The 111,755-nt window shown below is 62.4% G+C and carries 105 protein-coding genes, 1 tRNA gene and 4 pseudogenes (1 of these 110 running past the window's edge); 51 read left to right on the forward strand and 59 right to left on the reverse strand.

Annotation, left to right across the window (positions count from 1 at the left end; genetic code table 11):
- From PSEST_RS13120 to PSEST_RS13180, 13 genes are all read right to left on the reverse strand, one after another.
- A protein-coding gene (locus tag PSEST_RS13120) for an OprD family porin (RefSeq protein WP_015277454.1) crosses the window boundary here: on the reverse strand, positions 1-121 show its 5' end (the start). The gene continues 1,139 nt to the left of window position 1, outside the view; the window shows 121 of its 1,260 coding nt (coding positions 1-121); the start codon lies at positions 119-121; its stop codon lies off the left edge, out of view.
- Positions 122-229: 108 nt separating this feature from the next.
- Positions 230-1,435, reverse strand: a complete 1,206-nt coding sequence (locus PSEST_RS13125) for a benzoate/H(+) symporter BenE family transporter (protein ID WP_015277455.1) — start codon at positions 1,433-1,435, stop codon at positions 230-232.
- Positions 1,436-1,632: 197 nt separating this feature from the next.
- Positions 1,633-2,574 carry a catechol 1,2-dioxygenase gene (gene catA, locus PSEST_RS13130; RefSeq protein ID WP_015277456.1) on the reverse strand — a complete coding sequence of 314 codons (942 nt, stop codon included), beginning with the start codon at positions 2,572-2,574 and terminating at the stop codon, positions 1,633-1,635.
- Positions 2,575-2,645: 71 nt separating this feature from the next.
- Positions 2,646-2,936 (reverse strand): muconolactone Delta-isomerase, encoded by a 291-nt coding sequence (gene catC, locus PSEST_RS13135; RefSeq protein WP_015277457.1) that lies wholly within the window; start codon positions 2,934-2,936, stop codon positions 2,646-2,648.
- 15 nt (positions 2,937-2,951) lie between these two features.
- Positions 2,952-4,073, reverse strand: coding sequence for a muconate cycloisomerase family protein (locus PSEST_RS13140; protein ID WP_015277458.1), 1,122 nt, complete (start codon positions 4,071-4,073; stop codon positions 2,952-2,954).
- Between the two features lie 35 nt (positions 4,074-4,108).
- On the reverse strand, positions 4,109-5,452 hold the full coding sequence (locus PSEST_RS13145; protein ID WP_015277459.1) for an MFS transporter: 1,344 nt from the start codon (positions 5,450-5,452) through the stop codon (positions 4,109-4,111).
- A gap of 109 nt (positions 5,453-5,561) precedes the next feature.
- Positions 5,562-6,341, reverse strand: a complete 780-nt coding sequence (locus PSEST_RS13150; protein WP_015277460.1) for a 1,6-dihydroxycyclohexa-2,4-diene-1-carboxylate dehydrogenase — start codon at positions 6,339-6,341, stop codon at positions 5,562-5,564.
- Between the two features lie 71 nt (positions 6,342-6,412).
- Positions 6,413-7,423: a benzoate 1,2-dioxygenase electron transfer component BenC gene (benC, locus tag PSEST_RS13155; protein WP_015277461.1), complete on the reverse strand. Its 1,011-nt coding sequence runs from the start codon at positions 7,421-7,423 to the stop codon at positions 6,413-6,415.
- 103 nt (positions 7,424-7,526) lie between these two features.
- Entirely contained in the window at positions 7,527-8,015 is a 489-nt protein-coding gene (gene benB, locus PSEST_RS13160) for a benzoate 1,2-dioxygenase small subunit (protein ID WP_015277462.1), read from the reverse strand.
- Positions 8,016-9,377: a benzoate 1,2-dioxygenase large subunit gene (benA, locus tag PSEST_RS13165; RefSeq protein WP_015277463.1), complete on the reverse strand. Its 1,362-nt coding sequence runs from the start codon at positions 9,375-9,377 to the stop codon at positions 8,016-8,018. It abuts the gene before it with no gap.
- A gap of 240 nt (positions 9,378-9,617) precedes the next feature.
- Complete coding sequence (locus tag PSEST_RS13170; protein WP_015277464.1) at positions 9,618-10,571, reverse strand: AraC family transcriptional regulator; 954 nt, start codon at positions 10,569-10,571, stop codon at positions 9,618-9,620.
- 186 nt (positions 10,572-10,757) lie between these two features.
- Complete coding sequence (locus tag PSEST_RS13175; RefSeq protein ID WP_015277465.1) at positions 10,758-11,900, reverse strand: HD domain-containing phosphohydrolase; 1,143 nt, start codon at positions 11,898-11,900, stop codon at positions 10,758-10,760.
- Positions 11,890-14,775 carry an ATP-binding protein gene (locus tag PSEST_RS13180; RefSeq protein WP_015277466.1) on the reverse strand — a complete coding sequence of 962 codons (2,886 nt, stop codon included), beginning with the start codon at positions 14,773-14,775 and terminating at the stop codon, positions 11,890-11,892. The genes PSEST_RS13175 and PSEST_RS13180 overlap by 11 nt, the downstream gene beginning before the upstream one ends.
- A 470-nt stretch (positions 14,776-15,245) precedes the next feature.
- On the opposite strand from PSEST_RS13180, the gene PSEST_RS13185 reads away from it, so the two are divergent.
- Entirely contained in the window at positions 15,246-16,070 is an 825-nt protein-coding gene (locus tag PSEST_RS13185) for a MinD/ParA family protein (protein ID WP_015277467.1), read from the forward strand.
- Positions 16,071-16,138: 68 nt separating this feature from the next.
- On the opposite strand, the gene PSEST_RS13190 is transcribed toward PSEST_RS13185, so the two are convergent.
- From PSEST_RS13190 to PSEST_RS13200, 3 genes are all read right to left on the reverse strand, one after another.
- On the reverse strand, positions 16,139-16,363 hold the full coding sequence (locus tag PSEST_RS13190) for an Hpt domain-containing protein (protein ID WP_041756678.1): 225 nt from the start codon (positions 16,361-16,363) through the stop codon (positions 16,139-16,141).
- Between the two features lie 7 nt (positions 16,364-16,370).
- Positions 16,371-16,955, reverse strand: coding sequence for a response regulator (locus tag PSEST_RS13195; RefSeq protein ID WP_041756680.1), 585 nt, complete (start codon positions 16,953-16,955; stop codon positions 16,371-16,373).
- Positions 16,956-17,030: 75 nt separating this feature from the next.
- Entirely contained in the window at positions 17,031-17,657 is a 627-nt protein-coding gene (locus PSEST_RS13200) for a response regulator transcription factor (protein ID WP_015277468.1), read from the reverse strand.
- A 520-nt stretch (positions 17,658-18,177) separates the two neighbouring features.
- Here PSEST_RS13200 and dusA point away from each other — a divergent pair.
- Together dusA and tal are read left to right on the forward strand one after the other, a co-directional pair.
- Positions 18,178-19,182 carry a tRNA dihydrouridine(20/20a) synthase DusA gene (dusA, locus tag PSEST_RS13205; protein WP_015277469.1) on the forward strand — a complete coding sequence of 335 codons (1,005 nt, stop codon included), beginning with the start codon at positions 18,178-18,180 and terminating at the stop codon, positions 19,180-19,182.
- A gap of 131 nt (positions 19,183-19,313) precedes the next feature.
- A complete protein-coding gene (gene tal, locus PSEST_RS13210; protein ID WP_015277471.1) occupies positions 19,314-20,240 on the forward strand; it encodes a transaldolase in 927 nt (308 codons plus the stop codon).
- Here tal and rssC read toward each other — a convergent pair whose 3' ends face one another.
- Together rssC and rssB are read right to left on the reverse strand one after the other, a co-directional pair.
- The gene (gene rssC, locus PSEST_RS13215; RefSeq protein WP_015277472.1) at positions 20,241-20,723 is read right to left on the reverse strand and encodes an anti-sigma factor antagonist RssC; all 483 of its coding nucleotides are present in this window, start codon (positions 20,721-20,723) and stop codon (positions 20,241-20,243) included.
- The gene (gene rssB, locus PSEST_RS13220) at positions 20,720-21,904 is read right to left on the reverse strand and encodes a two-component system response regulator RssB (RefSeq protein ID WP_015277473.1); all 1,185 of its coding nucleotides are present in this window, start codon (positions 21,902-21,904) and stop codon (positions 20,720-20,722) included. Before rssB ends, rssC begins: the two co-directional genes overlap by 4 nt.
- 193 nt (positions 21,905-22,097) lie before the next feature.
- Between rssB and PSEST_RS13225 the strand changes: the two genes are divergently transcribed.
- Entirely contained in the window at positions 22,098-22,397 is a 300-nt protein-coding gene (locus tag PSEST_RS13225) for a PilZ domain-containing protein (protein WP_015277474.1), read from the forward strand.
- A 39-nt stretch (positions 22,398-22,436) separates the two neighbouring features.
- On the opposite strand, the gene PSEST_RS13230 is transcribed toward PSEST_RS13225, so the two are convergent.
- Positions 22,437-23,135: a VacJ family lipoprotein gene (locus tag PSEST_RS13230; RefSeq protein WP_015277475.1), complete on the reverse strand. Its 699-nt coding sequence runs from the start codon at positions 23,133-23,135 to the stop codon at positions 22,437-22,439.
- 225 nt (positions 23,136-23,360) lie between these two features.
- Between PSEST_RS13230 and PSEST_RS13235 the strand changes: the two genes are divergently transcribed.
- The gene (locus PSEST_RS13235) at positions 23,361-23,627 is read left to right on the forward strand and encodes a DUF4404 family protein (RefSeq protein WP_015277476.1); all 267 of its coding nucleotides are present in this window, start codon (positions 23,361-23,363) and stop codon (positions 23,625-23,627) included.
- A 39-nt stretch (positions 23,628-23,666) separates the two neighbouring features.
- On the opposite strand, the gene queF is transcribed toward PSEST_RS13235, so the two are convergent.
- The 8 genes from queF to PSEST_RS13275 all read right to left on the reverse strand — a co-directional run bounded on the left by queF (position 23,667) and on the right by PSEST_RS13275 (position 31,198).
- Positions 23,667-24,497, reverse strand: coding sequence for an NADPH-dependent 7-cyano-7-deazaguanine reductase QueF (queF, locus tag PSEST_RS13240; RefSeq protein ID WP_015277477.1), 831 nt, complete (start codon positions 24,495-24,497; stop codon positions 23,667-23,669).
- Positions 24,498-24,590: 93 nt separating this feature from the next.
- Positions 24,591-25,370, reverse strand: a complete 780-nt coding sequence (locus tag PSEST_RS13245) for an ABC transporter permease (RefSeq protein WP_014820047.1) — start codon at positions 25,368-25,370, stop codon at positions 24,591-24,593.
- Positions 25,367-26,296: an ABC transporter ATP-binding protein gene (locus PSEST_RS13250; RefSeq protein ID WP_015277478.1), complete on the reverse strand. Its 930-nt coding sequence runs from the start codon at positions 26,294-26,296 to the stop codon at positions 25,367-25,369. Before PSEST_RS13250 ends, PSEST_RS13245 begins: the two co-directional genes overlap by 4 nt.
- Before the next feature lie 85 nt (positions 26,297-26,381).
- A complete protein-coding gene (locus PSEST_RS13255; RefSeq protein ID WP_015277479.1) occupies positions 26,382-27,380 on the reverse strand; it encodes a succinylglutamate desuccinylase in 999 nt (332 codons plus the stop codon).
- 12 nt (positions 27,381-27,392) lie between these two features.
- Positions 27,393-27,674, reverse strand: a complete 282-nt coding sequence (locus tag PSEST_RS13260) for a hypothetical protein (protein WP_015277480.1) — start codon at positions 27,672-27,674, stop codon at positions 27,393-27,395.
- 55 nt (positions 27,675-27,729) lie between these two features.
- Entirely contained in the window at positions 27,730-28,950 is a 1,221-nt protein-coding gene (locus PSEST_RS13265) for an aspartate aminotransferase family protein (protein ID WP_015277481.1), read from the reverse strand.
- A 141-nt stretch (positions 28,951-29,091) separates the two neighbouring features.
- A complete protein-coding gene (locus PSEST_RS13270) occupies positions 29,092-29,781 on the reverse strand; it encodes a crotonase/enoyl-CoA hydratase family protein (RefSeq protein ID WP_015277482.1) in 690 nt (229 codons plus the stop codon).
- Positions 29,782-29,908: 127 nt separating this feature from the next.
- Positions 29,909-31,198: an HD-GYP domain-containing protein gene (locus PSEST_RS13275; protein ID WP_015277483.1), complete on the reverse strand. Its 1,290-nt coding sequence runs from the start codon at positions 31,196-31,198 to the stop codon at positions 29,909-29,911.
- Positions 31,199-31,403: 205 nt separating this feature from the next.
- On the opposite strand from PSEST_RS13275, the gene PSEST_RS13280 reads away from it, so the two are divergent.
- A tRNA-Ser gene (locus PSEST_RS13280) sits at positions 31,404-31,493 on the forward strand.
- A 153-nt stretch (positions 31,494-31,646) separates the two neighbouring features.
- Complete coding sequence (locus PSEST_RS13285) at positions 31,647-32,072, forward strand: DUF1810 domain-containing protein (protein WP_015277484.1); 426 nt, start codon at positions 31,647-31,649, stop codon at positions 32,070-32,072.
- A gap of 34 nt (positions 32,073-32,106) precedes the next feature.
- Here the strand turns inward: PSEST_RS13285 and PSEST_RS13290 are convergent, their stop codons facing one another.
- Positions 32,107-32,619: a hypothetical protein gene (locus PSEST_RS13290; RefSeq protein ID WP_015277485.1), complete on the reverse strand. Its 513-nt coding sequence runs from the start codon at positions 32,617-32,619 to the stop codon at positions 32,107-32,109.
- A gap of 358 nt (positions 32,620-32,977) precedes the next feature.
- Between PSEST_RS13290 and PSEST_RS13295 the strand changes: the two genes are divergently transcribed.
- The 3 genes and pseudogenes from PSEST_RS13295 (at position 32,978) to PSEST_RS13305 (ending at position 37,183) form a co-directional block, all read left to right on the forward strand.
- Positions 32,978-33,334: a rhodanese-like domain-containing protein gene (locus tag PSEST_RS13295; protein WP_015277486.1), complete on the forward strand. Its 357-nt coding sequence runs from the start codon at positions 32,978-32,980 to the stop codon at positions 33,332-33,334.
- A gap of 130 nt (positions 33,335-33,464) precedes the next feature.
- Positions 33,465-34,607, forward strand: coding sequence for a mechanosensitive ion channel family protein (locus PSEST_RS13300; protein WP_015277487.1), 1,143 nt, complete (start codon positions 33,465-33,467; stop codon positions 34,605-34,607).
- 109 nt (positions 34,608-34,716) lie between these two features.
- Positions 34,717-37,183: pseudogene (locus tag PSEST_RS13305) on the forward strand (acyl-CoA dehydrogenase).
- A 60-nt stretch (positions 37,184-37,243) separates the two neighbouring features.
- Here the strand turns inward: PSEST_RS13305 and PSEST_RS13310 are convergent.
- Together PSEST_RS13310 and PSEST_RS13315 are read right to left on the reverse strand one after the other, a co-directional pair.
- Positions 37,244-38,845, reverse strand: coding sequence for an ATP-binding protein (locus PSEST_RS13310; protein WP_015277489.1), 1,602 nt, complete (start codon positions 38,843-38,845; stop codon positions 37,244-37,246).
- An 11-nt stretch (positions 38,846-38,856) separates the two neighbouring features.
- Positions 38,857-39,573 (reverse strand): winged helix-turn-helix domain-containing protein, encoded by a 717-nt coding sequence (locus PSEST_RS13315; protein ID WP_015277490.1) that lies wholly within the window; start codon positions 39,571-39,573, stop codon positions 38,857-38,859.
- Between the two features lie 708 nt (positions 39,574-40,281).
- Between PSEST_RS13315 and PSEST_RS13320 the strand changes: the two genes are divergently transcribed.
- The 8 genes and pseudogenes from PSEST_RS13320 (at position 40,282) to PSEST_RS13345 (ending at position 49,200) form a co-directional block, all read left to right on the forward strand.
- On the forward strand, positions 40,282-43,164 hold the full coding sequence (locus PSEST_RS13320) for a ribonucleoside-diphosphate reductase subunit alpha (protein WP_015277491.1): 2,883 nt from the start codon (positions 40,282-40,284) through the stop codon (positions 43,162-43,164).
- A gap of 300 nt (positions 43,165-43,464) precedes the next feature.
- Positions 43,465-44,712: a ribonucleotide-diphosphate reductase subunit beta gene (locus tag PSEST_RS13325; RefSeq protein ID WP_015277492.1), complete on the forward strand. Its 1,248-nt coding sequence runs from the start codon at positions 43,465-43,467 to the stop codon at positions 44,710-44,712.
- Positions 44,713-45,151: 439 nt separating this feature from the next.
- Positions 45,152-45,376, forward strand: coding sequence for a DUF2188 domain-containing protein (locus PSEST_RS21820; protein WP_015277493.1), 225 nt, complete (start codon positions 45,152-45,154; stop codon positions 45,374-45,376).
- A gap of 305 nt (positions 45,377-45,681) precedes the next feature.
- Positions 45,682-45,804 (forward strand): annotated as a pseudogene (locus tag PSEST_RS22400) (transposase); the annotation flags it as partial.
- A 172-nt stretch (positions 45,805-45,976) separates the two neighbouring features.
- Positions 45,977-46,651 carry a hypothetical protein gene (locus PSEST_RS13330; RefSeq protein ID WP_015277494.1) on the forward strand — a complete coding sequence of 225 codons (675 nt, stop codon included), beginning with the start codon at positions 45,977-45,979 and terminating at the stop codon, positions 46,649-46,651.
- Between the two features lie 179 nt (positions 46,652-46,830).
- Positions 46,831-47,361, forward strand: a complete 531-nt coding sequence (locus PSEST_RS13335) for an REP-associated tyrosine transposase (RefSeq protein WP_015277495.1) — start codon at positions 46,831-46,833, stop codon at positions 47,359-47,361.
- Between the two features lie 141 nt (positions 47,362-47,502).
- Complete coding sequence (locus tag PSEST_RS13340) at positions 47,503-48,399, forward strand: restriction endonuclease (RefSeq protein WP_015277496.1); 897 nt, start codon at positions 47,503-47,505, stop codon at positions 48,397-48,399.
- A gap of 108 nt (positions 48,400-48,507) precedes the next feature.
- Positions 48,508-49,200 (forward strand): phospholipase D family protein, encoded by a 693-nt coding sequence (locus PSEST_RS13345; protein ID WP_015277497.1) that lies wholly within the window; start codon positions 48,508-48,510, stop codon positions 49,198-49,200.
- A gap of 381 nt (positions 49,201-49,581) precedes the next feature.
- Here PSEST_RS13345 and gcvA read toward each other — a convergent pair.
- Positions 49,582-50,483, reverse strand: a pseudogene (gene gcvA / locus PSEST_RS13350) (transcriptional regulator GcvA).
- 117 nt (positions 50,484-50,600) lie between these two features.
- On the opposite strand from gcvA, the gene PSEST_RS13355 reads away from it, so the two are divergent.
- A complete protein-coding gene (locus PSEST_RS13355; protein WP_015277499.1) occupies positions 50,601-51,323 on the forward strand; it encodes an FMN-dependent NADH-azoreductase in 723 nt (240 codons plus the stop codon).
- Between the two features lie 120 nt (positions 51,324-51,443).
- On the opposite strand, the gene katG is transcribed toward PSEST_RS13355, so the two are convergent.
- The gene (gene katG, locus PSEST_RS13360; RefSeq protein WP_015277500.1) at positions 51,444-53,675 is read right to left on the reverse strand and encodes a catalase/peroxidase HPI; all 2,232 of its coding nucleotides are present in this window, start codon (positions 53,673-53,675) and stop codon (positions 51,444-51,446) included.
- A gap of 374 nt (positions 53,676-54,049) precedes the next feature.
- Here katG and PSEST_RS13365 point away from each other — a divergent pair, with 374 nt between their 5' ends.
- The gene (locus tag PSEST_RS13365; protein WP_015277501.1) at positions 54,050-54,721 is read left to right on the forward strand and encodes a GNAT family N-acetyltransferase; all 672 of its coding nucleotides are present in this window, start codon (positions 54,050-54,052) and stop codon (positions 54,719-54,721) included.
- 58 nt (positions 54,722-54,779) lie between these two features.
- Here the strand turns inward: PSEST_RS13365 and PSEST_RS13370 are convergent, their stop codons facing one another.
- The 3 genes from PSEST_RS13370 to PSEST_RS13380 all read right to left on the reverse strand — a co-directional run bounded on the left by PSEST_RS13370 (position 54,780) and on the right by PSEST_RS13380 (position 56,892).
- The gene (locus tag PSEST_RS13370) at positions 54,780-55,523 is read right to left on the reverse strand and encodes a class I SAM-dependent DNA methyltransferase (protein ID WP_015277502.1); all 744 of its coding nucleotides are present in this window, start codon (positions 55,521-55,523) and stop codon (positions 54,780-54,782) included.
- A 160-nt stretch (positions 55,524-55,683) separates the two neighbouring features.
- Positions 55,684-56,130, reverse strand: a complete 447-nt coding sequence (locus PSEST_RS13375; RefSeq protein WP_015277503.1) for an SRPBCC family protein — start codon at positions 56,128-56,130, stop codon at positions 55,684-55,686.
- A gap of 129 nt (positions 56,131-56,259) precedes the next feature.
- Complete coding sequence (locus PSEST_RS13380; protein WP_041757024.1) at positions 56,260-56,892, reverse strand: TetR/AcrR family transcriptional regulator; 633 nt, start codon at positions 56,890-56,892, stop codon at positions 56,260-56,262.
- A 73-nt stretch (positions 56,893-56,965) separates the two neighbouring features.
- On the opposite strand from PSEST_RS13380, the gene PSEST_RS13385 reads away from it, so the two are divergent.
- Positions 56,966-58,069, forward strand: a complete 1,104-nt coding sequence (locus PSEST_RS13385; protein ID WP_015277505.1) for a DUF2855 family protein — start codon at positions 56,966-56,968, stop codon at positions 58,067-58,069.
- A gap of 254 nt (positions 58,070-58,323) precedes the next feature.
- Here PSEST_RS13385 and PSEST_RS13390 read toward each other — a convergent pair whose 3' ends face one another.
- Positions 58,324-59,106, reverse strand: a complete 783-nt coding sequence (locus PSEST_RS13390; RefSeq protein ID WP_015277506.1) for an NAD(P)H-dependent oxidoreductase — start codon at positions 59,104-59,106, stop codon at positions 58,324-58,326.
- A gap of 84 nt (positions 59,107-59,190) precedes the next feature.
- On the opposite strand from PSEST_RS13390, the gene PSEST_RS13395 reads away from it, so the two are divergent.
- Positions 59,191-60,081: a LysR family transcriptional regulator gene (locus PSEST_RS13395; RefSeq protein WP_198286386.1), complete on the forward strand. Its 891-nt coding sequence runs from the start codon at positions 59,191-59,193 to the stop codon at positions 60,079-60,081.
- Here the strand turns inward: PSEST_RS13395 and PSEST_RS13400 are convergent.
- Positions 60,078-60,461 (reverse strand): winged helix-turn-helix transcriptional regulator, encoded by a 384-nt coding sequence (locus PSEST_RS13400; RefSeq protein ID WP_015277508.1) that lies wholly within the window; start codon positions 60,459-60,461, stop codon positions 60,078-60,080. The two genes, PSEST_RS13395 and PSEST_RS13400, sit on opposite strands and share 4 nt — an antisense overlap.
- 87 nt (positions 60,462-60,548) lie before the next feature.
- On the opposite strand from PSEST_RS13400, the gene PSEST_RS13405 reads away from it, so the two are divergent.
- The 3 genes from PSEST_RS13405 to PSEST_RS13415 all read left to right on the forward strand — a co-directional run bounded on the left by PSEST_RS13405 (position 60,549) and on the right by PSEST_RS13415 (position 62,700).
- The gene (locus PSEST_RS13405; RefSeq protein WP_041756684.1) at positions 60,549-61,607 is read left to right on the forward strand and encodes an SDR family oxidoreductase; all 1,059 of its coding nucleotides are present in this window, start codon (positions 60,549-60,551) and stop codon (positions 61,605-61,607) included.
- Positions 61,608-61,679: 72 nt separating this feature from the next.
- Positions 61,680-62,147 carry an RNA methyltransferase gene (locus PSEST_RS13410; RefSeq protein WP_015277510.1) on the forward strand — a complete coding sequence of 156 codons (468 nt, stop codon included), beginning with the start codon at positions 61,680-61,682 and terminating at the stop codon, positions 62,145-62,147.
- A 130-nt stretch (positions 62,148-62,277) separates the two neighbouring features.
- The gene (locus tag PSEST_RS13415; RefSeq protein WP_015277511.1) at positions 62,278-62,700 is read left to right on the forward strand and encodes a DUF2141 domain-containing protein; all 423 of its coding nucleotides are present in this window, start codon (positions 62,278-62,280) and stop codon (positions 62,698-62,700) included.
- A gap of 70 nt (positions 62,701-62,770) precedes the next feature.
- On the opposite strand, the gene PSEST_RS13420 is transcribed toward PSEST_RS13415, so the two are convergent.
- Positions 62,771-63,019, reverse strand: a complete 249-nt coding sequence (locus PSEST_RS13420) for a zinc ribbon domain-containing protein (RefSeq protein WP_015277512.1) — start codon at positions 63,017-63,019, stop codon at positions 62,771-62,773.
- Between the two features lie 130 nt (positions 63,020-63,149).
- Positions 63,150-64,154: a sterol desaturase family protein gene (locus PSEST_RS13425; RefSeq protein WP_015277513.1), complete on the reverse strand. Its 1,005-nt coding sequence runs from the start codon at positions 64,152-64,154 to the stop codon at positions 63,150-63,152.
- A 459-nt stretch (positions 64,155-64,613) separates the two neighbouring features.
- Here PSEST_RS13425 and PSEST_RS13430 point away from each other — a divergent pair, with 459 nt between their 5' ends.
- Positions 64,614-65,705 carry an SMP-30/gluconolactonase/LRE family protein gene (locus PSEST_RS13430; RefSeq protein ID WP_015277514.1) on the forward strand — a complete coding sequence of 364 codons (1,092 nt, stop codon included), beginning with the start codon at positions 64,614-64,616 and terminating at the stop codon, positions 65,703-65,705.
- A 93-nt stretch (positions 65,706-65,798) separates the two neighbouring features.
- Here PSEST_RS13430 and PSEST_RS22480 read toward each other — a convergent pair whose 3' ends face one another.
- The 3 genes from PSEST_RS22480 to PSEST_RS13435 all read right to left on the reverse strand — a co-directional run bounded on the left by PSEST_RS22480 (position 65,799) and on the right by PSEST_RS13435 (position 66,743).
- Positions 65,799-65,921 carry a hypothetical protein gene (locus PSEST_RS22480; protein WP_015277515.1) on the reverse strand — a complete coding sequence of 41 codons (123 nt, stop codon included), beginning with the start codon at positions 65,919-65,921 and terminating at the stop codon, positions 65,799-65,801.
- 138 nt (positions 65,922-66,059) lie between these two features.
- Complete coding sequence (locus PSEST_RS22315; protein WP_015277516.1) at positions 66,060-66,209, reverse strand: hypothetical protein; 150 nt, start codon at positions 66,207-66,209, stop codon at positions 66,060-66,062.
- A 132-nt stretch (positions 66,210-66,341) separates the two neighbouring features.
- Positions 66,342-66,743: a MerR family transcriptional regulator gene (locus tag PSEST_RS13435; protein WP_015277517.1), complete on the reverse strand. Its 402-nt coding sequence runs from the start codon at positions 66,741-66,743 to the stop codon at positions 66,342-66,344.
- Positions 66,744-66,805: 62 nt separating this feature from the next.
- On the opposite strand from PSEST_RS13435, the gene PSEST_RS13440 reads away from it, so the two are divergent.
- The gene (locus tag PSEST_RS13440) at positions 66,806-67,453 is read left to right on the forward strand and encodes a cation transporter (protein ID WP_015277518.1); all 648 of its coding nucleotides are present in this window, start codon (positions 66,806-66,808) and stop codon (positions 67,451-67,453) included.
- A gap of 19 nt (positions 67,454-67,472) precedes the next feature.
- Here the strand turns inward: PSEST_RS13440 and PSEST_RS13445 are convergent, their stop codons facing one another.
- Both PSEST_RS13445 and PSEST_RS13450 read right to left on the reverse strand, forming a co-directional pair.
- The gene (locus PSEST_RS13445; protein ID WP_051035526.1) at positions 67,473-69,380 is read right to left on the reverse strand and encodes an isoleucyl-tRNA synthetase; all 1,908 of its coding nucleotides are present in this window, start codon (positions 69,378-69,380) and stop codon (positions 67,473-67,475) included.
- Positions 69,381-69,499: 119 nt separating this feature from the next.
- A complete protein-coding gene (locus PSEST_RS13450) occupies positions 69,500-70,336 on the reverse strand; it encodes a CAP domain-containing protein (RefSeq protein ID WP_015277520.1) in 837 nt (278 codons plus the stop codon).
- A gap of 153 nt (positions 70,337-70,489) precedes the next feature.
- Here PSEST_RS13450 and PSEST_RS13455 point away from each other — a divergent pair, with 153 nt between their 5' ends.
- From PSEST_RS13455 to PSEST_RS13470, 4 genes are all read left to right on the forward strand, one after another.
- Entirely contained in the window at positions 70,490-70,891 is a 402-nt protein-coding gene (locus tag PSEST_RS13455) for a hypothetical protein (protein WP_015277521.1), read from the forward strand.
- Positions 70,892-71,265: 374 nt separating this feature from the next.
- Positions 71,266-79,797, forward strand: coding sequence for a GH36-type glycosyl hydrolase domain-containing protein (locus tag PSEST_RS13460; protein ID WP_015277522.1), 8,532 nt, complete (start codon positions 71,266-71,268; stop codon positions 79,795-79,797).
- A 178-nt stretch (positions 79,798-79,975) separates the two neighbouring features.
- Positions 79,976-81,976 (forward strand): peptidase U32 family protein, encoded by a 2,001-nt coding sequence (locus tag PSEST_RS13465; protein WP_015277524.1) that lies wholly within the window; start codon positions 79,976-79,978, stop codon positions 81,974-81,976.
- A gap of 162 nt (positions 81,977-82,138) precedes the next feature.
- The gene (locus PSEST_RS13470; protein WP_015277525.1) at positions 82,139-82,735 is read left to right on the forward strand and encodes a hypothetical protein; all 597 of its coding nucleotides are present in this window, start codon (positions 82,139-82,141) and stop codon (positions 82,733-82,735) included.
- A 5-nt stretch (positions 82,736-82,740) separates the two neighbouring features.
- Here the strand turns inward: PSEST_RS13470 and PSEST_RS13475 are convergent, their stop codons facing one another.
- On the reverse strand, positions 82,741-83,472 hold the full coding sequence (locus PSEST_RS13475) for a DUF72 domain-containing protein (protein WP_015277526.1): 732 nt from the start codon (positions 83,470-83,472) through the stop codon (positions 82,741-82,743).
- A gap of 88 nt (positions 83,473-83,560) precedes the next feature.
- Between PSEST_RS13475 and PSEST_RS13480 the strand changes: the two genes are divergently transcribed.
- Positions 83,561-84,349, forward strand: a complete 789-nt coding sequence (locus PSEST_RS13480; RefSeq protein ID WP_015277527.1) for an ion transporter — start codon at positions 83,561-83,563, stop codon at positions 84,347-84,349.
- 47 nt (positions 84,350-84,396) lie between these two features.
- Here PSEST_RS13480 and PSEST_RS13485 read toward each other — a convergent pair whose 3' ends face one another.
- A complete protein-coding gene (locus PSEST_RS13485; RefSeq protein ID WP_015277528.1) occupies positions 84,397-84,834 on the reverse strand; it encodes a hypothetical protein in 438 nt (145 codons plus the stop codon).
- Positions 84,835-85,110: 276 nt separating this feature from the next.
- Here PSEST_RS13485 and PSEST_RS13490 point away from each other — a divergent pair, with 276 nt between their 5' ends.
- From PSEST_RS13490 to glpD, 6 genes are all read left to right on the forward strand, one after another.
- Positions 85,111-87,471: a helicase-related protein gene (locus PSEST_RS13490; RefSeq protein ID WP_015277529.1), complete on the forward strand. Its 2,361-nt coding sequence runs from the start codon at positions 85,111-85,113 to the stop codon at positions 87,469-87,471.
- Between the two features lie 75 nt (positions 87,472-87,546).
- Entirely contained in the window at positions 87,547-88,311 is a 765-nt protein-coding gene (locus PSEST_RS13495) for a YoaK family protein (protein WP_015277530.1), read from the forward strand.
- Positions 88,312-88,559: 248 nt separating this feature from the next.
- Positions 88,560-89,441 (forward strand): MIP/aquaporin family protein, encoded by an 882-nt coding sequence (locus PSEST_RS13500; protein WP_015277531.1) that lies wholly within the window; start codon positions 88,560-88,562, stop codon positions 89,439-89,441.
- Positions 89,442-89,453: 12 nt separating this feature from the next.
- Positions 89,454-90,962, forward strand: coding sequence for a glycerol kinase GlpK (glpK, locus tag PSEST_RS13505; RefSeq protein ID WP_015277532.1), 1,509 nt, complete (start codon positions 89,454-89,456; stop codon positions 90,960-90,962).
- 132 nt (positions 90,963-91,094) lie between these two features.
- Positions 91,095-91,853 carry a DeoR family transcriptional regulator gene (locus PSEST_RS13510; protein WP_015277533.1) on the forward strand — a complete coding sequence of 253 codons (759 nt, stop codon included), beginning with the start codon at positions 91,095-91,097 and terminating at the stop codon, positions 91,851-91,853.
- 398 nt (positions 91,854-92,251) lie between these two features.
- Positions 92,252-93,787, forward strand: coding sequence for a glycerol-3-phosphate dehydrogenase (glpD, locus tag PSEST_RS13515; RefSeq protein ID WP_015277534.1), 1,536 nt, complete (start codon positions 92,252-92,254; stop codon positions 93,785-93,787).
- 9 nt (positions 93,788-93,796) lie between these two features.
- Here glpD and PSEST_RS13520 read toward each other — a convergent pair whose 3' ends face one another.
- Together PSEST_RS13520 and PSEST_RS13525 are read right to left on the reverse strand one after the other, a co-directional pair.
- Positions 93,797-94,084, reverse strand: coding sequence for a cell division protein ZapA (locus PSEST_RS13520; protein WP_015277535.1), 288 nt, complete (start codon positions 94,082-94,084; stop codon positions 93,797-93,799).
- Entirely contained in the window at positions 94,081-94,308 is a 228-nt protein-coding gene (locus PSEST_RS13525; RefSeq protein WP_015277536.1) for a hypothetical protein, read from the reverse strand. Before PSEST_RS13525 ends, PSEST_RS13520 begins: the two co-directional genes overlap by 4 nt.
- 152 nt (positions 94,309-94,460) lie before the next feature.
- On the opposite strand from PSEST_RS13525, the pseudogene PSEST_RS13530 reads away from it, so the two are divergent.
- Positions 94,461-94,748: pseudogene (locus tag PSEST_RS13530) on the forward strand (peptidylprolyl isomerase); the annotation flags it as partial.
- A gap of 98 nt (positions 94,749-94,846) precedes the next feature.
- On the opposite strand, the gene PSEST_RS13535 reads toward PSEST_RS13530, so the two are convergent.
- Positions 94,847-96,442: a methyl-accepting chemotaxis protein gene (locus tag PSEST_RS13535; RefSeq protein ID WP_015277538.1), complete on the reverse strand. Its 1,596-nt coding sequence runs from the start codon at positions 96,440-96,442 to the stop codon at positions 94,847-94,849.
- Positions 96,443-96,739: 297 nt separating this feature from the next.
- Between PSEST_RS13535 and PSEST_RS13540 the strand changes: the two genes are divergently transcribed.
- On the forward strand, positions 96,740-97,108 hold the full coding sequence (locus PSEST_RS13540; RefSeq protein ID WP_015277539.1) for an STAS/SEC14 domain-containing protein: 369 nt from the start codon (positions 96,740-96,742) through the stop codon (positions 97,106-97,108).
- 92 nt (positions 97,109-97,200) lie between these two features.
- Positions 97,201-97,662 carry a DUF3597 domain-containing protein gene (locus PSEST_RS13545; protein ID WP_015277540.1) on the forward strand — a complete coding sequence of 154 codons (462 nt, stop codon included), beginning with the start codon at positions 97,201-97,203 and terminating at the stop codon, positions 97,660-97,662.
- 53 nt (positions 97,663-97,715) lie between these two features.
- Here the strand turns inward: PSEST_RS13545 and PSEST_RS13550 are convergent, their stop codons facing one another.
- From PSEST_RS13550 to PSEST_RS22485, 4 genes are all read right to left on the reverse strand, one after another.
- A complete protein-coding gene (locus PSEST_RS13550; RefSeq protein ID WP_015277541.1) occupies positions 97,716-98,129 on the reverse strand; it encodes an HPF/RaiA family ribosome-associated protein in 414 nt (137 codons plus the stop codon).
- Between the two features lie 302 nt (positions 98,130-98,431).
- The gene (locus tag PSEST_RS13555; RefSeq protein ID WP_015277542.1) at positions 98,432-98,692 is read right to left on the reverse strand and encodes a hypothetical protein; all 261 of its coding nucleotides are present in this window, start codon (positions 98,690-98,692) and stop codon (positions 98,432-98,434) included.
- A gap of 180 nt (positions 98,693-98,872) precedes the next feature.
- On the reverse strand, positions 98,873-99,676 hold the full coding sequence (locus PSEST_RS13560) for an inositol monophosphatase family protein (protein WP_015277543.1): 804 nt from the start codon (positions 99,674-99,676) through the stop codon (positions 98,873-98,875).
- Positions 99,677-99,767: 91 nt separating this feature from the next.
- Complete coding sequence (locus PSEST_RS22485) at positions 99,768-99,902, reverse strand: hypothetical protein (protein ID WP_015277544.1); 135 nt, start codon at positions 99,900-99,902, stop codon at positions 99,768-99,770.
- A gap of 172 nt (positions 99,903-100,074) precedes the next feature.
- Here PSEST_RS22485 and PSEST_RS13565 point away from each other — a divergent pair, with 172 nt between their 5' ends.
- Positions 100,075-100,470 (forward strand): DUF3597 domain-containing protein, encoded by a 396-nt coding sequence (locus PSEST_RS13565; protein WP_015277545.1) that lies wholly within the window; start codon positions 100,075-100,077, stop codon positions 100,468-100,470.
- Positions 100,471-100,522: 52 nt separating this feature from the next.
- On the opposite strand, the gene PSEST_RS13570 is transcribed toward PSEST_RS13565, so the two are convergent.
- On the reverse strand, positions 100,523-100,759 hold the full coding sequence (locus tag PSEST_RS13570; protein ID WP_015277546.1) for a DUF2789 domain-containing protein: 237 nt from the start codon (positions 100,757-100,759) through the stop codon (positions 100,523-100,525).
- Between the two features lie 121 nt (positions 100,760-100,880).
- Here PSEST_RS13570 and PSEST_RS13575 point away from each other — a divergent pair, with 121 nt between their 5' ends.
- Complete coding sequence (locus tag PSEST_RS13575) at positions 100,881-101,813, forward strand: 2-hydroxyacid dehydrogenase (RefSeq protein WP_015277547.1); 933 nt, start codon at positions 100,881-100,883, stop codon at positions 101,811-101,813.
- A gap of 34 nt (positions 101,814-101,847) precedes the next feature.
- On the opposite strand, the gene PSEST_RS13580 is transcribed toward PSEST_RS13575, so the two are convergent.
- Positions 101,848-103,056 carry an ammonium transporter gene (locus tag PSEST_RS13580; RefSeq protein WP_015277548.1) on the reverse strand — a complete coding sequence of 403 codons (1,209 nt, stop codon included), beginning with the start codon at positions 103,054-103,056 and terminating at the stop codon, positions 101,848-101,850.
- 277 nt (positions 103,057-103,333) lie between these two features.
- On the reverse strand, positions 103,334-104,830 hold the full coding sequence (gene dgt / locus PSEST_RS13585; protein WP_015277549.1) for a dGTPase: 1,497 nt from the start codon (positions 104,828-104,830) through the stop codon (positions 103,334-103,336).
- Positions 104,831-104,938: 108 nt separating this feature from the next.
- Here dgt and PSEST_RS13590 point away from each other — a divergent pair, with 108 nt between their 5' ends.
- The 3 genes from PSEST_RS13590 to PSEST_RS22145 all read left to right on the forward strand — a co-directional run bounded on the left by PSEST_RS13590 (position 104,939) and on the right by PSEST_RS22145 (position 106,138).
- Positions 104,939-105,136 (forward strand): hypothetical protein, encoded by a 198-nt coding sequence (locus tag PSEST_RS13590; RefSeq protein ID WP_015277550.1) that lies wholly within the window; start codon positions 104,939-104,941, stop codon positions 105,134-105,136.
- 101 nt (positions 105,137-105,237) lie between these two features.
- Positions 105,238-105,846, forward strand: coding sequence for an MOSC domain-containing protein (locus PSEST_RS13595; RefSeq protein ID WP_080602197.1), 609 nt, complete (start codon positions 105,238-105,240; stop codon positions 105,844-105,846).
- Positions 105,847-106,000: 154 nt separating this feature from the next.
- Positions 106,001-106,138, forward strand: coding sequence for a hypothetical protein (locus PSEST_RS22145; RefSeq protein ID WP_015277552.1), 138 nt, complete (start codon positions 106,001-106,003; stop codon positions 106,136-106,138).
- A gap of 39 nt (positions 106,139-106,177) precedes the next feature.
- Here the strand turns inward: PSEST_RS22145 and PSEST_RS13600 are convergent, their stop codons facing one another.
- Entirely contained in the window at positions 106,178-107,062 is an 885-nt protein-coding gene (locus tag PSEST_RS13600; RefSeq protein ID WP_015277553.1) for an O-acetylserine/cysteine exporter, read from the reverse strand.
- A 215-nt stretch (positions 107,063-107,277) separates the two neighbouring features.
- Between PSEST_RS13600 and PSEST_RS13605 the strand changes: the two genes are divergently transcribed.
- Together PSEST_RS13605 and PSEST_RS13610 are read left to right on the forward strand one after the other, a co-directional pair.
- Positions 107,278-107,976: a YebC/PmpR family DNA-binding transcriptional regulator gene (locus PSEST_RS13605; RefSeq protein WP_015277554.1), complete on the forward strand. Its 699-nt coding sequence runs from the start codon at positions 107,278-107,280 to the stop codon at positions 107,974-107,976.
- Between the two features lie 91 nt (positions 107,977-108,067).
- Complete coding sequence (locus tag PSEST_RS13610) at positions 108,068-108,412, forward strand: YajD family HNH nuclease (RefSeq protein WP_015277555.1); 345 nt, start codon at positions 108,068-108,070, stop codon at positions 108,410-108,412.
- 23 nt (positions 108,413-108,435) lie between these two features.
- Here the strand turns inward: PSEST_RS13610 and PSEST_RS13615 are convergent, their stop codons facing one another.
- Complete coding sequence (locus PSEST_RS13615) at positions 108,436-108,867, reverse strand: universal stress protein (protein ID WP_015277556.1); 432 nt, start codon at positions 108,865-108,867, stop codon at positions 108,436-108,438.
- Between the two features lie 137 nt (positions 108,868-109,004).
- Here PSEST_RS13615 and PSEST_RS13620 point away from each other — a divergent pair, with 137 nt between their 5' ends.
- From PSEST_RS13620 to PSEST_RS13630, 3 genes are all read left to right on the forward strand, one after another.
- Positions 109,005-109,445, forward strand: coding sequence for a group II truncated hemoglobin (locus PSEST_RS13620; RefSeq protein WP_015277557.1), 441 nt, complete (start codon positions 109,005-109,007; stop codon positions 109,443-109,445).
- A 223-nt stretch (positions 109,446-109,668) separates the two neighbouring features.
- Positions 109,669-110,217 carry a non-canonical purine NTP pyrophosphatase gene (locus PSEST_RS13625; protein WP_015277558.1) on the forward strand — a complete coding sequence of 183 codons (549 nt, stop codon included), beginning with the start codon at positions 109,669-109,671 and terminating at the stop codon, positions 110,215-110,217.
- 3 nt (positions 110,218-110,220) lie between these two features.
- Positions 110,221-111,012 (forward strand): SIR2 family protein, encoded by a 792-nt coding sequence (locus PSEST_RS13630; protein ID WP_015277559.1) that lies wholly within the window; start codon positions 110,221-110,223, stop codon positions 111,010-111,012.
- Positions 111,013-111,096: 84 nt separating this feature from the next.
- Here the strand turns inward: PSEST_RS13630 and PSEST_RS13635 are convergent, their stop codons facing one another.
- Complete coding sequence (locus PSEST_RS13635) at positions 111,097-111,612, reverse strand: hypothetical protein (protein WP_015277560.1); 516 nt, start codon at positions 111,610-111,612, stop codon at positions 111,097-111,099.
- Positions 111,613-111,755 lie beyond the last annotated feature (143 nt).

Consider the following 111,755-nt stretch of genomic DNA (forward strand, 5'->3'; position numbering starts at 1 on the left):
TACGTGCTTGCAACGTGGCGGTGGAGTCATCGATGAAGCCACCTTCGGCAGCCTGCACAGCTGGAAAGGCGGAAGCCGCTGCAATGGTCAAGGCGAGTCGGGAGATCATAGGTTTTTGCATGGTTGGCGTCTCTTGTTGTTGTTTGCAGGTGCACGCGGCCGCCCTCCGACGTGGCGTCAGCGGTAACGGCAGCTTTGGTTGCTCGGGTGTGGCGTTGGTGTCGCGAAATCAGCGTGCCGTCTGTTGCCTCTTCGCCGCTGTTGCCCAGGCCGGATGCAAGCGCAGTAGAAGATGGGCAGCGATGCCGAAGATCAGCCCCCAGAACGCAGCAGACAGGCCAAGGAACGACATGCCTGACGCGGTAACCAGGAATGTAATCAGCGCTGCCTCACGGTCATCGGGCACGGCCATCGCAGCGCTCAACGCGCCGCCAATGGCCGCAAGCAGTGCTAGACCGGCCAGGGCAGCAATCAGGGCCGCGGGGAAGGCAGTGAAGATGGAAACCAGCGTCGCGCCAAATATGCCCAGCAATAGATAGAAGACGCCGCCGGATACGCCGGCCACGTAGCGTTTCGCCGGGTTCTCGTGTGCTTCTCGACCGGTGCAGATCGCCGCGGTGATTGCAGCTAGATTCAGGCCGTGACAGCCGAACGGCGCCAGCAATAGCGAGCCCAAGGCACTACTGCTGATCAACGGGCTGGCTGGCGTGCTGTAGCCCGCGTTGCGCAGTACCGCCATGCCGGGAACGAACTGTCCGGTCAGCGCCACCATGATCAGAGGGAAGGCGATATTCAACATGACCTGCCAGCTGAATTCAGGGTTGATCCAGACCGGCGTTGCCAGTCCGATCACCAGGGCTTCGCTGCGCAGCTCCCCTGATGCGATCGTGATCGTCACACCGACCACCAACACCGCGAGCACCGCGTAACGCGGCATGGCGCGCTTGAAGATCAGATAAGTACAGAACATCGCCAGCACCAGCCAGGGCTGCTCCTTGATGGAGACGAAAAGCCCGGTACCGAAGCGGAACAGGATGCCCGCGAGCATCCCTGCAGCAATGGCGGACGGCAGACGATTGATGATGCGATCGAACGCACCGGAAAGGCCGACCAGCAGCACCACCACGCTCGTGACGATATAGGCGCCGATGGCCTCGTTCAGGGTGATGTCGGGCAACATGGTCACCAGCAATGCCGAACCCGGCGCGGACCAGGCGATGATGATCGGCACTTTGTAGCGAAGGCTGAGCAGGATGCCGAGCACACCACTGCCGATAGAGATCGTCCAGACCCAGGAAGACAGTATGTCGTGCGGCATGTTGCCGGCTTTGGCCGCCTGAAAAATGATCACCAGCGGGCCGGCATAGGAAATCACGGTCGCGATAAAACCGGCGACCACGGCGGAGAGCGAGAAGTCTTTGAGCAGAGCTTTCATATCGCCTCGCAAGGTAAGGCTTGGGTGTCCGTGACAGTGTCCGGAGCACTCTTGTTTTATGTGATGCGGCCGGCAAGCCGCATCGCTTGTGTCGCTGACCCGCATTGCGGTGCACATGGGTTGGAAACGCACAGCGCTCCCACTGGCACCATCACCTCGGGTGTGAATGGTTTCATCCATCCACACCCGAGGTGCCATCAGGCGTTCTGCAGAGCGCGCGGGCGGGCGCTGCGCTGTTCGGCTTCCGGCGCCGGAGCAGCCTGCAGCTGGAAGTCGAAGGTCAGTTCGGCGAAGCGGCTGCCTTCGATACCACGGGCGCGGGCGGCTTCGGCGTCTTCGACGAAGCGGATGTCACCGACCAGGCCGTCGCGGGTGGCGTAGGCGAAGTCGTCCCAGAGGTACTCGTCGCCAGCCAGGTTGATCTGGGTGGTCAGGTGACGGTGACCCGGTGCCGAGATAAAGAAGTGGATGTGCGCCGGACGGCGGCCGTGACGACCAAGATGATCCAGTACTTCCTGGGTCGGGCCGTCGAGCGAGCAACCGTAGCCGGACGGCACGATGCTGCGCGCGCGGTAGTTGCCGTTCTCGTCGGTGACGATGCGGCGACGCAGGTTGTATTCCGACTGGCTCTTGTCGAAGTAGGAGTAGTTGCCCTTGGTGTTGGCGTGCCACAGGTCGACCACAGCGTTGGCGACAGGCTTGCCGTCCGGACCGGTGACCTGGCCCTGCAGGAACATCACGGTGGCGACGTCCAGCTCGCTGCCGTCGTCCATGCGCGTTTCAGCTTGGCTAATCGGGGCGCCGGCGACGTACAGCGGGCCCTCGATGGTGCGCGGGGTGCCGCCGGTGAGGCCCTGCTGCTCGTCCTTGGCGTCTTCCAGCAGGTCGAGGAAGTGCTCCAGGCCCAGGCCGGCAACCAGCAGACCGGCTTCGTGGCGACCGCCCAGGCGGTTGAGATAGTCCACGGCCTTCCAGAATTCGTCCTGGGTGATTTCCAGGTCTTCGACGATTTTCGCAGTGTCGACCAAGATGCGGTTGATCACGGTCTTCATGCGGCTGCTGCCGGCGTCGTTGCCGAAGCCGCTGGCTTCCTTGAAGAAGTTCTGAACGTCGCTGGTTTGGGAGATTTTTACAGTCATGGCACAGGCCTCATCTTGTAATTGTGGTCACGGTTTAACTGACCGGGGCGAACCCCGGCTTCGAACAGAAATCAGCGGTCGTCGTCGCGGATCGACGAGGGGTGCCGGCAAAGGGCGTTGACCTCGATCTCCATGTAGGGGAAAAGCGGCAGTTGCATCAGGGTGTCGTGCAGTTCCTGCACGCTGGCCACATCGAACACGCTGTAGTTGGCGTACTGGCCGGCGATGCGCCACAGGTGGCGCCACTTGCCCTCGCGCATCAGGCCTTGAGCGAGTTCCTTCTCGTCGGCCTTGAGCTTGGCGGCCTTTGCCGGGTCCATGTCGACCGGCAGTTTTACGATCATCTTTACGTGGAACAGCATCTGTTCAGCCTCCGGTTACTTGCGAGCGAAGAACGCCAGGCGCTCTTCATCCAGGGTCAGGCCCAGGCCCGGCGTGCGCGGTACTTCCAGCTGGAAGTCGCGGTAGACCGGCGCCTCGGTGACGATTTCTTCGGTGAGCAGCAGCGGGCCGAACAGCTCGGTGGCCCAGGTGAGCTTGTTGATCGTGACGAAGGCATGCGCCGACGCCAGGGTGCCGATGGCGCCCTCGAGCATGGTGCCGCCGTAGAGTGCGATGCCCGCCGCCTCGGCGATCTGCGCGGTGCGCAGCACGGCGCGCGGGCCACCGTTCTTGGCGATCTTCAGGGCGAAGATGCTGGCGGCACCATCGGCGGCCAGGCTGAAGGCGTCCTCGACGCTCTCGATCGACTCATCGGCCATGATCGGTGCCGGGCTGCGCTGGTTCAGACGAACCTGGCCGCCACGGTTGATCCGCGAGATGGGCTGTTCGATCAGGTCGATACCGTTGTCGCCGAGAATGCGGCAGGCGCGCAGCGCTACCGATTCGTCCCAGGCTTGGTTGACGTCGACGCGCACGCTGGCGCGCTCGCCGAGGGCCTGCTTGATGGCGATGACGTGCTTGAGGTCGGCGTTCACTTCGCCCGCACCGATCTTCAGCTTGAAGATGCGGTGGCGGCGGATGTCGAGCATGTGCTCGGCTTCCTCGATGTCCTTGGTGGTGTTGCCACTGGCCAGGGTCCAGGCCACTTCCAGGCTGTCGCGAACGCGACCGCCGAGCAGCTCGCTGACCGGCAGCGCCAGGCGCTTGCCCTGGGCGTCCAGCAGCGCGCTTTCGAGGCCGGACTTGGCGAAGGTGTTGCCCTTCGCCGCCTTGTCCAGACGCAGCATGGCTGCGTTGATATTCGCCGCATCCTGACCCACCAGCAGCGGGCCGAGATGACTGTCGATGTTCTGCTTGATGCTTTCCGGGCTTTCGTTGCCGTAGGCCAACCCGCCAATGGTGGTGGACTCGCCGATGCCTTCGATGCCGTCGCTGCACTTCACGCGGATCACCACCAGCGTCTGCTGCTGCATGGTGTGCATGGCCAGCTTGTGCGGGCGGATGGTCGGCAGGTCGACGACGATCGCCTGGATGCTTTCAATCAGGATGGGGCTCATATCGATTTCCGATTTACCAGTGTCAGTTCAGGGGATCAGGCCTTGGCAGCCGAAATCACCACCGGTGCCGCAACGGTGCTGCGCTTGCTGGAGATGGCGAATACGCTCATGGCCAGCGCCGCGATGATTCCCGGTACGGCGAAGGCCATGAAGTTCAGTTGCAGCGGCAGGTTGATCCCGAGCAGTGCACCACCGAGCAGCGGGCCGACGATGGCACCGTTGCGGCCGATGCCCGAAGCCCAGCCCAGACCGGTGGAGCGGATCGACAAGCCGTAGAACTGTGCGGCGGTTGCGTAGAGCAGGATCTGGGTGCCGATCACGGTGGCACCAGCGATAAAGATCAGGGTGTAGAGCACCGGCATCGGCGTCTTGAAACCCAGCAGGCTGATCGAGACCACGGAGATAGCGAAGAACACCACCACCACCTTGGACAGGTTGAAGCGGTCACCCAGCCAGCCGCCGAGAATCGCCCCGGCCATGCCGCCGAAGTTCAGTGCCAGCAGGAAGGACAGGCTCGAACCCAGGCTGTAGCCGGCGTTGGCCATCAGCTTCGGCAGCCAGGAACCCAGCGCGTAGACCATCAGCAGGCAGCAGAAGAACGCCACCCAGATCGACACGGTGCGCACGCCACGACCGTCGCGGAACAGCTCGAGTACCGACGCGCTCTTGCCCTTGATGTCGCTCATCACCAGTTCGTCGTTGGCGCCGAGCTGGCGGGTCGGATCAACCTTGTTGAGCAGCGCGCGGGCCTGTTCGGTACGACCCTGACGAACCAGAAAACCGACCGACTCCGGCAGATACCAGATGATCACCGGCAACAGCAGCAGCGGCACGGCGGCAGCGAAGAACATCGCTTCCCAGCCGAAACGCGGCAGCATGTAGATACCTAGGCCGGCCGACAACATGCCGCCCAGCGAATAACCGCTGAACATGACCGCGACTAGGGTGCTGCGCAGTTTCTTCGGCGCGTACTCGTTCATCAGCGCAACGACGTTGGGCATCAGCCCGCCGCAGCCGAGTCCGGCGAGGAAGCGGAAGACGCCGAATTCGGTTGGGGTGCTGGCGAAGCCGTTGAGCACGGTGGCCGAGCTGAACAGCACGAAGCAGATGGCGATACCCATCTTGCGGCCGATGCGGTCGGCCAGGGTGCCGAATACCAAGGCGCCGAACATCATGCCGAACAGCGCGTAACTGCCCAGAGCACCGGCTTCCAGCGGGGTCAGGCCCCACTCTTTCATGATCACCGGCAGAACCACGCCGTAGATGAACAGATCGTAGCCGTCGAAGATCAACAGCAGTGCGCACAGGCACACGACCAGCCAGTGAAACCCGTTGAAGCGGGCGTTATCGATGACCTCGTGTACGTCTACTTTTCGCATGGCGAGACTCTCTATTGTTTTTGTTAGTCGCAGGTCGGCCACCGCCGGCGAAACCACCAGTAGCGTCGTGCCCTGGCGTTCCCCCGGCCAAGGCCGGTGTATCGATCACTCAGCCGAGGTCACCGCCTCCCACCGGCAATGTCACCCCGGTGATATAGGACGCATCATCAGAGGCCAGGAAGAGAATGGCGCCGGCTTGCTCGTCGATGGTTCCGTAGCGCTTCATCAATGATGAATCGACGGTCTGATCGACGATCTGCTGGTACCAGATCTTCTCCTGCTCGCTCTGCTCGGCGGCGTTGCGCGGAATGCGGCGTGGCGGCGCCTCGGTGCCGCCCGGCGCGGTGGCGTTGACGCGAACGCCACGCTGGGCATTTTCGAACGCCAGGCAGGCGGTCAATGCATTGACACCACCCTTGGCCGCGCCGTAAGGCACGCGGTTCAAGCTGCGGGTCGCGATCGACGAGACGTTGACGATGGCACCAGCGCCCTGCTCCAGCATGTGCGGCAGCGCGGCGTGGCAGCACCACAGCGTCGGGAACAGCGAGCGACGCACTTCGGCCTCGATCTCGTGCTCCTGGTAATGCTCGAACGGCTTGGCCCAGATGGTGCCGCCGACGTTGTTGACGAGGATGTCAACGCGCCCGAAGCGCGCCTTGGCGGCGTCCATGACGCTGTGACAGTCGGCGAACTGCTCGAGATCGGCGGTCATGGTCAGGACTTCGACGCCCTTGGCGCCGAGCTCATCGGCCAGTTCATGGACCAGTTCGGAACGGTCGACCAGCAGCAGGCGACCACCCTCTTCGCCCATGCGCTCGGCGACGCGACGGCCGATGCCCTGTGCGGCACCGGTGATCACCGCGACTTTGTTCTGGAAACGTTTGTTCATCTACCCAACCTCTGGAATGGCGAGGATTCGGTGGGCAATGCTGCGCAGCTGCCCACCCTACGGTTGGCCGATCAGGCGCTGGCGGCGAACTTCTCGTAGTAGAAATTGGCCGGCTGCAAGCCCTGCTCACGAATGAACTGGTTGACCGACTCGACCATGGGCGGCGGGCCGCACAGGTAGATGTCCACTTCGCCTTCGTTGAGGTGCTTGGGCTCGATGTGCTGGGTGACATAGCCCTTCTGCGGGTACTGACTGTCGGTGCTCGACACGCAGGCGCTGTAGGTGAAGTTCGGGATGCGTGCGGCGAAGTCGGCGAGGCGATCCATCTCCACCAGATCAAAGTCGTTGGACACGCCATAGATCAGGTGCAGCGGATGCTCGCTACCCTGCTCGGCGATCTTCTCCAGCATCGCGGTGAACGGCGCCAGACCGGTACCGCCAGCCAGCAGCAACAGCGGACGCTTGATCTCACGCAGGTAGAAGCTGCCCAGCGGACCTGCCAGGGTCAGGCTGTCGCCGGCCTTGGCCATGCCGCTGAGGAAGCTGCTCATCAACCCGCCCGGGACATTGCGGATCAGGAAGCTGACCTCACCGTCCCTCTGCAGCGAACTGAAGGAATAGGCGCGGGTCTGGTCGGTCCCCGGCACCTGCAGATTGACGTACTGCCCCGGCAGGAAGGCCAGCTGGGTCAGGGCTTCGCCCTTGATCGACAGGGCGATGGTGCTTTGCGACAGCTGGCGGACGTTGCTGATGGTCGCCTCGTAGCTGGCCTGGGCGGTCTTGCAGACGTCCGACGAGGCCGGCACGCGAACCACGCAGTCGCTCTCGGCGCGCATCTGGCAGGTCAGCACGTAGCCCTGGGCGGCTTCGTCTTCGCTCAGCGCGTCTTCGATGTATTCCTCGCCAAGGTCGTACTGACCGGCTTCGGCGAAGCATTTACAGGCGCCGCAGGCACCGTCGCGGCAATCGAGGGGAATGTTGATGCCCTGACGATAGGCTGCATCGGCTACGGTTTCGCCGATCTTGGCGTCGATGAAGCGGGTGACCCCGTCTTCGAAATTCAGTGCGATCTTGTGGCTCATGGCGCACCTCGCTCAGGCGTTTTCTTGTTGTCAGCGCATGGCCTGGCCATGCGCACACGTAAGGTGGGCGAGCAGCGGGTTGGCCGCCGCCCGTCCGGGCGACTCAGATGTGGTAAACGTCTATCACCTGGCGCACGTAGTCGTTCTTCAGCACGACCTTCTTGGCCTTGATCAGCGGGCTCTCACCGCGCGTATCGAGGGTGTAGAAGCTGGTGCCGTAGAAGTGGTCGACGGTCTTGTAGCGGAAGCTCATGGTGTGCCAGTTGAAGCGCACCTTGCAGAAGCCTTCACCCTGCTCGACGATTTCCAGGTTGGTGATGTTGTGCGAGGTACGGGTATCCGGGATCGTCGCACTGGAGCGCTCGGTGCGGATGCGGAACACGCGATCCTCCAGGCCGCCGCGGTTGCCGTACCAGATCAGGGAGATTTCGGTCTGCGGGTTTTCCACCAGCTCGTCGTTGTCATCCCAGGCCGGCATCCAGAAGGAGGCGTCCGATGCGTAGAGCTCGAGCCAGCTGTCCCAGTCCTTGTCGTCCAGGTAGCGCGCTTCGCGATAGAGGAAGTCACGTACCGCTTCGTAGGAAATGGCCATTTACGCGCCCTCCACGTGGATCAGTTGGTCCTGCTCTTTCTTCACGGCCTTGACCATCTGGTCACGCCAGTAGCCGTGCTGCACCACGTACAGACCTTCGTCTTCGGTGCGCACGCCGCTGAGCAGCGGATGCAGGTCGATCTGCTGGGCGCTTTCGTCGGCCCCTTCGATCCAGTGAGCAGCGCCGCGGGACATATCGTTCCACTGCAGCGAACGGCCCTGGAAGCCTTCCTGACAGGCACGGAACTCTTCCAGATCATCCGGCGTGGCCATGCCCGAGACGTTGAAGAAGTCTTCGTACTGACGGATGCGACGGGCGCGGGCCTCGGCGCTCTCGCCCTTCGGTGCGATGCAGTAGATGGTGACTTCGGTCTTGTCGACGGAGATCGGACGGGCGATACGCAGCTGCGAGCCGAACTGGTCCATCAGGTACAGGTTCGGATACAGGCACAGGTTGCGCGAGTGGCCGATCATCCAGTCGGCACGGGCCTCGCCGAACTCTTCGACCAGACGATCACGCTGCGAGAACAGCGGACGGTCTTCCGGGTTGTCCCAGCGGGTCCAGAGCAGCATGTGGCCGTTCTCGAAGGAGTAGAAACCACCGCCCTTCTTGCCCCAGCCGCCGGCGCTCATGGCGCGAATGTCGTCGCCGGCGTCTTTCAGCTTGCGCTGCTGCTGGGTCGCGGCGTAGTTCCAGTGCACGGCGGTCACGTGGTAGCCGTCGGCGCCGTTTTCGGCCTGCAGCTTCCAGTTGCCGTCGAAGACGTAGGTGGAGGAGCCACGCAGCACTTCCAGGCCTTCTGGCGACTGGTCGACGATCATGTCGATGATCTTGCGCGACTCGCCGAGGAAATCTTCCAGCGAGGAAACGTCGGGATTGAGGCTGCCGAACAGGAATCCGCGGTAGGACTCGAAGCGCGCGACCTTCTTCAGGTCATGCGAGCCGTCGCAGTCGAAGCTCTCCGGGTAGCCGGCTTCCTTGGGGTCCTTCACCTTGAGCAGCTTGCCCGAGTTGTTGAAGGTCCAGCCATGGAACGGGCAGGTATAGGTCGCCTTGTTGCCGCGCTTGTAACGGCAGAGCGTTGCGCCGCGATGGCTGCAGGCGTTGATGAAGGCGTTGAGGACCCCATCCTTGTTGCGGGCGATGAAGATCGGCTGCCGCCCCATGGTGGTGGTGTAGTAGTCGTTCTTCTCGGGAATCTGGCTCTCGTGGGCAAGGTAGATCCAGTTGCCCTCGAAGATGTGCTTCATCTCGAGCTCGAAAAGCTCCGGCGCGGTGAAAATCTCACGCTTGCAGCGAAAGATGCCTTTCTCTTTGTCTTCTTCAAGCAGCGAATCAAGGTAGTCGATTCCCAGGGACATGACCGGGGCCTCCGTTGTTATTGTTTCTACGTGATGAAGGCTACGGCGCTGGAGGCGGCATCAATATCCGTTTCCTGCAGGACCTTTATCCGTTTTCTGCACAACGCAAGAAGGCAAATTGACGCACCCACAGGCAGCCGGCGGCCAGCCCGCCCGCAAGGGGGCGGAACAGCTCGACAGCGAGGGTGGTAGTGAAGAAAAGGAGCCGCTGCCGTCGGAATGGCAGCGACTCAAGGGGACTCAGTGATGGCGGCGCAGCGTGTCCGAAGGCAGCTCGCCGAAGGTGCTCTTGTAGCTTTCCGAGAAACGGCCGAGGTGCATGAAGCCGTAGTCCATGGCGATCTCGGTGATGTTGCGCACCTTCGCCGACGGGTCGCTCAGTCGACCGTGGATCTGCTCCAGCTTGCGCTGACGGATATACGATTTGGGCGTGGTGCCAACCTTGCGTTCGAACAGCAGGTAAAGCGAGCGCAGGCTCATGTTAGCCAGTGTGGCCAGCTGCTCAACCGAGATGTCTTTTTTCAGATGCTCATCGATGTAGTCGGTCAACCGCCCGAACGAAGGGCAGCTGTCGCCGAAAGGATCGCGTCGGATATTGCTGGCCAGGCTGAAAAGCAGCTTGCTGGCGATGATCCGACTGTACTGCTCCTGGATTTGCGGGATGCTCTGCTCGGAGCCAGCCTCGCGGCAAATCAGGCTGACCAGGCTGTCGAAGCCATCCAGATCCTTGAGTGCATGGCGATTGGCACTGAAGCGAATGCCGTCGGCAGGTGCCTGCCATTGGTTTTCGCCGCAGGCTTTTTCCAGAAAGGATGCCGGCAACTTGACGATGAGCTTTTCGCAATCATCCGAATAAGTCAGGTCGACCGGGTCGTCGGGGTTGATCAGCAACAGTTCGCCGGGAGTGAAATAGTGCTCCTGGCCTCGCCCGCGCCACAGGCAGTGGCCGCGCTGCAACAGCTGCAGGTGAAAGATGGTTTCCAGCGCCGGCGAAGTGACATGGACACTGCCGCCATAGCTGATCTGGCAGAGGTCGAGTTTGCCGAACTTGCAGTGGCTCAGACTCGCCTGCGGGCTGCCCGTGCGCGGCAGACGAATGCAGTGCGACCCCACGTGCTGATTGACGTAGTCCGAGACGGCATGCGGGTCGGCATGCTCGAAGATCCTGCTTTTATCGCTCAGCAGTCTGTCCATCACCAGGCACTCAAATTATTTTTATCGTTCGCGGCGCTCACGCACCTGCGCCTTTGCACCTGCACTGCAAGTGCTCGGGCTTGATCCATGTCAAGAATATAGGTTGATTCAAGCATAGGAGATTCGACCAACGGACGACATACGTTCGTTCGGTGACCGCACAGTTTTTGTACAGCTTCGAAGCGGTCAGGATCGAGCACGCCGACGCGGAGATAACGCATCGACAACTGATTCTGAGTACTCCTGCTCGGCACCCACCGATGCCGTCTGAGCCAGCGGGTCCGCCAGGCTGTCCTGCATGTCCTCGATCTGTTGGAACATGCCGTTCAGCACGTCGACCAGCGCCGGGTCGAAGTACAAACCCGCCTGCTCACAGATATAGGCCTGCGCCCTCTCCTTCGACCAGGACTCCTTGTAAGGCCGCGGGGAGCGCAGCGCGTCGTACACGTCACACAGCGCCACCACCCGCGCCGCCAGAGGAATCTCTTCGCCCTTAAGTCCGTGCGGATAGCCAGTGCCGTCCCAGCGCTCATGGTGATACAAGGCAATCTCGGCAGCCATTTCCAGCAACGGAGACTCTTCTCCGTCACGCAGGATCGCGTGGCCGATCTGGGTGTGCCGCTGCATGATCTTGCGCTCCAGGTCGGTAAGCGTGCCGGGCTTGAGCAGAATGTGATCAGGAATGCCGATCTTGCCGACGTCATGCATCGGAGCAGCCAGGCGTATGCGCTCCACCCACTCAGCAGGCTGACCGAGCGCCGCCGCAATCAACGCTGCCGACTCACCAATACGGATAATGTGCTGACCTGTCTCGTCATCCTTGTATTGCGCGGCACGCGACAGACTGCAGATGACCGACTGGTAGCTCGCGTTCAGCTGCTCGGTACGTTCGCAAACCTTGCGCTCCAATGTCTCCCGTTCGATCTTCAGCTGCTTGCTGGCCCAGCTCAGCTGCAACTGGTTGCGCACTCGCAGCAGCAGCTCCGGCAGGTCCAGCGGCTTGCTGATGAAATCATTGGCACCCAGCTTGAGGCTGGAGCAACGACTTTCCCTGTCACTGAGCGCGCTGACCATGACCACCATGCGGTTGTGTTCGCGCCCGGAAAGGCTGCGGAGAATGTCGAAGCCGTTGGGCGCCGGCATGTCCACATCGAGCAACAGCAGATCCCAATCGTTCTGCTGCAACCAAGCAAGCCCGGCAGCAGAGTCGCTGAAAGCCATTATCCGTTGCACGCCGATTGCGCGAACGCTGGACTCAAGCAGACGCAGGCTGGCAGTGATGTCATCGATGACGACTACTGTGGAGTGGCGAATCTCATCAGACAACACCTTGAGCCACCTCCGCCAACAGCGCCTCGATCAGCCCGCGCAGCTCCTGCATATCCAGCGGTTTGCGCAATAGCCCCTGGCAGTCCAGGCTTGCCGCTCGCAAGGCTTCGGCGCCAGTGACGGCGCTCAGCACCACGACGGGCACGCCCTGGCAGCGCACATCACGGCGCAAGCGACTCAACAGCTCCTCACCATTCATTTCCGGTAATTTGAGATCGAGCAGCACCAGATCAGGCGGCGCGGCGAGTATCTGCTGCAGCGCGCTGACGCCATTGCTCGCCACCTCGACGAGCGCAATGTCCGCAAGCGCGGTGCGCACCAGAAACTGGCTGGCAGGATTGTCCTCGACGTAAAAGACCCGGGGTAATCCCTGGCGCATCACTGCCTCAAGCGGCGCTTCGCTCCCAAGCAGCGGTAGCTCGATCCAGAAGCTGCTGCCAATACCCGGTTCGCTGTGCAAGCCCATGCGACCCCGCATAAGCGCTGCCAGCTCCTGACAGAGCGCCAGGCCGATACCGGTTCCCTGGATCATGGTGTTCTCGCGGCCGAGGCGCTGGAACGGCTCGAATACCCGGTTCTGCTGATCGCTTGCGATCCCCAACCCGGTGTCCTCCACCAGCAATCGGATATAACCCGCCGCCACCTGATAGCTGAGCGTCACCTGGCCAGCCGGCTTGTTGTACTTGATCGCATTGGATAGCAGGTTGAGCAGGACCTGCCGCAGCCGCCGCGGGTCGGCGCGAACCTGCAATGTGCTTTCGGGCAGATCGACGTTCAGCTGCAGCCCGCGCTCGGCCACTTCCGCCCGCACCAGCTCGGCGCTTTCCTGCATCAGCTTGCTGACGTTGACCATCTGCAGCTCTACAGAGGTCGACTGCAACTGCGTGCCTGACCAGTCGAGGATGTCGCCAACCAGCTGATTGAGATGACGGCTGGCCCTGAGAATCTCATCGAGGAAGTCGGCGTTGCCATCGGGCCGCACGTCCTGCTTCATGCGCATGAGCTGGGCGAACCCCTGGATCGCATTCAGAGGTGTACGCAATTCGTGGCTCATGCTGGAGATGAAGCGAGACTTCGCCTGGTTGGCCACCTGAGCATCCAGGATCGTCTGCCGCAATTCCGCCTCGATACGCTTGAGCCCATCGATGTCGACATGCGTACCGGCGACCAATGTTGCCTTCCGACTGACCGGGTCGCGCTCCAGCACCCTGCCGCGGCTCAGCAGCCAGTGATACTCGCCGTCGCGGCCGGCGAAACGGAATTCGCCCGAATAGCTGTCATCCGTGCCATTGGCCATATGCACGTGAGCCTGGCGAACTCGCTCGACGTCGTCCGGATGCACCCGCAGGAAAAAGTCCTCGAGCGCGATGACATCGCTGGAAAGGCCGAAGCGCTGACAGAAACGCCCGCGAAGCCGGGTCATGCCGGTCTGGTAATTGATTTCCCAGAGGCTTTCGGTGGCACTCTCCAGAACCAATTCAAGACGCTCATGGGTACGCAGGCGCTGCGCTTCGCTGTTTTCCAGCTGCATGCCGACCAGCGACGCGTGCCCGGCCATCTGGTCGAGTTCGCGTATGTCGGAGGACACCCTGGCAGGCAGCCAGTTGCCCTGCCCGATCTGATCCATCATCTGCGAAATGCCGGAAATCGGGGCCAGGAGTTGCTGGCTGAGCCTGCGCGCGCGCGTCCACATGTACGCAAAAAAGGCCAGGTAGAACAGCACGAGACCACCGATCAACAGATAACCGATCTGCTGGTAGCGGCTGGCCAGCGCATTGGTCCGGCTGAACACGTCTTCCTCATCGACGACAGTCAGCAGGCGCCAACCGGTAGGCTCGATGACCGACCATGCCACAAGGTGGGCACGCCCGTTGAGCACGACCGATTCGACACCACTGGGCTTTGCATCGATGGCCTTCGCCAGCGCCACCGTCTGCGGATTCTTGTCCAGCCTGAAGTCGTCCGGCTTGAAGATCTCGCGACGCACAGCATCGTCGTAGGAGTGCTCGGTCAGCTCGTCCAGCCCGAAATCGGCTTCACCGGGTTCGGGCATCGCAAGAATATTCAGACCAGCCCCCACCAGCATCGCATAGCCATTCCATGGCACCTGCAACCGGCCAATCTGCTCGAGAATACCGCCGACCGTGATATCGATCCCGACCACACCTTCGAGGAAGTCGCCACGGTATACCGGTGCGATCGCCGACATCATCCAGCCGTGCCCGGCCGGATCGACGTAGACGTCGGTCCACACCACCTTACGCTCGGGGTTATGCGTAGCATCGGCCAGGTAATAGAAGTTGTAGTTGGGGATCACCATGTCATGCGGATACTGGTCCGGCGTCAGAAACCAGGGGTAGATGTGGTTAAGGCTGTCCCAACTGTTGAAGTACAGACTCGCCACGAGCGGATTATTAAGCTCCATCTCCTTCATCAGCGGCTCCAGAACCGACAGCTTCGCGACCTTCTGTAGGTCCTGCTGCTCGGCCGCCGTGGAGTTCGCATAGAAAACCGCGGCGCCTCCGTCATCTACTGGCGTATAGCGCACACCGTTGTCGCTGAGTGCAAGCTGCGGCAGCACTGGCGTGCTCTCGTCGAGCAACGCGCGGGTAGTGAGATTGCGGTAGGTCTCGGTCAGTGCACGCACCTGCGTAAGCTGCTCGACGACGACGCGGGCTTCCTGATTAGCGGAAGCCTCCAGATCCTCGACGGCGCTTTGCCTCAGGTACTCGATCTGCGTATCGCGAATCGCGTTGTTACTCAGCAGATACACCGCGATGAGCACCATCTCCACTAGAACCAGTGGAATCAGCGCACTCTGGACGAACGCGCGCCAGATCCATTTACGCAGCCCGAGAAAGGTTTTCGACCGCATGAAGGTATTTCCCCGGTTACTAGAGATGCGCAAGAGTTGGCGGGCAGTTCGAATGATCGAGCATGGGCCTGACATACGTTGCCAAACGGCGAATGAGGAACCCAGGTCGCAGCGAAGCAAGCCAGCCGAACAATTTCATGGCTGACTGATTTACGTGCATGACCATTCGGTTTGCAGGGGGCGCGCAAGCTGCGCCACCAGAGATGTGTGCCTGAAGATCGAAGCACACGCACATTTGCTGAAGAAATTCTGCGGAGGCGCGCACGTTAATTCAAGGCAGCACCACTTAATAAGAAATTTCCTACATCGGCATCGGACGTTTCGCCGTTAAGCCGGAAGAAAACTCTGGGATCATTCCGGCAGGTAGGCAGAACCTGACCGAGTAGCAAGGAATCTGCCCTTGGCCCGTGTCGCCAAGCAATCCGCTCACGGAAACCGGGCGAGTCATTCCCGAGCAAAGGAGAAATACAGTGAACCCTGTACAGGTTATCGCTGTTACTGGAGGTAGAGGGGGCTGCGGCAAGACGAACGTTAGCGTGAATCTTGCGCTCGGCCTGGCAGCCCTCGGACGCCGGGTCATGATTTTGGACGCAGACCTGGCGCTGGCCAATGCCCATGTCCTGCTTGGGCTAGCCAGCAAACAGACCGTTGCCGACGTGCTCCGTGGCACCTGCTCTGCGGAACAGGCGATGCTGAGCTTCAAGGGAAATGTCCGGCTTCTGCCAGGGACATGCGGCGACCTGTCGATGGCGCATCTGACCGCCACCCAGCAAGCAGGCCTGATTCATGCAGTCAGCGATATTCGTGACACGCCCGATGTTCTGATCATCGACACGGCGTCGGGGATTTCCGACTCGACGATGAATTTCATTCGTGCCTCGCGCCAGGTGCTGGTGGTGATCACCGACGAGCCGGCATCTTTCAATGGTGCCTACAACCTCATCAAATTGCTCAACCGCAATTACGGCATCAATCACTTCCATGTGCTGGCGAACATGACTCGCACGCCCCATGAAGGTCGCGCGCTGTTCTCCAGAATGGTCCAGATCACCGATCGCTTCCTGAGCGTCGTACTGGATTATCTCGGCGACGTGCCATTCGACGAAAGCGTTCGCACTGCAGCGCACAAGCGCCGTGCGGTATTCGAAGCCTATCCGAAGTCGAAATGCGCTGTGGCTTATCAGAAGCTGGCGAAGAAGGTCGATGAATGGCCGTTGCCGGTCTATCCCCGCGCGCATCTGGAGTTTTTCGGAGACAACCTGCTCAACCCCGCGCTGGAGCGCCTGGCGTCCTGACAGGAGCGTCAGCTGCCAATCAACCCTTAGGGATACGTGACTTGCGGTTGCCGCACTGCGAACGGCAATCAACCAGCGCCGAGCTGCAGTTCCTGGAGAGCGGCGTCCAGCTTTCGTAATGCGTACAGCAGTGACTCCGCCTCGCGGCGTACGCCATCGAAGGACAGCTGTTCAATACAGACACCTTCCAGCGCTTGGCAACTCTCGACCACATCCTGTGCGCCAATCAGACCAACCGCTCCCCTGATCCGGTGGGCGAAATTGGCCAACTCTTCGATGTCGCGCGCCATCATCAACTGTTCAAGCTTGCGAATATCTGCCTGGGTAGCGATACAAGGTACTGACCAGCAGCTGCATCGCCTTCGGATCCGCCGCGGGCAAACGCCTCAGTCGTTCCCGCAGCGCTTGCGAGTCAAGTTCGCCGCTTGGAACGCTCTGCACATCGGACGACACGCCCTGCATATGCACCTTTATATAGTGGTCGATGTCGACCAGATCCATTGGCTTGAAAAAGCACTCATCCATCCCGGCCGCCAGGCATCGCTCACGCTCCTCCGCAACGGCGTTTGCGGTGAACCCAATAATCAGGCACGGCTGCGCCGACTTCGCTCGTTCCGCTTGGCGGATGGCCTCGGTCAAGGCACAACCATCCATCACCGGCATTCGAGAGTCGGTGATCACAACGTCAACGTCGCCGGCAAACCATTGGGCAAGAGCTGCTTCACCATCAGATGCGCCAACGACCCGATAGCCAAGAAAGCTGAACTGCTGCTGAAGCAGCATCAACCCAGGTGGATAGTCATCGACAACGAGTAATCTCAGTTGCAGCGGCTTCGCGGATTCATCACCGGACGACCCATCCGCTGCGTAAAGGTTGGCAACCATTGGCTCGACTCGGTAAGTAAGGCGGCACCGCAATAGACCAGGCGGCGCACTCGCTCTGTTTAGTTGATGCAGCGGTCAGGTGAAGGAATTGCGCTTGGCGATTTCCGCCAGATCGACCAAGGTGCGGACCCTGAGCTTCTCCATGATGCGCGTCTTGTAGCAGCTGATGGTTTTATTGCTGAGCGCCAGATCCTCGCCGATCTGCTTGTTCGAGTGCCCCAGCGCCAAAAGACGCAGCACAGTGATTTCCCGGTCCGAGAGCGAATTCAATCGCTCGACTTCCGACCCCGAAGCATCGCGATGGCTGACGGAGCTGGCGGTCAGGCTCGGAAAATAATCGTAGCCGGACTTTATCGCCTGAATCGCGCTGCTCAGCTCGCCAAGGTCTCCGCTCTTGCAAACGTAGCCCGCCGCGCCTGCCTGGCGGCACCGCGTGGAAAACAGTCCTGCCGGCTGCGAGCTCAGCACCAAGACCTTGAGCGCATCATTCAACAGCCGTAAACGCATGATCACCGACAAACCGTCCAGCTTCGGGATGCCGATATCGACAATGACCAGGTCAGGCTGAAGTACCTTGGCCTGCTGTATGGCATCGACGCCGTTGTCGGCCTCCCCGACTACGCTATAACCATCACGCTCGAGCAGCATGCGCACTGCCAGACAGATGAATGGATGATCGTCAACGATCAGGACTGTTTTCATGCATTACATAACCGAGGCGTACTGAAGGCACTATGACAGAGCTCATCTGATACTGGCAATTTATGTGAACCACTTAGCATTATTGTTTAAGCGATATCAATTTCAGTATGGACTTTAATCTAATTCCATAACCGCACATTTTAGAAACAGGAAAACTGTAGCCCGCTAGCGTGGCAACTAACGCTGCCAAACAAGCACATCGGTTAAGTTCTGGCCGCCATAAGTCCGCCTATCTCGGGCATGAGCTTGGCTAAACCAGCCAGGAGACGTTTCTGCTCCGCAACCCACAAGCAATCAGACCGCCTGTCTCATCGCCCGGGCAGCCTCGCTGCTTGCCCGCCCCTCAACCGCGCACACGCCAGGTTCTGCGTGTAAACTTGCACCCTGTTTTTCACAGGGCCCTTGGCGCAACCCGGCCGAACAGGGCATGCGCCGTGTCTCAGCCAGGCGCCCTGCCTAGCTGCCGGGTGATGTGAGAACGCCCCTTCAGGAAATGCTGCAGCAACACTGCTGGAACCCCATGTACGAATCCGCCATAGCCGAAACGACGCGCCCTGCACCCTCCCGCCGCTTCTCCGTCGCGCCGATGATGGACTGGACGGACAGGCACTGCAGATACTTCCTGCGCCAACTCTCGCGACATGCACTGCTCTACACCGAGATGGTCACCACCGGTGCGCTACTGCATGGCGATGCGCAGCGGTTTTTGCGGCATGACGAGAGCGAGCACCCACTGGCTCTGCAGCTGGGCGGTAGCGTACCGGCGGAGCTTGCCGCTTGCGCGAAGCTCGCCGAAGCCGCCGGTTATGACGAGGTGAATCTCAACGTTGGCTGCCCCAGCGATCGGGTGCAGAACAACATGATCGGCGCCTGCCTGATGGGCCATCCGCAACTGGTCGCCGATTGCGTCAAGGCCATGCGCGATGCAGTGGGCGTTGAGGTCACCGTCAAGCACCGCATTGGCATCAACGGGCGCGACAGCTATGCCGAGCTGTGCGATTTCGTCGGTCAGGTACGCGACGCCGGCTGCCGCAGCTTTACCGTGCACGCGCGCATCGCCATCCTCGAAGGTCTGTCACCGAAGCAGAACCGCGAAGTCCCGCCATTGCGTTACGACATCGCCGCGCAGCTGAAACAGGACTTCCCGGACCTCGAGATCATCCTCAACGGCGGTATCAAGACGCTGGATGAATGCCGCGCGCACCTGCAAACCTTCGATGGCGTCATGCTGGGTCGCGAGGCCTACCACAACCCCTATCTGCTGGCCCGCGTCGATCACGAGTTGTTCGGCAGCGATACGCCGGTGATCGGCCGGGCGCAGGCTCTGCGCAACATGCGGCCGTATATCGAGCAGCATCTGGCGGAAGGCGGCGCGATGCACCACATCACTCGGCATGTACTTGGTCTGGGCCAGGGCTTCCCCGGCGCGCGGCGCTTCCGCCAGCTGCTTTCGGTGGACATTCACAAGACCAGCCAGCCTCTTGCGCTGCTCGATCAGGCGGTAACGCTACTCGAAGGGCACTGACCGTTCGCCTGCAAGGAACGCCGCCCGCGCAATTGAATCAAAGCCAAGCGCATCCGGGTCCACACGCTCGTTGAGCGGGCCGTCTGGCTCCGGTAAGGTCATGCCACTCATAGGACGGAGCCCCCTCTTACATGACTTCCAAGCTGGAACAACTCAAGCAGTTCACCACAGTGGTCGCCGACACCGGTGACATCGATGCCATTGCCCGCCTGAAGCCGGTGGACGCCACCACCAATCCGTCGCTACTGCTCAAAGCAGCGGCCATGCCGCGCTACGCCGACCACCTCGGCAACGCCATGAAACAGTGCCAGGGCGATATCGGCCTGGCCTGCGATCTTTTCGCCGTAGCCGTCGGCAAGCAGATCCTGGAGCTGATCCCCGGGCGCATCTCCACCGAAGTCGACGCACGACTGTCGTTCGATACCCAGGCCATGGTCCAGCGCGGTGAACGTCTGATCGGTCTGTACGAGCAGGCCGGAATCAGCCGCGAGCGCGTGTTGATCAAGATCGCTTCGACCTGGGAAGGCATTCGCGCAGCCGAGCAGCTGGAGAAAGCCGGTATCCAGACCAATCTGACCCTGCTGTTCTCCTTCACCCAGGCCGTAGCGTGCGCCGAGGCCGGCGTATTCCTGATCTCGCCGTTCGTTGGTCGCATCTACGACTGGTACAAGAAGCATGAGGGTCGTGACTACCAGGGCGCGGAAGATCCGGGCGTGCAATCGGTCAGCCGCATCTACGACTACTACAAGGCGCACGGTTACAAGACGGTGGTAATGGGCGCGAGCTTCCGCAACGTCGGACAGATCGAGGCACTGGCCGGTTGCGATCGGCTGACCATCAGCCCGGAACTGCTCGGTGATCTGGCCGAGGCCAGCGGCACGCTGGAGCGCAAACTGCAGCCTGGTCGCGAGTCAGAGGCGCGTATCAGTCTGGATGAGAAGAGTTTCCGCTGGGGCCTGAACGAGGATGCCATGGCCACCGAAAAGCTCGCCGAAGGCATCCGTCAGTTCGCACGCGATCAGGAAAAGCTCGAAGCGCTGCTGGTCAAACTGGCCTGATCAGGACCGCTCCAAAGCGGTGACGAGGTCATGGAAGGCCTCGCGATTGGACTCGTTGAGGCTCATCAGAATCCGGTGAGCCTCCAACACCTTCGCCTTCACCACCTCCTCCGACTGATCCTGCGAAGGCAGATCGGCCAGGCACTCGGGGCAAGGGAGCGGCGTGTCGACGATATTGAATACCTGATCGAAGCCCATCGACTGCAAGAGTCGAGTGATATCCGGGTGGGTTGTGACCAGCGTCGGCAACATGCCGACTTTCTGCCGCGACAGAATCGACAGCTTGGCCAGCAGGCCCAGCGTAGTGCTGTCGATACTACGGCTCTCGGTCAGATCAATGACGATGGACGAGAAATTGAGCGACGAGAAGATCTTCTCGATCGTTGCATCCAGCGCCGAACAGAGCGTCAGACGGATTTCACCAATGAACTTCAGAACAAAGGTGCCATCCATCTCGGCGAACTGGATTCTACCAGTACTCATGCAAGGTTCCTGCTCAACACCAGCAAGGCGATATCGTCGGGCATGTCAGCCAGTTCGGCCAACCCGAAGACTCGACGTAATCCATCCAGCGTGCCACCAGCCTGGGTTATAAGGCCGGGCAGCGCGGACTCTTTTTCTTTGAGTGTCTCACCGGGCAAAAGGTCCAGAATGCCATCGGAGAGCAATGTCAGACTGAAGCTCTCAGGCAGCTTGAGCTCGAAATTCTGGTAGGTGGCCTCGACGAACAACCCGACCGGCAGACCTCGGCCTTCCAGATAGTGCGCGCTGTCTCCCGTATAGAGCACCGGCATCGGCAGATGGCCACCGATGCTGTAGTGCAGCACGTCATGTTCCTGATCGATCACTCCGCCGAGCATGGTCACGTGCTTGCCCAGCTTGCAATTGATCAGACCACGGTTGATGTGATCGAGCACTTCCGACGGTTTGAACTCGCGCAGCATCCCGCCGCGGCGCGATTCGTACAGCAGGCGGGTGGTCATGAACTTGAGCAGTACGGTTACGAATGCCGATGAAGCACCATGGCCGGACACGTCGGCGAGATAGAAGCCGATGCGCCGCTCGTCCACGCGAAAATAGTCGACGAAGTCACCGGACAGGTACAGCGAGGGAATGATCTGGTGGGCGAAGTCGAAGCCATCGACGCTCCACGGCGTCACCGGCAGCATGTTCATCTGCACCTGACGACCCGCATCCTGATCCTCCTGCAACAGGTGCAGGCTGGCTTGCAGGTCGCGGTTGGCTGTTTCCAGCTGCTCGCGATAGCGGCGGTTCTCCAGGCGCAGGCGCGAACGATCCAGCGCGCGACGCACCGAGTGTTCGAGCATCGCCAGGTCTTCGAGTGGTTTGATCAGATAATCGGCGGCGCCCAGGCGCAACGCCTCGACAGCATCGCTCATCACACCGGCACCGGAAACCACGATCACCGGGAGGTCGATCTGACGCTCGCTGATCTGCCGGATCAGTTCCAGACCATCCATTTGTGGCATGCGCAGGTCGCAGATCACCAGATCGGGCTGCTCCGAATCGAACAGATCCATACCCTGCGGGCCATTGGCTGCCTGCAGGACACGGAAACCGCTGTCATCCAGATAGGCAGCCAGACTGGCTCGAACCACATCGTCGTCATCTATGATCAGCAGCGTCGCGCTTGGTTTAAGCATGTTCCTACCAGGCGGTATCGCCAGGATGATTGGCGAAAACATTGGCCCCGCGTAACGTCGGGTTGGGTACGTTTCAAGGCGCAGACGGTACTCCCATACGTTCGGGGTTTCAAGCCGACCGGCTGGCGCCTTTACAGGTCGAATTGAGGGGAGCTATAAGAACCCAGCGAGCCATATATAAAAGGTTGAGACCATGAGCCAGAAAGACCGGGATTACAGCGAAAAACGCGATTTTATCCGCATGCAGATCGAAACCACCGTTGCACTGGAACATGGCGATACAAAACTCAGCGGCGTCTGTATCGATCTATCCAGCACCGGCATGCAGGTGCTGGCCAGTACGGACCTGCGCATGGGCGACAGGGTTCGCGTGCTGATCCCTTCCGAACACAGTGAACTGAAAGGCCTCGACGCACAGACCGAAGTCGTTCGCATCAGCCAGCTCGACGATGGCCGGCAAAGCCTGGGCCTCGCCATTCTGTCCATGTCCTGACCGGACCTTATAGATGGCCGCAGTCATGCGGCCATGAAATCAGAAGTCGTCTTCGACCTCGCCATCCTTGACGCGGAACTCGCGATTCTGCAGATAGGCGTTGCGTACGAAAATGTAGCGATCGCCGCGAATCATCTTCTCGGCAGAAAGCAGGCCGGCGCGGGTATCCACCAGGTCAACGCCGCGCGTGACGTTGCGCGTCGGGACGTGCTCCATGTGCGGATAAGGCTCGAGGAACGAATCCGGCACACGGCCAAAGGCATCACGCACTGTACTTGGCCCCAACAGCGGCAGCACGACGTAAGGCCCGCTTCCCAAACCCCAGGCGCCGAGGGTCTGGCCAAAATCCTCATCGTTCTTGTGCAGCCCCATGCGGGTCGCCACATCGAAGAACCCGAGCACACCAAAGGTGGTGTTGAACAGGATACGGCTGGTATCGATGCCGGCGTCGCGGACCTTGCCCTGCAACAGATCGTTGGTCAGCACGATCACGTCACCGAGGTTGCTGAACACGTTACCGATGCCGTCTTCGACGAACTCCGGCGTCACCTTCTGGTAACCCTTGGCCAGAGGCTTGAGGGTGTAGGTGTCGACGGTGTCGTTGAAACGGAACACCGCACGGTTGACACCTTCCCACGGATCTTCTTCGGCCAGTGCAGGCGCCGCGCCAAGCATGGCGACAGTGGCGACGAAACCGGCCTTGAGCACGGCGATCCAGGCCGTAGCGATCTTGGGCATTACTTTTTCTCCATAGGTATTGGTGCATGCGGCGCACCGACGCAGACCGCGCAGTATAGAGCGAACACCTGATTTTCGGCAGTCAGCCGGACGTTTGGCTTTCATATCTTCACGCTGAGCCAAGCTGCCTTTGGCAAAGGCACAGACAAGGTGCGGCCGCTGGTTTAACCTTTGATCATCGAGGTTCATACCAAGTCGCCCGTAAACCCATGAGAGGGAAGCAAAATGCCGGAACATGATCTGCAGTCGCAGCTCGAAGAACTGCGTAATCAACTGGCCCAGGACACGCCGCTGACTGATGAGGAACGGGCTTCGCTACATACAATCGCTCAGGACATCGAGGCCAGACTGGCGACTCAGGATACCGGCGAAGCCAACGATTCTCTGGTGGATGGCGTCAACCTGGCGGTAGAACGTTTTGAAGTCAGCCATCCAAACATGGCCATGACGCTGCGCAACATCATGCAGACCCTGGCCAACATGGGCATCTGAAGCAGGTAGCGGGTCGCGCTACGGGCGCGACCCGTTGCGTCATTGACGTACCAGCCGACGATTGTCCACAACCATCGCCTCGGTACTGCGATAGGGATTGATATCCAGCCCACCACGGCGCACATAGCGCGCATAGACGGTCAGTTTCTCCGGCTGCAGTAAGCGCTGCAGATCGAGAAAGATGCGCTCCACGCACTGCTCGTGAAAATCGGCATGCTGACGAAAGCTCACCAGATAGGCCAACAGACTCTCCGCCTGCAGCGCCGCGCCGCGGTACTCGACTACCACGCTGCCCCAATCTGGCTGGCCCGTTACCGGGCAATTGGATTTGAGCAGGTGGCTGTGCAGCGACTCCTCGAGCACGCGCCCCGCATCGCAGGTCAACAGCTCCGGCTGCGGATGGTCGTAGTGCTCGATGGTCACGTCGAGATCGTCGATACAGCGACCCGGCAGCGCCGCAACGCCCTCTGCCGCGACCTCGTCCAGCGTGCGCAAGCGCACCCCTACCGGCTTGCCGGCGGCCGCGGACAAGTCATCAACCATCACCTTCGACAGCGCCTCACGCGATGCGAAGACCGACTGGTTCAGCGAGTTGAGATAGAGCTTGAACGACTTGGATTCGATGATGTTCGGCGAATCGGCCGGAATCTCGAACTCGCCGATGGCCACCACCGGCTTGCCCGACGGCAGCAGCCAGGACAGCTCGTAGCAATTCCACAGATCCACGCCCTGATAGGGCAGCGTCTCGGCAGTGAGACCAAGCTCGGCCCACTTCGGCGCGCGCGGGATCGGAAACAGCAGGTGCGGGCTGTAGGTGGCGACGTAGTCACTGGACTTGCCCAGCGGGGAATGTTCGGCGGGATGCTGCATGGGGAAAGGACCTGAACGAAAAACGCCGCGAAGTTTAGCGCTTCGCGGCGTTCTTTTCAGCGGCATTGGCGCAGCCGCCGAAGGGAGCGCAGCCTACTGGCGCATCCCGCGTCCACTCTTGAGCAGGCCGACGGAGACCAGATAGAGCGCCGCCACCGCCACCAGCATGAAGCTGATCGCCACACCGATACGAATATCGGAAACGCCAAGGATGCCGTAACGGAAGGCATTGACCATGTGCAGCACCGGGTTGGCCAGCGACAGCGTTTGCCAGAACGGCGACAGCAGGTTGATCGAGTAGAACACCCCGCCCAGGTAGGTCAGCGGCGTCAGGACGAAGGTCGGGATGATCGAGATATCGTCGAAATTGCGCGCAAACACCGCGTTGATGAAGCCCCCCAGGGCGAAGATGCTCGCCGTCAGGGTGATCACCAGCACCGTCACGCCCAGGTGATGCACCTGCAAATCGGTGAAGAACATCGACAACAGCGTGACGATCACCGCCACCGCCAGCCCGCGGGTGATACCGCCCAGGGCAAAACCGATGACGATCACATGCGGCGAGACCGGCGAGACCAGCAGTTCCTCGATAGAACGCTGGAACTTGGTGCTGAAAAAGCTCGACACGACGTTGCTGTACGAGTTGGTGATCACCGACATCATGATCAACCCCGGCACGATGTAGTCCATGTAGCTGAAGCCGTCCATGTCGCCGATCCGCGCGCCGATCAGGCTGCCGAAGATGACGAAGTACAGCACCATGGTGATCGCCGGGGGCAGCAGCGTCTGCGGCCAGATGCGCGTGTAGCGACGGATCTCGCGCTGGACGATGGTCTGCAGCGCGACCAGGTTGGGACGCAGCTCACCGCTCATGACTTCACCTTCAGATTGTTCTCCACCAGCGACACGAACAGCTCCTCCAGTCGGTTGGTCTTGTTGCGCAGGCTCAGCACTTCGATACCCTGGGCGCCGAGCAGGCGGAACAGCTCGGTAACGCCCTGGCTTTTCTCTACCTGCACCTCGAGGGTGTGATGGTCGACCAGCCGCGACGGATAGTTACCCAGCTCAGGCGCCACCAGCTGAGACTCCTTGAGATCGAGCAGGAAGGTTTCCACATGCAACTGCGTGAGCAGCTCGCGCATGCTGGTGTTCTTGACGATCTGGCCGTGATCGATGATGCCGATGTTGCGGCACAGCTGCTCGGCCTCTTCCAGGTAGTGCGTGGTGAGGATGATGGTGATCCCCTCGCGGTTGAGTTCGGTGAGGAAGGACCACATCGAACGGCGCAGCTCGATATCCACGCCGGCGGTGGGCTCGTCGAGAATCAACAGGCGCGGCTGATGGATCAGCGCCCGGGCGATCATCAGACGGCGCTTCATGCCACCGGAGAGCATGCGCGAGGACACGTCGCGCTTGTCCCACAGGCCCAGCTGGTTGAGGTAGCGCTCGGCGCGCTCCTTGGCAATCTTCGCCGGGATGCCGTAGTAGCCGGCCTGGGTGACCAGGATGTCGAAGGCCTTCTCGAACTGGTTGAAGTTGAATTCCTGCGGGACCACGCCCAGGCAGCGCTTGAGCCCGGACGGGTCGCGATCCAGGTCATGGCCGAACACGTTGACCGTGCCGCCGCTCTTGTTCACCAGGGTAGAGAGGATGCCAATGGTGGTGGACTTGCCGGCGCCATTGGGCCCGAGCAAGGCAAAGAAATCGCCTTCGGCCACGTCCAGATCGATGCCCTTGAGGGCCTGGAAGCCGTTGCCATAGGTCTTGGTCAACTGCCGGATGGACAGAGCAGTACTCATAAGAAGTGCACACAACGCAGGGGGGAGTGAGGCTAGATAAGGGCGCAGGCGGCCAATTGCAACCGCCCAGACCACCGCGAACGCTTCAACGCTCGCCTTCGGTCTGCTCCAGCGGCACCACGATAAGTGCGGCACGTTGCCCTTCTGCCACATCAGCCATGGGAAACAGGATGCGCGCGCCCGGCTCATCGATCACCCAGCGCGCCCCGTCATCCTCGGCCAGCACGCTGCCGAGCGGAAGTGGTGCGAAATTCTCGATATCGCTGGGCACGCACAAACGAAACCGCGGACTGCGCTTGATGACTTCGCGAGAAATCTGCAGCAACTGCGGCAACGCATGTGCAGCGACTGGTGCCTCGCGCCCCTCGATCATGCCGTACAGGCCCCGCTCGAACTGCACGACCGCCACAGGCAGGCTCTCGCCCGCGCCCTCGGCAAGCTCCAGTGTGAACGCCTCGGCGCCGTAGCGGGTGGACGTCATCGCGCTGAAGGTCGAGGTGGCCTGGCGCTGCAGCAGCACACCCTCGATCGCCAGTCGGTCCAGACGAGTTAACGACTCGGCCGAGACCTGCTCACACTCTCGCCAGGGGCAGATCGCGAACTGGGCAAGGCGTGATGGGCGCAGCGCCGAGTGCAGGTCATAGTGACGACGCTGGCGTCCGGCCCCGCTGAAAAAACCGCCAACCAGCGCTTCGAGCTCCGCCGCACGGATGGCTTCACCGCCCCATACATCCGCATGCTCGCCGCGAAACAGGCGGTTCAGATCGTGCTCGACCTGTCGCACCATTCGGCGCATCGCTGCCGGATTGGCGAACAGCAGCAACAGCGGAGCACGCGGCCGCACATCGTCCCGCGCGAGCGCACGGACCAGGCGATCCAGAACATGTATGGGGATGAGTTCGTTGCCGTGAATGCCTGCCGAAAGCAGCAGGTCGAGGCCTTGATCCTGGCCAGGTGGCGGCGACACCAGCAATGCGCCGTCGGCCAGCCAGTGCAGCTTCACCCCGCGCGGGGTGAGCTGGACCTTCTCGCAGGGCTCGCGCCCGGCGAGGGTCAGTTCCAGCAGCTTGCCAAGGGCGAGCATGCCGGGGAATCGTCAGTGGTTGCAGTCAGGGCCGTGGACGTGCTCGTCGTCATCGGCTTCGGCCGGTTCCATTTCCAGCTGCAGGCTGACCAGATTGGTCGCCAGCGGACGCAGCACCAGATTGGCGTACTCGGTGTCGCCATCCTCGACGTCTACACCGATCATCAGCTGACCGTTGCCAACCTGCTGAATCCATACCTCGCGACCCTGCCAGATCACGGCAAAACGGGTGCAGGAGGTTTCCAGTTGGGTTCCGTCAACATCTTCCAGAACCAGTTGCAGGCTATCGCTCATTTAAATGCTCTCGCTAGTAGAACGCGCGACGCCAGCAGCGCCGCGCTTGGGATGATCAGGCCTGGGTCAGCGCAGCGACGGCGCGCTCGAGACGATCCAGCCCTTCGTCGATATCAGCTTGGTCGATCACCAGGCTCGGCGCCAGGCGCACCACATCGGGGCCCGCCTGCAGCACCATCAGCGCTTCCTTTTCGGCGGCAGCACAGAACGCACCGGCCTTGCCCTTCCAGGCATCGCTCAGCACGCAGCCGATCAGCAGGCCACGGCCACGCACCAGGCTGAACACACCGTAGCGCTCGCCGATCTGCGTCAGGCGGGCCTTGAAGCGCTCATGCTTCGCCTTGACGCCCTCGAGCACTTCCGGCGTGTTGACGATGTCCACTACCGCCTCAGCCACCGCACAAGCCAGCGGGTTGCCGCCGTAGGTGGTGCCGTGAGTACCGACGCTCAGGTGCGCAGCGATCTCGTTAGTCGTCAGCATCGCGCCGATCGGGAAGCCGCCGCCGAGACTCTTCGCATTGGTCAGGATGTCAGGCGTGATGCCGTAATGCATGTAGGCAAACAGCTCACCGGTACGGCCCATGCCGGTCTGCACTTCGTCGAAGATCAGCAGCGCGTTGTGCTCGTTGCACAGCTGGCGCGCACCTTCCAGATAAGCCTGCTCGCCCGGCAGAATGCCGCTCTCGCCCTGAATCGGCTCGAGCACCACCGCGCAGGTCTTGTCGGAAATCGCCGCCTTGAGCGCCTCGAGATCGTTGTAGGGCACATGGGTGATGCCTTCGATCTTCGGCCCGAAGCCGTCGGAATACTTCGACTGCCCGCCCACCGTAACGGTGAACAGGGTCCGGCCGTGGAAGCTGTTCAGCGCGGAAATGATCTCGAACTTCTGCGGACCGTAGACATCATGGGCGTAGCGACGCGCCAGCTTGAAGGCGGCCTCGTTGGCTTCGGCGCCAGAATTGCAGAAGAAGGCGCGATCGGCGAAGGTCGCTGCGACCAGCTTTTTCGCCAGGCGCAATGCCGGCTCATTGGTATAGATGTTGGAGATGTGCCAGAGCTTGCCGGCCTGCTCCGTCAGCGCCGCCACCATTGCCGGATGCGCATGGCCCAACGCGTTGACCGCGATGCCGCCCGCGAAGTCCACCAGTTCTCGGCCGCTCTGATCCCATACTCGCGAGCCCAAGCCACGCACCGGTACGAAGGCTGCTGGAGCGAAGGTGGGAACAATGACCTGGTCGAAATCGGCGCGTTCTACCGGGGTGTGCGGGGCGGACATCGGGGCTCTCCTGCGAGGCGACACTGAATGAGAAATGAAAACGCCCCGCCATCGGCGGGGCGTTACTCGCGCAGTGTAAACGCAGGGCCGGCCCTCGTGCGCACTCGAGCAGAAATTCTCTCGTGCAGTCGGCCTGCTGAATCAGCCGAAGTGTTCCTGGTCCAGGGCGATCGCCTGGTCCAGCGTCTCCAACAGCGCCTTGCGCACTTTCAGTTTGGTGTTCTTGTGCGCCACCATATTGATCTTCTTCAGCTGCTCGGCTGTGGCTTTGGCGACTGCCAACAGCTCGCCGGCCGGCACTACCTTGTCAAGGAAGCCGGCATCGACCGCGCTCGCCGGATCGAACATCTCGCCGTTGATCACCGAGCGGTGGAATGCGGATTTGCGCAGACGGTCGCGCGCCAGTTCGATACCGGCATGGTGCATTGTCATGCCGATCTGCACTTCATTGAGGCCGATATGGAACGGCCCTTCGACACCGATGCGGTAATCCGAAGACAGCAGCAGAAACGCACCCTTGGCAATCGCATGCCCTGGGCAGGCGACGATGACCGGGAACGGGTGCGCCAGCATCCGCCGCGCAAAGGTCGAGCCGGTGGCAACCAGGGCCATGGCGTTCTGTGGACTGGAGGTCATGACCTTCAGGTCGTAGCCACCGGAAAGAATGCCCGGCTGCCCGGTAAGAATCACGATCGCGCGGTCCTGCTCGGCACGATCCAGTGCAGCGTTGAGCGCCTCGAATACCGCAGGCGAGAGCGCATTGACCTTGCCATTGCACAGCGTCAGCGTGGCGACGCCGTCTTCGAATTGGTAAGAGACCAGCTCACTCATGACGAGATTCCTTGTTTTTGAAGTGCGCAGACGTTACCCAGCACTCCGGTTCAGGTAAAGCACGATGACCGACCGACCGGTCACGCCTGGGACCTCAAATGCCGGCTAGAGTCATGGTTGCTGACGCTCAGGCATCCTGCTCGAAGGATGCGAGTGTCTGTGGATGCAGGATGGATTGCAGTTCCGGATCGGCGATATGCAACCCGAAGGAGCCGTCGGGCAAGCCAATGGAAATTCGATAGGGAGTGCCCTCTGCGTCCACCGTGACCTGGGCGAGGTCCAGATAGCGCGCAGCACAGCGCTGCTTGGCGGCATCGCGCAGGACCACGACGCGCGGCCGCAGCTGAAACTGCTTGTGTTTCTCCACCACCACGGCGACTTCACCAGTATGCAGTTCAACCAGTGTGCCGACCGGGAACGCGCCCAGCCAGCGGATGAATTCCAGCACCAGATCCTCGTCAAACTGCCTGCCACTGCCACTGCGCAGAATCTCGAAAGCCGCCTGGACCGGTCGCGCGCAATCGTAGGCCCGATGGCTGGTGATTGCATCGAATGCATCGACGATGGTGATGATGCGCGTCATGTAGGAAATCTGCGCGGGTCCGGAACCTAACGGGTAGCCGGTGCCATCGAGCCGCTCATGGTGGCCGTACGCCGCATGCAGCGCTGCCTCAGGAACTCCCGGCTGCGCCCGAAGCGCTTCCAGGCCGAAGACCGGGTGCCGCTTGATGACTTCGAACTCCTGCGACGTCAGCTTGCCCGGCTTGTTGAGAATCTGCGGATCAATGCGCATCTTGCCGACGTCATGCAGCAGACCGGCCATGCCCAGCAACTGCAGCTTGTCATCCTGCAGCCCGAGATGGTTGCCGAACCCCATCGCCATGATCGAAACGGACAGGCAATGCAGGCTGGTATACAGATCCTTGTTCTTCAGCCGAATCAGCCAGAGCATGGCGCTCTCGTTGCGCAGCATGCTTTCCAGATTGCGCTTGACCGCACCGTGGCACGCCCGGGTATCGATGACCCGCCCATGCTGGACATCGGCGAGCACCTGCTCAATCAGCTGGGAGCCATCCTGGTAGGCCGAACGAGCTTCTTCCACTTCAGTCGAGAGCGCGTGATACGTACGCTCCTGCGGTTTGCGCGCACGCGGCGTAGCGGTTGCGACCGGAACACCGTGCTGCAGACGGACTCGCCGCGTATCGTCGACATAGACATAGTCACAACAGCTGCGAACCTTACGTATCTCACCGGGCGTCAGTAGCGGGAACCCCTGGAATGCGAAGTTCGTTTCGCTCCATGGTCGGTCCAGCTCGCAGACATACATACCCAATTCCAGGCTGGCGACAGCCACCCGGCGACGGGTCGGCACCAACAGGGTATCGGTATGGTTGTCTGATTGGCTTGTCCGTCGCATGGGACAGGTGCGCTCCGCTCGGCTTCTTTCCAAAATAACCCAGGCAGTGACCCGGGTTGCAACAGCAGTCTAGCGGAACATGCTGCCCGTCACCTGCGCGAAGCCGGATTTGTTAAGCGCATGAATAAGCTAAAAAAGTTTTTGCCAAAGGCAGTGCGTTCGATTACATTAGCGCGCCTCGACGGACATGAACCTCCGTCGATCCGGTGAGGTGTCCGAGCGGTTGAAGGAGCACGCCTGGAAAGTGTGTATACGAGAAATCGTATCAAGGGTTCGAATCCCTTCCTCACCGCCATATTCGAATCAAGCAAAACCCCTGACTTCATACGAAGTCAGGGGTTTTTGCGTTTAAGGTCCAACGCTCGCCTGCCATACATCCGCCGTCGGTTGCCGCCCTGACCAAAGCTGTAGCAGATTCGCCCTTCTCTCCTCTTTCGAGACGAAGCCCATGGGCGACCCTTATGATCTGCAGCGTTTCGTCGATGCCCAGCAGGCTCACTACGAGCAAGCGCTTAATGAACTGCGCAGCGGCCGAAAGCATTCGCACTGGATGTGGTTCATCTTTCCGCAACTTCAGGGCCTGGGCCGTAGCGCCATGGCACAGCGCTACGCCATCTCGGGTCGCGATGAAGCAATCGCTTACCTGCAGCACCCTTTACTGGGAGCGAGGCTGCGGGCGTGCACCGAGGCGATGCTCGAACACGGCACTCGCAGCGCTCGACAGATCCTGGGTAGCCCGGATGACCTGAAATTTCATTCCAGCATGACGCTATTTGCCCAGGCGGCATCGGACCCAGCGCTATTCGAACAGGCCTTACAGGTCTTTTTCAACGGCCGACCGGATCCGGCCAGCCTGGAGCGACTGAGCGACTGAGCAGCGACAGCGCTGCACAGCCATGCCAAACCACTTAACGTTGACCGGCAGCACCACCCATCGCACCGCCAGTCGCAGCGCCTCCGCTGTCCGCGCCGCCGGCTTCGTTACCGCCACCTGTTCCGATTCCACCCGGCGGTGTGACACCACCCTGACCCGCGTTTCCATTGGCACCACCCGGAGTCGCCTGCGGCTGCGTAGTACCCGGAGCAGGAGTGGTTCCCAAGCCACGATTCGGCTGTTGCACATTGTCCTGGGCGCTCGGCAGACCGGTACCGGCGGGCCGGTTCGCGGCGCCGGGCGCATTGGGCTGTGGATTGATGGCATCGCTCTGCACGCCGCCGCGATTGAGGCCCTGCGCATCGTTCCCGGTCGCCGCAGGCTCGCGGATATGGTTGATATCTCGGCCGATCTGCTGGCGATTTTCCTCCAAGTCGGCACCCATCTGCTCGCGCTCCTGCTGCAGGGTCATATTCTCCTGCTGGGCGAACGCAGCCGTCGAAACGGCAGCGAGCAGCAGTATCAGCGATAGCTTCGGCTTGTTCATTGGTTGCCCTCCGATTGGGTTACTCAAGGAAGACAACCAAAAGCCCGGCGCAACTTCATTGACCCGTCAATTTACTGGTGCGGAACTTGCTTGCTCATTTATAGCCAGGCGAACGTCCGGTACGTCTCGTTTCCGTCGCACGATTTATGGAAATCACAAACACCGTACCGTCTCGGTCCTTTCGGCAAGGCGACAATTCGCTGCACACAAGAATAAAAGGCCATGTCATGCTCAAGCAGAAGAAGTTCCGGCAGGCGACCCTGATCGTCATCGCCACGGCAGTGATTCTGATCCTGCCCAATCTGACCCGTATATTCAGCTGAGCGCGCGCCTCAGGCGCGCCCATGAGGAAGCCCTGATGCGTACGCCCGCCCTGTTCGTTTTACTTGCGTTAAGCCTCGGCGCCACGGCCGGCGAGATCGACCGAACCACCGCGCTGCAGGTCATGCAACAACCGGACGCTGTTCTGATTGATGTCAGGACCGCCGAAGAATTCGCCGAAGGTGCGCTACCTGGCGCCAGACGAATCGAGACACCAGATCTTGCCCAGCGCATCGGCAATATCGCGCCCGACAAGGACACACCCGTGGTGCTCTACTGCCGCAGCGGCCGGCGCTCGTCGGCCGCGCAGGAGGTCTTGGAGAAGCTTGGCTACAGCCAGGTCATCAATGCCGGCGGCTACGATCAGCTTGCCGCCATCCTGCAGCGCAACTGAAGCGCGCATTCGCCGATAGCGCCTGCCACGCTCGCCCTGCCGGCCACCGACAAGGGAACTTATGCGCAGCAAGGACCACTGAAAAACGTGGTCTTTGCCGCATCAAGCGCACCCTTGCCGGAGGATATGGATGAATTGGGACGCCCTGCTCAACGAGACATTCTGGATCAACCTGGCGATCGTGCTGGGCATCACCATCGTCAGTTTTCTGGTCCTGCGCACCATTCTTGGCATCGTGACCCGGCGCCTGAGCAAGCTGGCGAGCGGAGCGAAAACCAAGTTTCTCGGCATCGCCGCCGAACTGCTTTCACGCACCAGCAACCTGCTGATTCTGGCGTTCTCGCTGCTCATCGCCCTGAAGACGGTCGAATTGTCGCCACGCTGGGAATCGACCATGTCCCACGGCTGGTTCATCGCCTTGGCGTTCCAGTTCGCACTGTGGATGGACACCGGCGTGCGTCTCTGGATGGAAAGCCTGACCCGCGACGGCAAGGCACGCAATCCGGTCACCACCACCATCATCGGCATCATGATCCGCATCGTGGTCTGGACCATGATGCTGCTGTCGATCCTCGCCAACCTGGGCGTCGACATCACCGCCATGGTCGCCAGCCTCGGTGTCGGCGGTATCGCCATCGCCCTGGCCGTGCAGACGCTACTGAGCGACATCTTCGCCTCGCTTTCCATCGGCGTGGACAAGCCCTTCGAGATTGGCGACTTCGTGGTGTTCGGCGAGGTGGCCGGCAACATCGAGCACATCGGTCTGAAGACCACGCGCATCCGCGCACTCAGCGGTGAGCAGGTGGTGATTGCCAACGCGGATCTGCTGCGCCAGATCGTGCACAACTACAAGCGCATGAACACCCGGCGAATCGTGTTCAAGTTCGGCATCACCTACAACACGCCCACCGACAAGGTGAAAGAGGTCGCGGCACTGGTGAAGCGCATCATCGACGGCATCGAAGTGGCCAAGTTCGACCGTGCGCATTTTCTCGGCTTCGACGACAGCCAGCTGACCTTCGAGGTCGTCTACATCATGCAGGTCTCGGACTACAACCGGTACATGGACACCCAGCAGGAGATCAACCTGGCGCTGCTCGAGGGCATGCGCGAGATGGGCGTGCAGTTCGCCTTCCCGACCCGCAGCGTGGAGTTCATCGGTGGCAGCCTGCCGGAAATAAGCGTGGCCGGCGTCCCGCAGGAAAAACCCGCCGCCAACCAGAACGGAGTAGACGCCGAGCGCCAATCCCGCGACGCCCAGCCACGCGCTTGACCCATCCCGGTGTCGCCGCAACCCGCGGCTACACCTCGTCCCTTCGCCGCAGCGGCGCAAGCGCCTATGCTGAAGACGGAAGCTTTTCGAACCTAAAAGGATAAGACTCATGACGCTGCTCTGGTTACTGGTCCTGCTGCTCGGCATCGCTGTACTCGCCCACCTGCGCGTGTCGCCGGTGCCGGCGCTGGTGATCGTCGCCACCTACCTGATCTTCATGACGACCGCCGACACGTCCGGCGTGGTGGTATTCCTGCTCTGGTTGACATTGATTGCCGTCGCGGTGCCGCTGCTAGTCGCGGATGTTCGCCGCAAGTATTTCAGCGGGCCGATGTTCGACTGGTTCAAGAAGGTGCTACCGCCGATTTCCGCCACCGAGCGCGACGCCATCGACGCTGGCACCGTGTGGTGGGACGGCGAGCTGTTCAGCGGCCGCCCGAACTGGGACACCCTGCTCGGCTATCCGAAGGCGCGCCTGACCGCGGAAGAACAAGCCTTCCTCGACGGCCCTACCGAAACGCTCTGCGCACTGGTCAGCGAATGGGATATCGCGCAACGAATGGACCTGCCGCCGGCCGCCTGGGAGTACATCAAGGCCGAAGGCTTCTTTGCCCTGATCATCCCCAAGGAATACGGCGGCAAGGGCTTTTCCGCCTATGCCCATTCGCAGATCGTGATGAAGCTGGCGACCCGCAGCGGCGACCTGGCCAGCACCGTCATGGTGCCCAACTCCCTCGGCCCAGCCGAGCTGCTGATGCACTACGGCACTGAAGAGCAGCGCAACCACTACCTGCCACGCCTCGCCAACGGCACCGATATCCCCTGCTTCGCCCTGACTGGCCCCTACGCCGGCTCCGACGCCGGCGCGATGAACGACAGCGGCGTGATCTGCCGCGGCCAATGGCAAGGCGAAGAAGTGCTCGGCCTGCGCCTGAACTGGGAGAAGCGCTACATCACCCTCGGCCCGGTGGCGACCCTGCTCGGTGTGGCCTTCAAGACCTACGACCCGGATCACCTGCTCGGCGATGAGGAAGAACTGGGCATTAGCCTGGCGCTGATCCCCACCGACACCCCCGGCGTCGACATTGGCCGCCGTCACTTGCCACTCGGCGCAGCCTTCATGAACGGGCCGAACTGGGGCAAGGACGTCTTCGTGCCGCTGGAAGCGATCATCGGCGGCCGCGACATGATCGGCAAAGGCTGGATGATGTTGATGAACTGCCTGTCGGTCGGTCGTTCCATTTCCCTGCCCGCGACCGGCACCAGCGCCGCCAAGGTCTGCAGCTACGTGGGTGGCCGCTATGCGCAGGTCCGCGAGCAGTTCAATGTCCCGCTGGCCGCCTTCGAAGGCATTCAGGAGCCACTGGCGCGCATCGGCGGCAACGCCTGGCTGATGGATGCCGCGCGCATCCTTACCGCCAACGCCGTCGACCTGGACCGCCAACGCCGTCGACCTGGGCGAAAAGCCCTCGGTGCTGTCGGCGATACTCAAGTACCACCTCACCGAGCGCGGCCGCGCGTGCATTACCGATGCCATGGATATTCACGGCGGCAAGGGCATCATCCTCGGCCCGAACAATTACCTGGGACGGCTGTGGCTGTCGGCGCCGATCTCCATCACCGTCGAAGGCGCCAACATCCTTTCGCGCAACCTGATGATCTTCGGCCAGGGCGCAATCCGCTGCCACCCGTTCGTGCTGCGTGAGATGGAGCTGGTCCACGAGACGGATCGCGAAGCGGCAGTCGTGAAGTTCGACGACTTGCTGATGCAGCACATCGGCTTCGCCGTCAGCAATACCGCCAGCACCCTGCTGCTGGGGCTGAGCTTCGGTCTGATGGGGCGAGTGCCAGGGACGAGCGTCACCCAGCCCTACTTCCGCGCGCTCAACCGCATCGCCGCGGCGTTCGCCATGCTGGCGGACCTGTCGATGATGCTGCTGGGTGGCGAACTCAAGCGCCGCGAACGGCTGTCAGCACGTCTGGGCGACGTACTCAGCCATCTCTATCTCGCCTCCGCAGCGCTCAAGCAGTTCCATGACCTCGGCCACCCGACCGCGCAGGAGCCACTGCTGCGCTGGGCGCTGGAAGATTGCCTGGAGAAAGCCGAAAGCGCGCTACGTGACGTGCTGGCCAACTTCCCCAACCGCATCCTCGGGCACCTGCTGCATGCCTTGGTATTCCCCTTCGGCGCACGCCACAAAGGGCCGTCGGATGTACTGGACGCCGAAGTCGCCGCCCTGCTCGGCCGTCCGGAGGGCGATCCGGCGTTGGAAAGCATTCTCGACGGCATGTATCGCCCGCATGATCCAGAGCAGCCCCTCGGTTCACTGAAGCACGCGTTCGAGGCCATTGCCAGCAGTCAGGGCACGGCGAAGAAACTGGCCAAGGCGGTGAAGGCCGGCACCGTACAACCCGCCCCCGGCGAGAGCCTGGTCGACGCAGCATTGACGGCCGGTGTCATCGACGCCGTCGAAGCTGAGCAGCTGCGAACGGCGGAACTCGCTCGACGCAAGGTCATCGACGTCGACGACTTCGCCAAGGAAGCGCTGGAACTGCAGGAAGGCCGTATCCGCTGACGGCACCGACGCGACCGCAGCGCAGGGTGAGCCCTGGAAGCTCACCCGACGCTGCGACGCTCAGTCCGGCCGGTGCCGCGGCCACACCAGACTGAAGCGCGCCCCACCCAGCTCGCTGTGACTCAACTGCGAGCGGCCGCTGTGCCAATAGATGATCCGCCGCACGATGGACAAGCCCAGCCCGTGCCCACCCGAGGCGCGGGTGCGGCTGTCATCCAGACGCAGGAACGGGGTGAAGACCTTTTCCCAATCCGCCTCCGGCACGCCGGGGCCGTCGTCGTCCACATCCAGCCGCACCGTTTGCCCTTCGATAGCGAAGCTGACCTGCACCCGACTCTCGGCATGGCGCATGGCGTTGTTGATCAGGTTGCTCAGGGCGCGGCGCAGGTACTGCGGCTCCGCCTCGGCCCAGCAGCTGCCATCGGCGGCCGTTGTGCATTCGCCACGCCTGACGCTGACATCGGGACGTAACGGCGCCAGCTCACCGATCACCTGATCGACCAGTGCCCGCAGGTCGACCTGCTGGAAGTTCAGGGTCGGCGAGCCGCGTTCCAGCCGCGAGTACACCAGCATCTCGTCGACCAGCGCATCGAGGTCGTCGATGTCGCCGTCCATGCCTTCCAGGTACTTGCGCCGGGCCTCGTCGGTCTGCGCCTCGGCGCTCATTTCCAGGCCGAAACGCAGGCGCGCGACCGGCGTGCGCAGTTCATGGGCCACAGCGCTGACCATCTCCCGCTGCACCGCCAGCAAACGCTGCAGATGCCTGGCCATACCGTTGAACGCCGCCGCCAGGCGCCCGACCGAATCGGTACCGACATCCGGCACGCGGGTTTCCAGATTGCCCGCGGCGATACGGGTCGCCGCACCTTCCAGCACGCTCAGGCGCTGTTCCAGCTGACGCACCAACAGATACACCGTCAGACCGATCAGCGACAGGCCGAGCAAGCCGATCAAGATCAGCAGCTGCGGTGGATAGGGATTCATCTGGTACAGCGGGCCGAGCTGCATGATCCAGCCGGTGCCGGCGATGGCGGCAAACACGCGAATGGCATCGCCGCCCTGAGCGAGCGCCATCACCGTGTCGCCCTCGTCCAGGCGCCGCCGCTGGTCGTCATCGAGGTTGGCGCTGTCGCGTGTCAGCAATTCCAGATCGAAGCCGAACCCCCGCGCCTGCTTGAGCTCGGCCAAGCGCTGCGGCTGTTCGGCTTCGGGGTAGCGGATCAGCTCGTCGATCAGCAGATAGATGGTGGCGCGCGCCAGCTGTTCGCTGAGCTGCTCGACTTCACCGGTAAGCACCAGCCGATCCCGTGCACTGACCAGGCTGAACACCGTGGTGCTCTGTGGTCGGATCTGCTCGACCAGCACCTGCCCACGCAGCAAGCGCGCCTCCAGGCGACTTTCCAGGCGAACGTCATCCAGTGTGCGCACCCGCAGCGGAATGCCCAGCAGCCGCCCCCAGAGGTTCGCCGCCTGGCGCCGCTCGATCGGCGTCATGCTGCTCATGTTGTGCGCCATCAGGCGGAAGGTGCCACTGGCCAGGCGCTCGCGGTGATCGTCCGCGCGGGACTGGTTGAGCAGGTGCAGGCCACCGGCGCCGAGTAGCGCCACCAGCACCAGCACCCCCAGCATGCCGCCATAGATGCGCAGGAAGATCGAGTTCATGGGCGGCGGCGCTACACCATCGCCACGGCAGCTTCGGAAACGAACAGATAACCCTTGCCGCGCACCGTCTTGATCAGTCGTGGGTGTTCCGGATCGTCACCGATCTTCGGGCGGATGCGCGAGATACGCACATCGATGGAGCGGTCCTGGCCGTCGTATTCGATGCCACGCAGCTCGGCGAAGATCTCTTCACGGGAAAGGATGCGCCCGGGGTTGGAGGTCAGCAGCCAGAGCAGGTCGAACTCGGCGCCGGTCAGTTCGATCTGCTGCTCGCGCAGCCAGGCCTCGCGCAGGGCGCTATCGATCACCAGCGGGCCGAACTGCAGGCGCTTGGCATTGGTCGACGCCTCAGGCGGCTGACGGCGCAGCAGCGCACGGATGCGCGCCAACAACAGGCGTGGACGCACCGGTTTGCAGACGTAATCGTCGGCGCCGGTTTCCAGCCCAAGCACCTGATCCAGATCGTCGGCCCGTGCGGTGAGCATGAGGATGGGGCCATCGTAGCGATCACGTACCCGCCGGCAGATCGACAGGCCATCCTCGCCGGGCAGCATCAGATCGAGTACCACCAGGTCCGGACGCTCTTCGATGATGCGGTCGACAGCACAGGCGCCGTCCGACTCGATCGACACCTCGAAGCCGCCGTTGCCCTGCAGGTACTCCTGCGTCAGCTCAGCCAGGCGTCGATCGTCCTCGACAATGAGAATCCGCCACGTCTCTTGCTCCATCCCCCGCCCCCTGCCGAACCATCAGGCCACAAACGAACAAGCGCGCATTGTACCCAACGTCCGAGCCCCAACGATGCACAAAAAACGGGCAACGGCAAACACAACATGTTGTGTCATTGACCATCATCAAAATATGCCAGACGGCACGTATTTCGTCGGTATTCGGCCGAGCGCCGAAGGCATGCGGCCTGCGGCCGGACGCCGCGCTTTCACCCACAAACCGCACACACGTTATCCACAGGTTATCCCGGTCAGCTGCCTTGCATTGGCCCCGAGCCAGCATTATCTTGTCGCCCCTGCGCGTCGTAGCCCCTAGATATTGGGCCTATGCGTGCCAGGTGACACAATCGAGACACATTCGAGCGCAGGGTTACCGCCCGGCGTCTCATAGCTCTGCAACACCGCCGGCAGCCTCAGGTCCAGCATTAATGCAAGCCTTCGACAGTCGTCTCCCTGACTCCAAGCGCAGAACTAGCAGCTGTGCCCGGAGCCAAGACAAAACACAACATATTGTGTTGACAGTTTTTCCAGCCTGACTATCCTTCCGGCAACGACTTAGCTCGTCAGCGGCCGAGTCAGGACTATTCCTTGCGATACCACCATGCACCGCGCTGCGGGGCATGGCTCATGCAGTAACGACGCCGGGCCCAACGAAGCCCGCGCAGACAGAACCAGAACCGCGACTAAAAGAGAGAATCCGGAGCCCCCATGCAGAACCCTTCCACTCGCGAGAACCCGCTGTCAGCCGATGCACCGGATCTGGCGGCTACCGCCCCGGGCCAGCTGCGCGTGATCAAGCGCAACGGTACCGTCGTCCCCTACACCGACGACAAGATCACCGTCGCCATCACCAAGGCCTTTCTCGCAGTGGAAGGCGGTAACGCTGCCGCTTCCTCGCGCATCCACGACACCGTCGCGCGTCTGACCGAGCAGGTCAGCGCCACCTTCCGTCGTCGCATGCCCTCCGGTGGCACCATCCACATCGAGGAAATCCAGGACCAGGTCGAACTGGCCCTGATGCGTGCCGGCGAGCAGAAGGTCGCCCGCGACTACGTGATCTATCGCGAAGCCCAGGCCGTCAAGCGCAAGAGCGCCAGCGACAGCAGCGACATCGCCCAGCCGCACCCGAGCATCCGCGTCACCCGCGCCGATGGCAGCCTGCAGCCGCTGGACATGGGCCGCCTGCAGACCATCATCACCGAAGCCTGCGAAGGCCTGGCCGAAGTGGATGGCGCGCTGATCGAGCGTGAAACCCTGAAGAACCTCTACGACGGCGTGGCCGAGAAGGACGTCAACACCGCCCTGGTGATGACTGCCCGCACCCTGGTCGAGCGCGAGCCGAACTACAGCCAGGTCACTGCGCGCCTGCTGATGGACACCCTGCGTGCCGAAGCCCTGGGCTTCCTCGGCGTAGCCGAAGCCGCCACCCATCACGAGATGGCCGACCTGTACGCCAAGGCGCTGCCGGCCTACATCGAGAAAGGCGTCGAGTTCGAACTGCTCGATTCCAAGCTGAAGGGCTACGACCTGGCCAAGCTGGGCGCCGCGCTCAACCACGAGCGTGACCAGCAGTTCACCTACCTCGGCCTGCAGACCCTGTACGACCGCTACTTCATCCACAAGGACAATGTCCGCTTCGAGCTGCCGCAGATCTTCTTCATGCGCGTCGCCATGGGCCTGGCCATCGAGGAAGAGCAGAAAGAAGCCCGCGCCATCGAGTTCTACAACCTGTTGTCGTCCTTCGACTACATGGCCTCGACGCCGACCCTGTTCAACGCCGGTACCCTGCGTCCGCAGCTGTCGTCGTGCTACCTGACCACCGTGCCGGACGACCTGGGCGGCATCTACGACGCCATCCGCGATAACGCCCTGCTCTCCAAGTTCGCCGGCGGCCTGGGCAACGACTGGACCCCGGTGCGCGCACTGGGCGCCTACATCAAGGGCACCAACGGCAAATCCCAGGGCGTCGTGCCCTTCCTGAAAGTGGTCAACGACACCGCCGTCGCGGTCAACCAGGGCGGCAAGCGCAAGGGCGCGGTTTGCGCCTACCTGGAAACCTGGCACCTGGACATCGAGGAATTCCTCGAGCTGCGCAAGAACACCGGTGACGACCGTCGCCGTACCCACGACATGAACACCGCCAACTGGATTCCGGACCTGTTCATGAAGCGTGTCTTCGATGACGGTCCCTGGACCCTGTTCTCCCCGTCCGACGTCCCCGACCTGCACGACCTCACCGGCCGCGCCTTCGAGGAGCGTTACGAGTACTACGAGGAGCTGACCAAGTACGGCAAGATCAAGCTGTTCAAGACCCTGCCGGCCAAGGACCTGTGGCGCAAGATGCTCTCGATGCTGTTCGAGACCGGCCACCCGTGGCTGACCTTCAAGGACCCGTGCAACCTGCGCAGCCCGCAGCAGCACGTCGGCGTGGTGCACAGCTCCAACCTCTGCACCGAGATCACGCTGAACACCAACAAGGACGAGATCGCCGTCTGCAACCTGGGCTCGATCAACCTGGTCAACCACATCAAGGACGGCAAGCTCGACGCCGCCAAGCTGGAGCGCACCGTGCGCACCGCTGTACGCATGCTCGATAACGTCATCGACATCAACTACTACAGCGTGCCGCAGGCGCAGAACGCCAACTTCAAGCACCGTCCGGTGGGCCTGGGCATCATGGGCTTCCAGGACGCGCTGTACCTGCAGCACATCGCCTACGGTTCCGATGCCGCCATCGACTTCGCCGACAAGTCCATGGAAGCCATCAGCTACTTCGCCATCCAGGCTTCCTGTGACCTGGCCGACGAGCGTGGCGCCTACTCCAGCTTCCAGGGCTCGCTGTGGTCCCAGGGCATCCTGCCGCTGGATTCCCAGCAGATCCTCATCGAGGCCCGTGGCCAGAAGTACATCGATGTCGACCTGACCGAATCCCTGGACTGGGCGCCGATCCGCGAGCGCGTCAAGAAAGGCATCCGCAACTCCAACATCATGGCCATCGCCCCGACCGCGACCATCTCCAACATCGTTGGCGTGTCGCAGTCCATCGAGCCGACGTACCAGAACCTGTACGTCAAATCGAACCTGTCCGGCGAGTTCACCGTGATCAACCCGTACCTGGTCCACGACCTCAAGGCCCGCGGCCTGTGGGACCCGGTGATGGTCAACGACCTCAAGTACTACGACGGCTCCGTACAGCAGATCGAGCGCATCCCGCAGGATCTGAAAGACATGTACGCCACCGCCTTCGAAGTCGAGACCAAGTGGATCGTCGACGCCGCCAGCCGCCGCCAGAAGTGGATCGACCAGGCGCAGTCGCTGAACCTGTACATCGCCGGTGCCTCGGGCAAGAAGCTCGACGTGACCTACCGCATGGCCTGGTACCGTGGCCTGAAGACCACCTACTACCTCCGTGCCCTGGCCGCGACCAGCACCGAGAAGTCCACCATCAACACCGGCAAGCTGAACGCCGTGTCCAGTGGTGGCAGCGAGGCGGCGAACTCCGCCAGCGCCGCGCCGGCTGCAGAGCCGAAGCCGGCTCCGGTGCCGCTGGCGTGCAGTATCGATAACCCCGACTGCGAAGCCTGCCAGTAACAAAGGGAGGCGGACGCATCTGGACGGCGATCGCCGCGTTGCCTGCCGAGCCGGACCCCATCACGTACAGCTGTACGCTCAGGGGTTCCGACTCGACAGCCGCCTTGCGCTCACTCGCCCAGCCCCGCCCGCGCACCGAGTGGTGCTGATTCGTAGGGTGGATGTCGCTTTCCACATCCACCGTTACCCACTCGATGGCGCGCAACACCAAACCAAATTCCGCGCTTTTGCGTGCAAACCAAAAGCCACCAAACATATCCGACCGGCCAAGCCCCGGTCCCCGATCAGGAGCTATCGCACATGCTGAGCTGGGACGAATTCAACGAAGAAGACACCACCACCGCCGCGCCGGCCACAGCTGCTGCGCAGCCGGCAGGCCAGACCGCCGCCAAGCTGGACAACGACGCCGCCGGTTCCGTAGAAGAAGCTCGCGCCGTTGCCGCCAGTGACTCCGACGCCATCGCCCGCGCCAAGCGCGCGCTGGACGACCTGGACATCCAGGAAGGCCTCAACGAACTGGAAGGCGAATCGGCCCGCGTACGCGTCGACGAGAAGCGCATGATCAACGCCCGCGCCGACCTCAATCAGCTCGTACCCTTCAAGTACGACTGGGCCTGGCAGAAGTATCTGGATGGTTGCGCCAACCACTGGATGCCACAGGAAGTGAACATGAACGCCGACATTGCCCTGTGGAAGAGCAAGGACGGCCTCAGCGAAGACGAGCGCCGCATCGTCAAGCGCAACCTCGGCTTCTTCTCCACCGCCGACAGCCTGGTCGCCAACAACCTCGTGCTCGCCACCTACCGCCTGATCACCAACCCGGAGTGCCGCCAGTACATCCTGCGCCAGGCCTTCGAAGAGGCGATCCATACCCACGCCTACCAGTACTGCATCGAATCGCTGGGCATGGATGAAGGCGAGATCTTCAACATGTACCACGAGATCCCGAGCGTCGCGAAAAAGGCCAGCTGGGGCCTCAAGTACACCCGTTCCATCTCCGACCCGACCTTCCAGACCGGCACCCCGGAGACCGACAAGCAGTTCCTGCGCAACCTCATCGCCTACTACTGCGTACTCGAAGGCATCTTCTTCTACTGCGGCTTCACCCAGATCCTCTCCATGGGCCGCCGCAACAAGATGACCGGCACCGCCGAGCAGTTCCAGTACATCCTGCGTGACGAGTCCATGCACCTGAACTTCGGCATCGACATGATCAACCAGATCAAGATCGAAAACCCGCACCTGTGGGACGCCGAAATGAAGGACGAAGCGACCCAGATGATCCTCCAGGGCACCCAACTGGAAATCGAATACGCCCGCGACACCATGCCCCGTGGCGTGCTCGGCATGAACGCCGCGATGATGGAGGACTACCTCAAGTTCATCGCCAACCGTCGTCTGACGCAGATTGGCCTGAAGGAAGAGTATCCGGGTACTACCAACCCGTTCCCATGGATGAGCGAGATCATGGACCTGAAGAAGGAGAAGAACTTCTTTGAGACGCGTGTGATTGAGTATCAGACTGGTGGGGCTTTGAGTTGGGATTGATTGAAATCATGAAGCGCAAGGACGCGCTTACTATCGACAGATAGTGATTTAGAGGATGTAGAAACAAGAAACCCACGGAAGCCCTCCTACAGGCCGCCGTGGGTCTTGACCGTGTTTGAAAGCGAAGCCTGCAAGCACGGGCCGCGACTGAAGATTGCCCCTCAATCACGTAGCATTTGAGCAAATGCGCTGCGTGATTATGGGCATTCAACGGGTGGTGTCAACGACTTCGGACAAGAGGTATTCGCCATGAGCGGAACCCCAACTCCACCGCCAGGCTACAGAGCCGTGTTCTGTATGACCTTCAAACATTGGCGGAGCGGCAAAGATGTACGCCGCAAAGACGGGCGCCCTTTCTGCTTCTTCGTGAAGCAGTAGCCCAAGCAGAGAGGCGGTGTAAACCGCCTCTCTCAACCATAGTCACACAGAGGTATTTACCATGACACGCAAGAACCAACATGTTGTCCCGCATGATGATAAATGGGCTGTTCGAGGCGCTGGTAACAGTAAAGTTACCAAACAGTTCGATACCCAACGAGAAGCTATCGAGCACGCACGAGGCATTGCGACCAACCAGCAAAGCGAGGTCTTGGTCCACAACAAGCAAGGTCAAATTCGCGAGCGGAACAGCTACGGAAACGACCCATTTCCTCCAAAGGGATGACCCTAAGCCAGCTATAAGGATGTCGCGACCAGCGAGGTAGCCTGGAAGTGACGCGTGGAAAAGGCTTCGCCGTTTTCCACCCTACCTTCGGCAACGTCGATGCGTCGGCGTTGTGGGCGGTTGGGATGTCGTAGCGAGGTAGCCTGGAAGAAACGCATGGAAAAGGCTCCACCGTTTTCCACCCTACCTCCGGCAACGTCGATGCGTCGGCGGTGTGGGCGGGTGTGATGGCGTAGGGTGGATAACGCGTTGCTTATCCACCGATATGGACCTCCCGCCAACACAACGCTCAAGGATGAGCTGCCATGTCCCGCTACCGCCGCGCCCGTGTGCCGGGCGCCACGTATTTCTTTACGGTCAATCTGTTCAACCGTCGCAGCGACCTGCTGGTCCGCCATGTCGACCTGCTCCGCTCACGCTCCCCTTTCACTTGCACAGCGATCCCTCCACAGCCTCCAGAAATCTGCACTATCGCCGATACGATTTGGCATAGCGCGATGTGGCGCCCTCTGTGCCAATCAAAAACCGCTTATCGAAACTTGCAGACTCAACGATACATACGGCATCAACAGCGCATACAAACCAGACTCAAGGACAACGATGTTCACCGAAATAAAAATCGAGCTCAGCAAGTTTGACTGGAGCGGCGTATCCGGCCTGTCCGACGTGGTAATGGTGCTGCTCACATTGGTCCTGCTTGCAGGGTTGAAGCAGGGCGCAAAGAACATTCGCGAGTCGTCAATCTCTCGAGACGCTGACATTCTCCGCTGGGCAATGTCGGAAATGGACACGCTCAAACCGCAGATAAGGCTACTCACCGACGCCCACAAACGGCATAACTACTGCGGGCTGCCGCACGACCCAGAGACAAACCCGAACGGCTGGACCAGCCAGGAGCTCGATGCAGCGCAGGTCGTTGGGGTCAACCTTCAACGCATTGGCTACATGGCGCTTCACAACCTGGTTTCCCGAAACCACTTCATGAATATCTGGGGCCCGATGTATCTCGCCTGCTGGTATGCGTTGGAGCCGTGGGTCAAACACAAGCGCAAGGCCCTAAACGAGCCAGTCGAAATCAAGGATGGTGCGTATAGCAGGATCTACTTCGAGCAGTATGCGCACTACTGCGAGGCCCATCTTCCGCGCCGCCTGGTTGATAACGAACGTCAGCGTTTTGGCCTTCAACCGCTGCAGGAGAGCAAGCTAACCTTCCGGCAACGGCTCCTGGAGAGAATGGGCAAAAATGAAGTGCTGGATGTGCGGCGCGATAGATGACACGTCAGCGAGGTTGCGTGGGAGTGACGCGTGGAAAAGGCTTCGCCGTTTTCCACCCTACCTCCGGCAACGTCGATGCGTCGGCGGTGTGAGCGGTTGAGATGTCGTAGGGTGGATAACGCTTTGCTTATCCACCGATACGGAACTCCCGCCAACACAACGCTCAAGGATGAGCCGCCATGTCCCGCTACCGCCGCGCCCGTGTGCCGGGCGCCACGTATTTCTTCACGGTCAATCTGCTCAACCGTCGCAGCGACCTGCTGGTCCGTCACGTCGACCTGCTCCGCGAGACGGTGCGCGCCACACGCTTGCGCCACCCCTTCCACATCAACGCCTGGGTCGTTTTGCCCGACCACATGCATTGCGTCTGGACGCTCCCGGATGGCGACGCCGATTTCGCCCTGCGCTGGAAAGTCATCAAGTTCGCTTTCGCCCGACGCCTGCCGAAGACCGAGATACTGACGGCAACTCAGCGCTCCCGCGGCGAGCGTGGAATCTGGCAACGCCGCTACTGGGAACACTTGATTCAGGATGAGCGGGATTACCGGCACCACGTCGATTACGTGCATCGAAATCCGTTAAAGCACGGTTTGGTGAAGCGTGTCGCCGATTGGCCCTATTCGAGTTTTCATCGGGCGGTCAGTGCCGGTGTCTACCCGGTTAACTGGTGCGGTGAAGAGTTGGAAGGGTTCGCAGGTGATGCGGACTGACGCGTGGAAAAGGCTTCGCGTTTTCCACCCTACGCTAGCCCAAACCGCCGACGGTCACCCAAGCGCACAAACCGCTTGCCGATCACTTCGCCTACCGGCACATTGCGCGGCGCAATCATTTAGCCATCACAAGGACGCGATATGGCCCGCCGCCGCAAGCAATCCCCTTTCGAAGACCTGATCGATCTCGCAGCATTGATGCCTTGGTGGATCACCCTTCCACTGGCGCTCATCGCGTACCTGTGGCTCAACAGCATCGTCACTTCACCGATACCGGCACCAGCCAATCCAGCCGATTTAGGCAGCCACATGTCCGGCATGATGCTTCGCGGATTGGCGGTACCCGCGCAGTACTTCGTCCCTGCCGCGCTGGTATTCGGAGCCATCGCTTCGGCCTTTGGCCGCATGCGGCGCAAGAAGCTCTTCGACTCCGTCGCAAGCAACGAAAACACCCTCGAATCCATCAGCTGGCGCGAGTTCGAGTTGCTCGTAGGCGAAGCGTTCCGACGCAAGGGTTTTACCGTTCAGGAGACTGGCCAAGGTGGGGCCGATGGCGGCATCGACTTGGTGCTGCTCAAGGATGGAGAAAAGTACCTAGTCCAATGCAAGCAATGGCGCCGCCAGCTGGTCCAGGTGAACGTAATCCGTGAGTTGTTCGGTGTTATGACGGCCGAGGGAGCGAAAGGCGGCTTCGTCGTGATTTCCGGTCGGTTTACCGAAGATGCGAAGGTGTTCGCCCAGGGCAAGAATTTGCAGCTGATCGAAGGCGCCGAGCTGAACGAGATGATTCGCCAGAGCCGCGCAACCGCGACGCGTCAGAAGGCACAACCGACAACCAGCAAAGCGCCCTACCAGCCTACACCGGCCACATCAGACCCACTTGTCGAAACCCCTTGCGCAACACAACCCATCTGCCCTACCTGTCAGGCACCGATGGTTCAGCGCGTGGCGAAACGAGGAAGCAATGCCGGGAATACGTTTTGGGGTTGTTCGCAGTACCCCAAATGCAAGACCACACGAAACGAGATTCCTGCATAGCGGACGTTCTAAAAGTGTGGATGGAAAGCCGGAACGGCCCCGCCTTGCACGGCACTAATAAAGCGTGTGAAATCGTCCGCCTCGCTAGCCACCACCATGGAGGGCCCTGTGGCCAAGTTCCTGAATACCAGCGCAACGAACTATTACCTCGAAGAGATGATCAAGACGGCCAAGGACCGCCTGATTCTGATCAGTCCTTTCCTGCGCTTGAACGAGCGCATCAAGGAGCTCTTGGAAGACAAGGATCGGCTAAAAATCGACGTTCGAATTGTGTACGGAAAAAGTGAGCTGCAGCCCGAAGAGGTCAACTGGCTCAAAGGCCTCAGCTACATCCGCACCAGCTTCTGCAAGAACCTTCACGCCAAGTGCTACCTCAACGAAGAGAGCTGCATTATTACCAGCCTCAACCTCTATGAGTTCAGCCAAGTCAACAATAACGAGATGGGCATTTTCATTGACCGGCAGAACGATACCGATCTCTACCGAGACGCCTACGAAGAAGCCCAACGAATAATCCGCATCAGCGATGAGGTGCGCATTTCGCTTGAAGTGGTCGCCAAGGATAGCGAGCCAGCTAGCGAAACAGACGACAGCACAAACAAGCTGACCAGCTCAAAAATGGCGCAAAAGCTTGGGCTCAAGACGCCAGAATTTCTTGAAAAGTTATTAAGCCAAGGGTTTCTTGAGCTCCGCGACGGCAAGAACTACCTGACCGACAAAGGTAAGGAAGCTGGTGGCGAGTTTCGCATGAGCCCGAAGTTCGGCCCGTACTTCCTATGGCCAGTGGCGCTGGATATCTAGCCTGCCAACGGCTAGCCGGATGCGGATACACGAACTCAGACGATGCCAAACGCCCCTTCAGTAGGGTGAGCGGAATCGTCGTGGAGGGGGTTGAGCGGCATGGATGCCGCGAGAGCCGCGATGGGCCAGGGATGGCCCATCGCGGCGTGCCCCTGGAATGGCGATGGAGCAAACGAACCCGGAGCGAAGCGCAGAGCCGGATGCAGGGGCAAGCCCTTTTGGTTCCTTTTGGCGGGGCCGGCCATCCGGGCGACTGCAAAAGGGACCCGCCCAGCGGGGCGGAACCAATGCCAGAAGCAACTCGGAAACGATCCGAGCAAGTAGCCTGGAAGTGACGCGTGGAAAAGGCTTCGCCGTTTTCCACCCTACGCGGCGGCGCGATTACCCGGTCAACTCACACAACCCACCCGGCACCTTCATCACCCACTCCCTCACCGCCCGAACCGTCGGATCATCCCGACGGCTCTCTGGATATACGAGATGAAACGGCCTGCCCTCCATCTCCGGCCCGAACGGCTGCACCAGCCGCCCTTCCCTCAGTTCGTCCTCGATCAACTGCCGACTCATCAACGCCACGCCCTGCGCGCCGATGGCGGCGGAGATGGCGTGGGTCTCGTCGGAGAAGACCAGCCCGGCGCTCACATCCAGCCGCGGCACGTTGGCGAGCTTCTGCCACGACGCCCAATGAATCGGAGCGGACAAGGCGGCTTGCGCACGGAAATGAATCAAAGGGTGTTTGGGCAGCTCAGCAATCGCAAGCCGAGGTGCGGGCTGCAGACCGGGACGAAAGTGTTGTCGAACAGCTTCTCCGCTACCAGACCGGGCCAGCGACCGTCGCCGTAGCGGATGGCGATATCCGCCGTGACGCCATCCAGCGCGACTGGCTCATGGGAGGTGTGGAAGCGCAGATCGATATCGGGGTGGGAATCGCGCAGCAGGCAGACCCAGGGCACCAGCCAGCGCACCGCGATGGCCGGTGTAGTGCTAAGGGTGATTGCCTGGCGACGAGGCGCCGCGCTGAGGCGTTCGACCGCCCCGCTGATGCTGTCGAAGGCCGTTTCCAACGTCTGTTGCAGCTCCCGCCCCGGGTCGGTCAGTTCCAGCTTTCGCGGTTTGCGCAGAAACAGCGCCACGCCGAGGGACTCCTCCAGCGAGCGGATCTGGTGGCTGATCGCTGTGGCCGTGACGGACAGCTCCTCGGCGGCCTGCTTGGCGCTCTCGTGGCGGGCCGCGGCTTCGAAGGCCCGTAGCGCAGAAAGCGAGGGTAACCGGCGGTGCACCATGGCTGAGTTTCTCTCACCTGTAGTTGGAAAAAATGGTCGTTTGTCGCCAGTACAGCCTAGCCCTAGGCTGGATTTACCGCGAACGACAGATGAGTTCAATCACAGAGGAGAATCACCATGACGCACCTTCTGCACCTCGACGCCAGCGCCCGCCCCGGCCTTGCCGGCAAGGATGAACACGGTTCCCACAGCCGTAACCTCACCCACCGCTTCGTCAGCCAGTGGGCGGCCGGCCGCGCGCAGGACGGCATCGTTTACCGGGACATAGGCCAGAACCCGCCGTCCTTTATCAGCCATGACTGGATCGCCTCCAGCTTCACGCCGGAAGAACGCCGTGAGCCGTGGATGCGGGACACGCTGGTGGAAAGCGACCTGCTGGTCGATGAGCTGATCGCCGCCGATGTATTGGTCATCGGTACGCCGCTCTACAACTTCGGCATGCCCGCGGCGCTGAAGGCCTGGATCGACCAGATCGTGCGCCCGGGCCGGACGGTCGAGGTCGACGAAAGCAAGCTGCCCGACCCGTACGTGCCGTTGCTGGCGGACCGGCCACGGCATGCAGTCATACTCAGTGCCCGGGGCGGCATCGGCTTTGGTCCCGGTGGGGAGATGGCGCACATGAATCACCTGGAGCCGAACCTGGTGACGGCACTCAATTTCATCGGCATCACCCGCATTCACCAGATCGCCATTGAAGGTCAGGAAACCGGTGGCGAGGTATTGGCTGCCTCGGTGGCCGAGGCGCTGCGGCAGGTAGATGCGTTGGTGAAGAAGCTGCAGGCGGAGCTTAATGGCGCACCTGTGGGTCGGGTCGAGCAGAGGCAGGCGGAGGCGGTTTAGTGGTGTTGCCGGCGCGTAGCATTTCTAGACGGCCGAGAACGGACGGGTGGAAAAGGCGTTGCCGTTTTCCTCCCTACGGCCTGGTTGGTCAGCGGCGCCCGAAGGCGCCGCCGCACCGTTTTACGCCGAAAGCTTCTGGCTGAAGTTGTCAGCGGGCTTGCCCATATCGAGCCGGTCCGCGTTCATCACCTTGTCCCAGGCTTTGACGAAGTCCTGCACGAACTTCTCGTTGCCGTCGGCCATGCCATATACCTCGGCCTGGGCACGCAGCTCCGATTGCGCGCCGAAGATCAGGTCTACACGGGTGGCGGTCCAGGTGGGTTGGCGAGTTTTGCGGTCGAGGCCCTGGAAGCGGTTCTTGTGCTCGGTCGCGACCCACTCGTTCTGCATGCTCAGCAGGTTGACGAAGAAGTCATTGGACAGCGTACCCACTCGCTTGGTGAAGACGCCCTCCTGACCGCCATCGGCGTTGGTGCCAAGCACGCGCATGCCGCCGACCAGTACGGTCATTTCCGGTGCGCTCAGACGTAGCAGGTGGGCCTTGTCGACCAGCGCTTCCTCGGGCGCCATGAAGTGGGACTCGTGGTAGTAGTTGCGGAACCCATCGGCGACCGGCCGTAGCGCCTCGAACGAAGGCCCGTCGGTCCACTCTTCGAGTGCATCCATCCGCCCTGGCGTGAAGGGCACGTTGATGGTCACACCGCCTTCCTGTGCCGCTTTCTCGATGGCGGCGCAGCCGGCGAGCACGATGAGGTCAGCCATGGAGACCTTTTTGCCACCGGTAGCCGAAGCGTTGAACTCGGTTTGGATGTCGGTCAGTTTTTGCAGCACGCGGGCCAACAGGGCTGGGTTGTTGATTTCCCAATCTTTCTGCGGCGCGAAGCGGATACGCGCCCCGTTAGCCCCGCCGCGCTTGTCCGAGCCACGATAGGTCGCTGCCGAAGCCCAGGCCACCGACACCAGTTCGGAGACGGAGAAGCCCATGCCCAGCAGCTTCTGCTTCAGCGCGGCGATGTCCGCGTCATCGATCACCGAGTGGTCGCGCTCGGGAATCGGGTCCTGCCAGATCAGCGTTTCCTTCGGCACCAGCGGCCCGAGGTAGCGGCCGATGGGCCCCATGTCGCGGTGGGTGAGTTTGAACCACGCCTTGGCGAAGGCATCAGCGAACTCGTCCGGGTTTTCCAGGAAGTGGCGGGAGATTTTTTCGTAGATCGGGTCAAAACGCAGCGCCAGGTCCGAGGTGAGCATGGTCGGCTTGCGCTTTTTGTTGGGGTCGAACGGGTCTGGAATGATTTCCGGTGCGTCCTTGGCTTCCCACTGATGCGCGCCGGCCGGGCTCTTGGTCAGCTCCCACTCGAAGTTGAACAGGTTCTCGAAGAAGTAGTTGGACCACTGCGTCGGGGTCTGGCTCCAGATGACTTCGAGACCGGAGGTGATGGCATCGGCACCCGCACCGGTCTGGAATCGGCTGCGCCAACCCAGGCCCTGGTCTTCGATCACGGCGCCTTCCGGGTCCGGGCCCAACAGCGAGGGGTCACCCGCGCCGTGGGTTTTGCCGAAGGTGTGGCCGCCTGCGATCAGCGCCACGGTTTCATAGTCGTTCATCGCCATGCGGGCGAAGGTTTCGCGGATATCGATGGCAGAGGCTTTGGGGTCGGGATTGCCGTTGGGGCCTTCCGGGTTCACGTAGATCAAGCCCATCTGCACGGCGCCCAGCCCCGGATGCAACTGCCGCTCGCCGCTGTAGCGTTCATCACCCAGCCAGGTGCCTTCGGGGCCCCAGAAGAGTTCTTCCGGCTCCCAGGTGTCTGCACGGCCGCCGGCGAAACCAAAGGTCTTGAAGCCCATGGATTCCAACGCCACGTTCCCGGTGAGCACGTAGAGGTCCGCCCACGACAGTTTGCGCCCGTATTTCTGCTTGATCGGCCAGAGCAGGCGCCGCGCCTTGTCCAGCGAGGCGTTGTCCGGCCAGCTGTTGAGCGGTGCGAAACGCTGCTGACCGCCACCGGCGCCGCCGCGGCCATCGGTGATCCGATAGGTGCCGGCGCTGTGCCAGGCCAGCCGGATGAAAAGCCCGCCGTAATGGCCGAAATCCGCCGGCCACCAGTCTTGGGAGTCGGTCATCACTTGGTGGAGATCAGCGATCACCGCGTCGAGATCGAGTGAGTTGAATGCAGCGGCATAGTCGAAATCGCCACCGTATGGATTGGATCGCGGTGAGTGCTGGTTAAGCGATGTGAGGCTCAGCGCTTCAGGCCACCAGTCCCGGTTACTCGGGCGTTTGCGGGGCGCACCAGCGCCATGACCGAATGGGCAACCACCACCCGTCTTTTCGCCAGTCTCTTCGTTCATGTTCTGCTCCTCACGGTTTTCTATGGCGCAGTCAGGCGCCGCTTCACTCAAGCTAGCACCGAGGCCCTGACTGAACAAAAGCCATACCGCGAGCGTTTTTCAGTTCTGGCACCGCCGATTGAAGCCTTGAGCGCAGCAACGACGGGGCTTGGCTCGCATTGAAGAGTGCCAACAGGCCTGATATCGTTTTTCGCTATTGGGTCGATAGACGATGGCTTGGCAAGCGAGCATGAACAGATTTTTTTGGATGACTGAGTACCTCCGAGCAGGCACGGGATGCGCGTAATCCGGGCACTGAGCAGCGTCTAACCAAGCTCCGTGCTGCATCCGCCGCTACAATGCCGCCCCCTTACCGCCATGCCGGAGCCCAGCCCATGTTCACCCTCACCCATCTGGACACCCCGCCGCCGGAGTCGCTGAAAAGCCAGGTGCTGCAGATGGTGGTGGACTATCTCGGCGACATCAGCCCGGTCTCGCTGCAGCCCAGCAACCCGCTGTATCAGCTGTATCAGTACGTGGTGGGTTTCGAGGTGCATCGTTACCTGGACAGCATGGACGGCGCGCAGCCCGGCAAGCCGGAGCTGATCATGGCGCTGGAGGCTGACGACCCGGCTGTCCTGCTCGGCTTCGCGCTGTACCTGCCCTTTGTGGATGATCCCGAAGCCTGCGCACTGGTCTATCTGGCGGTCGACGTCGGCCATCGTCGCCAGGGCGTCGGTCGGGCCATGGTCGAAGCGATGGTGGCGCGTTATCCCCATGCGGAGGTGGCGTGCGTTGCAGGCAAGGTGCCGTATTTCAGCGCACTGGGCTTTCAGCCGCTGGCGGCGCGCGGCCCGCAGGTAGTGATGAATACCCGTAACGAGGCTTCGAACGGCGCGGTGGCGGTGCAGGATCTGGAGCCGATCTTCCAGTCCAAGGAAGTCCGGCAGATCTACAGCTATCTGGTGCAGCAGAACGGCAAAAAGGCCATGAGCGAGGCAGAGAAACAGCGCGACCGCCTGCTCGATCAGATGGCGCGCCAGGCTGACCAGCTGATGGAAAACTAAGCGTCGGCCCGGCGTCTGCACTGACTGTCCAGAACGCTCCCGGACGCAGCCTCGCTGATCAGCGCTTTATGCAGACAAATAGCGCGTTCCCTGAAACCTCGTTCCAGGGCACGATCTTCTCGTAGTCATGCTCGAGCACATGCACCTCGAAGTACGACTCCAACAGCTCGCTCAGCTCGGCAAAGCTCACGGCCACCATCGCGTGTTCGTCGTGCCAGACCTGGCTTTGATCGGCGACGGACTTTTCGATGCGCAGCCTCAGCAGTTGCTGCTCCCCTTCACCCGGGTAGTGCCAGCCGGAGCTGAAGGTGAACAGGCCGTCCGCATGTCTGGCCGTGTGCGAGACGAATGAGGCGTTGTCGATCCGGCGCTTGTCCACGGCGTTGAAGCAGAACAGCCCGCCTGGGGCCAGCGCGGCATGCACGCTGGCGATGCAGGCCTTGAGCCGCTCGACACCGCCGCTGTAGTGGATAGAGTAAAGAAAGCAGGTGATCAGATCGGCCGGTTGCTCGACGGCAAAGCCACACATGTCCTGTAGGGAAAACTGCGCTTCCGGGCAGCGCACCGCCGCCCTGTCGAGCATCGGCTGATTGATGTCGAGCCCGCCGCTGGTATAGCCGGCATCGATGAAATGGCGGACGTGCGGGCCCGTGCCGCAGGCGAGGTCCAGATGCCTCGTCCCGCCGTTGCCGAACAGCTGCTGCAATCGCTGGACGCAGTGGCTTTGCGCCCCGTAGTCGATGTCCGCACACATGAGATCGTAGTAACCCGACAAGTCGGTATAGAGAGCATCGCCGGGCATGATGACCTGATGTGTGAGGGGGCTTCAGCGGGCGCGCATCATATCTCAACCACACCTCCGCGTAGTGGCCAGGCGTAGTGCTGGACTTCGCTGGACGGTGACAGGTTGCGTGGCCCGTCCAGCCGCCCTGCTCCGCCAGCATGGTCCCGGTCGCACCCGATCAGTCGTCCGGAATCTCCACTTCGACCAGCTTCGCCAGAAGCGTCAGCGACTCCTGCCAGCCGAGGTAGCAGGCTTCGGCTGGGATCGCGTCCGGGACGCCTGCCTGGGCGATGCTCAGTTCGGTGCCGCAGGAAACCTGGGTGAGCGTCACCGTCACCTCAATCGTGCCCGGCAAGCCCGGATCGTCGAATGTGTCTTCGTAACGGATTCGCTGATTTTCCAGCAGCTCCAGGAACTGCCCGGCGAAACTGTGGCTCGTGCCCGTGGAGAAATTCGTGAAGGACATTCTGTAGCGGCCGCCTACCCGCGCCTCGATCTCGTGCACATTGCCAGTAAAGCCGTTCGGCGGCAGCCATTTGGCCTTGGCGTCTGGGTCCAGAAAGGCGCGATAGATGCGCTCAGGTGTCGCTCGCAGGACGCGGTGAAGGCGAATGGTGCTGGGCATGGCCGTTCTCCTCTGGTGGCGAATGTGCCTTGATGACCTTGATAGTCGAACGAAGGAGAGCGAATTCGACGCAACGCTTGAATTTTCCGCCTACCCAGCATCGCAAGCGTCCACCCTAGACAAGCGCGGTCAAGCCGGCTCGTTCGCGCCCATGAGCGTATGCAGGCACAGGTGCTCCATGCTGGCGGCCCAGGCCTGCATGCGTTCCGCTTCAAGCTGCACCAGCATCGCGTAGCGGCGACCGCCCCATACCGAAAGATGCAGTGCTTCCAGCGTCGCAGCGCTCGGGCGTACCGGCAGATCGGTCGCCACGTCGATGACCCGGTGCCAGGCGCCCAGCAGATCCTCGTAGGCCCGACGTTGATGTTTGGGCTCGGCTACCAGCGCTTCCAGCTCGAGCATATCCGGGTGAAACCAGGGCAGCCGCGAGTCGACGCCGGCAAGGGTGCGCACCAGTCGGCGGATGCGTTCGTGCCAGGCAAGCGCCGTTGGCGCCACCGCTTGCGCGTCGATGGCCTCCAGCAACTGCTCGACGCAATAGCGCACATAGCCCGAGTGCAGGGCGTGCTTGTTGGGGAAGTAGTCGTACAGGGTGCCGATGGCCACGCCGGCTTCCAATGCGACCGCACGGGTCGTCAATCGCGACCAGCCGTCGCGCTGCCATATCCGAACATAGGTGTCGAAAATCGCCTGTACGGTGGCCTTGGCGCGCTGCTGAGTCGGCCGTTTGAGCGGCTTGGCGCTCGGCAATCGTGTGCTCATGAAATCCGAACCCGGCGGTGAAACGAAAGGGATAGAGTCGAAGCCGTCCATTTACGAACCCAAGGTGCCATTGATGAGCGTCATCCGCCAGTTGCAGAACAACAAGAAAGACATGCAGCAGACCCGCATTCAGACCCGACCGATGCCGGAGCTGAAAGCCGGCGAAGCCCTGCTGCGTATCAGCCGGCTGGCACTGACCACGAACAATGTCACCTACGCCGCATTCGGCGAGACACCTCACCTGCGCTATTGGGACTTCTACCCCACCGGCGATAGCGAGTGGTTCCACATGCCGGCGTGGGGCTTCGCCGAAGTCGTGGAGAGCACCGTCGATGGCCTGGCGAAGGGTGAACGCTTCTATGGCTTTTGGCCGATCGCCAGCCATGTCCTCATGCAGCCGGTACGGGTTTCCGAGCGCGGCTTCTACGACGGTGCCGAACACCGACTCGAACTCACATCGGCCTACAACCAGTACCAGCGCATCAGCAGCGACGCCGCCTATCGCGCAGAGAGCGAAAACTACCAGATGCTGCTGCGCCCGCTGTTCATCACCTCGTTCATGCTGGCGGATTTCCTTGACGACAACGCCTTCTTCGGCGCGCGCCAAATCCTGATGTCGAGCGCCTCGAGCAAGACCGCGTACGGCACGGCGTTCTGCCTGCAGGACAACCCGGCCGTGCAGCTGATCGGGCTTACTTCCGCGGGCAACACGGACTTCGTAAAAGGGCTGGGTTGCTATCGCCAGGCAGTAGGCTACGACCAACTCGCTTCGCTGGACCCGAGCGTGCCCACGCTCTACGTCGACTTCTCCGGCAGCGCCGATCTACGCCGGCAGATCCACAGCCATTTCAAGGATGCCCTGGTGTACGACTGCTTCGCCGGGTCAGCCCAGAACCACGAATACAGAAAGACGGACGCAACGCTGGCCGGTCCGCAGCCACAGCCCTACTTCGCGCCTTATCAGATCAAGAAACGCAACGCCGACTGGGGCCCCGCCGAGGTGACCCGCCGCTTCAACGAGGCGCAACTGGCCTTTATCGCCCGGGTAAGCGATACGCAGCAGCCCTGGATGCAGGTGAACGAGCACGCCGGCCTGCAAGCGGCACAGACGCTGGCCGAAGCCCTGATAAAAGGTGATATCAACCCGCTGGAGGGCAACGCCGTGGTCCTCGACTGACCTCGTTTTGATGCTGAGCAAATAACCACAGCCAGCGCGGTAGATGGATACGGCTGGCGTGTATCGAGTAAGTCGCTAGCCTGACTATGGAATTGCCCAGTATCTCGCCGCGTGAACGCGAACCCGCACTGACGAAACCGTCTCAGGCGCAACAGAACCTGGCGCTGGCCGACGAGGCCGTGCGCAACGTGCTTCCCAGTCGCACACAGGCGGCAAAACGGAGGCGTCCAGTGAACGCCTCTGCCCCTGCGCGGTTACGGCTGTTCTATGTGCGCGGCAAAGCCGACCTGCCCTGGTGCCACATCGGCCTTGAGCATGAGCGCCGGAATGTCGTAGTCGCCGCCGTTCTGTTTGCGATAGGCGATAGGCTTCGTTCGCCAGAGGCCGTCCAGGCGCTCACCCAACTCGTTGCGAAGCGCGTCGAATCGGGCCGGGTCGATACGGCTGGTGCGGTGCACCACAACCGGTGGCAGCACATCGAAGCCCGGGTAATGCAGGATGCCGTGATGTATGGGGAACAGCAGGTCGTCGATGGGCCCGTTGATCCCCCGCGGGCTGTAGTGTGAATCCCAACCGCCGGTAGTCACGATCAGCATGGCCCGCTTGCCCACCATCGCACCCTCGCCGTAGCGATCGCCCCAGCGCGCATCCGAGTGCTCGCCAACGCCATAAGCGAAACCGTAGGCGTATACCCGGTCGACCCAGCCCTTGAGGATCGCCGGCATCGAGAACCACCAGAGCGGGAATTGCAGGATCAGCGCATCTGCCCAGCGCAGCTTGTCCTGCTCGGCAGCGATGTCAGGACTCTGCCGACCACTGGCGAACGCGCGTCGGGAATCCGCGGACGCATCGAAGCGCGCTTCGGGATCGCGATCCAGGCTGTCGCTGGCATCGATTGTGGCCTTCCAGCCCATGGCATACAGGTCGGAAGCCTGAACGCTGTGTCCGGCCGCCTGCAGACGCTGGACGGCGAAGTCCTTCAATGCGCCATTCAGCGAGCGCGGTTCGGGATGGGCATAAACAAGCAGAACATTCATGGCAAACCTCCGTAGCGGGACGGCTGCAGAATGTGGCCTGCCAAGGTATGTTTAAAATGAATAACTAACATGCCAGGTATTGCCGTGAATAATCTCAGACGTCTTGATCTGAATCTGCTGGTGACCCTGGACGTGTTGCTGGCCGAGCACAATGTCACCCGCGCCGCAGAGCGCCTGAATTTCTCCCAACCCTCGGTGAGCGTGCACCTGGCCAAGCTGCGGGACATTTTCGACGACCCTTTGTTGATACCTGGGCCGCGGGGCATGCGCCCGACCGCACGCGCAGAAGAACTGCGCGTGCCGTTGCGCCTGGCACTGGAAGCACTGGAGCAAGCCGTCGCGCCAGCCAGCCCGTTCGACCCTGGCGCCGCGCAGGACGTCTGGCGTATCGCAGCCAGCGACTATGGCGAGTCGGCCATTGTGCTACCCGCTCTAGCCGGGCTACGTTGCGCCGCACCGGGCACACGCATCGCGGTGGTCGAGATGCAACCTTCACGCATCGCCCGCCAGGCAGAACAGGGGGATATCGACCTCGCCCTGCACACCGTCGACGGATCGCCATCCAACCTGCGCCGCCGCGTTCTGTTCACCGAGCGTTACGTGCTGGCCGGCCGTGCCGGGCATCCGCGCCTGCGGCGACGGCCGACGCTGAAGCAGTTCTGCGCGCTGGATCAGGTGATCGTCTCGCCGGATGGCGGCGGCTTTCACGGTGCCACCGATGACGCGCTGGCCGCGCATGGCCTGCAACGGCGCGTGGTGCTGTCGGTGCCGCACTTCCTGTTCCTGCGCTCGGTGCTGGAAAGCACCGATCTGGTGGCCATGCTGCCCGAAAGGCTGGTGCAGGGCGCTGCACTGCAGGTCGTTGAGGCGCCGCTGGAGATTCCCGGCTACGAAATGGCCATGCTCTGGCATGAACGCGCCCATCGCGACCCGGCACACCAATGGCTGCGCGAGCAGATCGTCAATACGATCTAGCCCCGCCTGCGCGACGTGCTTCTGGGCTGCAGCTGATCCAGCGCGCCGGAGTTCTGCCTCGCCCAGTCGTAGATCAGTTCGATCGGCTCGACCATCAGCTGCCCCAGCGGCGAAAGCGCATAGCTCACCTCTGGCGGTACCGAATCGAGCGTGTGGCGCTCGATCAGGCCGCTTTGCTCCAGTTCACGAAGCGTCTGGATCAGCATTTTCTTCGAGATGCCGGGCAGACTCCGATGCAACGCGCCGCTGCGTGCGGTGCCATCGTGGCGGGCATGCAGCGTGTGCAGAATCATGCTGGTCCACTTGGTGGCGAAGAGTTCAAGCACGCGTCTCGGCGCGCAGTCTTCACGCCATTGTTCTTCGTCTGAGCCCGGTTGCATGGGGGATGGTCACCATTTGGTGCCGACTTGGATCGGCGTTTTCGAGTGGATAAGGTGCAGGCCTGTTTCGCTTTGTGGGGTCTGCATATGACAAATCAAGCACTGGTGGTCGGCGCGAGCGGCATCGTCGGCAGCGCGCTGTCGCGCCTGCTGGCCGATGAAGGCTGGAACGTGGCGGGACTGGCTCGCCGACCGAATATCCAGGCGGGTGTCACGCCGATCAGCGCCGATCTGCTGGACCCGAAGGCGCTCGCCTCGGCGCTGGCGGGCATTTCGCCTACTCACGTCTTCCTCAGCACTTGGGCGCGCCAGGCCAGCGAGGCGGAGAATATCCGCGTCAACGCGCAGATGGTACGCAACCTGCTCGAAGCCGTCCGGCCGGCTGGCACGGTCCGCCACGTAGCGCTGGTCACCGGTCTCAAGCACTACCTCGGCCCGTTCGAAGCCTACGGCAAGGGCGCGCTGCCGCAGACGCCGTTCCGCGAGGAACAGCGGCGGCTCGATGTCGAGAATTTCTATTACGCCCAGGAAGATGAGCTGTTCGCCGCCGCTGAGCGGGACGGCTTCAGCTGGAGCGTGCATCGGCCGCACACCATCACCGGCATCGCCGTCGGCAATGCCATGAACATGGCCACCACGCTGGCCGTGTACGCCTCCATCTGCCGCCACACGGGGCGGCCTTTCCGCTTTCCGGGGTCGGACGTGCAGTGGAACAGCCTGACCGATATGACCGACGCCGGCCAGCTCGCCAGGCACCTGCGCTGGGCCGCCAGCACGCCGGCAGCCGCCAACCAGGCCTTCAACGTCGTCAATGGCGATGTGTTCCGCTGGAAATGGATGTGGTCGCGCATTGCCGAGTGGTTCGGCATCGACGCCGCGCCGTTCGATGGCCCGGCTCCGCTGGAGCAGCAGATGGCGGGCGACGCGGACATCTGGAACGACATGACCAAGCAGTTCGGTCTCGCCGAGGCGGACATCGGCAAGCTCGTCTCGCCGTGGCACACCGATGCCGATCTCGGCCGCTTGATCGAGGTGGTGACGGACATGTCGAAGAGTCGCAAGCTCGGTTTTCTGGATTATCAGGCCAGCGACGAGGCGTTCTTCGAGGTGTTCGCCAGGCTGCGGGCGAGCAAGCTGATTCCCTGAGCCGGCTATCCGAGCCGTCATCGGACTGGACACTCCCGTATACTCGCGCGTTTTCCGCACGAGTCCCCTTCCGTGAGCAACAAACGCTATGCCTGCATCGGCCTGAGCAACCCCAAATCGCCCTCCAACGTGGGGGCGATCATGCGTGCCGCAGGCTGCTATGGCGCCGCTTCGGTGTTCTACACCGGCACCCGCTATGACCGCGCCAAGGACTTCGTCACCGATACCAAGAAGGTCCATCAGGACATTCCGCTGATCAACATCGATGACCTGCGCAAGATCCTCCCGCTCGGCTGCGTGCCGGTCGCGGTGGAGCTGGTCGAAGGTGCGCGCGCGCTGCCCGAGTACACCCACCCGGACCGTGCGCTGTACATCTTCGGCGCCGAGGATGGCTCGCTGAGCAAGGAGATTCGCGACTGGTGCGAGGATGTGGTGTACATCCCCACCAACGGCTGCATGAATCTCGCAGCAACGGTCAACGTGGTGCTCTACGACCGCCTGGCCAAGGGCAACAACACTCGCTCAGGGCCGCAGTTCTGATCGAACGATGGATGCGCCACGCGTGGACAACGCTTCGCCTGTTCGCTGAAGATGGCGACGATCGACTCAGTGTCGCCGGCCCACGTTTGAATCCAGCGACTTTCCGTGCCCCCGACTTCAAGAGCACAGCATGAAAGCACTTCCGATTCTGGGCGCTGCCCTCGCCCTCTTGATCCCCACGGCTTATGCCGAAGAGCTGCACGTCACACTCGACGGCATTCAACACGACAACGGCCAGGTGGCCGTAGCGGTTTATTCCGATCCGAAAACCTTCCGCAAGGATGACCAGGCATTCGCCGCGCAGAAGGCCAAGGCCGAGCAGGGAGCCGTGACGCTGGTATTCAAGGACGTGCCGCCCGGGCGCTACGCGGTGCTGGCCTACCATGACGAGAACGATAACGGTGAGATGGATCGCCGCTTCGGCATGATCCCAACGGAAGGCTACGGACTGTCGAACAATCCCAAGGTGATGGGCCCGCCCTCGTTCGAAGATAGCGCCTTCGCAATCACTGCCGGCGAGCCCACCAGAATCACGCTGGAGATGCGCTACTAGCGCAGCGGCGTGGAAAAGGCTTCGCCGTTTTCCACCCTTCCGAGCGCGGCATCAGGGCCTGCAGTTCGACTCAACGGCAGTTGCCGGCACAACCACTGCGGGCACATGCCGGCGCTTCGGGATTCTTCAACACCCGGCTGCTGACCACTCCAGCGGCGGTCATCAGCTTGGTCACCGGCGTGTCGTCCGGAATGGTCGCATCTTCGGCCAGCGCGCCGGCCGCGCGTAGTTCGCCCCAGGTTTTCGGCCGTAGTGCCATGGCGTGGCGAACTTCATACACCTGACCGTTGGCTTCGCAGCGGTAGTCGTAGGTCGGCATGGTATTCCTCTCGAGATGAATCAGTGTCGGCAGCCCGCGAGGGACAGCCACAGGCTGTCCCTCGCGTATCGGGCGCGATTGTACGAGGACTGTCGAAACGCGCCATCCCCTCGCTGGCCGCAGGCGCGGCTCAGAAATCGGTCCGGCGTGGCCTGCTGACCGGCATCACCTTGCGTGCCGTATCCACGAACGGCATGACGATGAGGCTGTAGAGCGTCAGGTAACGGTGCGAGTCCTGCTCGGCGGTACCGAAACGGATGTCTTCCGGCTTGGCGCCGGTGAGATACAGCGTGCCGAACATCCAGTCCCAAACGGACAGGTTGGTGCCGAAGTTCTTGTGGAAATGCCGAGGCGCATCGCTGTGATGAATCTGGTGCTGCGCCGGGCTGTTGAGGATGTGTTCGACGCGCGGCCCGAACGAAAGCCAGACGTGGCTGTGCCGCAGGTTCGAAGCCAGCGCGTTGAAGATGAACACCAGATAGGTCACGCCAAACAGCGTGTAGCGGCTGATTTCACCGCCGCACGCGTACCAGAAGAGCCCGGCATAGGCGCTGAGCAACACGAGGTCGACCAGCCGGCCGACCACCTTTTCCAGGAAATGCACGCGGCTGGCAGTCAACGGCACCATCACCGGTGCCGAATGATGGACCTTGTGAAACTCCCACAACCAACGACTGTGAAAGGCGCGGTGCACCCAGTACCCGGCAAAGTCGCTGATGACGAACACGCCGAGGCCGTAGAGCAACGACAACGACAGGTTTTGCCCGAGCTGCGGACGCGCGCCCCATAGGTTGGTGAAAAACGCGAGATAGTCGCCCGAGCGGAGAAGGTACGGGTCGACGAGCGCGACGATCGGCACCACCAGTACGACCTTCAGCACACCGCGAACGAAGTAGTAGCGATAGTCCAGACGCGCCGATGGATGCCAGTGCACCCGCCAGCCGCCGATAAATTGCCAGAACGATCCAGCCTCGGTAAGCCCGTGGCGTTTTCGATAACGGAACAAGGCATAGGCCACCGCATAGGAGACCCCAAGAAACAGCACGCCAAGGCGGCCGTTCAAGTCGAAAAAACTGCTGAGCTGATGCAGGATCGGGGCGATCAGGAACTGCTGGAGAGACTCGAAAACGCCCATGCTTGGCCGCCTCGGAGAAAAAGGTGGCGGATTATAGAGGCGGCAGAATCATTCGTATATGCGAATGCTTATCAGACGATAGTGGAATGCCATCAGCTTGACCGGGTGATTGCATCTGTCACGACGAGCAATGCCCTCCCCCTTATGCGGGCGCGAGTTCAACGACGGTATACGGGCAGGATCTCGTGGCTGCGGATAGCGGGTTTCAACGAGCAGACCGCGCCCCAACCTGCGCCACTCACAACCTGGCGTCGGCTCGCGCAAATAAGCGCTGCTGTGGGTCTTTCGTCAATGTCATATGACAACATGAAATCGCCGAACACCCTTCATCCAGTTGTTGTATATGTAATTTTTCAACATAACGGAGTTCTATAGCGACGGTTCCGCGGCATTTCCTTGAAAGTCATCGTACCTCTACTAAGATGGATTTCGCTTACATAAACCCACGAAGGTGTTCCGATGACCGAACAAGAACAACAACCATCACGCGATTCCCGCCGGCAGTTCCTGAAGCAGTCGCTGGCGTGCTCGGCGCTGTTGACTACCGGCCTAGCCCTACCCGGCCTTTCCCAGTCCGCCGAGCCGCTCAGCAGGCGGTATCCCGATCCTTCTCTGGAGGTGCTGGACGAAAGCTTTCTGCAGCTGCGCCTGTTCAATGCCAGCGTAGAGAAAATCGCCGATGGCCTGCGCTGGGCGGAAGGCCCCGTGTGGATTGGCGACGGGCGCTACCTGTTGCTGAGTGATATCCCCAACAACCGAATCATGCGTTGGGACGAGGTCACCGAGTCGCTCAGCGTTTATCGGGAGCAGGCCAATTTTTCCAACGGGCTGACACGAGACCGCCAGGGCCGCCTGGTGATATGCGAAGGCTCGACCACCCACGAGTTGGGAAGACGGGTGACGCGCATCGAGCATAACGGTGCCGTCACGGTGCTGGCCGACAACTACCAGGGCAAGCGCTTCAACTCGCCAAACGATGTGGTGGTCAAGCGCGACGGCTCGATCTGGTTCAGCGACCCGCCGTTTCAGGCTGGCAACTACTACGAAGGGCAGAAGATCCAGACCGAGCTGCCGGATGCCGTGTATCGCATAGACGGCGGGACACTGGAGGTCACGCGCGTGATCGAGGGCATCGCCGGCCCCAACGGTCTGTGTTTCTCGCCGGACGAAACGACGCTCTATGTGGTGGAGGGACGCGCCAAGCCGAACCGGTTGGTCTGGGCTTACAAGGTGAACGCCGACGCCACGCTGGGCGAGCGCAGCAAACACATCGAGGCCACCGCTCATGGTGCGCTGGATGGCATCAAATGCGACGAGACCGGCAACCTGTGGTGCGGCTGGGGAAGCTCCGGCTCACCGGAGGCGAACCCTGAAGGCCTGGATGGGGTGCGTGTGTTCAACCCCGCAGGCAAGGCGATCGGCCATATCCACCTGCCGGAGCGCTGCGCGAACCTGTGCTTCGGCGGTGCGCAGGGCAATCGTCTGTTCATGGCCAGCAGCCACGGCATCTACGCGCTGTACGTGAACGCCAGAGGTGCCACGTTCGCCTGACACAACCCGCGCCCGCATCTTCGCAGGTGGGTAACGCCTTGCTTGTCCACCTGACCGCGGCTACGCCGATTGGCTGGCCGCGGTGAGATTCGCCTACTTGCCCATCACCAGCGCGAAACCCACCACGATGCCGGCGAGTGCGATCACCCAGCCGATGCGGTGGGCACGGTTCTTTTCGGCCTGGCGGACGGGATCTACGGGCTTTTTCTTTCTCACGATTCACCTGCTTCTGGACACTGCTGCCGGTTGGCGTCTACGCCTTACGGCGCAGCGCGCCTTTTTAGGCCGGGCGGCTCGAATTGTCCAGCAGATGCAGCGTTACACGACGTCGGGCGGAGCCTCAGGCGCAGGCACCTAACCGAGCGGGCTCTGATCGGCTTCCGGTTGGTCTTTCGGAGCAGCGCCTGGATCGGCATCGTTTTCGCCAGAGTCCGGTACATCGCCGTACTCGTCGTAATCCGGCGGGGTCAGGCCATCCTTGAGTGGGTCGTCTGGATCGATCATGGCAGCTGTCCTCTGGCAACAATGGGCTGGGGTGACACATTGCCTTGGAACCCGAGGCAGACCGGGCGTTTCGTCAGCGCCGTACATGTCGATGTGCGGTGCGTGCGCAGCGAGTCGCGCAACACAGCAGACCTAGGACCGCCGCGCTCCGGTCAGGGTCTCGATGATGCGGCACTCGCGGACCGACGATTCGCTGCAACCCGCCAGGCGCTGCAGTTCCGCTTCGAGCCGCTGCAGATCGGCGATGCGCTGCCGCACTTCGACCAGATGGATCTGTACCAGGCGATCGACATCGCTGCAGGCATGCTCGGGCTGATCCGCCAGCTCGACCAGGGTGCGAATCTCATCGAGGGTGAAACCGAGTTCGCGCCCGCGCTTGATGAATCGCAGCTGCTCCGCGTCGCGCTCGCTGAACGTGCGATAGCCAGACTCGGTACGCGACGGCGGCGCAAGCAGGCCGATACGTTCGTAATAACGGATGGTTTCCACGTTCACTGCCGTGGCCTTGCTGAGTTTGCCGATGGTGAGTGACATCACTTGACCCTGTAGTCGCTACAGGGTTTAGCGTAGCGCCATCGACAACTGGAGGCGATGCCATGGCGGGAAATTGCTGCAGCAGTGGTTGTGCCAGTACGGCGGCACGGGGGCGCTATCGCCGCATTCTGTGGATTGCGCTGCTGATCAATCTGGCGATGTTCGGCGTCGAGATCGGTGCGGGCCTGCGCTCCGGCTCGGTCTCGCTGCTGGCCGACTCGCTGGACTTTTTCGGTGACGCAGCAAATTACGGCGTCAGTCTTTTCGTGCTGGGGCTCGGCGTGACGATGCGGGCGCGGGCGTCGCTGGCCAAGGCGCTGACGATGGGCCTGTTCGGCATATTCATTCTGGTGGTCGCCATCGGCAATTTCGTCGAAGGCAGCGTGCCACATGCCTCGACCATGGGCGTCGTTGGGGTGATCGCGCTGCTGGCCAACATAGCGGTGGCGGCGATGCTCTATGCCTACCGCGAAGGCGACAGCAACATGCGCAGCGTGTGGCTATGCAGCCGCAACGATGCGTTGGGCAACCTCGCCGTCATGCTGGCAGCGCTCGGCGTGTTCGGCACCGGCGCCGGTTGGCCGGACCTGATCGTGGCGACGATCATGGCGCTGCTCTCCATCAGCGCGGCGGTGCAGATCACCCGCCATGCCCTGGAAGAGCTGCGATCCGAACGGATAGCCGTCAGCGATGTGGAGCGACGCGCGTGACCGCAGGGTACACGCACGATTAAACCTCGCGAGGGCGAGCGCGCTCGGCGAGAAATGCCACTGGCGCCGTGCCATCGGCATTCAACTGGTAGATCTCGCGCGGCCTGCCCTGCTCATCCAGCACCAGCAGGCCGATACCCGAGCCGTTCCATAGCCGTTCGCCGGCGTTACTGCGGTCCGGCACGCGCGGTACGACTTCCAGGCGACGGCGCTTGGTCAGCCAGTTCAGTGGTGACCAGGGCGCGTAGAACCAGCGATTGAGGCGGTCGAACCAGTCCAGCAGGCGCCGCGGAAACTCGTTCTTTACGCCGCTGCTGGTGATCTGCCATAGCTGGGGCGCTGTATCGCGACCGCGAATGTGCACTTCGTAGACGAAGGAGTAGTGCACGTCGCCGGACAGCACCACGTAGTTACCCGGCGTACGGGTGTGGCGGAAGATATTCATCATCACGTGGGCCGCGCCGCGATGGGCCATCCAGTTCTCCGCATCCACCAGCAGCGGCTGGCCAGCCCAACTGAACACCCGTTGTACCGCTTCGATCAGCTTGACGCCGAACATCGGTGCCGGTGAGACGATCAGCACCGACGGCTTGTCGAGAATGTTCTGCTGGAATTCGCTCAGCGCTTCCCAATCCATCAGGCCTGACGGGCGACTGAGGTTGCGCTCGCTGCGCCAGCGCCGGGTGCGGGTGTCCAGCACCACCAGCGGCGGGTCGGTGGGCAGCTCGTAGCCCCAGCCGTCGAGTTTGAACAGCGTGTCGATCAGAGCGTTCTGCGCCGCGCAATCCAGCCAGCCATCGCTAGCCGTCGCCAGCAGCTCACGGAGCGGCAGCAGCAACTCGGCGAACCGCTTCGGCTCGTTGCCCCAGGCCTGGCACAGCAGGTAGGCGAGCAGCGCGTTGCCAATGATGCGTCTCGACAGCGGATGGCCGTAAGCGGTCTCCTCCCAGCGCGCGGAAAGGTTCCAGTCATCGGTGATGTCGTGGTCGTCGAAGATCATCAACGACGGCACATGAGCCAGGGCGCGTGCCACCTTCGGCAATCCCTCGATAAAACCTTGCAGACACGCCTCTTCACTGCGGTAGCGCTCGGCATGGGCGGGTTCCAGCGCGGGCATTTGCGGCGCGATCAGCGACCAGGGCGTCGGCGACCAGACGAGCAGGTACATCGCCATCACCTCGCCCAGGCTGATCAGGTGGTTCTGCCCGTTGGCGGTGGTGAACACCGGCTTCTCCACGCCACCGAAGAATCGCTCGCGCAGCGCCTCGTTGGACTTGAACGCTGGCAGCAGCTGCTCGCGGCGGTAATAGCTGGCCGGATGGGTCATCAGCGCATCGCTGTCACTCACCACCGCACCTTCGAGCTGCTCGCCATAGAGCCCGAGGCGGCGCACCAATGCGTGGATCGCTACCAGCATCGGCCCGGCGACATCGTCGGCATAGACCTGATCCCCCGTCATCAGCAACACGGCCGGGCGTTCGGCAGGCTTGCCCAGCGCGTCAGCCACCAGTTCGTCGACACACAACAGCCCGTCAGCCGCAGCATGGTGCGGCTTGCGGCAGGAACCATGCAGTACGCGATCGAGGCGCGACTTGATGACGAAGCTTGGCCGCGTAGTACCGTCATAGAGCAGATGCGGCGCGCACTCGGCGATGCCCTGCTCCACTGCACCATCATGGATGCGCAGGTCATATTCGATCACGCAATCGGTGGGCAGCGGTGCGTCAGGCACGAACTCGATCAGGTGCAATACAGCGTGCTTGCCGATCGGCAGACACCGGCAGCTCAGCTCGTCGAGCGAAACACGTTGTTGCAGTCCGAACGACGGGCTTTCTAGAACCAACGACAGCTCGAGCGGGCGCGAGCCAACCAGCCAGAGCGTCACAAGGCCAGGCTCGGTACGCCGTAGCAGCGGGCCCGCCAGCACGGCGGGCAGATGCTCGGGGGAAGGGATATCGGTCAAGGGCAACCCTGAAGATGGGAACAGGTTTGTCTGACAGCGCGCTGGCGCGATCGCTCAGCAAGCGAGCCAGCCACGCGGGCGGATCAGGGCGCGCCGAACATTGCCGTCCAGTAGATGGCGGCGTCACTCTGCGGATCGACCGCATAGGCTGCGCCAAGCTCGCTGAACTGCGGGTTCATCAGATTCGCGCAATGCCCGGGGCTGGCCAGCCAGCCGTCCAACACCTTGCGGGCGGTCGGCAGTGCCGCGGCGATATTTTCGCCGACCTGCCTGCCGGTGTAGCCAGCCAGCTCAGCGCGGTCGCCTGGCGTGCGGCCGTCCTCGCTCAGATGGCTGAAGAAGTTGCCGTTGGCCATAGCCCGGCTGTGGGCTCCGGCGGTGCTGCCCAGCGTATCGTTCCAGCTGAGCGGCCCGGCTGCGGCGAAGTCCTGCTTACCGCAACGGCGCGCGGAGGCACGGGCGGCGTTGATCTGCTCCAGCAGCTTCTGCCCTTCGGCCTGCCAGTCGCCCAAACGACCATCGAGCAATGGCCGCGCCACCACGATGCGCCAGTCACGGCCGTTGCGGCTCACGCCGATGTCGGCGAACTGCGGATTGAGGATCACCCGGCAGAAGCTCTCGCGCAGCGCCTGCATCGCCGCCTGCGCATCCCGCGGGCCGGACAGGGTGATCGCCTGCACCGTCACCATCGGATAGCCCGCCCGAGACAGCGCCTGCTGCAGATCGCCAGCGCCATCGACCGGCAGATTCAAGCGGGTATCGGCCGTCAGCGGCGGCAGCTCTTCGCTCGCCTTGTTGCCGCAGCGCTGTACTTCGCCACGGTAGGCGTTGATCGCATCGACCAGACGGGCCTCCTCGGCGGCTGCGAAGCCGGCAACGAACAACGTTGCGATCAACAGGACGGATGACAGAACACGCATGACAGTTCTCCAGCGAAATCCCTGACGGAACGAAGCGCACCCGGCGCAAAAATGAAGCGCCATGGTGCGCGAGGCTGCCGCGCTTGTCATCAGCGGGCCAGCATGTGGCCACTGGCTGTGCGCGTTGCGCAGGCTTGGCTATGATCGAAGACCATGAACAGCCTGCCGCCGCTTCGCCCATCCTGCCCGCCCGGCACCTGCACCTGCCGGCGCGACGAGCTGCTGGAAACGCCCGGCGCCGACGTGCGCATTCTCATGCTGACCCGGCATGAGGAACGGCGCCTGCTCGAACGCCTGGAAAACGTGCAGAGCCTGGACGATCTCGAACGCCTGCAGCAACGGATGTACGACCAGCTCGGCATCCGCATGACCGTCGCACCAGGGCACAACGAAGTGCGCAGCATGCGCGGCATCGCCATCGACTTCGCGGCACAGCCCGGCCTGTGCCGCAAGACCCGCCCCGCCATTGCCACCGCCGTGCGCCGCGGGCTGGAAAAACACCCGGAAATCGCCTGGCGCCTGCTCGATGCGCACGACCTGCTGGGCGGCCTCTGACCAGGGCGAAGCAATCCTCGCTCCCCTTGCGCAGCACAGAGTCAGGCATCTGGCGCGAGCCGATCAGGTCTGAGGGCCGGACCACGAAGCCCCGACAATAAAAGTGCCTATGCTGTATCGTGGAGCAATTGCTGCGACAGCATTCTTCCTGCAAACGGAGTGGCCCTATGGCCCTCCGCTTTCATGGCTCGCCGATTCTTGAAGCCTCTACCAGACCGCCCGCGGTCTGGTGCATGCACGAGGCCGTACGGCGATTTGGCAGAAACCGGCAATCGGTTTCCCGTTGTTCCGAAAGCTTGCCGCCGTGGTTCCTCCCGACAGGAGCCGGCGCACTAACGCCTGTTCCCCTATTTCCGCTAGTCGGACAGGCGCTCATGACCTCAGTTTTCCGTCACATCCTCGGCCGTCAGCAGCGCTCGCCCGTATGGAGCGACCTCGCACCCGTGCGTGAAGAGCTGTTCGGTACCGAACGGCTGGAGCACCACGCGCGCAGCCTTGCCGCGGCCCAGCCCATCACCAAGCGGCCGCCGGTCGTGTCGTCGCTGCATGCGCGCCTGAGTGAAAACGCGGCGGTGCTGCTTGCCGCCTACCGTTCCAGTGCCAGCGAGCTGGAGGCTGGCCGTAGCGTGGTGCCGGCTGCCGAATGGTTGCTGGATAACTACCATCTGGTCGAGGCGCAGATTCGCGAGATTCGCGATGATCTGCCGCCAGGCTTCTACCGCCAGCTGCCAAAACTGGCCGAAGGCCCGTTCGCCGGTTATCCGAGGGTGTTCGGCCTGGCCTGGGCCTTCGTCGCCCATACCGACAGCCATTTCGATCCCGAGACACTGCGGCGCTTCATCGTCGCTTATCAGCAGGTTCAGCCACTCACCATTGGCGAGCTGTGGGCCGTGGCGATCACCCTGCGCATCGTGCTGATCGAGAATCTGCGCCGTCTGAGCGACCAGATCACCGATGGCAGCATCACCCGCGCCGCAGCCGATGCACTGGCCAGCCGTCTGCTCTGCGCCGCCTCAGCAAAGCGAACGCTGGAGGATGAGATCGCCACGCGTGGCAGCGAAACCATGTCGGTAGTCTTCGCCGCGGAACTGGCCAAGCGTCTGCGCGATCAGGACCCCCGCACCACCCCGGCGTTGGGCTGGCTGGAGGAGGAGCTGGGTCGCCAGGGCAGCACCATCGACGAGGTGGTGCAGCACTCGCAACAGCGCCAGGGTGCCTCGAACGTCAGCGTGCGCAATGTCATCACCAGCATGCGGCTGATATCTGATATCGACTGGACCGAGCTGTTCGAGAGCATCAGCCTGGTGGACGCACGACTGCGTGCCGACAGCGCCTTCGCCAGCATGGATTTCCCCACCCGCAATCTCTATCGCAGCGCCATCGAACAGCTGGCACGCGGCTCGAGCGCGACCGAACTGGAGGTGGCCGAAGCCGCACTCAGCGCAGCCCGCGCCGCGCCAACCACGGACCTCGCACAGGATGAGCGCGTCGGCGATCCGGGTTATCACCTAATCGGCGAAGGCCGCCTCGCACTGGAGCGCAGCATCGGCTTCAGCGCGCCGCTCGGGCTGCGCCTGAGCCGTTTCAACGTGCAGCTCGGCATCGTCGGCTATGTCGGCGCCATCCTGCTGGTGACTGCGCTGCTGCTATCTGTCGGGCTGCAGGCGCTGGCTGGGGTCGGCGTCACCGCCGGCTGGCTTGCACTGCTGGCGGTGGTCGCATTCCTGCCGGTCACCGACGTCGCCACCACGCTGATCAATCGCCTGGTCACCTGGCGTTTCGGCGCCATGGCGCTGCCCGCGCTGGACCTGACCGCCGGCGTGCCGCAGTCGCTGCGCACCCTGGTCGCGGTGCCGACGCTGCTGACCAGCGAAGCGGACCTGCTGGAGCAGATCGAACGCATCGAAGTGCATCACCTGGCTGGCGCAGGAGGTGATCTCACCTTCGCATTGCTGACCGATGGGCTGGACGCCGACCAGGAAACCCTGCCGGGCGATGCGCATCTGCTCGCCGTCGCCGTTGCCGCCATTGCCGATCTGAACCGGCGCTATGGTCCGGCACCCGGCGGCAGTCGCTTCCTGATCCTGCATCGACGTCGCCAGTACAACCCCAGCGAAGGCTGCTGGATGGGTTGGGAGCGCAAGCGCGGCAAGCTGCACGAACTCAACCGGCTGCTGCGCGGCGCCAGCGACACCAGCTACATGCCGCTGGCCGGTTGCGCGCAGCAGGTGCCTTCCGATGTGCGCTACGTCATCACGCTGGACGCCGACACCCGCCTGCCGCGCGATGCCGCGATGCGCCTGATCGGCAAGATGGCGCACCCGCTCAACCGTCCGCGCTTCAGCGAGGCCGAGCAGCGCGTGATCAACGGCTACGCGATCCTCCAGCCGCGGGTCACCCCGTCGCTGCCGGTGGGCCGCGAAGGCTCGTTCTACCAGCGGGTGTTCTCCAGTCCTGGCGGCATGGACCCCTATGCCGCGGCGGTTTCCGACGTCTATCAGGACCTGTTTGGTGAAGGCTCCTTCACCGGCAAGGGCATCTATGACATCGATGCCTTCGAGGCGGCACTCGCCGGCCGTGTCCCGGAAAACAGCATGCTCAGCCACGACCTGTTCGAGGGCGTGTTCGCCCGTGCAGGGCTGGCCACCGATGTCGAAGTGGTCGAGGAATTCCCGTCGCGCTACGAGGTATCCGGCAAGCGCCAGCACCGCTGGACCCGTGGCGACTGGCAACTGCTGCCGTGGATTTTCGGCGCCCGCCGCGGCGCCCAGGCGCTGCCGGACATCGGCCGCTTCAAGATGCTCGACAACCTGCGCCGCTCGCTGGTCGCCCCGATCACGCTGCTGGCGCTGACGCTGTGCTGGCTGCTGCCACTGCCGGCCGCGCTGATCGGCAGCGCGCTGATCCTCGTGACCATGGCGATTCCGGCGTTCCTGCCGATCTGTTTCGCGCTGCTGCCCGCGCGTAGCGGCATCTGCGCGCAGAGCCATCTGCGCCGGCTGCTCGGCGACCTGCGCCTGGCCGCCTCGCAAACCGGGCTGAATCTCGCCTTCCTGCCGGACCAGGCCTGGCGCATGGGCGATGCCATCGTGCGCACGCTGTCGCGGCTGGCGGCCCGGCACCACCTGCTGGAATGGACCACCGCCGCCCAGTCGGCGATCAGCCCGCGTTTGAAGCTGAGCGGTTTCTATCGCGGCATGGCCGGCGGCATCGCGCTGGGTGTCGGCACCGCCCTCTTCGCCCTGCTGATCGCGCCGGGTTCCTGGCCTGTCGTGCTGCCCTTCGCGCTGCTCTGGCTGTGCGCCCCCGCAATTGCACTGTGGGCCAGCCGCTCGCCGCGCATCGCCCCCGGCCAGCAACTCGCCGAGGCGGATGCCGAGGAGCTGCGCCTGATCGCGCGGCGCACCTGGCGTTTCTTCGAAACCTTCGTCACGCCGGACGACAACATGCTGCCGCCCGACAACTTCCAGGAAGACCCCAGGCCGGTTGTCGCTCGCCGTACCTCACCCACCAACATGGGCCTCTACCTGCTCTCGGCCATCACCGCCCGTGATTTCGGCTGGGCCGGCACCCTGCAGACCCTCGACCGTCTGGAGGCGACGCTAGGCAGCATGAGTCGCCTGCAGCGCCATCGTGGGCATTTCTTCAACTGGTACGCCACCGAAGACATGCGCGTGCTGGAGCCGGCCTACGTATCGGCGGTTGACAGCGGCAACCTGGCCGGTCACCTGATCGCCATCGCTAACGCCTGCGAAGAATGGCTGGACGCACCCACTGCGCCGAATGCCCGCGCGGGCCTGCACGACACCCTGCTACTGATTCGCCAGGCTATGGCCGCACTGCCGACCACAAGCGGCAAGCGTGGGCGCGCGCTATCCGATCTGCTCGATCAGATCGCCGCGCAGCTGGGTGAGGAGCAAGCGCTCGACACGCTCTCGGCGACCCTCCACCAGCTTGCCGAAAAAGCCATGCGCCTGAGCCTGGAGGTCGCACCGCCGAGCGCGGATGACCAGTCGTCCGACCTGCACTTCTGGGTCGACGCCCTGGGCCGGTCCCTGTCCGAGCACATCCGAGACCGTCAGCTGCAAGGCGATACGCTCAGCGAAACAGAAGCACGCTTGCACGAGATTTCCCGCACGACGAGGCAGATGGCGCTGGAGATGGATTTTGCCTTTCTGCTCGACCCCGAGCGCAAGCTGCTCTCGATCGGCTACGGGCTGGCGGAAAACAGCCTCGACCCAAGCTGCTACGACCTGCTGGCCTCCGAGGCACGACTGGCCAGCCTGTTCGCCATCGCCAAGGGCGACGTGACCACCCGCCACTGGTTCCGCCTGGGCCGCACCGCGACCCCACTGGGCAACGGCTCGGCGCTGATTTCCTGGTCGGGCTCGATGTTCGAGTACCTGATGCCTTCGCTGGTCATGCGTGCACCGGCCGGCAGTCTGCTGGAGCAGACCAACCGCCTCGTGGTGCAGCGCCAGCAGGACTATGGCAACGACCGCAACGTCCCATGGGGCGTGTCCGAGTCGGCCTATCACGCCCGTGACATGGAATTCACCTATCAGTATTCCAATTTCGGCGTGCCGGGCCTCGGCCTCAAGCGCGGCCTGGCGGAAAACCTGGTCATCGCGCCTTATGCCACCGGCCTGGCGACCATGGTCGATGCGCCCGGCGCGCTGGCGAACTATCGCCGCCTGGCGCAGATGGGTGCGGTTGGCCGCTACGGTTTCTACGAGGCACTGGACTTCACCCCGGCGCGGCTGCCGGACGGCCAGTCCGTCACCATCGTGCGCAACTACATGGCCCACCACCAGGGCATGACCATCGTCGCCATCGCCAATACCCTGCAGGACGGGCAGATGCGTGCCCGCTTCCATCGCGAACCGATGATCCAGGCCTGCGAGCTGCTGCTGCAGGAGCGCATGCCACGTGATGTGGCCATCGCCCACCCGCGCGCCGAAGAGGTGAAGATCCGCGCAGTCGAGGCCAGTGGCGATCCACAGGCCCTGCGCCGGCTCAACACCTGCGCGGCCGGCGCCGCACCGGTCACGCATCTGCTCAGCAATGGCCGCTATGCGGTGATGCTCACCGCCGCCGGTGCCGGCTACAGCCGCTGGCGCGACATTGCCGTGACCCGTTGGCGCGAAGATGCCAGCCGTGACGATTACGGCTCGTTCATTTTCCTGCGCGACACCGCCGACGGCCGTGTCTGGCCCGCCGGCGGTCAACCCAGCGACAGCGATGCCGTGAGCCATGAAGTGATCTTTGCCGAGGACCGCGCCGAGTTCGTTCGTCACGATCTCGACCTGACCACCACCCTTGATGTACTGGTGTCCGGTGAAGACGACGGCGAAGTGCGCCGCGTATCACTGGTCAACAGCGGCGCCTATGCCCGCGAAATCGAACTGACGTCCTACAGCGAAGTGGTACTGACCACCCCGTCCACGGACAACGCCCACCCAGCCTTCGCCAAGCTGTTCGTGGTCACCGAATACCTACCCGACTTCGGCGCATTGCTCGCCACCCGGCGCCTGCGCAGCGAAAGCGAACGCCCGATCTGGGCGGCGCATTTCGCAGTGGTGGAAGGCGAGGTCGTGGCCGATCCGCAGTATGAAACCGACCGCGCCCGTTTCATCGCCCAGCGCCCGAACGTTGCCAGCGCGGCGGTGATCACCGAAGGACTGGCGCTGACGAATACGGTCGGCACGGTGCTCGATCCGATCTTCGCGCTCAAGTACCGGATCAAGGTTGCCCCGGGCAAGGTCGCCCGCGTGGCGTTCTGGACCTTCGTCGCAGGGTCGCGCGACGAGGTGCTCAATCTGATCGAGAAACACCACGACCGCAGCGCCTACGACCGCGCCAAGACACTGGCCTGGACCCAGGCGCAGGTGCAACTGCGCCATCTGGACGTCAAGCCGGCGGAAGCGGCTGATTTCCAGCGCCTGGGGGCGCCGATCCTCTATGCCGATCCGCAGTTCCGCGCGCCATCGGCGGCGATCATCGAGGGCGCGGGAGCCCAATCCGGGCTCTGGCCACATTCGATATCCGGCGACCTGCCCATCGTGCTGCTGCGCATCGACGATGTTCAGGACATTGCCCAGGTTCGCCAGCTGCTTCGCGCCCACGAGTATTGGCGCATGAAGCGCCTGGCGGTGGATCTGGTGATTCTCAACGAGCACGCCAGCTCCTACCTGCAGGACCTGCAGATCGCCATCGAAACCGCCGTGCGCAGCAGTCAGTCGCGCCCGCGTTTCGGCGCCGAGCTCGCCCAGGGTTCGGTATACATGCTGCGCGCCGACCTACTGAGCACCGAGGCGCGCGCATTGCTGCGCAGCGTGGCCAGAGTTTCGCTGATCGCTCGCCGCGGTCCGATCGACAAGCAACTGGCCAACCAGTTGCTCGCCTCGCAGGTGCCGCTCATGGCGCCACGCCTTTCCGCCAGACCCTCGACAGCCATCGCACAGCCTTCCGCTATCGACGTTTCGCCCCACCTCGAGTGCTTCAACGGCCTGGGTGGTTTCGACAAGGATGGCCGCGAGTACGTGACGCTGCTGGACGCAGGCGCCAACACGCCCGCGCCCTGGATAAACGTGATCGCCAATCCGCAGTTCGGCTTCCAGGTTTCGGCACAGGGCAGCGGCTACACCTGGGCGGAAAACAGCCGGGAAAACCAGCTCACGCCCTGGTCCAACGACCCGGTTACCGATCCCTGCGGCGAAGCCTTCTATGTGCGCGATGAAGACAGCGGCGCGCTGTTCAGCCCCACCGCCCAACCGATCCGGGATACGGGGCTCTACGTGGCGCGGCACGGCCACGGCTACAGCCGCTTCGAACACCAGGCCGACGGCATCGCCATGGACCTGCTGGAATACGTGCCTCTGGCCGATCCGATCAAGATTTCCCGCCTGACCCTGCGCAACCTGTCGGCAGTGCCGCGCCGGTTGTCGGTGACCCGCTACAGCGAATGGGTGCTCGGCACCGCGCGGGGTGCCAATGCGCCTTTCATCATCACCGAGCGCGACGAAAGCTGCGGCATGCTGCTGGCACGCACCCCCTGGAGCAGCGCCTTTCCCGGGCGCGTGGCCTTTGCCGACCTTGGCGGCCGACAGACCGCCTGGACGGCCGATCGCCGCGAACTTCTCGGTCGCAACAGCGGGCCGGCCACGCCAGCGGCACTGCTCACCGGCGCGCCGCTCACAGGTGCCACAGGGGCCGGCATGGACCCTTGCGCGGCCTTGCAGACTCGTGTCGAACTGGCTGCGGGCGAGAGCATCGAAATCATCGCCTTCATCGGTCAATGCCCGTCGGCAGACGCCGCGCGGGCGCTGGTCGAGCGATATCGCCAGACGGACCTGGACGCCGTGCTGCTGGAAGTCACCGAGCACTGGCGCAGCGCGCTGGGAGCCGTACAGGTGAAAACGCCGGACCGCGCGATGGACATCATGCTCAACGGCTGGCTGCTGTATCAGACCCTGGCCTGCCGCATCTGGGCGCGCTCGGCCTTCTACCAGGCGAGCGGCGCCTATGGCTTCCGCGACCAGTTGCAGGACGGCATGGCGCTGACCTTCTCGCGGCCCGAGGCTACCCGCAGCCACATCCTGCGTGCGGCCAGCCGGCAGTTCCCGGAAGGCGACGTGCAGCACTGGTGGCTGCCGCATTCCGGCCAGGGCGTGCGCACGCGCATCTCCGATGACCGTGTCTGGCTGGCGTTCGCCACCGCGACCTACATTCAGGTTGCCGGCGACGCGACGATCCTCGATGAACCGGTGACCTTCCTCGAAGGGCCCCTGCTCAAGCCCGGCGAACACGACGCGTTCTTCCAGCCGATGATGGCCGGCGACGCCGCGCCGCTGTTCGAGCACTGCGCGCGTGGTCTGGATCAGTGCCTGGAACTGACCGGCGAACTCGGCCTGCCGCTGATTGGCGGCGGCGACTGGAACGACGGCATGAACCGCGTCGGTGAGGACGGCAAGGGCGAAAGCGTCTGGCTCGGCTGGCTGCTGCTGCGCACCATCGAACTCTTCGCGCCGCTGGCGGACCAGCGCGGCACCGTGGCTGATGTCCAACGCGCGGAGCGCTGGCGCAAGCATGCCCAGGCTCTGGCTGATTCGCTTGAAGAAAAGGCCTGGGATGGCGAGTGGTATCGCCGCGCAACCTTCGACGACGGGACCTGGCTCGGTTCCAAGGACAGCGATGAATGCCGGATCGACTCCATCGCCCAGTCGTGGGCGGTATTGTCCGGCGCAGCAGACCCCGCCCGCGCAAAACAGGCCATGGCTTCAGTGCGGCAGCACCTGATCCGCGAGCAGGACGGTCTGGCCCTGCTGTTCACCCCGCCGTTCGACAAGACCGAAAAAGAGCCTGGCTACATCAAGGGTTACCCGCCGGGCTTGCGCGAAAATGGCGGGCAATACAGCCACGCCGCGATGTGGGCCATGCTCGCCTTCGCCAAGCTGGGCGATGGCGATGCGGCCTGCCGCATGTTCAGCCTGCTCAACCCGATCAATCATGCGCTGACGCCGGAAGGAAGCCGCCGCTACAAAGTCGAACCCTACGTGGTGGCGGCGGACGTCTACGGCGTCGCGCCACACAAGGGCCGTGGCGGCTGGACCTGGTACACCGGCGCCGCCGGCTGGATGCACCGCGCAGGCGTCGAAGGCATCCTCGGCATTCGCCGCGAAGGAGAATGGTTGATCGTCGATCCATGCATCAGCAGCCAATGGCCGGGGTTCGAAGCCACCATCACGCTGGGCGAAACGCGCTACGCCATCCGCTTGGAGAACCCGACCCAAGCCAACCGCGGTATCCAGCACGCACAGCTGGATGAACGCTCACTCGATTGCACAAACGGGTGGGTGCGGCTTGCGCTGGATGAAGGGCAACATCAGGTGGTGTTGAGGTTGTAGACGAAGCCGCAGACCGTTCCCTCGTACTCGCGAGGGAACGGAACCACCGACGCACCCGTGAGCCTCCGGTCATAGCCCTGGTCGGGGGTCATCGCATCCGACTCGCCCGGCGGCCAGTCCCAAACCGGCCGCAAGCCATTACAATGCGCGCCTTTCGATTCAAACCCGGTCCGCGCCAATGTCCCTGCCCAAGCACCATCTCGAACTGCTCGCCCCCGCCCGGGATGCCAGCATTGCCCGTGAAGCCATCCTGCATGGCGCCGATGCGGTGTATATCGGCGGCCCGAGCTTCGGTGCGCGGCACAATGCCGAGAACAGCGTGGCGGATATCGCCGAGTTGGTGAAATTCGCCCACCTGTTTCATGCGCGGGTGTTCGTCACCATCAACACCATCCTGCATGACGATGAGCTGGACGCCGCGCGCACGCTGATCCACCAGCTGTACGAGATCGGCGTCGATGCCCTGATCGTGCAGGACATGGGCATCATGGAGCTGGACATTCCGCCCATCGAGATCCACGCCAGCACCCAGACCGACATCCGCACGCTGGAACGGGCCAAGTTCCTCGACAAGGCTGGCTTCTCGCAGCTGGTTCTCGCCCGCGAGCTGAACCTGCAGGAAATCCGCGCGATCTACGACGAAGTGGATTCGACCCTTGAGTTCTTCATCCACGGCGCGCTCTGCGTGGCGTTCTCCGGGCAGTGCAACATCAGCCACGCGCAGACCGGGCGCAGCGCCAACCGCGGCGACTGCTCGCAAGCCTGCCGCCTGCCCTACACGCTGAAGGACGATCAGGGCCGCGTGGTGGCCTTCGAAAAGCATCTGCTGTCGATGAAGGACAACAACCAGAGCGCCAACCTTAGCGCCCTGGTCGACGCCGGCGTGCGTTCGTTCAAGATCGAGGGGCGCTACAAGGATGTGAGCTACGTGAAGAACATCACCGCTTACTACCGCCAGCGCCTCGACGGCATCCTCGCCGAACGCCCGGACCTAGCCCGCGCCTCCAGCGGCCGCACCGATCACTTCTTCGTGCCGGACCCGGACAAGACCTTCCACCGCGGCAGCACCGACTACTTCGTCACCGATCGCAAGATCGACATCGGCGCCTTCGATTCGCCGACCTTCACCGGCCTTGCGGTCGGCGAAGTGCTCAAGGTGGGCAAGCATGACCTGACCGTGCAGACCCGCGAGCCGCTGTCCAATGGTGATGGCCTCAATGTGCTGATCAAACGCGAAGTGGTGGGTTTCCGCGCCAGCGTGGTCGAGCCGCTGAAGCAGTTCGAGGAAGACGGTCAGTCGTTCTGGCAGTACCGCGTCGAACCCAACGAAATGCCCACCGCCATGCGTCAGGTGCGCCCGAACCACCCGCTCAACCGCAACCTGGACCACAACTGGCAGAACGCCCTGCTCAAGACCTCCGCCGAACGCCGCGTCGGTGTGCGCTGGCTGGCCAAGCTGCGCGCCGATGAACTGGAACTGCACGTCACCAGCGAGGAAGGCGCCTATGCCACGGCCACCCTGCCCGGCCCCTTCGGCGAGGCGAAGAAGCCCGAGCAGGTGCCCGGCCAGATCGCCGATCTGCTGAGCCAGCTGGGCACCACGATCTACCACGCCGAAGAAGTCGAGGTGGATGCACCGCAGGCGTTCTTCATCCCCAACTCGCAACTCAAGGCGCTGCGCCGTGAAGCCATCGAGGCGCTGGGCGAAGCGCGCGAAGCCATCCGTCCGCGCGGCGGGCGCAAGCCGGTCAGCGTGCCGCCGCCGGTCTATCCGGAGTCGCACCTGTCGTTCCTCTACAACGTCTACAACGAGAAGGCCCGCGCCTTCTATCACCGCTACGGCGTGCAACTGATCGATGCGGCCTACGAGGCTCACGAGGAAACCGGCGAGGTGCCGGTGATGATCACCAAGCACTGCCTGCGCTTCTCCTTCAACCTCTGCCCAAAACAGGCCAAGGGCGTCACCGGCGTGCGCACCAAGGTCGCGCCGATGCAGCTGGTGCACGGCGACGAGGTGCTGACGCTGAAGTTCGACTGCAAGCCATGCGAGATGCATGTGGTAGGCAAGATGAAGGACCATATCCTAGACCTGCCGCTGCCGGGCAGTGCCAGCAGCGTGGTCGGGCAGATCAGTCCGGACGATCTGATGAAGACCATTCGCCGCTCACCACAAGCCTGATTGGCCGCGGTCACGCCAGTCGGCTACGCCCACAGCCGACCGGCTCACGTCCGCACACAAATCTGCCGGAACCATCACCCGCTACGTTGCGCCAAAGATTCATGACAGGTGTTGAACCACCCATGAATCGCAGCCCAGGCTGCACGCACACGAAGGTGATCCATGAAACAGATTCTGATCGCAGCATTCGATCGCTACGAACAAGCCCAGCAGGTCAAGCAGGAACTGGTGCAGCAGGGCATCGCCGATGACGACATTCAGCTGTCTGCGGCGATGAACCCGGAACAGGTCGATGGCAGCCGTGTGGAAGTGGTGGGTGAGGAGCCGGATGCGGATGCCACCGCCGCCGACAAGATCGGCAGCTTCTTCAGCAAACTCTTCGGCGACAGTGCCGACAAGCACGCGGGCCGCTATCCCGAAGCAGCGCGCCGGGGTTCAACGGTAGTCACCGTTTCGCTGAATGACGAGGGCCCGGTGTCGATGGTCGAACAGGTGATGGAGCGCAACGGCGCCATCGATATCGACGAGCGCAGCACGAACTGGGGCGATGCCGACGCGACCCCGGTGACGGCCAGCACCGAGACGCTGACCACCGGCTATCCGGATGCCACTTCGATCAGCGTCGATGAGCGCGAACTGGACGGCAGCGCCACACCTGACCGAGGCCAGGATTCCGGTTCGATCCCGGGGCGTGCGGAGAACGAGAAAGCCGGCAGACGCGACAACACCGCAGGCCGCGTGCGCATCATTCCTCGCTGAACCGGCTAGCGCCGCAGCATCGACTGCAACGTCAGCGCATTGTCCACGGCAGCACCGCTGGCGGTGTTGTCGAAGATGCACCAGCAGGGCACACCCGACTGCGCACATCGGCGCAGTTCGTCGGCCAGACGCTCCAGCCACTCGGTTGAATAGGCTGAGTGGTAGATACATGGCGAGCCGTGCAGCCGGTAGTAACGCATGCCCGACCAGCCACCCGGCTGATCGCCCCCGGCAATTGGTGAAGGGTCCGCTGCCACCCGGGCGATTCGCCAACGCTCGAGCAGTTCATCGGCATCCAGCCAGCTGGCATGCCGCGGCTCCAGGGCGAGTTGGCCGGCATAGCGCTCGCGTAGCGCTTCGAAGAAATCGCCTGCCACCGCGCGCTCGAAGCCGAGCGATGGCGGCAGCTGCAACAGCAGGCAACCGAGTTTGTCGCCAAGCTCGGTCGCTTCGTCGAGAAAACCTTCAAGCGCGGCGCCGCAGTCGCGCAATCGCCGTTCATGGGTGATCTGCCGAGGCACCTTTACACAGAAACTGAAACCCTCCGGCACGCTCGCGGCCCACTTGCGGTAGGTTGCCGGACGATGCGGACGGTAGAACGAACTGTTGATTTCGACTGCCGAGAACTGCTGGGCGAAGCGCTGCAGATGGGTGCCATCGCTCGGGAACGCCGGCCAGGCCGCTCGCGGCAGGCTCCAACCGGCGCAGCCAAGACGAATGCTTTCGCTGGATTTCATCGAAAATCCTCTTGATCTCGCAGCCAACGCTGGCTGGTCATGTGCTTTAAACTTGCGCGCCGCCCGCCTCAGCTCACACGGTTCATCCATGAAGCAACGCTCCGTCACGCCTTTTCAGATACTCATCCTGGTGCTGTCGATTTATGTGATCGGCGCGCTGGTGGCCGATCTGGTATTCGATCTGCCCGACGACATATCGACTCTGCTTGGGTATCTGGACAACATCGTCTGCTTCTTTTTCTTCCTCGACTTCTGGATGCGCCTGCAACAGGCCGAGAACAAGTTGCGCTTCATGCGCTGGGGCTGGATCGATCTGCTGGCCAGCGTGCCGGCCGGTGGGTTGCAGGCGGCCAAGCTGTTCCGTGCATTCCAGATTCTGCGGGTGCTACGGGCGATCAAGTCGCTGCGGCTGATCTGGCGCATCCTGTTTCGCAACCGTGCCGAAGGCATCGTCGCCTCTGCCGCCACGGCAACCATGCTGCTGGTGGCCTTCGGCGCGTTGACCATGCTCTTGGTGGAAGCGCCGAATCCGGAGAGCTCGATCAACACGCCGGAAGAGGCGCTGTGGTGGGCATTCGTCACCGTCACCACGGTCGGCTACGGCGACTTCTATCCGGTCACTACCCAGGGCCGCATTGTCGCGGTGCTGTTGATGGTCTCCGGCGTCGGGCTATTCGGCAGCTTCGCCGCCTATATCGGTTCGCTGTTCGTCGCCGACCGGCACGAGGAAGACAACCGCGAGCAACTGGCCGATCGAGAAACCATGCAGCGGCTGCTGCTGCAAGTGGAATGCCTGACCGAGGAAGTGCGCAGCCTGAAGCTGCAGCTGAGTGACAATCGCCGCGAAGATGGCGATACGGTGGAGCGAGGAGGTTGAGCTGAAAGCCCCTGCACCTTGAAGGCGCAAGGGCTGCCGAGACGCAATCAGTTGGCGAAGTAGGCCTGAGCGCGAGCCACTTCAGCCGGCGTCGGCTTGTACACGGTCCACTGGTCACCGGCGTTCTTCTTGTAGCGAACCTCGTTTTTCTCTACGTCGAACTCGTAGAACGGGTAGACCTCACGCAGGTTGTAGAACGCCGCCGGGGCGAAGAACAGGATGTCCGCGACCAGATAGCCACTGTTGAACTTCAACGGAATCAGACCGTACATCGGCTCCATACCCGGCTTCTCGGCACGGAAGCGGTACTGGCCGAAGCTGGTGGCCTTGTACGTCTTGCTGACGGGGTTCTTCAGTACCAGCGGTGCGTCCTGGTTGATCTTGATGGCAAGATCCGGATCGGTGGAGCGCAGCGAAGTGGTGGCGGTGCAGGCCGAAAGCAGTACGGCACTGACAGCTACGGCAAGAATGTGTTTGGCGTTCATCTTTAAGTCCCTTGTTGTCCATCGAAAAATCGACAGCTCTCATCCAGCCGGCTCTACCGGGGCTGTTGGCCATCCATTGCGGCGCGCACTATAGGGCATGGCCCAATAATGGCCAACAGCCATCCTGACAGACGGTTCGCTTTCTTGATTGCCGTCACGCAAGAAGAGAAAACACGACACCTCCCCCTATAATCGCCGACCGGTCATGCGCCCCGCCGAGCAAAAAAGCGCATCGCGAGTCGTAGAAAAGAAGACTGATCAGCAAAGGTGTCGATCATGGCCAAGGCCGGCGGTAAGCAGTTCAAATCCATCAGGCTCGAGCGTCTGGCACGTTTCATCGACTGGGCGACGGCGCGCTATCCGGATTTCAATGCGAAGAAGCATCACCAGGAAAAGTGGTTCACGCCTTACATTGGCTATCCCATCGCCGGGCTGGGTCGCGCGGCCAAGGCGTTCTGGTTGGGGCTGCATGCGCAGGCGGTCGACGATCTGCTGGCAGAACCGGTCGCGGATCAGCTGCTCGATCGGGTTGTCAGCCGTGACCTCGGCGAGATTCTCTGCAGCGTCGATCTGTTCGGCAGCGAGAAGACCTTCAGCCTGGGCTCCCCGCCCCATCTGCTGGAACCTGAGTGGGCGCTGCGGCTGGACGATAGCCCGCGGCGCGGCGATTTCGTCGGTAACCTGAAACAGGCCGTGCAGCGCTACGTGCGCAATCGGCTGCAGGTGCTCGAACGGCCCTTTGCCGAGATGGATGAAGACGAGCGTCAGCGCTGTCTGGCGCGCATTCGACCGGAGCTGTCGCGACTCGACGAGTTCCTGCCGCATGCCGTCACCACGCTCAACGAGATCCGCCACGAGCTGCGCTACGTGGTGCCGTTGCGACGCGACAGTCTCGTGCTCGAACTGCAGCGTCGCATCCCCGCCGGCCAGGACCACCTGCTCAGCGCGGCGGAGGTCGAAACCTGGAAACGAAAGGATCGCGAAGAACTCCAGGCCACATTCGAGCGCATGTTCGAACTCGCCGACGGCTTCGACCTGCAGCTGCTCGGGCACAAGCGCCTCACCGAACTCTTCGCGCTCGAACCCGGACGCATGCGCAAGGCGATCCGTGCCGCCCGCCGCGAGCATGAGGAGAAAATGGCGTTTGCCGTGTTGCTGGAGAACAACCCGCGCTTCGTCCACTACCACAAGCTCTACCCGGCCCGGCGCCTGACGCGCCGCTGGACCGCCCTGCTCGGCCCGACCAACAGCGGCAAGACCCACCGTTCCATCGAGGCGATGGCGGCGGCCGAGCATGGCATCTACCTGTCGCCGCTGAGGCTGATGGCGCTGGAGAATCAGGAGCGCATCGAATCGATGGGTGTGCCCTGCTCGCTGGTAACCGGCGAGGAAGAAATCATCCGCGAAGGCGCCACGCACTTCTGCTGCACCGTGGAGGAGTTCGCCCGTTTCCGCCATCAGCACTGGGACGTAGTGGTGGTCGATGAAGTGCAGATGATGGCCGACCCGCAACGCGGCTGGGCCTGGGTCGATGCCTTGGTCAGCGCGCACACGCCGCAACTGATGATGACCGGCCCGGCGCTGATCGAGCCGTCTTTGCGCACACTCTGCGACCTCTGCGAGGACAAGCTGGTGGTGCAGCGCACCAAGCGCCTGTCGCCGGTCGAAGTCGCCCGCCATGCCACGACGTTGGAGCGTCTGGAACCAGGCTCGCTGCTGGTGGCTTTCAGTCGCAAGCTGGTGCTGGAGCTCAAGGGCATGCTCGAGAGTGCCGGCAAGAGCGTCTCGGTGGTCTACGGTGCGCTATCGCCAGAGGTGCGGCGCGAGCAGGCGCGGCGTTTTCGCGAAGGCGAGGCGGACATCATGGTCGCCACCGATGCAGTCGGCATGGGCCTTAATCTGCCGGCGCACACGCTGTGCTTCTACACCGACGAGAAATTCGACGGCATCCAGAACCGTCAGCTAAACGTGCAGGAGGTCAAGCAGATCGGCGGGCGGGCCGGACGTTTCGGCCACCACGACAATGGCGAGATCACCGCGCTCGATCCGCAGACACTCAAGTCCATCCGCCGCCTGTTCAACAGCCCGGATGCGCCGGTGGACCTGAGCCAGTTCCAGGTGCGCCCGTCCATCGATCACCTCTCGGCAATTTCCGAACTGATGGGCGAACCGAGCCTGCTGCGCGCCTGGCTGACGTTCAACCGCAATATCAACTATGGCGAAGCCTTCATCTCGATACTGCCGGACGAGCTGGCCGAGTGGATCGAGCTGATCGACGACCCGAAGGTTCCGCTCTGGCTGCGCTGGACCTTTGCCTGCACGCCGATCCGCGGCGGCTTCGACAGCCCGGCAAGCCAGCACGCCCAGCGCTGGATCAAGCGGGTCGCCGAAGGCCATGCCATTGCGATGCCCAAGCTGCTGCTCGGCAGCGATCTGGCCAGCCTGGAAAGTACTCTGCATGTGGTGGAAACCTACCTGCATCTGGCCCGCAGCCTGCCCGAGCATTTCACCGAGCACGACGACGGCGAAGATGCGCGCAAGCTGCTCAACGACGCCATTACCCGTGAGCTTTCGCGTCAGCGCGCGCCGCGCGCCGCTCGACGCGGCGGCGGCCGCAAGGCCGGACGGCGACGCTGAGAATTTCCGCCAACCGCGATCCAGGCGAGCCAACAGCTCTATAATCGCCGCTTTGCTGCCGAGCGCGAGCCTGCCATGCCGATCAAGTACGCCCGTCGCCTGACCGATCGTCGACGGTCCGCTCACAGCAATCGTCAGCTCGGCCTGTGTCTCGCCTTTGTCGCGGGCGCCGCCAATGCCGGCGGGTTCATTGCGGTCCAGCAGTACACCTCGCACATGACCGGTATCGTTTCGGCAATGGCCGACAACCTCGCCCTCGGCGCCACCGACCTGGCGCTGGCGGGCTTTGGCGCCCTGCTCTCGTTCGTTCTTGGCGCAATGTGCTCGACGCTGATGATCAACTTCTCGCGGCGCCGCCGCCTGCACAGCCAGTACGCGCTACCGCTGGCGCTGGAAGCCGCGTTGTTGCTGCTGTTCGGCATCCTCGGCGCACGGCTGATGGCAGTCCCAGGCTTCTTCGTGCCGCTGACCGTGGTACTGCTGTGCTTCATCATGGGCCTGCAGAACGCGATCATCACCAAACTCTCCAACGCCGAGGTGCGCACCACCCATATCACCGGGATGGTGACCGACATCGGTATCGAACTGGGCCGGCTGATCTATTTCAACCGCAATCGTCATGACGACATGCCACCAGTCCGGGCCAACCGGCAGCGCCTGCGCATCAACCTGCTGATGGTGACCAGTTTTTTCATTGGCGGACTTAGTGGCGCAGTCGGCTTCAAGCACTTCGGGTTTCTCGCCACGGCGCCGCTAGCCGGATTGCTGTTGGCATTGGCTCTGGTGCCGATGGCTGACGATCTGTTGCTTGGCTGGCGGCTCTGGCGTCGCCGGCGCTGAGGCGTCAAAGGCGTCAAAGGCAACAAACGTCGCACCTCGGCTTGCTGGGCTGTGCCGGGCGTGGCACGCCCCGCGCAAGCGAGCGAGGTGACAGCGCATGACCACATTGGTTCCCCGCCACCCAGCTAAAATGTTCGAATTTTTACTTTGACAGCGCCTTTTTTTGCCTCTAAGTTTTCGTTTCCGAACAATTCCGAACCAATGCAGTGCTCGGAATAAAACAAAAACAAACGAACGAGGCTCCGCGCATGAGTACGCCCATCGTCCCGACGCTAAAGGGACAATGCATTGCCGAATTTCTCGGCACTGCCCTTCTCATCTTCTTCGGTACCGGCTGTGTTGCAGCCCTCAAGCTCGGCGGCGCCGAACTGGGGCTGTGGGAAATCAGCATCATCTGGGGCATTGGCGTTTCGATGGCGGTGTACCTTGCCGCTGGCGTCTCCGGTGCTCATCTGAACCCGGCCGTCACCATCGCGTTGTGGCTGTTCGGCACCTTCGAACGGCACCGCGTCCCGGCTTATATCCTGGCCCAGGTGGCCGGCGCCTTCTGCTCCGCGGCATTGGTCTACGGGCTGTACAGCAGTCTGTTTTTCGATTTCGAACAGGCGCAGCAGATGGTTCGCGGCAGTGTCGAGAGCCTTGAGCTGGCCTCGATCTTCTCCACCTACCCGCACGCCTCGTTGTCATTCGGCCAGGCGTTTCTGGTGGAAATGGTCATCACCGCCATTCTGCTGGCGATGATCATGGCCATTACCGACGATGGCAACGGCTTGCCGAGCGGCCCGCTGGCACCCCTGCTGATAGGTTTGCTGATCGCCGTCATCGGCGGCGCAATGGGGCCACTGACCGGCTTCGCGATGAATCCCGCGCGCGATTTCGGGCCTAAACTGATGACCTTCTTCGCAGGCTGGGGCGACGTCGCCTTCACTGGTGGGAAAGATATTCCGTATTTCCTGGTGCCGATTTTTGCCCCGATTCTCGGCGCCTGCCTGGGCGCTGCAGGTTACAAGGCACTGATCTGCCGGCACCTGCCGGGCGTTGGATCGGCCGCCTGCGATGCACCCAAACCAAAGGAAAAGGCCTCTGCCGAAGTGGGCTCCGCCCAGCCCGATATCAGCAAAGTTCGCTAAGGAAACGTCGCCATGAGTGATCAGAACAAGCAATTCATCGTCGCCCTCGACCAGGGCACCACCAGCTCCCGTGCCATCGTGCTGGATCGCAACGCCAATGTGGTAACCATCGCCCAGCGCGAGTTCGCGCAGATCTACCCACAGCCGAGCTGGGTCGAACATGACCCGATGGAAATCTGGGCCACCCAGAGCGGTGTGTTCGTCGAAGCCCTGGCCCAGGCCGGTATCACCAACGAGCAGGTGGCGGCGATCGGCATCACCAACCAGCGTGAAACGGCCATCGTCTGGGACAAGATCACCGGCCGACCGATCTACAACGCCATCGTCTGGCAGAGCCGCCAGAGCACGCCGATCTGTGATCAGCTCAAGCGCGACGGCATGGAAGAGCACATCCGCAAGACCACCGGCCTGGTGATCGACCCCTACTTCTCCGGCACCAAGATCAAGTGGATTCTCGACCACGTCGAGGGCAGCCGTGAGCGCGCCCGCCGCGGCGAACTGCTGTTCGGCACCGTCGACTGCTGGCTGATCTGGAAGATGACCCAGGGCAAGGCCCATGTCACCGACTACACCAACGCGTCGCGCACGCTGCTGTTCGATATCCACAAGCTGGACTGGGACCCGGTGATGCTCGAAGCGCTGGATATTCCGCGCGAGATGCTGCCGGAAGTGCGTTCCTCCTCGGAGATCTACGGGCACGCCTACATCGGCTCCGGCCAGAGCACCGGCATTCCCATCGCCGGCATCGCCGGCGACCAGCAGGCCGCACTGTTCGGCCAGATGTGCGTCGAGCTTGGCCAGGCCAAGAATACCTACGGCACTGGCTGCTTCCTGCTGATGAACACCGGCACCAAGGCGGTGCAATCCGAACACGGCCTGCTCACCACCATCGCCTGCGGACCGCGTGGCGAGGTGAATTACGCACTGGAAGGCGCCATCTTCAATGGCGGTTCCACCGTGCAATGGCTGCGTGACGAGCTGAAGGTGCTCAACGAGTCGCTGGATTCGGAGTACTTCGCCACCAAGGTGCCAGACAGCAACGGCATCTACCTGGTGCCGGCCTTCACCGGACTCGGTGCGCCCTACTGGGATCCCCGCGCCCGCGGCGCACTGTTCGGCCTGACCCGCGGGGTGAAGGTCGATCACCTGATCCGTGCAGCATTGGAATCCATCGCCTACCAGACCCGCGACGTACTCGACGCCATGCAGCAGGACGCCGGCGAGCGCTTGCGCGCCCTGCGCGTGGACGGCGGCGCGGTGGCCAACAACTTCCTCATGCAGTTCCAGGCCGACCTGCTCGGCACCCAGGTCGAGCGGCCGCAGATGAAGGAAACCACCGCGCTCGGTGCGGCCTATCTGGCAGGCCTGGCGACTGGCTTCTGGAGCGATCTCGACGAGCTGCGCAGCAAGAGCAGCATCGAGCGCGTGTTCGAACCGGCGTGCGGAAGTGAACAGCGCGAAGCGCTCTATCGCGGCTGGCAGAAGGCCGTCGACCGCACGCGCAACTGGGCCGAGGACTGATAGGCAGCTGACCGCGCCTGCGCTCCGATCATTCGGATGCAGGCGCGGAATGCGCGAATTCGAACAGCCAGCGCTTTAATCGAACGTCGGACTACGGCATGCTTCCCGCACAACCGCGAACAAGGAAGCACCATGAGCCTGGCGCCCCGACAGCAGAACATTCTGGAACTCGTGCGCGAGCGCGGCTACGTGAGCATCGACGAGCTGGCACGGCATTTCGCCGTCACGCCGCAGACCATCCGCCGTGACATCAACCAACTGGGCGACGCTGGCCTGCTCCGGCGTTACCACGGCGGCGCGGCTTACGACTCCAGCGTACAGAACACCGCCTACAGCCAGCGCGCCCACCAGATGCGCGACGAGAAGCAGCGCATCGCCGCCGCCATGGCCGCACGGATCCCCGACCAGGCTTCGCTGTTCATCAATATCGGCACCACCACCGAGGCGATCGCCCGCGCCCTGCTCAACCATCGCGATCTGAAGATCATCACCAACGATCTGCACGTGGCGAGCATTCTCAGCACCAAGGAAGACTTCGACGTGCTGATCGCCGGCGGCAACGTGCGCAGCGACGGCGGCGTGGTGGGTCAGGCCACCGCCGACTTCATCAGCCAGTTCAAGGTCGATTTCGCCCTGATCGGCATCAGCGGCATCGACGAGGACGGCACCCTGCTGGACTTCGACTATCAGGAAGTCCGCGTCTCCCAGGCGATCATCCATAACGCGCGCAAGGTCTTCCTCGCCGCTGACTCCAGCAAATTCGGCCGCAGCGCCATGACCCGCCTGGGCTCGCTGGAACAGATCGACTGCCTGTTCACCGACTCGGCACCGTCGGAGGTGTTCGCCGAGCTGCTGGCCCGCCACAAGGTGCAGCTGGAAATCGCCGAGTAGGCGGACCGCCTCCCTCGTGGTCAGCTTTCCACCCGGCGGCGCTGAACCTGTAGCAGCGGTCTCGGCCGCGAATCGCAGCCAGCCAACAAACGGCCAACACGCAGCATCTACTGACTGAGCGCTTCCATGGTCCGCGGAGGAGCGCTGCCTTACGACTCTCCGCGCCGCGGCGTAGCCAGGGCTCGAGGACGTCGCCCCAGGATGGGCAACCACTACAAGATGCATGCGGATGCCGATATAAGCAGGCGCCCCGGTGCGCTCAACAGCGGATATCCCCATCTGTAGTTTTCGAATATTTTCCTTTTAATCGATTTCGAACATTTTTGCTTTCATACGGATTCTTTTACGAATAGCATGTTCAAAACCGAACATGATCTTTCGTTTTCGAGGAGAAGCCCGTGCCCCATTCCGCTCAGCCCGTCTCAGAGCTTTATGACGTCGCCGTAATTGGCGGCGGTATCAATGGTGTCGGCATTGCTGCCGATGCCGCCGGCCGCGGGCTATCGGTGTTCCTTTGCGAACGCGACGACCTGGCCAGTCATACGTCATCGGCCAGCAGCAAGCTCATTCATGGCGGGCTGCGCTATCTGGAACACTACGAATTCCGCCTCGTTCGCGAAGCGCTGGCCGAGCGAGAGATGCTGCTGGCCAAGGCGCCGCATATCGTCAAACCGATGCGCTTCGTCCTGCCCCACCGCCCGCACCTGCGCCCGGCGTGGATGATCCGCGCTGGCCTGTTTCTCTACGACAACCTGGGCATGCGCAAGAAACTGCCGGCATCGCGGGGGTTGCGCTTCGGCAGCGAGAGCCCGCTCAAACCGGTAATAACCCGCGGCTTCGAATACTCCGATTGCTGGGTCGACGACGCACGCCTGGTGGTGCTCAACGCCATGGCGGCGCGGGAAAAAGGTGCGCATATCCACACCCGCACCCAGTGCCTGAGCGCCAAACGCGCCGGTGGCATCTGGCATGTCGAGCTGCAGCGCGAGGATGGCAGTCGTTTCTCGCTGCGCGCCAAGGCACTGGTCAATGCAGCCGGGCCTTGGGTCGCGCAGTTCATCGGCGAGAATCTGCAGCAGCGCTCGCCGTACGGCATCCGCCTGATCCAGGGCAGCCATATCATCGTGCCGAAGCTGTATGAAGGTGAGCAGGCCTACATCATGCAGAACGAGGATCGGCGCATCGTCTTCGCCATCCCCTACCTCGACCGCTACACCATGATTGGCACCACCGATCGTGAGTATCGCGGCGACCCAGCCAAAGTGAGCATCAGCGAGGAAGAGATCGCCTACGTACTGGGCGTGGCCAATACGCACTTCCGCAAGCAGCTCGAACCCAGGGACATCGTGCATACCTTCGCCGGCGTCCGGCCGCTGTGCGACGACGAGTCGGATAACCCCTCCGCCGTCACCCGCGACTACACCCTGTCGCTGGCCGCGGAAGAGAAGCAGGCACCGCTGCTTTCGGTATTCGGCGGCAAGCTGACCACCTACCGCAAGCTCGCCGAGTCGGCGATGGCGCAGCTCAAGCCGTTCTTCCCGGCTATGGGTGGAAGCTGGACGGCGCAGGCGGCTCTGCCTGGCGGCGAAGACATGAGCACGGCCGATGCACTCACCGAAGAGCTGGTGGCCAAGGTGCAAGGGCTGAAACTGCCGCTGGCCAAGCGCTGGGCAACGCTCTACGGCAATCGGGTATGGCGCATGCTGGGCGAGGCGCACTCGCTCGATGCCCTGGGCGAGGATCTCGGCCAGCAGCTATACGCGCAGGAAGTCGAGTACCTCCGCCGCGAGGAATGGGCAACCCAGGTAGATGACATCCTCTGGCGACGCACCAAGCTCGGCCTGGCCTTCAGCGAGCCGGAAAAAGCTCGGCTGGCACGCTACCTGGCGGAGCGGCCCATCGCCGAAACCGCGCGTAACAGCGACGCCGCCTGAGCCAGCCGCTCAGCCCTGCGCCTCGAGCTGCTGGTTGATACGGGCGACGCTGGCGGCGATGCGTTGCTCGACATCCTGCATCTGCTCGTGTTGCTGCAGCAGCGGAACGCAAAGGTTCAGAGCGGTCAGTACCAGCAACTTGTCACCCGTGGCGTTGGGGAACTGCCGCTGACTGTCCGCCAGACGCTGCTGCAGCAAGGCTGCAGCCTCCCGCAACAGCGCGTCCTGGCTCGGCGGGGCTCTGAAAGAGTACTCGCGACCGAACACCTTGAGCACCTGAACGCCATCGGCGCTCATGCGGCGTTGCTGCCGGCTGCTCGCTCCAACAGAGCCTGCAACCTGGCCAGCGTAGCGCCCTGCCGGTCTTCCTGCTCCAGCGCAGCCAGTTGCAGGTTGTCGTTCTCCTCACGCGCTTGCTCCAGCTGCTGCTCAAGCAGGGCGCAGTGCTGACTGAGGTTCTGGTTGCGCTGCAGCAGATCGTTGATGACGGTTTCGAGTTGCGCGAGGGTGGTATCAAGCATGGAGCATTTCCAGGTTCGGTGAAAAAGCGCGCGAGAGTAACCGAAAGCACTGCGGCCGGGGGCCTTCATTGCGCCGTCAGCAGTGACATCGCCGACCCGGTCGCCAAGAGAATCGGTTTGCGGTAGCCTCGGCGGCCTATCTCAAGAGGAGCTTTCCCATGGCACGTGCAACCGCCCGCCACATCCTGGTTTCCACCGAAGCCAAGTGCAATGAACTCAAGGCCGCCATCGAAGGCGGTGCCGACTTCGCCGAAGTCGCCAAGGAGAATTCCAGCTGCCCATCCAGTCGCCAGGGCGGCGATCTGGGCTCGTTCGGCCCCGGTCAGATGGTCAAGGAGTTCGATACTGTAGTCTTCAGCGCCCCGATCAATGTCGTGCAGGGCCCGGTGAAGACGCAGTTCGGCTATCACCTGCTGGAAGTGACCAGCCGCCAGGACTGATCGCCTCGTCCCTGCACCCAGGTGCAGGGACGCCTCCCGCATCGCGCCGAAGAGGCGCCCCTCCTCCAGCAGCACCTCCCGGCTACGCCTGCTGCCAGTCACGACTCCAGACGGAAGCGCCCAGTCAGTGACTTGAGGCCTTTCATGCTCTGCATGATGGTGTTGCCCGATGCCGCCGTATCCTGCGTGACGCCTGCTGCCTGATCGGCAACCTGGGCGATGCGTGTCAGCGACTGGTTCATGTCCTCGGCAACCTGCGACTGCTCCTCGGCGGCCGTGGCGATCTGGTTGGTCATCCCGCGAATGGTCTGCACCGCACCGACGATCTGCCCCAACGCATGCTGGGCTGCCTCGATCTGGGTGAGCGTGGTCGCACTGCTCTGGCGCGACGCATCCATGGCGTGACCGGCACGAGTCGCCTGGCTCTGCAGGCGCTCGACCAGTACGCCAACCTCCTTGGCCGAGCTTTGCGTGCGACTGGCCAGGCTGCGCACTTCGTCAGCAACCACTGCGAAACCGCGGCCCTGTTCACCGGCACGGGCAGCCTCGATAGCGGCGTTGAGCGCCAGCAGGTTGGTCTGCTCGGCGATACCGCTGATCACGTTGAGCACCTTGCCGATCTCGTGGCTGTCCTGAACGAGCTGCTGCATCACGTCGGACAGCCCGTCGACATGGCCGCTGAGGGTGCGGATGGCGCCGACCGATTCATTCATCACGGTACTGCCGGCATTGGTTTCCTGCTCGGCGACGTCGGCAGCATTGGCCGCCTCGACGGTGCTACGTGCGACCTCATGCGAGGTCGCCAGCATTTCGTTCATCGCGGTCGCGACCTGATCGATCTCGGCCTGCTGCCCTTCAACGTTGCGCGCGCTGTCACCAGCCAGACCAGCCATGCGCACGCACTGTGCATCCGCATCGTCAGCGGCCTGCCGCACGCCCTTGATCATCTCGCCCACCTGGCCCAGCAGGCGGTTGTAGGCCAGGGTGATCATGCCCATCTCGTCATCGGCATGGCGCACCTGCAGCGGCGCGGAGAAATCACCCTGGCTGACCTTTTCCAGACGACCGCGCAGTTCGTCGATCTGCAGCATCAGCCAGTTCATGCCGGCGATCCGCCCGAGAATGACCAGCAGCAGGATGCACAGGGTCGAACCCAGCGCGACCCAGAGCTGCTGCGACGCGCTGCGATTGGCCTCGGCGGAAATCAGCGACACGACCTCGTTGGCCGCGGCGAGAATATCGTTGGAGTCGGTAGCGATGGCCTTCACATCGGCGCTCTGGCCTGCCGCCAACGCCTGCACGGCGGGCCGGTAGCGTTGCCAGATCTGGTCGACACGCTGCAGATGCGGTTTTGCGCTGGCCAGCTCCACGGGCGCGATGCCCTGGGCACGATCACCATTGAGCAGCAGCCGATGCGACTGCTCGAAGCGCTGGATGGTTTTGTCCACATCAGCGGGGCTGCCAATGCCCTGCGCGGCCAGCAGGGCCTCCTTCATCATCTTCTGGCTGAGCATGCGCTGCGCACCGGCCATATCGATCTGGCTGGCGTCCTTGCTGGACATGAACAACACACCGGCGGTCAATGCCGCACAGAAGAAGATCAGGCTGTAGGAGAAGAAGAACTGATGGTTGATGGTACGCAGACCCAGTCCGCGTAAAAGGGCCTGGATGACGTTCGCCAAGGTGCTGGTCATGGAGTATTCCAACTACGGAAAAGGATGCGTCGTCAGCGTCTAAATGACGCTGCACTCATCCGGTTCTCGGCCGCCAACGGGGCAACTTGATACCACTGGTCAGGCGTCTTGAGGCCAGACGCTGCGCGGCTTCCGCCCACTCACCGACACTCAGTGAATGACTGGTCACGTACTGACCCAGATCAACGAAACGGCTTGCCGTGCGGCTGATCTTTTTGGCCCGATCATGCCGCAGCGACTATGGTCAGGTAACGCGAGATGACTCGCAGCGTTATGGGTTCGACCGAGGGCCAAGTCATGTTTCAGGTATCACGCAGAGGCGAAAACCGCATCGATATCGACTTCTCCGGCAAGCTGGACAGCCAGGCCATGCGCGCCGCACTGGACGACCTGCTGTTCAAGTCCGAAGGCATCAGCAATGGCCGGATGCTCTACCGCATCGGCGATTTCGACCTGCCCACGCTCGGCGCCGTCGGGGTCGAACTGTCCCGCCTGCCGCAACTGTTCCGCTTCATCCGCCGCTTCGATCGCTGCGCGGTGATCGCCGGCAAGGAATGGCTGCGCAAGGCTAGCGAGGTCGAGGGCGCATTGATTCCCGGGCTTGCGATCAAAGCCTTCGATCTGCACCAGGAAGCCGAAGCGCTCGCCTGGCTGGAACATGGATAGCCCCGGGAAAACGCAACGACCCGACCTATGGAAGCGAATGCCCCGCCCTGCCTCGCTGTCGAATACGAACATCAACAGCACGGAGAACGGACATGGGACTTTTCGATACGATCAAGGCAAAGCTCGGCCTGGGCGATGTTTCCAACGAGGCGCAGACCAAGGCCCATGTGCCGCCGGCAGATGCCACGCACTCAAGCGCCGAAGGCATTACCCTGAGTGACAGACCGACCACCACCGACAACGCGACCATCGCACCGCACAAGGACCTGAATCAGACGTCGGGCACCATCAGCGGTGTCGATGTGGTGGCGCAGCTGGAAGCCAAGGCAGCGCAGCATCCCGAAGCGCTCAACTGGCGCACCTCGATCGTGGATCTGCTGAAATTGCTCGGGCTGGATAGCAGCCTGGAATCACGCCGGGAACTGGCAACCGAACTCGGCTGCCCGCCGGAGCAGATGGCCGACTCGGCGCAGATGAACATGTGGCTGCATCGGGCGGTCATGAAGAAGCTGGCTGAGAACGGCGGCAGCATTCCGCCGGAACTGCTGCACTAACTGCTGCGTTAGATGTGCGAAGGGCCTTCCGAGGAAGGCCCTTGCCTGGTGACTTACGAGTTGCGGACCTGCTCGTCCGCCAGGAAATCTTCCTCCAGCAGCGCATCGCGTTCGGCGACCGCACCGTCGATCATCTGCGGCTGGCTGCCGGCGCGCTTGCTGCGCAATTTGCCAAACTGGTGTGCCAGGGCATTGTTCAGCTTGTCGACCGCGCCATCGATCGCCAACTCCAGCGACTCGGCTTTGTGCGTAACGGAAATCGGCTGCAGTCCCTTCGGACGCGCTTCGATCTGGCAGCGCTTGTCGTGGGCGCCGGCCTTGTCACCGTTTTCATCGTTGAGGTGGACGACGACGCGAGTCAGCTCGTCGTCGAACCGGTCCAGCTTGCTTGCGACACTGGCACTGACCCAATCCGCCAGACGGGCACTGCCTTCGATGTGGTTATCGCTGTGAACCTGGATTTGCATAAGTCGTCCTTACTTCCGCTTATGAGCACCACCGTTGCCAGTGGCTTGGTAATAGCTATGCCACCGTTTCGCTGAATAAGCAACGGGCAAGATGTCGCCAAAGCTTTTCTCGCCTGACGCAAATTTCGCTTTGCTATCCGAAACTTAGCGCGATCGCCGCCATTGCTCGCGAGAAGCTGGACAGATGCCGGCAGCCAGCGGGGGTGCAACTATTTGTGTGCGACCGCCACCGGGCGAGACGCCAGGACGATTGCCCGGCGTCGGACGGCAGACGTCCGACACCGGAGCGGATGATCGAAGCGCTACGCGGCGTGCTGGAACAGCTGTCGGCCATGATCGAGGTGCTGGTCAACCAGCCACTTGCCATGGGCGATGGACAGTCGCTGAGCCTTGTCCAGCTCATCCATGAAAGCGTGCTCGAGCGGCAGCGGCATCCGGCGGGTGACGTTGCCCGTCGGGTCGGTGATCCGGCAGCCACCCGCCCAAGGAGTCGGGGTGCCGGGATATTCCATCACCTCCGCGGTGATGAGGTGGTCGCGGTAGGCGCATTGCATCATGGTCATGATCGTTACCTCGCTCTGTGCGGGCAGCCATCAGGACACGCAGGTGGTTCGGGCCTGATGGGCCGCCGATATCCCCCTGTAAACGGGCCGATTCGCCGGCCCAAATGCGTCAGGACGGTATAGCACAGGCTGTACGGCCTGTGCCGACTAGAACAGATGGGGTCGACGAACGCGATCGACTCAGGCGTCCAGCGAGGGACCGATGAGTTCGCTCAGCTGCCGATATACACCTGGCGCCGCCACCAGATAGGGGTTGCCCCTGAGCAAGCCATCATCCCGGAAGAAGTCGTTGCGCAAGGCGCCTGCCTCGGCCACCAGCACCAGCCCGGCCAGGCAATCCCAGCTTTTGAGTTCGGTTTCGTAGTAGCCGATCAAGCGCCCTGCAGCGACATAGGCTGTCATAAGTGCGCCAGAGCCGTTGCGGATGAACATGCCGCCTTCGGCCAGGAGCTTTTCCAGAAACGGAATGAAGTGCTCCTTGCCGCGCGGGTGGAAGGTACCGGCGCCAGTCAGCCCCTCGCGCACATGAGTCGCGGCGCTGGCCTTGAGCCGGGTCTGGTTGACGTACGCGCCACGGCCCACGCAACCGTGAAACAGCTCGTCATGGTTGGGATCGGCAATCGCGCCGATATGCGGCTCGCCGTCGATCAGAAGGCCGATGGAGACGCACCAGTTGTGCAGACCGTTGACGAAACAGGCAGTACCGTCGATGGGGTCGATGACCCAGACGCAGCGTGCCTTGAGATCGGCCGAACCGCTCTCCTCGCCGAGGAAACCGTCCTGCGGGAATTGCTCGGCCAGCCGTGCGCGAATGAAATCCTCGATGCTTTTGTCAGCGATGCTGACCACATCCTGCTGGTCGCTGCCCTTGTGCTCCACGTCCAGCGTCTCGCGCTGGCGGTAGTAGTCCATGCCGAGCTGCGCAGCCTCCAGCGCAAGGCTCTTGGCACAGGCGTAGCGGGCATCGATATCGAGATTGCTCATGGCGCGGGTCTCAGGCAAAAAAAGCGGCATTCTAGACAGGCGTGAGGTTCAGCACGAGGGCAGCGAGCGCACCCGCCACCCGCAGTACGCTTCAGCCACCGGCGCTCGGCTGGGTCGGATGGTTTTCCAGCGTGGCACGGCCGCGCTCGCCGACACTGCGCAGGCTCTGGTTGGCGCTGACGGGGTGTCCCTGACGTGTCGCGAGGGCTCGGCGTTCTTCGGGCATGACAGCTCCGCTTCGGTGCCTTGGAACATCTTAGGTTCCGCAACGGCGAGCGCGTTCGCTCTGGTGCCGCCGTGTCTGACGAGCGTTGTCCCGATGCCACAGACGCGACGAATCAGGCAGCCGATGGTCCTATCTGCGAGCCTCGGCTCACCCACGCAGACAGGAGATTCCCATGGGCTTGTTCAACTCGATACTGGAAAAGATCGGCCTCGGCCAGGCGCACGCCGCGCCGGATTCCACCGCACCTACCACGCCTCCCGAGGCGTCCACAGGCGGCGCCGGAGCGCTCGCCACACCCGCCGTGGATCAGGTGGACGTCGCCGCCAAGCTCGACGGCATGGCGCACAATCATCCCGAAAAACTCAACTGGCGAACCTCCATCGTCGATCTGCTGAAATTGCTCGGCCTGGACAGCAGCCTGACGGCGCGCAAGGAGCTGGCGAGCGAGCTGGGTTGCCCGGCGGACAAGATGGCGGACTCGGCACAGATGAACATGTGGTTGCACAAGACAGTGCTGAACAAGCTGGCCGACAACGGTGGCAACGTCCCGGCCGATCTGCTGGATTGAACTGCCTGAAGGGGCCTCAGGCTGCGGCGCCTGCCGCAGCCTGGGCGGGCGATCAGTGCTGGTGCATGCGCACGTTCAGCTCGTCGACGATGGGCGCCCACTCGGCATCCTCGACCCACTCGTCGCGCAGCAGCGCACGCTGCGACTCGTTCCAGACCGGAGCGTCGGCCAGGCGGACGTCTTCCGGCAAGCGCCCATGCTTGCCGATGAACGCATCGATACTGGCAGGATCGGACGCCAGACCGAGCTGCTCGAACAGGGTGCCAAGATCTTTGTTAGGTAGTTCCATGGTGCTCTCCTAGGGGCTCGTGAAACGGCCGAAAGGCGCATCGCGCGCGTTCCGCTACTTGCCTATTCAGAGGTCCGCCGGCTCAGTACAGTTCCGCCTAGGCCTACGAGGAATGCACCGCATGGACATACTGCTTAGCGGCAGCTTCGACGATGACGAGCGTGACGCCTGGCTCGCCGAACTGCAGGCCGCCCTGCCCGACGCCCGTTGGCACGTGACCGCGACGCCGGAGAACGCCGGCCTGATCACGGCAGCAGTGGTCGCCAATCCCCCGCCGGGCTCGCTGCAAGGGCTACCCAACCTGCGCCTGATCCAGTCGCTGTGGGCAGGCGTGGACCGCCTGCTGAACGACCCGAGCCTGCCCGACGTGCCGGTGGCACGCATGGTCGATCCGGCCATGAGTGCGGCCATGGCTGAAACCGCGCTGTGGGCGACGCTCTCGCTGCACCGGCATTTCTACGCTTTCGCCCGGCAACAGCACGCGCGCGAATGGCAGCCGCTGCCACAACGGCGTGCCGATGAGATTCAGGTGACGCTGCTGGGCACGGGTCAGATGGGCCGAGCCTGCGCCATGCGCCTGCTCGCCTTGGGCTATCGGGTGACTGGCTGGAACCTGCGCGGCGGTACGCTGGAGGGTCTGCCGCTCGAACACGGGATGGACGCGCTCTGGCCGCTACTGGCCCGTAGCGACATCGTCCTCAACCTGCTGCCATTGACCGCACAGACCAGCGACCTGCTGGATCGGCGCTTCTTCAATGCCCTGCGCCCCGGCGCCGGGCTGGTCAATCTGGCACGTGGCGGGCATGTGGTAGAGACGGATCTGCTGCAGGCACTGGCCAGCGCCCAGGTCAGCCATGCAGTGCTCGACGTATTCCGCAACGAGCCGCTGCCACCAGAGCATCCATTCTGGAGCCATCCGCAAGTAACGGTGCTGCCGCACGTGGCCGCCGCAACGGATATGCGCAGCGCCGCTCGGATCGTCGTGCAGAACTTGAGAGCGCTGCGTGACGGCCAGCCGTTGCGTGACCTGGTGGAACGCAGCCGCGGCTATTGAAGCGCGGCTGCGAGATCAGGCGCGGCCGAGCCCCTCAATCCTGGCTCAGTGCGCCGATCCGGTGGATGGAAAGGTCCGCGCCGTTGAACTCTTCCTCCTGGCTCAGGCGAATGCCTGTGGTCAGCTTGAGCAGGCCATAAACGCCGAAGCCGCCGAGCAGCGCCACCAGCATGCCCAGGCCGCTACCGATCACCTGACTGATCAGGCTCACACCACCCAGCCCGCCCAGTGCCGCCTGGCCGAAGATGCCGCAGGCCACTCCGCCCCAGATCCCGCATAGACCGTGCAACGGCCATACACCCAGCACATCGTCGATCTTCCAGCGGTTCTGCGTAGCGGTGAATGCCCAGACGAACAGCGCTCCCGCGATCGCACCGGTGGCCAGCGCACCGACGGGATGCATCAGGTCGGAACCGGCACAGACCGCCACCAGCCCGGCCAGCGGCCCGTTGTGCAGGAAGCCTGGGTCATTGCGCCCGGCCAACCAGGCAGCAGCGGTGCCCCCAACCATTGCCATCAACGAGTTGACCGCCACCAGCCCGCTGATGCCTTCAATGGATTGCGCGCTCATCACGTTGAAGCCGAACCAGCCGACGATGAGAATCCAAGAACCGAGCGCCAGGAAGGGAATGTTCGACGGCGCGAAAGCCACCAACCGGCCATCCCGATAACGACCGTTGCGCCGCCCCAGCAGGATCACCGCACCAAAGGCCAGCCAGCCGCCCATGGCGTGCACCACCACGGAGCCGGCGAAGTCATGGAAGGATGCACCGAACTGGTACTCGAGCCAGGCCTGAAAACCGAAATTGCCGTTCCAGATCAGCCCTTCGAAGAACGGATAGACAAACGCGACGATCAGCAGCGTTGCACACAGCTGCGGGCCGAAGCGCGCGCGCTCGGCGATGCCGCCGGAGATGATCGCCGGAATGGCCGCGGCGAACGTCAGCAGGAAGAAGAACTTCACCAACGCGTAGCCATGATCCAGCACCAGCTGATCCGCTGGCTGCATGAAGGTCACGCCGTAGGCGACCCAGTAACCAATGAAGAAGTACGCCAGGGTGGACACGGCAAAATCGGTGATGATTTTCGACAGGGCATTGACCTGATTTTTCAGGCGTACCGTGCCGACTTCGAGAAAGGCGAAGCCGGCATGCATGGCCAGCACCATCACCGCGCCAATCAGGATGAACAGGGTATTGGAGCCGTGAACCAGGGTTTGCACGGCACTGTCGAGGTTTTCCATGGATGACTACAGCCTCAGCGGGTACGCACCAAAACGGTAACCACGACCAGACACACGCACCGAGATGCATCACTGCGCCATGGCTGATTACCATCACCTGCAGCCGGAGGTCGCCTTGAGCATGCCGCCCAAGCGTCGTTAATCCTTTTTAATCAATAGATTAGGGATTTTACCGGTTTCCCGCCGTGCGCCATTGCGGGGCCTGCACGACGACTGCTGCACCAAGCCATAGCAATGCCCGTACCAAGCGCGGCGACGGCCTCGGTGCAGCGCACGGTCAGAGTGCAGAAAGCGCGCGGTATTCGTCCTGGGCCAGCTGGTCGGTCATACCGCTGATGTAGTCCTGCAGCATGCGGTTGCGGTAGTAGAACTCCCACAAAGGCCGATCCATCGATTGCTCGCCATGGTCCTTGAGCGCTTCGTAGTAGGCCTTGACCAGCTGGTTGGGCAGGCGCCGAGCAAGCATCTGCAGGTGAGGTTCGCTGCGGCAGGTGCCGAGGGTGAGTGCATCGAACACCGTTGCCGGCACGCGGAGCAGCGGCGCATAGAACTCCAGCAAGCCCTGGAGAATGCGATAGCCCTGCAATTGCAGCGTTTCCACCTCGCGGTGGCAGAACACCTTGTCCATCGCGACATCCTTGAAGGTCTGCACGATGGCGTTGGCCAGGCTGTCGTCCTCCAGCAATGCACGGTCGAGGGTGCCGTGATAGACGGCTTCGATGTTGTCGACGAACTGCCGCGCGGCATGTTGCACCAACGGATGGATCAGACTCACCCGCAGCCAGATGAAAAACTCGCCAGCCTTGTTGATCGGCTCCTTGTGCGCCCGCTCAAGCGCATAGTTGACCATGCTGCGAAAGCTGCGCTCAGGCCCCGGCACCGGTGCATCCACCGAACCATGCAGGGCGAACTTGTCGAGCAACAGCTGCGCCAGCTGTTCGATGCTGAAAATACCCTTCTCCACCGAGTCCTCGATATCGGCCAGGCAATAGGCGATGTCATCGGCGGCTTCCATCACGTAGGCCAGCGGGTGGCGCGTGCACGGCTGCATGTCCAGCGTGGCCTGCAAGGTACGCACGAAGGGTTCCTCGGATAGGTAGAAACCGGGTTTCTTCAGCAGGTAAGCGCCAGGCGTGCCCTTTGCCGGTTTGGCCTGATAGGCGGGACGAACGTATTTGAGCAGGCCGGCGGTCTGCGTATAGGTCAGGTTGAGGCGCTGCAGCGAAACCACCAACCGCACGGCTTGGGCGTTGCCTTCGAAGTGCTTGAGATCGACCAGCATCCGTTTGCGCAATTCGGCATCGCCCTGCCCCGGCGTGACAGCGGCAGTGAACAGCGCATCGAGGTGACGCGCGAACCACTCGCCAATGGCGTACTCACCAAAATGGCCGAACGGTGGATTGCCGATGTCATGCATCAGGCAGGTCATCTCGACCAGGCTCTGCAGCGCTGGCTCAAGCCGGTCCAGGCCAAATTCGGCAGCCCTGTCGCCAAGCTGCTTGTAGAGCGTGCGAACGATGAAGCGGCCGGTCTGCTGCACTTCCAGCGAGTGCGTCAGACGGCTACGTACCGCGGCATTGCGTTCCAGCGGGAATACCTGGGTCTTCTGCTGCAGGCGACGCACCGCAGCAGAATTGATGATGCGCCCGCGGTCGCTCTCCAGTTGGTCCAATACGGCGTCGAGGTTGCCTTCGCTGGCCTGCTGGCCTGCCTCGGCCTTGCCATAGGGGCGCTGGCGGGAGATTTTGTGCTTGAAGTTCACGGACACCGGCATGCATCGTTCTCGCGGCGCTAAAAATAAGAGCCATCGAGCCTAACGCGAGCGTTGCGGGTTTACCATCGCCGCCCCTTTCATCGCCAAGCACGGCGACGGAGACGATTCGTGAGTCGAGCAGATTTCCATCAGAACAACGCCGCGCGCGCCCGCGCCGAAGCCCAACGGCTGTTGGACCAGCAAGCGGTCCTTGGCTCGCGCTGGTTGGCCTGGGTCGCCACCGAGCTGTATCAGCTCAGCCCGCCGGAATATACCGCGATGGTGCGCCGCGAACTGGAACGGCTCAACCAGGCGCAACAGCCTTGAATGAGCGCATTGTGACCACCCCGCTGCAACAGTGGGCGGTCAGCGGCCCGCTGCTGTGCGAGCGGTATTCGCCACTACCCGGCAGTAGCAAGGCCACCGCCATGGACAAGCACGCGAGCACCGGCCCGCTCTGGCTGGGAATGACCGGTTTACAGGGCGATCGGGTTGCCGACCTGCGCTTTCACGGCGGCCCCGATCGCACGCTCTGCCACTATCCAACGCAGCATTACGCTTACTGGGCGCAGCGCTTCCCGCAGTTGCGCGCACGGCTTGGCCTCGGCGCCTTCGGCGAGAACCTGGGCAGCGAACAGCTGGATGAGCATCAGCTATGCATCGGCGATCGGCTGCGCTGGGGCGGCGCACTGATAGAAGTCAGTCAGCCGCGCTCGCCCTGCATCAGGCTGGACAATCGCCACGGCGTGCGAGGCCTGGCGCGCGAGCTGTCGACGAGCGGTCGCACCGGCTGGCTCTACCGCACCGTCGAGGAAGGAACGTTGCACCTGGGCGACAGTTTGCAACTGCTAGAACGGCCGCACCCGGCCATCAGCGTGGCACATGTCTGGCGTTGCTTTCTCGACCCGACGCTGGCTGACGAAACACTGCTGCAACTGGCCGAGCTGCCACGCCTTGCCACGCACTATCGGGCAATATTCCGCCAGCGCTACGACGCTCGTCGCAGCCAGCGTGACCAGCGCAGCCTGTTCGACTGAGCCCAGGACAAAGCATTACGTGCATTGCGGCGCAGCAGTGCCATACTGCAGCGGTCACGGAAGACACCAGGCCGAAACAGGCTTCGCTCCAGCGGCGACAGTCAGGCCTTCGCGCATCAGGAACCTGTCCAGCCAGCAATCAGAGGTGAACACCATGAGCAAGGGAATGGACGCAAAAAAGAACGGCAAGAAAAAGCCGATGAAAACGGCGCAAGAAAAACGTATGGCCAAGCGCGACAAGAAGAGCGGCTCCAGCACCACACTGCTCGGCACCCACGCTGCCACCCATTGAGCCTGATCGCTGCAAACGCCCGGTCTGATACCGGGCGTTTCAGGCCCTGGCAAGGCGCAGTCGACCGAATAGCCAGCCGCCGCAGACATTCACCGCCAGCCCTATCATCACCAGCAGCGCCCCACCCAACTGCAACGCCCCCAATCGCTCCCCCAGCAGCAGACTGGCCGAGGTCAGCCCGACCACCGGCACCAGCAGCGAGAATGGCGCCACCTGATTCGCCGGATAGCGCGACAACAGGCGACTCCACAGGCTATAGCCAAGAATGGTCGCACCGAAGGCCAGGTACACGAGCACCAGGATTGTCTGCCAGCCGATGCCGCGTAATGCGGTTTCGATCACCTGCGGCCCTTCGAGCCATAGCGACAGCGCCAGAAATGGCAATGGCGGTACCAGACTGCCCCAGACCACCAGCCCGACCAGATTAACCTTGCCGACCTTGCGCGTGACGATATTGCCCAGCGCCCACATGGACGCCGCACAGATCGTCAGCACGAACCCGCTGAGGGTCATGCCCAGCCCGCTCTGCGCGCCGATCAGCGCCAAGCCACAGGCCGCTATGAGCAGGCCCAGCAGATTGGCTGCGCGTATCCGCTCGCCGAGAAACATTGCTGCGAAGAACAGCGTGAAAAACGCCTGCGACTGCAGCACCAGCGAGGCCAGCCCGGCCGGCATGCCGTGCTTCATGGCGGTGAACAAAAAGGCGAACTGCCCGAGGGAGATGGTCAGCCCGTACGCCAGCATCCAGCGCAACGGCACCTGCGGACGCTTGATGAAGAACACCGCCGGCACCGCCGCCAGCATGAAACGCAGCGCGCCAAGCAGCATCGGCGGCACATCATGCAGGCCGATCATGATGACCACGAAGTTCATGCCCCAGACGATGATGACAACCAGCGCAAGCAGCAGGTCCCGAGGCGACATGGCGACGCACCTTGTTACGGAAATGTCCATTAGAGCTGCGACCGCCAGCGAGCAGTCCATACAGTCGCAACCCAATTGAGCGGCACAGTGGCCATCGCACCGTCGATCGGAGCGTAACGCGCCCTGCAGCCGGGCTTGCCCACCACCGGCGACGAAACCCGTGCGGACGCTATAGAATCCGCGCCTGGTTTCATTACATTTCGACGGGGACGAGCATGGGCGCACAGTGGAAAGCGAAGCATAAGGAAGCGGCGGCGAACGCCAAGGGCAGGATCTTCGGCAAGCTGTCGAAGGAAATCATGATCGCAGCCCGCAGCGGTGCCGACCCCGATATGAATCCGCGCCTGCGCCTGGTCGTCGAGCAAGCCAAGAAGGCCTCGATGCCCAAGGACACCCTTGAGCGCGCCATCAAGAAAGGTGCCGGTCTCAGCGGTGAAGTGGTTCATTACGAGCGCACCCTCTACGAAGGCTTCGCTCCGCATCAGGTGCCGCTGATCGTCGAATGTCTGACCGACAACGTGAACCGTACCGTCGCCGAGATCCGCGTGCTGTTCCGCAAGGGCCAGCTGGGCTCATCCGGCTCGGTGAGCTGGGACTTCGACCATGTCGGCATGATCGAGGCGGCTCCTCAAGGCGACGCCGACGCAGAAATGGCCGCCATCGAGGCCGGCGCCCAGGATTTCGAAGCAGCGGACGAAGGCGCCACCCTGTTCATCACCGAACCGACCGATCTCGACGCCGTCTGCAAAGCCCTGCCGGAGTTCGGCTTTACGGTGCAGTCCGCACAACTGGGTTATCGCCCGAAGAACCCGGTCAGCCTGTCCGGTGCGGAACTCGAAGAGGTCGAAGCATTCCTCGAGGCCATCGATGCCCACGACGACGTGCAGAACGTCTATGTCGGCTTGGCTGGCTGACCGCGATCGGCTTAACTGAGGCCGTTCCTGCCCCACTCCTGGTGACGGACACACGGCCTTTGAAGAACAAGTAGTCCGGCGAGGATTGACGATGAGTACCAGCAAGCCCACCACGCCCTACAGCCAGCGCGAGCAGGGCTACCGGGAAAAAGCACTGAAGATGTACCCGTGGGTCTGCGGGCGTTGCGCCCGGGAGTTTTCCGGCAAGCGCCTGAGTGAATTGACGGTCCATCACAAGGACCACAATCACGACAACAACCCAGAGGATGGCTCGAACTGGGAGCTGCTCTGTCTGTACTGCCACGACAACGAGCACTCCCGTTACACGGACAACCAGTACCAGGCCGAAGCCCGCCCCGGCAGCGATCTTGGTCCGAAGGAAACCTTCAAGGCCTTCGCCAACCTGGCCGACCTGCTCAAGGGCAAACAGGGCTGATCGGCCAGAGCTGGCGTTTCAGCTCATTTGACCAGCAGAACCGGGACCGATACCTCGTGGATCACCCGGTTCGCCACCGACCCCAGCACCAGCCCGGTGAAGCTGCCCAGGCCGCGGGTACCCATCACCACCGTGTCGCAACCCAGCCGCTTGACTGCATCGGCGACCTGTTCGGCGACGTTGCCCATGAGCGCATGAGTCTCACAAGTCAGGCCCGCCGCCTGCAGCACGGCAGCCGCCTCGTCGAGAACGGTACGAGCCTTGGCAATCAGGCTGTTGTTCAATTCGTCGTACATGGCCGCAGTGAAATATTCGCCATAGATGACCGGCTCGTGCTGGACATTGACGACGTCCACCTGCAGCGACATTCCGGTATCCCGCGCCAGGTCGACGACATACTGCAAGGCGCGCTTGGCGTTGTCCGAACCATCATATGCAACCAGAAGCCTGCGCATGTTGCTGTCTCCGCTGTTGTGTGGATTTTCAGCTTAGACCAGCTGCCGCTGCGCTGTCGGCACTGCTTGCACTTGTCTTGATCTGGCGCAACCGCGCATCATCGCGCGCCTCTTTCAACAAGCCAGGGATAAGCCTGATGACCTCCGCTCAAGAACCCGCGTTTGGCGTCGGCGACGCTTCATTCCAGGCTGCCGGCGGCGAGCCCGGACTGCAACGGCTGGTCGCCGACTTCTATCAGGTGATGGAAGAATCGCCCCAGGCGACAAGGGTACGCGCCATGTATCCGGATGACCTGGGCGAAGCGCAAGATCGTCTCGCGAGTTTCCTCAGCGGCTGGCTGGGCGGCCCGAAGCGCTACGCGGAAAAGTACGGTGGCATCAGCATTCCGCAGTTCCACACCCGCTGGCAGGTCGGCGAAGCCGAGCGGGATGCATGGCTGTTCTGCATGGAGCAGGCGATTGCCCGCCAGCCCTACACAGAGGCATTCGCCGAATACCTGTTGCGCCAGTTGCGCGTCCCCGCCGAGCGTATCCGTCAGGTGCAAGCACCCTGCCCGGCTCGTCCAGGCCGCAACTGAGCGGTATCGTGCGGGCTGACACCATCGCTTATCGGGCCTCACGCCAGCCCCAGCCCCTTCGATAGATCATGTCCGTTGCGCCGAACCGCGGCGCAGACATGCGCTGGCTCGTTCCAGTCATCCGCTCAAAGGCGAACCGAGCCACCCGCCTCGCGTCATACAGACATGGCGGCCGTTGCCGCGGTAGCACCAGCCCGCCGTTCAACCGGAGTTGGTTAGTCTTATGAAAATCCGCTTTGCGTCCATCAACCAGCAGAAGATCCGCGAGGTCTGCGAGATCCTCGAGCCGAGCGGGATCGAGGTGAAACCCTTCCCGATCCGTATCGAGGAGCTGCGCACCGAGGACCTGCAGCAACTGGTGAGCGATAAGCTCCTGACGGCATTCAAACTGATCGGCAAGCCGGTCTTCGTCGAGCATACCGGGCTGTTCGTCAACAGCCTCAACGGCTTTCCCGGTGGCCTGACGCAGATATTCTGGGATCGCCTGCAAGCCAAGCGATTCTCCGAACTGATCGGGCGACTCGACGACCCCGCGGCAGAAGCACGAACCCTGATCGGCTATTGCGACGGTCGCAAGCGGCACTTCTTCGAGGGCATCGTTGCTGGGCGTATTTCATCGTCCCCGGCAGGTCACGGTGGTTTCGAATGGGACGACGTATTCATCCCCGATGGGCAGAACGAGACGTTCGCGCAGCTGGGCAAGCAGAAGAACGGATTGTCCATGCGCCGGCGCGCACTGGATGCCTTCGTCACCTTTCTGCGGGAGTCCTAAGGCATGGACCAGCTCCGCGATGCGTACCGCAACAATCGCCTGATTCTGTTCGTCGGCTCAGGCGTTTCCGCCAACATCGGCCTCCCACCCTGGAAGGACCTGATCGACGAAATTGCCGTGCAGCTCGATTACGACCCCGAGGTGTTCAATACCTATGGCAATTTCCTTGCGCTGGCGGAGTATTACCGGATCAAGAAAGGCAGCATCGGCCCACTGCGCAGCTGGATGGACCGCGAATGGCACCGCAACATCGAGATACGGGATTCGGAAATCCATCGACTGATCGTCCAGGGGCGCTTTCCCGCGATCTACACCACCAACTATGACCGATGGCTCGAATATGCTCATGAAGCGCATGCGGTCGATTATGTGAAGATCGCCAATGCCAGCGACCTGACCAAGGCGCGCGACGGGGTCAGGCAGATCGTGAAGTTTCATGGCGACTTTGATGATGACGCCTCGATCGTGCTCGACGAAACCAGCTATTACCAGCGCCTGCAATTCGAGACTCCGCTGGATATCAAGTTGCGTGCTGACACGCTAAGCAAGGCCGTTCTGTTTATTGGTTACAGCCTTTCGGATACCAATATCCGTTTGCTCTTCCACAAGCTGTCGAAAATATGGAACGAGCATGAAGCGCTGGGTGTAAGGCCGATTTCCTATGTGTTCTCACACAAACCCAACCCGGTACAGGAAGAAGTCTTACGACAATGGGGGATTCGCATGATTGCATCCGAAGACGACGAACCCGGCGTTGCTCTGAAGAACTTTCTTCAGCAACTGGTCGAGGGCTGAGCCATCGACTGCTAACAAGCGAAACGCCAGTTACGGTAGTTCTGAACTTGCGCGATGCCACAACGGGCATCGCGCATGCTTCGATCAGTAATTGAAACCAATACCGATGCTGTAGAGGAACACACCGTCATCATAACGATCCTGCGCATCACTGCCGCTCTTGAACAGGAACTGATATTCCGCCATCGCGGTAATGAAAGTCTTGTCCTGAACCCAATATTTAAAGCCGATTTCCGGCCCCGCCATGAAGGTTTCGTCTACGCGGTCGCCGTAGACCCCGCCGATGCTCGCGCCAATGAAAGGCCGCGCCTTGCCGGTACCGAAGTGGTAGTCGTAGAAGACCCTGGTTGACCCGTCGAACTTGACGCTTTCGCCCTCGGTATCACGGGCATTGACGGTTTGTCGAACACCCCATAATGAAGACTCACTCAGATACTGACCCCAACTTCCCTGAACGGAGAAGATGGTATCGTCGAAGTCTTTATCACTGCTGCCCGCGCCACCCAGGGTAATTTCCTTGTCACCCGTCATTGGAGCCGCTCCGGCAATAGCCGGGAGCATCGCAGCGATCATCAATGTAGTTTTGAAGAGTCGGTTCATGACGGCACCTCTATTTATGCTTGTCGGTATACGCAATAACAATGCGTAGTCCTGAGACAAGCATGTAAAAGCAATGGCTGCCCAAAGAATTCGACGAATGACCCATATTTCATGAAAAACAGGAGAAAAATGTTCTAATGCGA

It is taken from the genome of Stutzerimonas stutzeri RCH2 (genome assembly GCF_000327065.1).
Classification (GTDB): Bacteria; Pseudomonadota; Gammaproteobacteria; order Pseudomonadales; family Pseudomonadaceae; genus Stutzerimonas; species Stutzerimonas stutzeri_AE.

What these genes read in the sequence shown, in the direction of transcription:
- PSEST_RS13125 (WP_015277455.1), bottom strand. Translation starts at nt 1,435, where the DNA reads ATGAAAGCTCTGCTCAAAGACTTCTCGCTCTCCGCCGTGGTCGCCGGT.
- catA (WP_015277456.1), bottom strand. Translation starts at nt 2,574, where the DNA reads ATGACTGTAAAAATCTCCCAAACCAGCGACGTTCAGAACTTCTTCAAG.
- catC (WP_015277457.1), bottom strand. Translation starts at nt 2,936, where the DNA reads ATGCTGTTCCACGTAAAGATGATCGTAAAACTGCCGGTCGACATGGAC.
- PSEST_RS13140 (WP_015277458.1), bottom strand. Translation starts at nt 4,073, where the DNA reads ATGAGCCCCATCCTGATTGAAAGCATCCAGGCGATCGTCGTCGACCTG.
- PSEST_RS13145 (WP_015277459.1), bottom strand. Translation starts at nt 5,452, where the DNA reads ATGCGAAAAGTAGACGTACACGAGGTCATCGATAACGCCCGCTTCAAC.
- PSEST_RS13150 (WP_015277460.1), bottom strand. Translation starts at nt 6,341, where the DNA reads ATGAACAAACGTTTCCAGAACAAAGTCGCGGTGATCACCGGTGCCGCA.
- benC (WP_015277461.1), bottom strand. Translation starts at nt 7,423, where the DNA reads ATGAGCCACAAGATCGCACTGAATTTCGAAGACGGGGTCACCCGCTTC.
- benB (WP_015277462.1), bottom strand. Translation starts at nt 8,015, where the DNA reads ATGGCCATTTCCTACGAAGCGGTACGTGACTTCCTCTATCGCGAAGCG.
- benA (WP_015277463.1), bottom strand. Translation starts at nt 9,377, where the DNA reads ATGTCCCTGGGAATCGACTACCTTGATTCGCTGCTTGAAGAAGACAAA.
- PSEST_RS13170 (WP_015277464.1), bottom strand. Translation starts at nt 10,571, where the DNA reads ATGGACAGACTGCTGAGCGATAAAAGCAGGATCTTCGAGCATGCCGAC.
- PSEST_RS13180 (WP_015277466.1), bottom strand. Translation starts at nt 14,775, where the DNA reads ATGCGGTCGAAAACCTTTCTCGGGCTGCGTAAATGGATCTGGCGCGCG.
- PSEST_RS13190 (WP_041756678.1), bottom strand. Translation starts at nt 16,363, where the DNA reads ATGATGGCGCGCGACATCGAAGAGTTGGCCAATTTCGCCCACCGGATC.
- PSEST_RS13195 (WP_041756680.1), bottom strand. Translation starts at nt 16,955, where the DNA reads ATGGTTGCCAACCTTTACGCAGCGGATGGGTCGTCCGGTGATGAATCC.
- PSEST_RS13200 (WP_015277468.1), bottom strand. Translation starts at nt 17,657, where the DNA reads ATGAAAACAGTCCTGATCGTTGACGATCATCCATTCATCTGTCTGGCA.
- dusA (WP_015277469.1), top strand. Translation starts at nt 18,178, where the DNA reads ATGTACGAATCCGCCATAGCCGAAACGACGCGCCCTGCACCCTCCCGC.
- tal (WP_015277471.1), top strand. Translation starts at nt 19,314, where the DNA reads ATGACTTCCAAGCTGGAACAACTCAAGCAGTTCACCACAGTGGTCGCC.
- rssC (WP_015277472.1), bottom strand. Translation starts at nt 20,723, where the DNA reads ATGAGTACTGGTAGAATCCAGTTCGCCGAGATGGATGGCACCTTTGTT.
- rssB (WP_015277473.1), bottom strand. Translation starts at nt 21,904, where the DNA reads ATGCTTAAACCAAGCGCGACGCTGCTGATCATAGATGACGACGATGTG.
- PSEST_RS13225 (WP_015277474.1), top strand. Translation starts at nt 22,098, where the DNA reads ATGAGCCAGAAAGACCGGGATTACAGCGAAAAACGCGATTTTATCCGC.
- PSEST_RS13230 (WP_015277475.1), bottom strand. Translation starts at nt 23,135, where the DNA reads ATGCCCAAGATCGCTACGGCCTGGATCGCCGTGCTCAAGGCCGGTTTC.
- PSEST_RS13235 (WP_015277476.1), top strand. Translation starts at nt 23,361, where the DNA reads ATGCCGGAACATGATCTGCAGTCGCAGCTCGAAGAACTGCGTAATCAA.
- queF (WP_015277477.1), bottom strand. Translation starts at nt 24,497, where the DNA reads ATGCAGCATCCCGCCGAACATTCCCCGCTGGGCAAGTCCAGTGACTAC.
- PSEST_RS13245 (WP_014820047.1), bottom strand. Translation starts at nt 25,370, where the DNA reads ATGAGCGGTGAGCTGCGTCCCAACCTGGTCGCGCTGCAGACCATCGTC.
- PSEST_RS13250 (WP_015277478.1), bottom strand. Translation starts at nt 26,296, where the DNA reads ATGAGTACTGCTCTGTCCATCCGGCAGTTGACCAAGACCTATGGCAAC.
- PSEST_RS13255 (WP_015277479.1), bottom strand. Translation starts at nt 27,380, where the DNA reads ATGCTCGCCCTTGGCAAGCTGCTGGAACTGACCCTCGCCGGGCGCGAG.
- PSEST_RS13260 (WP_015277480.1), bottom strand. Translation starts at nt 27,674, where the DNA reads ATGAGCGATAGCCTGCAACTGGTTCTGGAAGATGTTGACGGAACCCAA.
- PSEST_RS13265 (WP_015277481.1), bottom strand. Translation starts at nt 28,950, where the DNA reads ATGTCCGCCCCGCACACCCCGGTAGAACGCGCCGATTTCGACCAGGTC.
- PSEST_RS13270 (WP_015277482.1), bottom strand. Translation starts at nt 29,781, where the DNA reads ATGAGTGAGCTGGTCTCTTACCAATTCGAAGACGGCGTCGCCACGCTG.
- PSEST_RS13275 (WP_015277483.1), bottom strand. Translation starts at nt 31,198, where the DNA reads ATGCGACGGACAAGCCAATCAGACAACCATACCGATACCCTGTTGGTG.
- PSEST_RS13285 (WP_015277484.1), top strand. Translation starts at nt 31,647, where the DNA reads ATGGGCGACCCTTATGATCTGCAGCGTTTCGTCGATGCCCAGCAGGCT.
- PSEST_RS13290 (WP_015277485.1), bottom strand. Translation starts at nt 32,619, where the DNA reads ATGAACAAGCCGAAGCTATCGCTGATACTGCTGCTCGCTGCCGTTTCG.
- PSEST_RS13295 (WP_015277486.1), top strand. Translation starts at nt 32,978, where the DNA reads ATGCGTACGCCCGCCCTGTTCGTTTTACTTGCGTTAAGCCTCGGCGCC.
- PSEST_RS13300 (WP_015277487.1), top strand. Translation starts at nt 33,465, where the DNA reads ATGAATTGGGACGCCCTGCTCAACGAGACATTCTGGATCAACCTGGCG.
- PSEST_RS13310 (WP_015277489.1), bottom strand. Translation starts at nt 38,845, where the DNA reads ATGAACTCGATCTTCCTGCGCATCTATGGCGGCATGCTGGGGGTGCTG.
- PSEST_RS13315 (WP_015277490.1), bottom strand. Translation starts at nt 39,573, where the DNA reads ATGGAGCAAGAGACGTGGCGGATTCTCATTGTCGAGGACGATCGACGC.
- PSEST_RS13320 (WP_015277491.1), top strand. Translation starts at nt 40,282, where the DNA reads ATGCAGAACCCTTCCACTCGCGAGAACCCGCTGTCAGCCGATGCACCG.
- PSEST_RS13325 (WP_015277492.1), top strand. Translation starts at nt 43,465, where the DNA reads ATGCTGAGCTGGGACGAATTCAACGAAGAAGACACCACCACCGCCGCG.
- PSEST_RS21820 (WP_015277493.1), top strand. Translation starts at nt 45,152, where the DNA reads ATGACACGCAAGAACCAACATGTTGTCCCGCATGATGATAAATGGGCT.
- PSEST_RS13330 (WP_015277494.1), top strand. Translation starts at nt 45,977, where the DNA reads ATGTTCACCGAAATAAAAATCGAGCTCAGCAAGTTTGACTGGAGCGGC.
- PSEST_RS13335 (WP_015277495.1), top strand. Translation starts at nt 46,831, where the DNA reads ATGTCCCGCTACCGCCGCGCCCGTGTGCCGGGCGCCACGTATTTCTTC.
- PSEST_RS13340 (WP_015277496.1), top strand. Translation starts at nt 47,503, where the DNA reads ATGGCCCGCCGCCGCAAGCAATCCCCTTTCGAAGACCTGATCGATCTC.
- PSEST_RS13355 (WP_015277499.1), top strand. Translation starts at nt 50,601, where the DNA reads ATGACGCACCTTCTGCACCTCGACGCCAGCGCCCGCCCCGGCCTTGCC.
- katG (WP_015277500.1), bottom strand. Translation starts at nt 53,675, where the DNA reads ATGAACGAAGAGACTGGCGAAAAGACGGGTGGTGGTTGCCCATTCGGT.
- PSEST_RS13365 (WP_015277501.1), top strand. Translation starts at nt 54,050, where the DNA reads ATGTTCACCCTCACCCATCTGGACACCCCGCCGCCGGAGTCGCTGAAA.
- PSEST_RS13370 (WP_015277502.1), bottom strand. Translation starts at nt 55,523, where the DNA reads ATGCCCGGCGATGCTCTCTATACCGACTTGTCGGGTTACTACGATCTC.
- PSEST_RS13375 (WP_015277503.1), bottom strand. Translation starts at nt 56,130, where the DNA reads ATGCCCAGCACCATTCGCCTTCACCGCGTCCTGCGAGCGACACCTGAG.
- PSEST_RS13380 (WP_041757024.1), bottom strand. Translation starts at nt 56,892, where the DNA reads ATGAGCACACGATTGCCGAGCGCCAAGCCGCTCAAACGGCCGACTCAG.
- PSEST_RS13385 (WP_015277505.1), top strand. Translation starts at nt 56,966, where the DNA reads ATGAGCGTCATCCGCCAGTTGCAGAACAACAAGAAAGACATGCAGCAG.
- PSEST_RS13390 (WP_015277506.1), bottom strand. Translation starts at nt 59,106, where the DNA reads ATGAATGTTCTGCTTGTTTATGCCCATCCCGAACCGCGCTCGCTGAAT.
- PSEST_RS13400 (WP_015277508.1), bottom strand. Translation starts at nt 60,461, where the DNA reads ATGCAACCGGGCTCAGACGAAGAACAATGGCGTGAAGACTGCGCGCCG.
- PSEST_RS13405 (WP_041756684.1), top strand. Translation starts at nt 60,549, where the DNA reads ATGACAAATCAAGCACTGGTGGTCGGCGCGAGCGGCATCGTCGGCAGC.
- PSEST_RS13415 (WP_015277511.1), top strand. Translation starts at nt 62,278, where the DNA reads ATGAAAGCACTTCCGATTCTGGGCGCTGCCCTCGCCCTCTTGATCCCC.
- PSEST_RS13420 (WP_015277512.1), bottom strand. Translation starts at nt 63,019, where the DNA reads ATGCCGACCTACGACTACCGCTGCGAAGCCAACGGTCAGGTGTATGAA.
- PSEST_RS13425 (WP_015277513.1), bottom strand. Translation starts at nt 64,154, where the DNA reads ATGGGCGTTTTCGAGTCTCTCCAGCAGTTCCTGATCGCCCCGATCCTG.
- PSEST_RS13430 (WP_015277514.1), top strand. Translation starts at nt 64,614, where the DNA reads ATGACCGAACAAGAACAACAACCATCACGCGATTCCCGCCGGCAGTTC.
- PSEST_RS22315 (WP_015277516.1), bottom strand. Translation starts at nt 66,209, where the DNA reads ATGATCGATCCAGACGACCCACTCAAGGATGGCCTGACCCCGCCGGAT.
- PSEST_RS13435 (WP_015277517.1), bottom strand. Translation starts at nt 66,743, where the DNA reads ATGTCACTCACCATCGGCAAACTCAGCAAGGCCACGGCAGTGAACGTG.
- PSEST_RS13440 (WP_015277518.1), top strand. Translation starts at nt 66,806, where the DNA reads ATGGCGGGAAATTGCTGCAGCAGTGGTTGTGCCAGTACGGCGGCACGG.
- PSEST_RS13450 (WP_015277520.1), bottom strand. Translation starts at nt 70,336, where the DNA reads ATGCGTGTTCTGTCATCCGTCCTGTTGATCGCAACGTTGTTCGTTGCC.
- PSEST_RS13455 (WP_015277521.1), top strand. Translation starts at nt 70,490, where the DNA reads ATGAACAGCCTGCCGCCGCTTCGCCCATCCTGCCCGCCCGGCACCTGC.
- PSEST_RS13460 (WP_015277522.1), top strand. Translation starts at nt 71,266, where the DNA reads ATGACCTCAGTTTTCCGTCACATCCTCGGCCGTCAGCAGCGCTCGCCC.
- PSEST_RS13465 (WP_015277524.1), top strand. Translation starts at nt 79,976, where the DNA reads ATGTCCCTGCCCAAGCACCATCTCGAACTGCTCGCCCCCGCCCGGGAT.
- PSEST_RS13470 (WP_015277525.1), top strand. Translation starts at nt 82,139, where the DNA reads ATGAAACAGATTCTGATCGCAGCATTCGATCGCTACGAACAAGCCCAG.
- PSEST_RS13475 (WP_015277526.1), bottom strand. Translation starts at nt 83,472, where the DNA reads ATGAAATCCAGCGAAAGCATTCGTCTTGGCTGCGCCGGTTGGAGCCTG.
- PSEST_RS13480 (WP_015277527.1), top strand. Translation starts at nt 83,561, where the DNA reads ATGAAGCAACGCTCCGTCACGCCTTTTCAGATACTCATCCTGGTGCTG.
- PSEST_RS13485 (WP_015277528.1), bottom strand. Translation starts at nt 84,834, where the DNA reads ATGAACGCCAAACACATTCTTGCCGTAGCTGTCAGTGCCGTACTGCTT.
- PSEST_RS13490 (WP_015277529.1), top strand. Translation starts at nt 85,111, where the DNA reads ATGGCCAAGGCCGGCGGTAAGCAGTTCAAATCCATCAGGCTCGAGCGT.
- PSEST_RS13495 (WP_015277530.1), top strand. Translation starts at nt 87,547, where the DNA reads ATGCCGATCAAGTACGCCCGTCGCCTGACCGATCGTCGACGGTCCGCT.
- PSEST_RS13500 (WP_015277531.1), top strand. Translation starts at nt 88,560, where the DNA reads ATGAGTACGCCCATCGTCCCGACGCTAAAGGGACAATGCATTGCCGAA.
- glpK (WP_015277532.1), top strand. Translation starts at nt 89,454, where the DNA reads ATGAGTGATCAGAACAAGCAATTCATCGTCGCCCTCGACCAGGGCACC.
- PSEST_RS13510 (WP_015277533.1), top strand. Translation starts at nt 91,095, where the DNA reads ATGAGCCTGGCGCCCCGACAGCAGAACATTCTGGAACTCGTGCGCGAG.
- PSEST_RS13520 (WP_015277535.1), bottom strand. Translation starts at nt 94,084, where the DNA reads ATGAGCGCCGATGGCGTTCAGGTGCTCAAGGTGTTCGGTCGCGAGTAC.
- PSEST_RS13525 (WP_015277536.1), bottom strand. Translation starts at nt 94,308, where the DNA reads ATGCTTGATACCACCCTCGCGCAACTCGAAACCGTCATCAACGATCTG.
- PSEST_RS13535 (WP_015277538.1), bottom strand. Translation starts at nt 96,442, where the DNA reads ATGACCAGCACCTTGGCGAACGTCATCCAGGCCCTTTTACGCGGACTG.
- PSEST_RS13540 (WP_015277539.1), top strand. Translation starts at nt 96,740, where the DNA reads ATGTTTCAGGTATCACGCAGAGGCGAAAACCGCATCGATATCGACTTC.
- PSEST_RS13545 (WP_015277540.1), top strand. Translation starts at nt 97,201, where the DNA reads ATGGGACTTTTCGATACGATCAAGGCAAAGCTCGGCCTGGGCGATGTT.
- PSEST_RS13550 (WP_015277541.1), bottom strand. Translation starts at nt 98,129, where the DNA reads ATGCAAATCCAGGTTCACAGCGATAACCACATCGAAGGCAGTGCCCGT.
- PSEST_RS13555 (WP_015277542.1), bottom strand. Translation starts at nt 98,692, where the DNA reads ATGACCATGATGCAATGCGCCTACCGCGACCACCTCATCACCGCGGAG.
- PSEST_RS13560 (WP_015277543.1), bottom strand. Translation starts at nt 99,676, where the DNA reads ATGAGCAATCTCGATATCGATGCCCGCTACGCCTGTGCCAAGAGCCTT.
- PSEST_RS22485 (WP_015277544.1), bottom strand. Translation starts at nt 99,902, where the DNA reads ATGCCCGAAGAACGCCGAGCCCTCGCGACACGTCAGGGACACCCCGTC.
- PSEST_RS13565 (WP_015277545.1), top strand. Translation starts at nt 100,075, where the DNA reads ATGGGCTTGTTCAACTCGATACTGGAAAAGATCGGCCTCGGCCAGGCG.
- PSEST_RS13570 (WP_015277546.1), bottom strand. Translation starts at nt 100,759, where the DNA reads ATGGAACTACCTAACAAAGATCTTGGCACCCTGTTCGAGCAGCTCGGT.
- PSEST_RS13575 (WP_015277547.1), top strand. Translation starts at nt 100,881, where the DNA reads ATGGACATACTGCTTAGCGGCAGCTTCGACGATGACGAGCGTGACGCC.
- PSEST_RS13580 (WP_015277548.1), bottom strand. Translation starts at nt 103,056, where the DNA reads ATGGAAAACCTCGACAGTGCCGTGCAAACCCTGGTTCACGGCTCCAAT.
- dgt (WP_015277549.1), bottom strand. Translation starts at nt 104,830, where the DNA reads ATGCCGGTGTCCGTGAACTTCAAGCACAAAATCTCCCGCCAGCGCCCC.
- PSEST_RS13595 (WP_080602197.1), top strand. Translation starts at nt 105,238, where the DNA reads ATGGACAAGCACGCGAGCACCGGCCCGCTCTGGCTGGGAATGACCGGT.
- PSEST_RS22145 (WP_015277552.1), top strand. Translation starts at nt 106,001, where the DNA reads ATGAGCAAGGGAATGGACGCAAAAAAGAACGGCAAGAAAAAGCCGATG.
- PSEST_RS13600 (WP_015277553.1), bottom strand. Translation starts at nt 107,062, where the DNA reads ATGTCGCCTCGGGACCTGCTGCTTGCGCTGGTTGTCATCATCGTCTGG.
- PSEST_RS13605 (WP_015277554.1), top strand. Translation starts at nt 107,278, where the DNA reads ATGGGCGCACAGTGGAAAGCGAAGCATAAGGAAGCGGCGGCGAACGCC.
- PSEST_RS13610 (WP_015277555.1), top strand. Translation starts at nt 108,068, where the DNA reads ATGAGTACCAGCAAGCCCACCACGCCCTACAGCCAGCGCGAGCAGGGC.
- PSEST_RS13615 (WP_015277556.1), bottom strand. Translation starts at nt 108,867, where the DNA reads ATGCGCAGGCTTCTGGTTGCATATGATGGTTCGGACAACGCCAAGCGC.
- PSEST_RS13620 (WP_015277557.1), top strand. Translation starts at nt 109,005, where the DNA reads ATGACCTCCGCTCAAGAACCCGCGTTTGGCGTCGGCGACGCTTCATTC.
- PSEST_RS13625 (WP_015277558.1), top strand. Translation starts at nt 109,669, where the DNA reads ATGAAAATCCGCTTTGCGTCCATCAACCAGCAGAAGATCCGCGAGGTC.
- PSEST_RS13630 (WP_015277559.1), top strand. Translation starts at nt 110,221, where the DNA reads ATGGACCAGCTCCGCGATGCGTACCGCAACAATCGCCTGATTCTGTTC.
- PSEST_RS13635 (WP_015277560.1), bottom strand. Translation starts at nt 111,612, where the DNA reads ATGAACCGACTCTTCAAAACTACATTGATGATCGCTGCGATGCTCCCG.